The following is a 113,698-nucleotide window of genomic DNA, read 5'->3' on the forward strand; positions in this document are numbered from 1 at the left end:
CTACGAACGCCACGCCGACCTCTATCGCGCTTTCCTCACAATCGCCGCCGCCATCATCGCTTTCAGGGCCCGCACGAGGTTTTGTTAGGCGCTCTAAATCGAACGTCAATGAAAGGAGCGACTCGACACCGTTCTCACTCTGCCCGGATACGCGCACCATGCTGTTCTCGCCCGTAAAGGCGGTACGGGCGATGACCCTACCGCCATCTTCGATGTCGAGCGTGTCGTAGATACGGAGCTCCCCGCGATAGTACGTGCTAGGTAAAATCTCCCAAGTTGATCGATTTCCGCGGGAATTTACCCCTGAGACCAGGACATATCCCTTTGCGGTGGAATCGTTGGATTGCCCAATAATGCCCTGATAGCTGGTGACCCTCCCACCATCCTCGATCGTCAGCGTGCCATCACCGTATGGCTCTCGGTCCCCCGCTCTGCCACCAATAGTGAGCCGGCTGCCAACTTGCAGGAGCGAAGGCCCGGAGCGAGCGCCGGCACCCTTAACCGCGATGGTTCCAAGGCCGAGATAGACCTCCTCGCCGAGAACACGTCCGCCGGCCTCGACCGACAGTATTCCACCGCTCATAACGAGTTGTCCGGGCTCATATTCAGAAGCGATGTTGTCATAGAAGAAGTTGGTCCAGATTGAGGGATTTCCTTCCGCATCGGTGCCGGACACCAGTACGGTGCCACCCAGATAGCTTCGCCAGCCATCGACCCTGCCGCCATCTTGGACAATCAGCGTACCGTTTCGGTTGATCTCCAAGAAGGAAATCTCGCGCAATCTCGATCGGAGACCGCCAGGACCCGTGCCCGAAACGGTAACCAAGCCGGGCCCACCATCATAAGAGCCAATGCGTATCGAGCCGTCTAAGATGATTCCGCCATCGTCGACAGTCACCCAGCCCGCTCCGACCTGACCGACCAAGAGACGTTCCCTGAGGTTCAAAGAAGTCGTGGACGCAGGAATCTGGGGTGAAACGTCGCCACCACTTCTTACCGATTGCGCCAGCGCGACCTGCGCGCCCAGCCCAAGAAGCATGACCGACGCCAGGGCGGTCGTTGTCTGCAACCAGAAGCGGCGAGATGTGACCTGCCGGCGTAGCGCTGTGGATCCATGCCCGATCGTGTCGCATTCGCCGACACGCACTCGCTCCACGCTCGCCCGCATGCCACCGCCCCCCAAAAGTAAGTCAACCTTACTTGAAGTCAGGTCGCGATCAATGCGACAGGACCGACCCTCGCCCCACTAATGAGACAGGGCCAGATCCAATAGCCCGCTGGCGCTGTTCGAACGGACCGCGTGGCCGATCGCAGGCGTGGTGGACGGGCCGTCGTCGCAGTCCCGCCCGACGCGGATCGATGTCGGTGCGCGGCTGCGGAGCTTGTGGAAGTAGGAGGGCGGCGATGTGCAATCTCTTCAGTCACACGACCAACGTGCAGGCGATCATCGATCTGGTCGGCGCCCTTCACAATGGCGTCGGCAGTCCCGAACTGCCCCAGCCTAACATCTCCCCGGATTACCCGGCGCCGATCGTGCGGGCGGGCGTGGAACTCCATTTATTGCAGCGAACGATCAGCTCGCGGAGATACGTTACCTCTAAGCACAGTTCCCCGTAAGGTACCTCGCAGCTGTTCTTTATTGTTCTCTCCAGGTCAACGGTTGGGCGAAAAGTTAGAATTAATGGATAGAATTGTTGGATATATCGCATCAAGTCTCGATGGTTTCATCGCTGCGCCCGGTGACGATCTCGATTGGCTGTTCCGCTATGATGGAATGTACCTTGGCGCTCACGACTACAACATCTTTCTGAAGCGGATTCGAACTGTTGTCATGGGGCGGGGTACTTACGATTTTCTCGAGATAGATCCTTCTCCGTGGGCGTACGGTCAGCAGAGAGTGATCGTCGTCACATCCCAACCAATAAAGGCTCCTAAAGATACCCTCGAAATACGCTCGGATGCCGACGAATTGATCTCGGAATTGCGCTCATTACAGGATGGCGACGTTTGGATGCTCGGTGGCGGGCAGCTCCAAATGGCGTTCCTGAAACGCGACGCCCTCGACGAACTTGAGATTTATGTCATGCCGAATCTTCTCGGCGGTGGAACTGCACTTTTTCCCGCAACTGGGTTACGCGCCAACGCCCAGCTTATAAGCGCTCAGGCACTGGACCGTGGTTGCGTTCGCCTCCATTACGCCTTCAAGCTGACGAGCACTGGCGGTTAAGAAAAGAGTGCGAACGGGCAGGCCCCGGCGGACAGCTTTTCCATCCCCTCACGAAGTTCGTCACAGGCAATGGAGACGAAGACGCATCTGGATGCCACGTCCGCATTTTGCGACGAGCCGAGCGGCTTCCGAGCCGCATGGGGCACGCTGTTTTGCGTGCCGATCGCGACGAGATATACGCCGAACACCTCCACCGCAAACGAAGAGCCCCCTGTGAACTTGAGGCCGGCGGCGGAGAGTGTTGTCGGGATGACACCGAGAGCGAAGAGCGTGACCCGGCTCACACACACGGGGTAGTCGTTGGTCTGGTTGATGACGGTGTCGGTGGCCGCTTTGGGTCCCCTTCATCATCACCGTTGCGTCCGCACCGCTGAGCCGGGAAGAGGTATTGGCATAGCGGTCATGGCATTCTCCAAATGAAAAGGCCCCGCTTGCGGCGAGGCCTTGATGGGCGCTTGGGGTAGTCGGGCCTCCCGCCGATCCGCGAGCCCTACGTAGGCACCTGTGATTGCCCGTACGACGTGATGCGCCATGGCCGGAGCTGCGGTGGCCGCAGCGCCTACAGCCGGCCGGGCGGGCGGAAGCCGACGTGCTACAGGTGAGGTGTCATAAGCGTGGCAAGATGCGCCACAAGTGGAAAACTCGCGGTTCGCCGGAGAGCAGGCGTTGAGAGCGTCGGACCATGAGCATGCGCCGGCTTGCGCTCGGCCAGTTCGGCCGAACTTTGGACAGACCCTATAATCAGACGGTCGGGACGGTGCCGCCGTCGACGACGAGTTCCGAACCATGGATCGAAGAGGCGCGATCCGAGGCCAGGAAGGCGATGGCTTCGGCGACCTCGAAGGGCTCGGCGCCGCGACCTATGGAGATGCCGCCAAGTCCGGCTAGGACGAGTTGGCGTGCGTCCTCGATCGTGCCGCCATTGGCGTCCTGAATGCGCTTCAGGAAGACATCGGTCCCCTCGGTCATGATCCATCCGGGGGAGACGACGTTGACGCGGACACCCTTCGGCCCAAGCTCCTTGGAGATCGACTTGCTGTAGGTCCGGAGCGCGGCCTTGGCGCTGGCGTAGGCGGTCGTCGCTTCGGGAAGCGGCAGGACCGACTGAATGGAGGTGACGTGCACCACGGCGCCTGCGCCCCGCTCGATCATCTGAGGAATCAGCAGGCGGTCGAGCCGGACCGTGGCCAGCAGGTTCAGGTTCAACTCGGACAGCCAATGCTCATCCGTCAGGGCGACGAAGCCTCCGCCCGGCGTGGTCGAGCCGCCGAGCACGTGGGCGAGGATGTCAACGCCGCCGAGGCGCTCCAGCACCGCCTTGGCCAGGGCTTGTCCGCCTTCGGCCGTGGTCAGGTCCGCTTGGACGTATTCGACGCCGTCGATGGGCTCCAGCGTTCCGCGGGCGGACGTGATCACCCGGGCGCCACCGGCGAGGAAGCGGTCGACGGTGGCGCGCCCCAAACCCTTGGTCCCGCCGCTGATGAGCACGCGCTTGCCCGCGAATTCGGTCGGATCGGCCTTGATGGTCATGCCGTGATCTCCAGGGCCTTGATCGCATCGCCTACGAGGGTGAAGCGGTAGGTGAAGCGGATCGGGCTGCCCTTGAAGTCACCATGGCCGGGGCCTTCGACGACAACCTGGCCATCCTCGTGCCGGACGGTGTCCGGCGTGAAAATCGCCTTCGCCCCGACCACCGCCTCTTCAAGCAGCGACCTGATTTCGGCGGCTCCCCGTAGAACGGCGCCGTTATCGATAAGGACGGCGTCGGCCGCGAATGGGGCGAGCATGCCGTCCACGTCCAGGCGGGCATTCGCATTCACATATGCGGCGATTGGAATAGGAAATTTGGGCGACATTGTTCTGTCCGACTTGCCGCGGTCGCAGCCGCGGCGGCTGCAAGTGTGCTTGCCAGCCAAGGTAGAGATAGACAGGCCATACGATAATCGGGACAGTTCGGGATGTTTCATCACGCAAGCCAGGACAATGATACAGAGCAGCCTGACCGAACTGGACGCCGTTCTCATGATCGCCCGCCGGGGCAAGTTCCGCACGGCTGCGCTTGAGCTCGGGGTCTCGACGACCGCGCTCAGCAATGCAGTGGGAAAATTGGAGCGCACGCTCGGCGTACGGCTGTTCAACCGGACGACGCGTAGCGTCTCCCTGACGGAGGCCGGCCGACGGTTCGTCGCGCAGGTCGCTCCCGCCGTGCAGGACATTCATGAGGCGATGGAGGTTGCGCGCTCTCAGCAGGCGGTGCCGTCGGGGACGCTGCGCATCAACGCGTTTCCGACAGCGGCGCGGGAAATCTTCTCTTGGCTCGTCCTGCCGTTCCTGCGCGCGCATCCTCAGGTCCACATCGACATCGTCACGGAGGGACGCCTGGTGGACATTGTCGCGGGCGGCTTCGATCTCGGCGTCCGTAGTGCCGACCTCGTGCCGGCCGATATGATCGCGCTCCCATTGGGCGTCGCACGGCGCAGTGTCGTCGTAGGCACACCGAGCTATCTGAAAGCCCACGGGACGCCCATGATCCCCCAGGATCTCGCCGGGCATTCCTGTCTCCGCGTCCGGCTTCCCGATGGCGCGATCTACCGCTGGCCGTTCGAGAAGGACGGAAAATCGGTCCACATCGATGTCGAGGGCGCCATCACCCTCGACGAGGCGAGCCTCTCACGCGCAGCCGCCCTCGCGTCCGTTGGTCTTACCCTGGCGATGGAATCCGACGTGCGAGACGACATCGAGGCGGGCCGCCTCGTGCGCGTGCTTGAAGATTGGACGCCCACTCGGGCGCCGTTGAGCCTCTATTATCCGAGCCGCCGCAACCCGACAGCCGCGTTCAAGGCGTTCATTGACTTCGCGCGGCGGCACGGTGGAGACACCGGTATCGCAGCGTTTTCGACAAGTTGAGATGCGCAAGAAACAGATCTTGGCAAGTGCGTGTATGAACGCTCCGTATGGGGACCATCAGCGGCCAGTCGCTATCAGTTGATGGGTGCGATGCGCCGAAGGGCATCCGGGAGCCTGGCGCTCCTGGGCCATCCGAAGCACGCCTCGGCTCAAACAGGCAGCGGAGCGGCAGAACTGACGAGCCCAGCTTTGCGTAGCTCCCGCCAGAAGTCTGCCGGGATCACATCATTCAACGCGGCCGTGTCTTCGGCGATGCGTTGCGGCCGGCTTGCACCGGGAATGACAGCCGCCACTGCCGGGTTGGCCAGCGAGAATTGCAGGCCGGCCGCCTTCATGCTGATGCCGTAGCGGTCGGCAATCGCCTTGATCGCCGCGACCTTCGCCAGAATCTTGGGCGCGGCGGGGGCGTATTCGAAATTGGGCCCGCCAACGAGCGCGCCCGAACTGTAGGGGCCGCCGACGACAATGCCGAGACCGCGCTCGGCGACCTTGGGCATCAGCCGCTCGAGCGCCCGGTCGTGGTCGAGCAGCGTGTAGCGTCCGGCGAGTAGCGAGCCGTCGGGACGCGGTCCGTCGAGGTCGAGCAACAGCTCGACCGCTTCGACCCGGTTCACGCCGAGACCCCAAGCCTTGATCACCCCCTCGTCGCGCAGCCGGTCGAGCGCGTCGAAGGCGCCGGTGCGCGCCTCCTCGAACTTGGCGAGCCATTCGTCGCCATAGAAGTCCTGCGCCACGTCATGGACCCAGACGATGTCGATATGATCGGTCTGCAGGCGCTTCAGGCTGTCTTCGATCGAGCGCAGCGTCGCGTCGCGCGAATAATCGTTGATCACCTTGTTGGGACGGCCATTGGCGAAGACGTCGCCCTTCTCGCCATTGTCGCGCGGCGCCTGGTCGATTTCATCGAGAACGATGCGGCCCACCTTGGTGCTGATGACATACGCGTCGCGCGGCTTGCCCTTGAGCGCTTCGCCCATGCGGATCTCGGCAAGGCCGGCGCCGTAGAAGGGTGCATTGTCGAAATAGCGGATGCCATCGTTCCACGCGGCCTCGACGGTCGCCAGCGCTTCCGCCTCGGGTATCGCGCGGAACATGTTGCCGAGCGGCGCGGCGCCGAAGCCGAGCCGGGAAGGAAGAATGTCCTTGAGTGCCATGATATTGGTCCTCGTGTCTGGAAGGGTCTAGGCGACCGCCAGCGGATCGAGCGTGAGCGCGCTCCGCTCGGCGAGGTCGTTGACGGACGCCAGATAGGCCTGGAAGTGGGGGCTCGCCCGATGGGCGGCGAGGGCCTCGCCGTTCTCGTAGAGTTCGTCCAGCACGTAGCGGCCGGGCTGCACCTGATCCGCCCACAGGTCGTAGCGCAGATTGCCGGGCTCGGCGCGCGAAGGCGCGATCATCCCGTCGAGCAGGCTGTGCAGCGCCTCGGCCTTGCCCTGGCGTGCAGTCAGCACCGCGACGATCTTGATGTGGCTGGTCATGATGGTCGTCCCTGGCTGAGCTGAGTAGATGTGGAGGGCGGAGCGCCTGCGCAGCGCCCCGCCGGTCCCTCGCGTCCTCATGCCGCCCGACGGGCGTCGAGCGCCTCGATCAACGCTTTGGCAATGGGATGATCCGAGCGCGGGTTCTGCCCGGTGATCAGCTCCCGGTCGACGACAACGTTCGGCTCGAAATCGACGGAGGTGGTCTCGACCTTGCCGCCCGCGGCGCTCAGCGCATGGGGCATGTCGAAGTACATCTTCGCATGAAGGATGTAGCCCTCGACCACCTTCTCCTCGGTCGCGGAGAAGATCGTCATCCGGTAACCCGCATAGGGCCAGCTCTTCGCCCATTCGCGTGCCTTGTCGTCTGCACCGGCGATCAGCGCGGCGCGAAAAGCCCGGGGATCGTCCATCGCAGCGGTCAGCGCGATCGGACCATGGCAGAGCAGCGCGGTCGGCTTGGCCGCCTCGTGGAAGTGGCGAAGGATTTCACCAACGTCCGGGTCCTGCATCAGGTCGACCACCGGAGCCTGGCCACCGGGGAAGAAGACGCCGGCATACTGGTCGAGCCCGCCGTCGATCACCGAGCGTAGCGTGCGCGGCGCGTTCATCGCCGGGCTGTTGTCGTAATAGTCGCGGGCGGCGCGGTAAGCGGCTTCGTCATTCTCGAAATGCGCAGGCGCATCCGACGCGGCATCGATGACCGGCTTGCTGCCATTGGGGGTAGCGAGCACGACTTCATAGCCAGCCGCTTCGAGCGCCATCGCCGGAACGACCGTCTCGTTAAGATACTGGCCGGTTGCGCCCCACTTGTTGCCCTGCACTTCGATGCGGGTCGCGTTGGAGCCGATCAGCAGAACCTTGCCCTTGCTCATGGAAACCTCCTGTCTTTCGATCTCGTCCGCATTCCGGACGCATCAGAAGATGCGGCCTCCCTTGTCATTCCAGAAGTTTATTTCTTGGATTTGAGATATACGTGTGAGAGCATAACTCATGCGCTATGACCTCAATCTGCTGCCGATCTTCATCGCCCTGATGGAAGAGCGCAGCGTCACACGCGCGGCCGAGCGGCTGGGGATGACCCAGCCGGCGCTCTCCAACGCGCTCACGCGATTGCGGCTGATGCTGAAGGACCAGCTGTTCATCCGCGAGCGCTATGGCATCCAGCCGACTCCGATCGCGCTCGAACTCGCCCCGCAAATCGCCGACGCGCTCGCCAGCCTCGACGACGCGGTGCTGGGGCAGCAGGATTTCGATCCCGCCAGCGCTGAACGCTTCTTCACCATCGCGCCCAATGGCTATGTCGAGTTCGTCATCGTCCCGGCGCTGGTGGCGCGGCTCGCGGAGGTGGCGCCCGGCATCCGGCTGCGACTGACACCCTACGGCGCCGATCTCGCCGAGACCGGCGTCACCTCGGGCACGACCGCGCTGGTCCTCGGCCGAATCGGCGATCCTCCGGACAATCTCGTCGTTCAGCACTTGATGGACGAGAGTCTTGATTGCGTCGTGCGTGCCGGCCATCCACTCATTGGCGATGCGATTACGCGCGATCAGTTCGAAACGCTGCGCCACGTCAACGTGGTGCCGCCTGGCCGCCTGCGCACCGGCCTCTTCCAGACGCTCGCGAGGGAAGGGCTGAGGCGCGACGTTGCACTCTCGGTAACGAATTTCTTCGCGGTCGCCGAGATGATCGCGGTGACCGACCACATCGGGACGCTGCCGCGGCTAATCTGCCGCCGGTTGGCGCGGGACAGGCGATTGAAGGTTCTGCCGCCCCCGGCCGATCTCGGCACATTCCCGGTTCAGATGGCCTGGCACGTGCGCTACCGCCATGATCCGGCGCATCGCTGGCTTCGCGGACTCGTCAGCGAGACGGTGGCGAGTTCCATCGCCTCACATTGACGTCCTGCTCGCTCCAGCGACCAAGCGTTCTCCCAGAAGGTTTGGGGCCGCCTAACGGCCATGAAAGCATGCAGAAATCCTCACAACGGAGGCAACTACCCGAACATTAAGACGGCACACGGGCGGCCGCCCACATTCGCAGCGCCAAGTCGAAGCAGAAAATTTCGACTTGAGCGATGCCGCCGCCTCCGTCTCCCTGGATATTGATCTGAAAGGTGAGGCCGTTCTCGGTCGCCCCCACGACAAATTCGCCGGTTCGATCGCCGTAGAGGTCCGCGATTACCGAGACGAAGCTGCCGCGTGCTGCGATGCAGGAGCCGTACGCCGAGATGTTGCTCGAGACGCTGTATCGTTATGGTGACGGAGGAGCGCGGCAAGCCGAGCGCCTTCGCCGCCTTAGAAAGGCTTCCAGTCTCTACGACGCGGACGAATATCTCCATCGCCTTCAGCCGGTCCATCGGTCACTCCTGCCACCCTGCCGGGAAGCGAGCTCCGAGCTCGCGTGAAGGCGTCGGTACCCGGCCGGCGTCACGCCCAGCTGGCGCCGGAAGCCTTCCGACAGCGTCAACATCACCACGACTGAACCGGTGCGGATCCCTTTTCGCGTCCCGCTCAATCCTCGTCCTGCCACCTGCGCAGATCCGTCTGGTCATGATAGGCCATGCGGTCCGGCGTGGTGATGAATTCCATCGTCGTGCCCCAGGGCATGCGGCAATAGCAGACCTTGTTTCCAGGACCTTTTTCGGTTGCATAAGGAATAGCGCGCGGGGCGGTGAAGGACGTGCCTCCAGCCTTTTCGAAGCGCGCGACCGATGCGTCGATGTCGTCGGTGTAGACACCAAAGTGCGTAATGCCGAAATCGCTCGCTCGAACCGGCTGCGCTTGTTCGGGGCCGTGCATTTCAAAGAGCTCGATGTCAGGTCCGGTTCCGATTTTGACCATGGCCTGCGCGCGGACGACCGTTCCGGGAAAAGCGCCGGTGGCCCGCTCGAATTCGGGTCCCTGCCGCGAAGGGTCCTGCGGTCCGAAGGACTGATAGATCACCTGGCCGCCGAAAGCTTCCACCAGGAACGATTTTGCCGCTTCGATGTCGGGCACCGTGATGCCGATATGATTGACGCCGCGAATGACGGGTGCGGTCATGGCATTCTCCTTTGCTGTTTATTCGATCTATCGCGATCGCTGCAGGCGCAATTCGCCCGCAACCTCGCGATCCACCTGGCCCACGACGGCGCGGGCGCGGAGTTTCAGTTGATCTTGAGGAAATCGATCAGGGCGGCCGCGACTTCATCCGGCCGCTCGTCCGCGACATAGTGGCTGCACCGCGCGATCGGGCCACCCGTCACATTGGTGGCGAACTCCTTGAGCATCGGCACCATCTGCGCACCGAACCGCTGGTCGCCGCCCATGCCAAGCACGGGTATCTTGAGAGGTTGCTTCTTGTACTCGAGCGCGGCGGCGTGGTCGGCCGCGAGGGCTCGATACCATTCCATGCCGCCACGGGTGCGGCCGGGAAGTGCCATCGCTTTCGCGTAGATCTCGATGTCCGCCGGATTGAAAGTGCTGTGATCGTAGAACCGCTCAGCCATGAAGATCGAAACATAATCATATTCACGGCCATGGATCAGGCGCTCGGGTAAGTCCCGGTTCATATGAAAACTGAAGTGCCAGATCCTTGCCGTCGTCGACTCCCATTGCGTCCAGCCAGGAAGTGGAACGTCGAGGACGGCCAGGTGTGTAACAGCCTCCCGATAGATGGCGGCCTGCGGCAAGGCGACCATTCCACCGATGTCATGGCCGCACACGGCGTAGTGTTCATGCCCAAGGGCAAGCATCACTTCATGCGCATCGCGCGCCATCGTCGCCTTGTCATAGCCGCCCTGCGGGCAGTCGGAAAAACCTGCGCCGCGCAGATCGATAGCCACCACGCTGAAATGCTCGGCCAGCAGCGGCATCACATGGTGCCATTCCCACCATGTTTCCGGCCAGCCGTGAAGCAAAAGGATCGGCGGGCCTGAGCCCCCCATGACGGCGTTGATCTTGATGCCATTCGCCGGCACCAGTTGCTGGGTAAACCCCTTCAATGCTGCGATCATGATCGCTTTCCAATCAAATGTTGACGGTCAAATAGAGTTCGCCGCAGGCCTCAGGGCTGGTCGAAATCGGTGGCGATCGTGATGTCACGCCAGGCGTCGATGTCGCTGCGAAAGGCCGCCAGCTTCCGCTCGGCGATCGCGTGCGCGGCCGGGCCGAGCGGTAGATGGAGCGGGGCGTCCTCGGCGTCGACTGCCTGCAAGATCACCGCGATCGCCTTGTCGGGATCGCCCGCCTGATTGCCGTTGCTGGTTTCGCGATAGTGTTTGCGTGAGCTTGCGGCATATTCCGGCATCTCGTTGGCCGCCATCATGATCGATCGGCCAAGGAAATCGGTGCGAAACGGCCCGGGTTCGACGATCAGCACGCGAACGCCGAACGGTTTCAGCTCGCTGGCGAGCGCTTCGGAAATCCCTTCCACAGCAAACTTGGCGGCGTGGTAATAGCCTCCGCCGCCGCGGCCCTCGATACCCGCACCGGACGACATGTTGACGATCGTTCCGCCCGAACGTCGCAGGACGGGTAGCGCGGCTCTGGTGGTTTCGACCAGACCGAAGACGTTTACATCGAACATCGGCCGATATTCTTCGGGCGTGCCTTCCTCGATCGCGCCGAACAGTGCGTAGCCGGCATTGTTCACGAGCACGTCAAACCCGCCGAAGGTCTCGACCGCCTTTGCGACCACTGCCTTGGCTGCCGCCGCATCGGTCACGTCGAGCGGCATAGTGATCATGCGGCCGCCGAAAGGTTCGGCCATCTTCTCGATCATTTTGACATTGCGGGCGGTCGCTATAACCCGGTCGCCGCGCTGTGCCGCAGCGAGCGCGAGCCGCTGGCCGAAGCCGCTCGAGCAACCTGTGATGAGCCAGGTTTTCATTACTTCTTCTCCGAGTTGTTTTACCAGGCAGCCGCCCTCATTAGGTGGCGGAATCCCCCAGAAGGACGCGCCCCAGACGATGGCGGGAATCTAGGTGCTTAGATTTGTTCTTTAACTGACATAAATGTATTCTTGGCGTTCAGTTTTGTGTGGGTGTGGCGATGGAATGGAGTGACGTCAGAATCTTTCTTGCTATTGCGCGATCCGGCACGCTCGGCGGCGCGGCGCGTTCTCTTCACACAAGCCATCCCACCGTCGGCAGGCGCCTTCGCGCATTTGAGCAGGCGATCGGCCACACACTCTTCCAGCGCACAGCGGATGGTCTTGTCCTGACCGAAGAGGGCCACGGAATCGTCGCGCTGGCGGAACAGATGGAAGAAGGCGCGCTGGCCATGGAACGCCGGCTTGCGGGGCAGGAGCAGAATCTCAAAGGCAGTCTGCGAATTTCATCGGCGGACTGGTTCGGAGCCTATGTCCTGCCTCCTATCCTGGCGGATTTCTCGAAAGCCTACCCCAATGTCGACGTCGAGATCCTGACCGGCACGCGCCGGGTCAGCCTTGCCCAACGGGAGGCCGACGTCGCTTTTCGTATCGTTCCGTTCGACACTGCCGATGTCGTTCAGCGGCGGCTCTTCAGGCTCGAATACGGCGTCTACATCGCCGAGGAGGCGCCTGATCCCAAATATGGCGACGGGACCGGTTTCCGGCTGATCACCCATGACACATCCACGGGCCATTTCCCTGACATCGCTTGGCTCATCGAGAGTTTCCCCAACGCGAAACCCGTCCTGCGATCGAACAACCGCAACGTCCAGGGGCGCATGTGCAGGCAAGGCGTCGGCATCGCTGTCCTGCCCCACGTGGTCGGCAATCAGATCCCGGGTATCCGCAGACTGGAACTACCGACGCTGCCGCCGGCGCGAGACATCTGGATGGGATACCATCGGGACCTACGGCGTCTTCAGCGTCTTCGCGCGTTCATCTCGACCGTATCGGACCATCTCGTGAATGCGACCGCATGATGCACGGCCCGTGAGATGACTCGAGGTTCCCGGAGAAACTCCTGGATCCGTGCTGGCGCGTTCGCGCGGACAGTGGCGCCGCGAGGTCTGGAATGCATAGGCGTTCGCCACCAGCGTCTTGGTCGGCCTGCAGCCGGCGCCGGCCATTCCGGCGCCAGAGGCGTCGGAGACGCGCGTCAGATCGCAACGGCCTTCGAGCGCCGACGCGCGTCGCTGATGGTCAGCGAGACCGCAGAAATGAGGAAGTAGAAGGCGCCGAAGGCGGCGTAGGGCGCGATGTCGGCGATGCTGACCGGCGCCGTGCCGACGGCCTTGCTGAGCATGTACGCTCCAGCGAGCCCCGATTGGGCGCCGCTCAGGATCATGGCCCACTGCGCGCCATAGGACTTCCAGCGGCGTACCCCGGTGAGAAGCTGGAAGAGGCCGGAGAGCACCGCCCACGCGCCGAAGATCTGAAGCACCGCGTGCATGCCGTGCGGCAGAGTCGCCGCGATGGCGACCGCCGTCACCACGCTGACGACAAAGTTCAGCATCTGGCTCTTGTTCCTGGCCAGGCCGCCGCTCCGGCTGGCATCGATATAGTTCACCAGCGCGTCCCACGCGGGATAAGCGACGAGCATCACCGCAGCCAGCGGAGCCATGGCCTTCGCGACCGTGAAGGCGAGCGCGGCCCAGATGACGGAGACTGAGAAGCGCAGATAGTAGTAGGTCCTGAGCCAGTCCCGATCCGGGGACTTCGCGTCGGTGATGGACTTCATGGCATGGTTCCTTTCTGTGATGGAGGCGCACGCCTCCCGTCCCCGGGTCGGGGTGGGTTGGTGGTCGGTGTTCAGGCGGTGTGCGGCTGGCGATCTGCCGCGTCGTTCCCGATAGGTGACACAGACGCTGACGCTGTCGGACTGAGCGTTCGTGTCCGCTTCGTCTGCTTGGCCACCTGGGTGAATGCCGGAGCTCAGGCGGCGAAGCCGCCGTCGATCGTGTGCATGGCGCCCGTGATCCCGCGTGCCTGCGTACCGGCGAGATAGAGCGTCAGGCTCGCGACCTCGTCGGCGGTGCCGTAGCGCTTGATAGCCATCGGCTCGAGCATGCCCGCCGCGCGCGGACCATTGGCCGGGTTCATGTCGGTATCGGTAGGGCCTGGCTGGACTACGTTGATCGTGATGTCGCGCGGACCCAGATCGCGTGCCAGGCCGCGCGCCAGGCCCTGCATCGCCGCCTTGGTCAGCACATAGGCGGCAAGTCCGGGGAACGGCATGCTGTCGGCGGTGTCGGATCCGATGATGAGGATGCGCCCGCCGGCGGGCATCAGGCGCGACGCCTCCACGCTGCCGAAATAGGCACCCCGCACGTTGACGTCGATCATGCGGTCGACCTCGTCGGCATTCAGCGCCAGCGGATCGCCGAGCACCAGCAGACCGGCATTGTAGACGAAGATGTCGATCGGGCCGGCGTCACGGACCGCCGCGATCAGGTCGTCGCGCGCGCCCGCGTCCGCCTGGAGCGCTTGCGCGCCGGTCTCGGCGGCCAGCCGGTCGGCCGCGCCGGCGGAGGCGGCATAGGTGAACACCACCGTTGCGCCGGCAGCAGCGAAACGCCGCACGATCGCGGCACCGATGCCGCGGCTGCCGCCGACGACGAAGACCTTGCGATCAGCGAATTCCATCGTGCTAGTCCTGAGATTGGAGAAAGATATTGATCGGCGAGTGGCGCGCGCTGTCGGCTTTGCCCAAGCGCCAACCGGCGTGATCAGAGCGGAGTGCCCACGGCCCGTGACACGGTTGCATCCGTGAAGCGGGGAACGTCCGCCATCACGGCCTCCGTCTCGGTCGATGCCAGCGCGGCGCGCAGCGCGTCCTCGTCGCGGAACTGGTAGATGCCGACGGAAACATCCGCGGCGTTGGCGTCACGTGGGAAGAACGCGGAGGCGCTCTCCAGCCCGTACCGCTGCCAGCAGGAAAGCGCCAAGGGCAGGTGGACGTCGACGTAATGGTCGCGATCGAAGTAGGTGCCGCCGCTGCACGTGACGATCAGTGTTGCATGTGCCATCGGCGAGTATCTGGACCGATTAACGCTGCCCGTAAACTTACAGGATTGAATTCTCTATGTTCAGTATTGTGGGTGGTTCGCTGGCCGCCTCATCCTATCGGCTTCTTCCATCGACATCGCTGAAGTGCGGACCGCAGAAGACAAGCGCTATCTCTTCGTTGCCGTCGACCGGACCTCGAAATACGCTTTTGCCCGGCTCATGCCGAAGGCGACCACGCGTGAGGCTCGGCACTAATGATCATGATGGCGCGCACGGTACGGGCGTGCCGCATCATTATGCCCCCAAAACTTGTTACAAATTGCTGAGTGAATTGCGTGGCGCGCTGTATCTCAGCCCCACGTCCGCCGCCTGCGGGGCGGCGGCTTTTATTTGGCGCGATTGAGGGCACCACGCCGGAACGCCCTCACCCCAGGGGGCCCGATTGCTTGATCTCGAATACACAGGAAAATGAGAAAATGTCTCAGGCACCAAGGCGGTTTTTTGCCGGCTGAACCGTAGATCGGACTATCATGCTGTGTCTGAAAATTTAATTTCGAAGCGATATCGAAATGGATACAATTTATATTACTACTTTACTCGAAGCAAAAACAGCTTCGCCTCCCCCAAGCGGATTTCCGAAATATGTGCGTGTCGATGGGTTTGGCGAACCCGGCGATGGCGGGCGAGCCTTATATGTAAGACAGGCCGAGCCACAAGAGTTCCAGAGCACTAACTTCTTTGCTGACGGATTAATATCGTGGGAATTGGGAGACGGTTGGTGGGAAAGATTCAGAAGGACGAATTCACGCAAGCGGTGCAGATGATTACACTTATCCTGTCTTGTCATTCGATATTAAACCGGGGAAGCGTTACAGATTGAACTGGAATGTTCAGGGAGGTAACACGGGAATATGGTCAATTTGGCTGCTAAATTCGAATGGATATGATCCAACAAGATATTTTACGGGATCTGGTGATAACAATTCTCACGAGATAATTTTTGTTGCCAGACCTGGAAATAATAAATTTCAACTCAATGCAGATAATGGATTTGATCGATATTTCGGCAACTTCATATTAAGGGAATTGCGAAACGAAGGGCAGGTCGCACTCTTCGGCGAGGTCGATTCATATTACCTGCCGTTTCCATTAGATGGCGTGTTGCGACCCGAGATGTTCGGGGCTTCGATTACAGGTCAGGACACCAATCTGTCGTTTATGAAGTTTTTCCAAAGGGCAAACACTTTGGCCCAAGAGGATGTCAGCCTGCATCTTGAGATGGTCGGAGAATATAAGCTGACCGAGCGTCAGCACCTCATTTATGTGAATGAAGGCATCAATGTAACAATAGACGGATGCGAGACAGGCTTGGTTGATCTAAGTGGCGCACCGACGAACGATGAGCGATTTTGGCTTGAGGTCATGGGTCCAGGCTATGATGGTTTAGGTTCGGCCGATCGCATTTTGACCAGTTTATTTGATCCAGTGTCGATAAACTCCCGAGGCCTAAAGCTCAACTCTGCCGTTGGTATCTCGCGAGGCGATTGGATCGCTATTACGTCGACATGGGAATACTTTAGTGGAATTGGCAATGCGAATGGATATCAGCCGGTAAATATTGGAGAGTTTTCTAGAATAAGAAACATGAATCAGATTACCGGAAACATTTACCTGGAGACTGGGCTGTCATTCGGATATAAATTCCATAGTGACCCTGCGTCTCATCCCGTCAATGTGCGCCGCACAACAGTTGCAGGAATTTTCGCTGCCAAAGGTTTGCGCGCGTTGGGGCCCGCAATTGATAGTAGCACAAATCGCACTGGAACTCAGTTTCTGCATGTTCGTCACTTCGAGCAGGTGCAGGAAGATAACGTTATTGTCGAAAATTTCCCAGGATATTCTATTAGATATACGCTTTGTGGATCTATTCTGCTTAACTCGCCAAAAACTATTGGGCCAAAATACCAGCTATCCAGTTCCGAAGGGGTGTGGGCGTATGGCCGTGAGATCTATGGATGCGGCGCGGGATCCATCGTTTCTCCGATTGCGGAACACTGCCGCAGAGCAATCGATTTGCACGAGGCCAACAAGGACACGCTGGCGGGAGATGCCCTTGAAGCCGAGGCGGTGATAGCCAAGAACGTGTCGATGATCGGCGGATATTCAATCTCGTGCCAGTCGCTGCCGGGCGGGCATTATTCAATTAATACTGAGCTCGTCGGTCATATCGGTCAGGACGCGGGCGGGCAGTTGCGGGGGAAAAACGTCCGTTGGGTTGGTGTCCACTCCAATAGGGGGTTGGGACTGGGTATACCTGCAGGTGAGGATCAGAATTTTCTGGATCCGGATTTCTACCCAGATTTCGATCCAAGCTAAGGGAACGTCGAGCTTCTGGGGTGCTCGTTTCGCGATCAGAGCGCAGATGGATGGGGGGTGGAAATCAGGCAGGGCATAGACAGCCTTCGAATTGATAACTGCACGATCATCTCGTCGAAGCCCATCTCTTTTTACGGGCGGCACCAAAGTAATATTGAGATTACCAATTGCTTTTTGAGCGGACGAGACTGGACTGGCGAACCACCGGAGTCGCTTGAGCCTGTTATTGCGTTCTGGATCAACGGAACAACGACAGGATCGGTGGATCAGGCGCCATATGCACAGAATATAGATTCCAGAAATATAACAATACGAAATAATCACATTAAGAATGGCACATATGCCGTACATCATTCTGGAGTTAAGATTTCCGAATGTCGTGACATTAATATAGATGGCAATATATTTGAAAATATAACGTCAGGATATTTTAGGCTTTACTCCAATAATGGAACGCAGTGGGCGAGTGATGGAAGCTTAGGTTTACGCAATAATGAAGCTAGGGGATTGAAGCCGCCGATCGATGATCCGATCGATATCGGGGCCCAGACGGTATTGGTGATGGGTGGAAATAATTTTGCCAATCGACCTGTCGGAATAACGTTGTCAGGAACTACATTGACAGTTCCGAGCTCCGCTGTTCCGACATTGTATGTACGTCTTACTGACGTGGCGCTCAATGTGGAGAGGGTTGTAGGATTGAATGAGGGTCAGATTCTGATCGTGTCAAAAACTCCGGGACCTAACACCATAACGTTCGTAAATGGAGCGGGCGGCAACGGAAGTATGGCGTTGGGAGGTCCCCGTGAACTTAAGATTAGCACTGACCGTATAATTTTGGTTGGAACTTTGTCGGGGGCGACACAAGGCGCGGCATTAATTTCGTTCGCTGACAACAGTTAACGCTTTGATGCGTTCATGACTAGCGGGCCGCCCATGGGGTGGCCCATTTTATTTCTGGAGCGCTGATATATCCCCCAACGAGAGTTGCAAACGCAGCTCACGGTGCTCGGCCGTGCGCCTGGCCGATTGACGGCGTCATCGGCGCCATGACCAAGGCTGCCATCGTCGCCTTCCAGCGGGGAGCGGGCTTTATCCTGACGGTGCCGCCGGCCGAAGACGCAGGCGGCGCTGAAGGCCGCCTTGGGGGCCGCACCCTCGTCGAACAGGCGCCGGTACCGCCGCGCCAGAGCACGAGCACGATCGCCCGCCACGCTGATCAGCCGCGAAGCGCGCAGGCCGACGGCGTATCCCGACGAGGGCATCTGGACCATCGGCATCGGCCACACCGCCGCCGCCGATCCCCCATGCCGTCCTCACGATCACGGCCGCCGAGGCGTACGCCATCTTCGCCCGCGATCTGATCCAGTACGAGGACGCGGTGCGCGTGGTCATCGTGGTGCCGCTGACTGATCACCAGTTCGACGCTCTGGCCTCGGTTTGCTATAATATCGGCACCGGTGCCTCCGCGCGAGCGGCCTTCGTGAAGCCCATCAATGCCGGCGGGAGCCCGGCGCAGATCCGCGCCGCCAGCCTGATGTGGCGCAGGCCGCTCGAGATCCTCTCGCGCCGCACCGGCGAGGCCGACCAGTTCGCCGCCCTCTACAGCACCGCACGACCCAAGGCCCGGTCGACCGAAGACCGGCCAATCAGATTGGTCGCCTGAGACGCCTGACATCGTCTCGACCATCAAGGCTCCGCCGCAAGCGGTCACCCTCTTCTCGTGCGCCATGCTCTCCGCCTGGGGCGGGATGCAGATCTACGACCACAACCCGCCCGTCGCGGGATGCAGCGCCACGGCCGAGGGGCCTGCCAAGCCCGCCGGCGGCACGCTGCGTATTGCCTATACCCTCCAGCGCCACCGGCAATACGGCACGACGGCAGACCGGGCGATCTTCGACGCCTCCGGCACCGGCTTCGCGCTCGACACGCTCACCTTCGTCGCCGGTGCCGGTCCCATCGGGCAGGAGAGCCACGCGTCCTCGATCCATGCGCCGCATCAGGCGGCGCCGGGGCCGGCGGTGTTCCGTGAGAGGCCGGTGCGGCGGCACATCTCCCGGATCGAGCAACGATCCCGATGATGCCCGCGCCGGATGACGCTCAAAAACTCCATGTCGATCACTCCGCTGTCCCCCGCGCGTGCCGCGTGAGACGTGGTGAAAACATGGGTCGTTTCTCGATGGAAAATCCGAGCCTGCCGAGGCAAGTCTCAATGGAAATCAACACTCACCATCTCGTACCGGTTGTCGAAAGACTGGAACAGGGAGCTTCCGACAAGAGCGGAACGGCTCGCCGAAGTCTGGAAGCTGGTCAAGGAACAGAAGTGATGGCAGCGCCACGCGAGGTTGCGGGGACCGGGGATCGGCCGGACCTCCTGACGGCGGTGATGTTCGTGGGAATCGGTGCGCTCGGCCTCTGGGCCGGGCGCGACCTGACCATGGGTACCGCCGCCATGGGGCCGGGCCACCTGCCCCGGATCGTCTGCGAGTTCCTGATCCTCGTCGGCCTGATCGTCGGCGGGATCGGCCTGTCTCGGGCGCGGGCGGATATCGCGGCTACCTGCCCTCTTTGGCCGGCATGATCCGGCGAGGAGCGCCTGACCTCCGGTGCGATCGAACTCTTCGACGGCATCGACTTCGTCGTGATCGCGATCGGCGTCTTCGGTTTCACCGAGATCATCGAGAACCTCGATAACGTGGAAGCACGCGGCGTGCTTGCCAGCAATCTCAGCCGCCTCTGGCCGACGCGGGATGACTTCCGGAAGGCCTGGCCAGCCGTGCTGCGGGGGACGGGTATCGGCACATTCCTTGGAATTCTGCCGGGCGGTGGGGCGACGCTGGCATCATTCTGCGCCTACTCCCTGGAAAAGAAGGTTGCGAAGCGACCGGAGAATTTGGGGACGGCGCCGTCCAGGGCGTGGCGGTCCGATCTTGCAGGTTGGCCGCCCTCACAGATCACCTGCCTCAGTGAGGGGCGTCGAACCGCCCTTCACTCGGCACCTTTGCGACGGAAATTCAAAGCTGTTTCGCTGGCGCCCCGCCGTTTATTGGGCGGGTTTCAAGGCGCGTTGCCGGCCAATCTGCAATATCGCTATGCTGGTGAGAACAAGGACAATCGCTGCAATTTCCAGGATGCCGACGGGCTCTCCGGCGGCCCAGCCGATCAGCAGGGCAACGTTGGGGGTGATGTAGGTTGCGCCCGAGGCGGCGACGGCACCCAGCTCCTGCAGCAGATGGTAGTAGATCAGGAACGCCATGCCGGTTCCGAGGATGCCGAGACCTACCGCAACGCCGGCAGCAGCGTGCCAATCTTGCAGTATGTCGCTCATCCCCGTTCGATCGGTGACGGCCAGGAGCACCAACAGGGCAAGCCCGGTCTGCCATGTCGCGAGCGCGAGGGGCGGAAGGTTGTAGGGCGATATGAAGCGGCGGACATAGACATAGGACACGCCGAGGATGGTGGTTGCCGCCAACATCCATAAAACCCCGGTGATATCGATCGTTCTACCCGCCCCCTCCCAGGGCCGGGCGATCAGTACGATTCCGGCAAAGCCCGCCAGCACGCCGGCCAGCATCAGTGCATTCGGCTTTTCCGTGCGAAGAAATAGAAGTGCTGCGATCGTGGTGAACAGCGAAATCGACCCGCCGAGAACTCCCGCGATACCGGAGGGAAGGCGCGCCGTGCCTTCCGCGATCGCGAAATAATAAAAGGCCGTCGCCAGCACGGCCATGACGAGGAAATGCGGCAGACAGCGCATCTGCTCCCTGCCGATCACGCCCTTCCGCCAGGCGACGAAGGCCAGCGGCAGAAAGCCGAAGAACACACGTAACAGGGTGATTTGCGCAGGCGTGATCAGTTCCGCCGCCCATTTCATGTAGATAAAATTCGAGCCCCAAAAGAGGCCAAGGAGCGCGAACGCCAGATAGGTGAGGCGCATGAAGCTGGTCCCCGTCACCGGGAAACCATCATGAGGCGAAGCCCTGCTTTCCCGATGCGGAGCCTGCCGGATTGCGGGCCATGTGTCACACCGCCGACATGCTCTCCCGCTCGCTCGGCGGTGGTTTTGATGGGCGCGAGCCGGATGCCGCCGACAGCCATGATCGCTGCGCCTGTCGCGACGCCCCACGTCGGCTGTTCACCAAAACCGATCGAACCTGCAAAGGTCACCAGCCATAATCGATCCAGCCCCACGATTGCCAGCCTTGCGAGGCGACAACCTTGGACGATGCTATGCTGCCGTCACCGCAAGCGGTCCGAGCCGGGCAAAGATATCCCACCTTACAGGGAGCCGGTGCTGGCGGGCCTCGTCACCTCGCGCGCGGCAAGGCCGGCCGCCGGCCTCTCCGCTCATCGGCTGGCTCACAGATCCGGAGAACGGAGAACGCAGTCTGGCATTCGACGGTCGTCCGCGCCGTATGGGCCGCGACACGGGGCATGCATGCCATCAGCGACGGGGCCGTTCCATGAACTGTCAGGCGTCGGAAAACCGGGCTCGTCCTAACGCGGGTAGCGGCCGCGTTAAGCTTAGCAGCGCGGTTTCCTCGGAAAATATGTGATTTCGTGACGAGATGGCGCATACCTGACACCGTCAACCGATAGGTGGATCACTCAGTGCAAGATCGAGGCGGGTTGAAAAATGAAGGTGGCTACACACCTCAGATACTTGTGCGACGCAGCGTCCGCCTCGCTCCGAAACTTGCAGTTGCAGGCATCGCGTTCGCCTTGCTCGGGCTGGCCGTGTTCGGCTTTGGCTGGGGCATTGCCCTTTTTCCGGGTACGAATGTGCGTACCTTTCCGCTCAATTCCGCAGCTCTGCTGCTGATCGGTATTGCCGCCCTGCGTCTGCGGCCATCAAGGCCGGTGATCCCCACCTACGGCCTCGTGGCGACCGCGGCGGTGCTGGCCTTGTTGAAGCCGGTTCTGGTGCTCTTTGGCTGGATCACGGGTCCCACGACCATCAACAACACGATCATGATCGAACTTCTGGCACTCGCCGTGGTGCTTGTGGCCCAGCGCCGTATAGCGGCGGGTCAGTTCCTGGCCATGCTGTCCATGCTGCTGCCGATCTCCTTTCTGGTAGGTTGGCTCTACACGGCCAAAAGCTTCGATGGCTCGATCGTCATCATCGTGATTGCGAGCGGCCTGCTCTCGGGGGCGTCGGTGCTCTGCGGAACCGCCAATCGGGGGCCGCTGCGCCATTTGCTGGCGCCTAACCCCGAAGGGCGGCTTCAGCGTGCCCGATTGACGGTTCTGGTAGCCGCCACGATTGGGCTCGGCTACATCGGAACGAGGCTGGATTTCCACCGGGAGGTGGTACCGCTCATCATCACGGCGATGGTCGGCATCATCATCGTCATGGTGACCGATATCTTCGGCTATCTGAGCCGTGTGGCGGAGAAGGCATCCGGCTTGCTCCTGTCGGGTCGCCCGTCGCCTTTGGATGCTAAGATAAGCGAGGCGTTGCACGGTGGTGATTTCAGCCTGTACTACCAGCCTCAGGTGGATCTTTCCACCAATCGCACCGTCGGCATGGAGGCACTGGCGCGCTGGCAAGATCCGGAGCTTGGAATGGTCTCGCCGGCCGTGTTCATCCCGGCGGCGGAGGCCAGCGGCGAAATTATTCCGTTGGGATATTGGCTCCTGGAAAGGGCGTGCGAACAGGGGGTCCGGTGGCAAGGAACCGTTCTTGACGGCGTTCCCATCTCCGTCAACGTGTCGCCGGTCCAGCTGAAGATGCCTGACTTCGTGGAGAATGTCCGTCAGATCCTGTGCCGGACGGGCTTCCCGCAGGAGTGCCTTATTCTGGAGCTCACGGAGAGCGGGATGGTGCGCCGCGGAGAACCGGGCTTCCAGGCCCTCTGGACGCTTCATGAAATGGGCCTCAAGATTTCGATAGACGATTTCGGCACCGGCTATTCCTGCCTGGCCTATCTGCATGATCTGCCCGTCACTTATCTGAAGATCGACCAGTCATTTGTGCGCCGCCTGCCGAGCGAGGAACGCGATGTCGTCGTCGCTCGATCGATCGTAGGTCTGGGGCGGGGGCTTGGGCTGATCATCGTCGCAGAAGGGGTCGAAACGCCTGAACAAGCCGACTTTCTGAGGGGCATTTGGTGTGACAAGGCCCAAGGCCATCTATTTAGCCGTCCGCTGGATGCGGATGCTGTATTGGAGTGGGCCATGAGGCATTCGGACGGAAAGGCTCTTTCCGTTCAAGCCGGCTGAGACGGTCTCAATCCCCGAGCGCGTGCGGGGCGCACGTAGGAGAAGTGCCTATGTCTCGATCTGCGACACATAATCCATGCGCGCCCGCCGGGAAGATGTTGACCGGCATATCCGGTTTCGATCGCATGTCGGGCGGAGGCCTCCCTCTCGCCAGGATCTCCGCCGTCATTGGCGGAGCCGGTGCCGGGAAGACCGTCTTCGCCATGCAATCGATGATCAGCGTGGTAAATGCCGGCGGCAATGGTGTCTTCGTCTCGTTTGAACAGTCGCCACACAGCATACGCGAAGGCTTCATGGCGTTCGACTGGAACGCCGAGGACTTGTTCGGGTCGGACCGCATCTGCATTCTGGATGGACGGATGCGTAGCGATGTGGCCATTAGTGGCGGCTTCGACATTGCCGGCCTGCTTGCCAGCGTCGGCGGTGCGTTTCCACCCGGTCAGGCGAGCTGTATCGTCTTTGACGGCATCGATGCGCTTCTCAGCCTTCTGGAAAGCACCGCGCTTCAGCGCACGGAATTGCTGCGCATGCAGGAATATGTCGAGCAGCTGTCGTCGACGGTGATTCTCACGCTCAAATCCTATCCGAACGTCACGGGGGGCTTCGAGGAGGTCGCGCTTTACATGTCGGATTGCGTTGTCGAACTCGAACGCAATACCGAAGACGGGCTGGCGAATCGCAGCCTGCGCATTCAGAAATACCGCAGCTCTGCTCACGCGCAGAGCCGCGTACCCTTTCTCATGACGCAGAAGGGTATCGAGATAGCGGCCATTGAAGCGGAGCCGAAGCAGCCGCCGATTACCAGCGAGCGGCTTTCGGTCGGCATTGCCCGCCTGGACGAGATGCTCGCCGGTGGCGTCTACCGCGGTAGCAGCACGCTTCTATCGGGCTCGCCTGGCACCGCCAAGACGACGCTGGGTGCCAGCTTCCTCGAGGCGTGCTGCAACAGGGAAGAACGGGCGCTGGCGATCTTCTTCGACGAGAACCCGGGTGAAATCGTCCGCAATGCCGCGTCGGTCCGTATCGATCTCGAACGGCATGTCGGTTCGGGTCTGCTCCGATTGCACGGCATGGTCGATCGATCCGCCGGACCTGACGAGTTTGCCCATGAGATCGCCGAACAAGTCCGCGACCACCACCCGCGGCACCTGCTGATCGACCCGATATCGATCTTCACGAGCTCGCAAAGCGCCCAGAATGCGGTCCGGCGGCTGCTGCAACTGTGCAAGCGCGAGGGCATCACCGTTGTGATGACGAGCCTGCTCGACCGCCTGAACGGAGAGAATGAATCCAGCCGTTCGAACGTGTCGACGCTATGTGATAACTGGATACATCTTTCCTATCTCGTGCAAAGCGGCGAACGCAATCGCAGCCTCACCGTCGTGAAATCACGAGGCACGCCTCATTCCAACCAGGTGGGTGAGCTTCTCCTCTCCAACGAAGGCATCACCATTGCCGACGCCTTCACCGAGGATGGTGCCGTCCTCATGGGCTCGCTGCGCTGGCAGAAGGAGCGGGCCAACGAGCAGGATCTGCGCAAGGCGGAACTGGAAGCGGACCGGGTCGAGCGTGGAACGATACGGGACATCGAGGAATTGGAGCGTCGCCAGCTCGCGCTCGAAACGGAACTGAAGGAAAAGCGGGAGGATCTCCACCGGCTTCAGAGACAGGCGCGTGACGTATCGCATGCCGAAGAGGAGCGCCGCGACATGATGAGCCGACGGCGCAGCAGCCGTTCAACACTCTCCGCGCCTCAACCGGACGGGGACGCGTGATGACGGATAACAGGCCACCGCCTGCGGCGCAGGGGTCCGCTCCCTCATCGATCCGCTTCGAACTCTATGTCGCCGGCGACACTCTCTACTCCCGGCGGGCCATCGCAAATCTGGAAAATCTTCTGAAGGGTCTCGAGGGAGACATTACCTTCGAGGTGATCGATGTGCTCAAGGATCCTCAAGCGGCGTTCCGGCGCGGAATTTTCGGCACTCCGTCCCTCGTCACGCAGGTGGGAGAGCACCAGAGCCTCATCCTTGGCGACCTGAGCGATCCGGAGCCGGTCCTTCGGCGATTGGGGTCCGGGCCGGCCGGCTGAGCTATTCAACGCGCCCATCCACCCGCGTAAATTCTATGCGGGAGAACGCCGACCGGCAGTAATGGGCGAGATCAGCAAGGCATCCGGGAGCCGGCTTTTGCCGGTATCCCAGACTTGGACGGTCGTCGTCTGGAATATGAAGCGGCCATGAACATGACCCTCGCGGCCGGCCGCTCGGCCCCGGTCGGCGTGCGCGCGCTTCCGACAGAGGTCGTGGGCCATCGCCGATGGCGACGTTTCCCTTTTCGCGACACAGCCTGCCGGACCGCGGGACTACTGCATCACGCCACGGAACGTCAAAATGCGCCCGGTGGCGTCACCCTCTGATCGGCCACCGGCCCTGAACCACTGAAGAGAGGACGGAATGGAAAAGCCGGAATTCTTCGTCACCCCCGGTTATGGGGAACGCCTGCGCGACCTGCTGCACTACTCGCAGGCGGTGCGGATCGGCAATCGCGTGGAGATATCCGGCCAGGGCGGCTGGGATGACGATCTGCGGATTCCCGATGCCCTTGAGGAGGAGATCGCTCAGGCGTTCCATAATGTGGAGCGCACGCTGGTGACGGCAGGCGCGAGCTGGGAACATGTGGTGCACGTCAATTCCTACCATGTCGGCGGCTTTCCCCCCGAGGTCAACGAGACGATGGCGCGCCTCTACCGCCGCTATATGCCGCGCCATGCGCCGATCTGGACGCAGACCGGCGTCGGCGCGCTGGGACTGCCGACCATGCGCATCGAGATCCGTGTGACCGCCATCATCGTCTGAGCCGTGCGGCGGCACATCGGCCCGCCCGTGCCTCGTCGCCCGGGCGTGTCGACGCGATCGGGGAACATTCCGGCACGCAAACCGTCGATCCCTGCCGCCGGCGTCACGGCCAGATGGCGCCTCGCAACCTCGCGCGGAAGGAGAAAAGTGATGAAGCTTCGCAAGTTCACCATCGCCGATGCCTCGCTGGAACGCTCGCCCGGCCAGGAAGCGGACATATTCGTCGGCAATCTGGTCGACGAGCGGCAGGGCGGGCCGATCACCATCGGTTATGGACGCTACGCCCCGCATCAGAGCCTCGCCGAGACCATGGCGGTTGACGACGTCATGATCGTTCTGGAGGGCAGGCTCACGGTCTCCACCGAGGCCGGCACGATCGTCGCCGGCGCCAGCGACATCGTCTATATGCCGAAGGGCGAGGCCGTCACCATCCGCACCGATGAGGAAGGCGCGTTGACCGCCTATGTCACCTATCCGCATTGGCAGCCGGCGCACGCCTAGTGTGCGCCGCCCTTCATCGGCACCGCTCTCGAAGGGAGGCCCATGCGCGCCAAAACGGCCACAAGTCGCCGCCACAAGGCGGGCATTCAGCCTGGGTTAGGGGTTCCCGCCTTAATGGCTATTAGCTTCCGGTGGCCGTCCGGGCCGGGGCTTGTCTTTTGATGTCAAGAACCCCGTTCGTGCAGACGAGTGAGTTTAGGCGGCTCCTGCCGAAGCTATACATGGCGGTGACAGGGTACTACGCTCAGAGGAGGCAGTGTGGCCATCCAGCGCGTTTGGAAGTGAGTCCGCGCAAAGGGGCAATGACAATGATGCGTTCGACCCTGATCAGCAGCCTTGCTTTGCTTCTCGCGGCAGGTCCGGCCTTCTCCGACGTTTCCACCGAAACCGTCAGGTCGCTGTCGGCACCGGCGGCGGTCGATACCCGTGCCGGCACGCTCGAGTTCCAGGACGGCGTGCCGACAGCCGAAACGGCGCGGAAGGTCTACGACGTGCTCGACTTCACCCGCGCGCTCGACGTCTACAACAACAGCTTCCGGGGAGCCTCTGCGCTCGCCCTTGTGAAGGGCTTCCAGGAGATCGGCGCCAAGCCCGGCGATGTCGTCATCTTCTCCGAGCTGATGGACTCGGCGTCGCTGTTCCTGACCGCCAACGCCGATACGATCTACTACATGGCGGGTCTCGACCTGAGCAAAGCACCGGTGGTGATCGAGCAGCCCTCGGGCGGCATCGGCACGATCAACGACATGTGGTTCTCCTGGATCATCGACATCGGCGCGCCGGGCCCGGATCGCGGGTTGGGCGGGAAATACCTGATCGTCGGCCCCGACTATGATGGCCCGCTGCCCGAGGGCGGCTACTTCATCGCCCGTTCGAAGACCAATTTCGCGCTCTATGCGGCGCGGGCCAATCTCGTCGGCAACGATCCCAAGCCGGCGGTCGACAACATCAAGCGGACGATGAAGGTCTATCCCTACGAGCCGGGCAGCTACGGCACCAGCATCGCCGCGGCGCTCGACGGAACGGTGCGGATCGCCGGCGAACCCAAGGTCCCCGAGACCACGTTCATCGAAGGCACCGGTCGCTCGTTCAACACCGTCCCGCCGAGCGACTACGGTTTTTTCGAGCTGATCAACGAGAACGTCCAGAACGAGCCGGCCACCAGCTACGATGTGGAACTCGCCGGCCAGCTCGCCGCCATCGGCATCGTGCACGGCAAGCCGTTCCAGCCGGACGAGCGGATGAAGAATATCCTCTCCGAAGCCGCCGCGGTCGGGCAGGCGACGGGCCGCGCGCTCAATTGGCGCTACGCGATGGAGCACCCGGATTGGGCCTATTACGAAGGCTCGCACTGGGGCAACATGCTGTGGGAAGGCGGAGCCTTCTTCGAGACGCCGCCGCCGGTGTTCGAGAAGGGCGTCTTCAAGCCGCGGCCGCCGACCGGCGCGCGCACGCTCGATTCGCGCACGGCCTTCTACTACGCCTATACGCTCGATTCGCCGGGCATGATCATGCGGATTCCCGGCGTCGGCTCGCAATATCTGATGGGCTTCCTCGACGCCGACGGCAAGCCGTTCGACGGCGCGAAGACCTACAAGGTGACCCTACCCAAGGGCATCCCGGCTGAGGCATTCTGGTCCTTCACGCTCTACGACAACCAGACCCGCTCGATGCTGCAGACGCCGCAGAAATATCCACGCGCCGGCAGCCAAAGCTATCCCTCCCCGGCGGCTGAAGTGGCGGCCGACGGCGCGACCACGATCTATTTCGGTCCCGCGCAGCCCAACGGCGCCCCACGCGGCAACTGGATCCAGACCGACCCCAAGAAGGGCTGGTTCACGATCCTTCGCCTCTACAGCCCGCTCCCTTCCTTGTTCGACAAGAGTTGGCGTCCGAGCGAGATCGAAGCAGTCGAGTGAACCGGTGAGAAACGGATAACCATCGAACCGGGACGTCGCGCCCGGTACGGACGTTGGCGGCGTGCCTTGCCGGCCGGTTCGCACGGCGATCTATACAAGGTTGGATCGCGCACTCAGTTCTTCGAGGTCGAGGTCACGTTCGAGCTCCTGCAACGTCTCCTCGTCGATCTGGCCGCTGCGATGAAGCCGCAGCAGTTCGATGCGGCCACTGGCGATCGCCTCCAGCACCAGGTTGAAGTGGGCGTGAAGCGTCGGTCCGTAGTCTTCCACCCGGTCGGCATATTCGGCGAGGTGCGTCGCCTTCCGGCGATAATGATCGAGGAGCAGCGGATGGATGAGCGTTCCATCCGGGTCATAGGCGCGGCGCTCGATGAGCGTCAGCTCCGCCTGTGCGATCGCCGACTCGGCTTGGCTCATGGTCAGCCGGGGACGATCCGTCGCCACTTCGGCGGGGCGCACCCAACGGATCACCGCTCCCAGTGTCGTCCCCTGCACGAGAACGGTGATCAGGATGGCGACGAAAGCAGCCACCAGGATGAAATCGCGTCCGGGAAAGCCCTCCGGGACGCTGAGCGCCACCGCCAGCGTCACCACCCCGCGCATGCCGGCCCAGCCGAGCACCATCGCCCCGCGTGGCCCCACAGGCGCATAGCGGCGAAGGCCCGATGCCCGCGCCAGCACGATCAGGAGGTCCGCTCCGAAGATCCAGACGAAGCGTGCGGCGGTCATGGCGAGGATGATCAGCAGGATCGGCACCGCCATCTCCTCGATGACCACCCCGAAGCCGCCGACCCGTTCGATAACCCCGCGCAGCGACAGGCCGATCAGCATGAAGACCAGCGCCTCCATCAGGAAGATCATCACCGTCCAGAACGACGTGCCGCGCCGGCGCACGGAGGCGGGGAACAGGACATGCTGATACCAGCCGCAGATCAGGCCGTTCACCACGGTCGCGACGACCCCGGACAGGTGCAGGCTCTCGGCGATCATATAGGCCGGCCAGCACACCAACGCCGATGCGGCGATCATCAGGTAGTCGTCGTCGAGCCGGCGCACCAGCAGCACCCAGGCCGCGCCCACCGCGACGCCGACGGCGGCGCCGCCCACCGCCAGCAGCGCGAAGTTCTGCAGTGCCGCGACGGTGCTGAACGTCCCGGTCACGCTAGCGGCAATCGCGAAGCGGAACAGCACGAGGCCGGTGGCATCGTTCAGCAGGCTCTCGCCTTCCAGCAGGATCGACAGCCGCCGTGGCAGCCTCACCCTGTGCAGCACGGCCCGCGCCGACACGGCGTCCGGCGGCGAGACGATCGCCCCCAGCGCCGCGCAAGCCGCCCATGGCAGGGAGGGCACGAGCGCATGGGCGACCACCGCGACGACGATGGTGGTGAACAGCACCGCCCCCACCGCCAGCGCGCCGATGCCGATCATGTGCTGGCGCAACGGATTGATGGCGATGAACCATGCGCCATCCATCAGCAGCGGCGGCAGGAAGATCGCCAGAACCAACGCCGGATCGAGCGAGATGGCCGGCAGGCCCGGCACGAAGGCCAGGATCGCACCGCCTGCCAACAGCGCGACCGCCGGCGGCAACGACAGGCGATTTGCGAGAAATTGAAGCGCGATGGCCGCGAACAGCGTCGCGATGACCAGCTCAAGCAGCCCGATCGAGCTCATCGACTTCCTCTCGGACATGAGGGCCGGTACGCCGCCCAACGACCGCGCACGCCCGGCACATGCGCGAATCTCGCATGCACCGGCGCGCCCGGTCGATCGGAATTTCATCCCCCGCGACCAACGATCTTTCCAGTTCCCAGCATCTCGATGGGTCGTTCGTCCGGTCGAAAAGGTGCGGCCTTCATCGGCAGCCGCTTCGCCGGCGTGCACTCCGGGACGCCCGTCTCACGCGGGGGCCAGCTGGGACGATCTCGGCAGGCTGAAGATGAAGACGAGAACGCCGAGCAAGGTGAGGCCGAAGCCAGCCCATGCCGCCGACAGCAGCCCGTATCCGGCGGCAATGGTCAGGCTGCCGGCCCAGGCGCCGATGGCATTGGCGACGTTGAGCGAGGCGAGATTCAGCGCCCCCATCAGCGTCGGCGCCTCCGGTGCGACCCGCGTCAGGCGCACCTGGATGGTCGGGATCGCCATCATCATCGTCATCCCGATGCAGAACAGCATGGGCATGAGGATCCACACATCGCCGCCGCCGGCACCGAGCAGCGCCAGCATGACGAGGGCTCCGCCGAAACCGATCAATAGCCCGCGCGCGGGATAGGCATCGGCCAGACGTCCGCCGACGAGATTTCCCACCGTCATGCCGATGCCGAACAGCGCCAGCGCCAGCGGAATCCAGCTCGGGGCGAGCCCGGCGACATCCGTCGTGAACGGAGCGATAAAGGTGTAGACCGCGAAAATGCTGGCCACGCCGAGCGCAGCGACCAGCATGGTGATCCATACGGCGGGTCTGCGCAGCGAGCCGAGTTCCTGCACCACCGAGCCGCCCCGCAGCGCATCGGTGACCGGTACCCACGCCCAAAGTGCCAGCAACGAGAGCACGGAGAAGCCGGCGACCGTGAGATAGGTGTTCCGCCAGCCCAGCGTCTGGCCGAGCAATGTCGCCATGGGCGAGCCGACGATGGTGGCGACGGTCAGGCCGGTCATCACCAGCGCGAAGGCCTTCCCGCCCCGACCGGGACCCACGATATAGGTCGCTACCACCGCCCCGGCGCCGAAATAGGCGCCCTGCGGCATGCCGCTGATGAACCGGGCGAGGGCGAAGGTGCCGAGGCCGGTCGCCAGCGCCGACAGCACATTGCCGATCACGAACAGCCCCATCAGGTAAAGCAGCAGCGTCCGGCGGTTCAGCCGCGCGGCCACCAGCGTGACGAGCGGCGCGCCGATGACGACACCGAAGGCATAGGCGGCGATGGCGTTCGTGGCGGTGGGGATGTCGATGTCGAGGCTGGCCGAGAACAGCTGGATGATGCCCATGCTGGCAAATTCGGAGGTGCCGATGCAGAAGCTGCCGAAGGCCAGCGCGAACAGCGTCAGCCCGCGTCGGCGTTGCTGGGCCGCCTCGGTGCAGTGCACGGTCACGGCGGCGCATTGGGCGCCATAGCCCTTGTCGAGCATGCGTCTTGCCTCCTGCTTGCGATGTATCGGGGGCGGCGGCCAAGGGCAGGGCGTTTCCACCTGCCGGTCAGGTCAGGCTCCCGCCTGCGCATAATGTGTCGGGTAGTCCGTATAGCCTTCGGCCCCGCCGCCATAGAACGTCGCCTGGTCGGGGTCGGAGAGCGGCGCGTCGGATCGCAGGCGCTCCACCAGGTCGGGATTGCTGATGAAGGGCCGGCCGAAGGCGATCATGTCGGCATGGCCCGTCGCGATGGCATTGATCGCCAGCTGCCGGTCATAGCCGTTATTTGCGATATACCGTCCACCGAAGGCGGCGTGGAGCGCCCGGAAATCGAACGCCGCGGCGCCGTTCGGGCCGCGCGTCTGGCCCTCGACGCAATGGAGATAGGCCAGATCCAGCGTGCCGAGTTCGCGGGCCAGATAGCCGTAGGTCGCCTGCGGATCGCTGTCGAGCGGCGTATCGCCCACCGCGCGGGTCAGCGGGGACAGCCGCACGCCGACCCGGTCGGGACCCCAGATTTCCGCGACGGCTGTGATCACTTCGATGGGAAACCGCGTCCGGTTCTCGACCGGGCCGCCATATCGGTCGGTCCGCTGATTGGTGCTGTCGCGGATGAACTGCTCCAGCAGGTAGCAATTGGCCGAGTGGACCTCCACGCCGTCGAAGCCGGCCTCCCTCGCCCGGCGCGCGGCGTTCCGGTAATCCTCGATCAAACCCGGGATTTCATCGGTCTCCAGCGCCCGTGGCATGGAGGGCGTCGCCTGCGTCTGGGTTTCAAGGAAGACCAGCTCGCCGGCCCGGATGGCCGACGGCGCCACCGGCGCCGCACCATTCTCCTGCAGCGAGACATGCGACATCCGGCCCACATGCCAGAGTTGGCAGACGATCTTCCCTCCGGCGTCGTGCACGGCATCCACGACGGGCTGCCACGCGGCGACATGCGCGTCGGTGTAGATGCCGGGCGTGAAGGCATAGCCCCTCCCCTGCCGCGAGATGTTCGTCGCTTCGGAAATGATCAGGCCCGCCGAGGCGCGCTGGCGATAATAATCGATGGCGAGCCGCGAATGGACGCCGTCGGCGTCGGCCCGCGAACGGGTCAGCGGCGCCATCGCGATCCGGTTGGCCACATCGAAGGCACCGATCCGGGTCGGTGAGAATAGATCGGGAAGCACCGTGGCTGACACGTCGCACCAATCCGTTTGGGGAAGAGGGATGTCGAACAAGACTTGCCTCCATCACCGGAGCGCGTTTCGACGGCCGATGGAGATCTATTCATGGCCACATCGTAGCAACCGGGATGCGGCTGGCATGTCAAAGCTGGTCAAAAGACGTAAAGCTCGCCTTTGATCGCCGGGTGGCGGATGTTGAACATGCGGCTGGACGCATGGGTCCCAGCGGGAGACATGCCGGATCGGGCGATCAGTCGAGCGTCAGGAAGACATGCATGCGCTGCCGCGCGGCCGAAAGCTCCGCGAACTCGACATCATCCTTGAACTTGGCGCAGGTCCTGGCAAGGAGATCGAAGGCGGCGGCAATGCAGCCGTCAGCCTCCAGCTTCTCCGATAGCGTGGCGGCGGCGCGGAGCTCCAGCGTCAGGGCGCCGATATCGCCGGCCTTCACCACCGCGAGCCGCATCAGCCGCTCGCCCTCCTCGTCATCACCGAGGCGACGTTCGATCAGGCCGGAAATACGCAGGATCTCCGGCATGCACCATTCGGCCGACTGCGTGCGTGCCAGCGCATGCGCTTCCTCGATCAGCGCCTTCGCCTCGTCGACGGCCCCCGACAGCAGCAGGGCCTCGGCGACCATGCTGTAATGCATGGGCGCGCGCAGGAGGAACCGCGCGGCCATGAGTTCGTCCAGCCGCACCCGCATCTCGGCGGCGGCCCCCTGCTCCTGGCGCTTGGCGCGGAGAACGCTGCGGAAGAACCGGCAAACCTCCCGCCAGATGCCGATGTCTTCCTTCAGGCCGTTCTGTTCGAGCGAGGTCAGGAAACCATCGGCGCTCTGCAACTCTCCGGTCCATAATGCGAGGGGGATGGCGCAGACGGCCAGCGTATTCGACTGCGAGACCACGTGCCCCGTTGCCTCGGCTCGGCCGACCGCCTCGCGCGCCATGTCCATCGCGCGGTTGGGTTCCCCGGATATCCAGAGCACGATCGCGTAGGAGCAGCGGATCGCCACGCCGCGCTCCGCATGGAACCGCGCGAAATGCACCGGGTCCTTGGAACGCTGGTGGCGTGTGACCAGCCGCTCGAGCCGCTGCCGCGCGCTGGCGATCTTGCCGATATAGATTTCCGCCATCGCCAGCGAGCGGTTGCCTTCGGCCATCGCCGGCCAGTCGCTCTGGGCCTCGGCGAGGCTCATGAACTGGTTGAACCAGCGAATGCCCTCGTGATGGCGCCCGACGAATACGAGGTAGGATGCCAGCCCCCACAGGCCGTAGAGCTGATATTTCGGGCTCTGGATCTCCACCCCGAGCTTGTAGCATTCGAGCCAGGCTCCCTCGGCATCAAAGGCGAGGTGCTGGGCGAAGCTGATCCCGGAGGCGCGCGCGGCCACCAGCTTCGCCGTCAGATCGGAGGGACAGCTGCCGATCTCGCGAATGGCCAGCAGCGCGCGCTCGACACGCGACTGCATTTCCCCCATCGACGACAATTCGTTCCATAGGGGGATCGCCGCGGCCGTCAGCCGGATGCCGAGCATCCGGTCGCCATTCGGACCGAACGCCCTCGCCATGGTGTTGCGCAGGTCGTCGACCCGATCGGCGTAATCGGCCATCCATTCGGGCTTCTCGCGCCACTCCCACTCTTCTGCGGCCTGCTCGAACAATGTCAGGATATGCCAGGCGTGCCGCTTCAGCGCACTGTCCTGCTCGGCGGAATCGGCCAGCCTTTCCATGGCGTAGGCGCGCGTGCTTTTCAGCAGCCGGTAGGTCAGCCGCCCGTCGCGATACTCCGCGCAGACCATCGATTTGTGCGTCAACCGTTCGAGCGTATCGATGGTCCACGCGGCATCGAGACCGGCTGGTTCGAGCACGGCGACCGCGTCCTGCAGCCGGAAGGCGCCCGCAAAGACCGATAGCAGCCTCAGAAGCGTCGCCTCGTCCTCCGCCAGCAGGCGGTAGCTCCAGTCGAGCGTCGCGAGCAGGGTCTGCTGGCGCAGCGGCGCCGCCCGCTCGCCGTTTCCCACCAGCAGGAACCTCTGTTCGAGCATGCGGGCCAAGGCCGGCACGCCGTAGGCCGGCGCCTTGCTGGCCGCCAGTTCGATCGCGAGGGCGATCCCGTCCAGCCGTTGGCAGATCGCGCATATGAGTGGCGCGTCCTCCTCGCTCAGCGCGTAGGCGTCGCGCTCCTGCGCCCGAGCGACGAAAAGCTGGACGGCACCGAAACCCATCGCCTCGTCCGCGCCGATGCTGGCCGATCTCTCCGGCACCGCCAGTGTCGGCAGGCGATAGATCTGTTCGGACATGGTCCGCAACGGCTCGCGGCTGGTGGCGAGAATCGCGATGGTGGGTATCGCGTCCAGCAAGCGGTTGACCACCGTTGTCACCGCAGAGATGAGGTGCTCGCAATTATCGAGGATGAGCAACATCTCGCGCCCGTGCAGGAGGTCGATCACTTCCGACAGCGTGTCTTCGGAACGCTGCCGGACGCCCACCCCCGAGGCGATCGCGGCAATGGCGTATTGCGCGTCGCCGACGGTGGACAGATCGATGAAGGCGACGCCATGGGCATAGACGTCCGACAGACGGTGGGCGACAGCGAGCGCGATCGCCGTCTTGCCGACCCCGCCCGGCCCGACGATGGAGACGGACCGGGCCGCGGAAACCGCAGAGATGATCTGTTCGATCTCGCCCGCCCGGCCGATGAGCGAGGGAGCCTTGGGCAGTGATTTCGCGCCACGGGAGACAAGCTGGGGCGCGGGGGTCATCCTGTCCCGCTCGATCTCGACGCTCGCCACGAAGCGATAGCCGCGGCCGGCCACCGTCGCGATATAGGCTTCCGAGGCCTCCTCCGAGAGAATTTTTCGCAGCGCCGCGACATTGACCTTGAGGTTGGCCTCCAGCACGAAGGTGTTGGGCCATACGAACTCGATCAGTTCGTTTTTGGTGACGACCTCGCCCGGCCGGCGCACAAGCAAGGTAAGAATATCGAGCGCCCGACCGCCTATGCGAACCTGGAGTCCGTTACGGAGCAGCAGCTGCCTTCCGGGAGCGAGCCGGAAGGGACCGAAGATATATATCGTGGCATCGGCTTCCGGACACTGCGGTTCCATGTCCTTCAATTGCCCCTGTTGGAACTGTCGTCCATCGCTCGTTCCAGAAGCGCGGCTCAAGCTTCAAGGCACATGACGTCGAGGCATATCGATTGAAAACAGATGTCCCGAGTATATTTACTATACAAGGCTTCAGTGCGGCGCTCGCCCTATCCTAAGATAATCGACCAGAACGGAGCGGGTTGACATAAATTTCTATTAATTATTTTCAATCAACAACTTAGAGGCCGCCGCCCCGCATGGCCTCGCCGCCGCCTTACCAATTTTTACCAGGATTGACGCCGTGAGTGCCATCGGCACGGCCGCTCGGGTAACGGCGGTGATAGTTTGGGCGCGGTCGGTCGTTCGTCAAATGCCTATGCGTAGCGGAGTGACACCATGGCGACGTCGCGTCGGGAAATCCTGAAATTCGGCCTCCTTGGTCTCGTCTTGCTGGCAGGCAATAGCGACGACGCCTCGGCGCAGTCGCGAACCAGGTTCGTCTTCGCCAACAGCAGCGCCTTCGACAGTCTCGACCCCCACACGGTCTTCGACCAGGGCCGCGCGGCGGTGCGCTTCAATCTCTATGACGGCCTTCTGCGCTTCGTGGACAATCCACCGAAGCTGATACCGTGGCTGGCGGAAAGCTACACCGTTTCCGACGACGGGAAGACCTATACCTTCAGGCTGCGGGCCGACGCGACGTTTCACGACGGTACGCCGGTGACCTCGGCCGACGTCGCCTACTCGATCGAGCGCATCCTCGCTCTCGGTAAGGGACCGGCGAGCTTCTATCTCGACCTCATCAAGCCCGGCTCGACGCAGACGCCCGATCCGCACACCGTGGTCTTCAACCTCGCCACGCCCTCGGCGATCTTCCTGACCACGGTGCCCAACATCCTCGTGGTCAACAGCGCACTCGTCCGCTCCAAGGAGAAGGACGGCGACTGGGGAGCCGGCTGGCTTGCACGCAACGAGGCCGGCACGGGTTCCTATGTCCTGCGCCGCTACGAGCCGGCGGTCGGCTGGAGCGGGCAGCGCTTCGTCAAGCACTTCGCCGGCTGGGCCGGGCAACCGATCGACCAGATCGAGTTTCGTACCGTGCAGGAGACCAACACCCGCGTGCTGGGGCTGATGCGCGGCGATTTCGACGGGGCTGACGGACTGACCTACGAGCAGATCCAGCGCCTGAGGCAGTCCCCCAACGTGCAGGTTCTCGAAGCGGAATCGATGCGCGTTTTTCTGCTGGCGCTCAACAACAGCAAGCCGTTGATGAACGACGTTCACTTCCGGCGCGCGCTCGCCTATGCCTTCGACTATGACGGCTTCATCAAGAACATCATGAAGGACTCGGTCACCCGCAATCCGGGACCCAATCCGGTCACGATCTGGGGCACGCCCCCCGGGCTGAAGGGCTACAGCTTCGACCTCGCCAAGGCGCGCGAGGAACTGGCGCAGGTCAAGCAGCCCTTGCGCAGGATCACCATCAATGCGCTGGCCGGCTACAGCGAATCCGAGCAGGCTGCCGTCTTGTTCCAGAGCTCGCTCCGCCAGATCGGCATCGAGGCGGATATCGACGTCACGCCATGGGCGGTGGTGGCCAGCCGCTTCGCCAAGGCCGAGACCCAGGCCGACGTGACGCCGGTCTGGCGGAGCACCTTCTATGTCGATCCGAATAATTGGGTCGGAGAAGGTTTCGGCACGCGCTATCACGGCACGCGGACGATGTCCTATTATAGCAACCCCGTGTTCGATCAACTGCTCGACGAGGCTCTCCTCACCAGCGACCAGGAAAGGCGCCGCGAATTGTACGAGAAGATGAGCCAGATCGTCAGCGACGATGCCGCCGGCATCTTCATCTACAATACCCGGTGGTTCGGTCCCTATTCGACGCGGGTCTCGGGCATTCGCTTCTCGCCGGGGACCAATGGCAACGACATTCGCTGGGCGACGATGACGCGCTGACCGCAGTAGGCGTTGACCGGAGATGCACCTGTGAACGTGGCTTCCATGGTCGCCAATCGACTGGTCTGGTTTATGCCGACCGTGCTCGGGCTGCTTGCGGTCGTGTTCGTGCTGGCGCGCATCGTGCCAACGGATCCCGCGGTTCTGGCCGTCGGCGAGAATGCGACGACAGAGCAAGTGCAGGAAGCGCGTGAGCGCCTGGCCGTCGACCGTCCGCTTCCCGAGCAGTTCGTCGAATATCTGCGCCAAGTGGCGCAAGGCGATCTCGGCACCAGCTTCTATACCCAGCAGCCGATTGTCGACGATCTGGTGGAGAGGCTGCCGGCGACGCTGGAGCTCACCATCATCGGTGTGCTGGCCGCCGGTTTGATCGGCGTCCCGCTCGGCGTGGTCAGCGGTCTCAGCCGCAATTCGTGGCTCGATCACCTGCTGCGGCTGGCGAGCGTATTGTTCATCGGGGTGGCACCGTTCTGGATCGCGATGCAGCTGCAACTGCTGTTCTCCATGCGACTGGGCTGGCTGCCGCTGTCGGGGCGGATCGACGACTTCGCGCCGGAGACGGTCACGGGGTTCCTGACCATCGACGCGCTGATCGCCGGCGATCTGCCGAATTTTCTTTCGGCGCTTCGCCACATCGTGCTGCCGACGCTGACGCTGGCGCTGCCGGGCGCCGCCGTGATCATGCGCTTCACGCGAACCTCGGTGATCGAGGCCGTCGCCTCGCCCTCGGTCGCCTATCAGACGGCGATGGGCCTGCCGCGCCGGGTGATCGTCTGGAAATACGTCCTGCGCCTGGCGCTCAACTCGACCGTCACCCAGCTCGGGCTGGTCTTCGGCATTTCACTCACCGGGGCGGTGGTCATCGAGGCGGTTTTCGAGTGGCCGGGGCTCGGTACCTATGCGGTACGGTCGATCCTGTACTCCGACTACAATGCGGTGATGGGGGTCACGCTCTGCGTCGGCATTCTGTTCGCGCTCAGCAACCTGCTGGTCGATCTGCTCCAGATGGCGGTCGATCCCCGTGGCGCGCCATGATCAGCCTCATCAAATCCATTGTCCGTCATCGCACGGCACTGGTCGGCCTGATCCTGCTGAGCCTCGTCGTCGCCGTCGCGATCGCCGCGCCAATGATCGTCCCCTATCCCGAGGACGCACAGATCTTCCACATAGAGCGGCGGCTCCTGCCACCGTCATCGGAGGCGCTGTTCGGCACGGATCGCATGGGGGGCGATATTTTCAGCCGGGTGATCCTCGGCGCGCGGACGACGCTACTTATCACCGCCACGGTGGTGCTCTCAGGCGTGCTGATCGGCGTACCGATCGGCCTCGTCGCCGGCTATTACAATAACGGCGTCAGCCTCATGCTCGGGGGGGGCGTCGAGATTCTGCTGGCTGTCCCGCAGATCATCCTGGCTATCGCCATCACCCAGTCGCTCGGCCCCTCCATCGGCAGCGTGATCCTGGCGCTCTCCGTCACCTACTGGCCGTTCTGGGCGCGGATCGTGTTCACCGAGACGCGCTCGATGTGCCACGAGACCTTCGTGGAATCGGCCATCGCGCTGGGCGCGTCCGCCTGGCGCGTGATCTTCCTGCATATCCTGCCGAACATCGCCTCCTCGATCGTCGTGCGGACCACCACCGCCATCGGCACGACGGCGTTCGCCTCCGCCACGCTCGGCTTCCTCGGGCTCGGACCGCCGCCGCCCTCGCCGGAGTGGGGGCGCATGATCGCCGAAAGCCGCGATTACCTGCCGGATGCATGGTGGTATGCCCTGGCGCCCGGTCTCGCTCTGTTGCTGACGGTTCTCGGCTGCACCCTGTTCGGCGACGGGCTGCGCGACATCCTCGATCCGAAAACCCGGCGCGGCGGGTAGCGCGATGGACCCGCTGCTCGAGATCGACGACCTGTCGCTCACCTTCCGCACGGAAAAGGGGCCGGCCCATGTGCTGGACCGCATCGGCCTCGCCATGGCGCCTGGCGAGATCGTCGGCCTCGTCGGCGAATCCGGCAGCGGCAAAACCAGCCTCGCTCGCGCCATCCTCGGCGTTTTGCCGGGTTCGCAGGCGCAGATCGTCAGCGGACGCATCCGCCTCGACGGCATCGACATGCTGGACGACGCCAAGGCCGCGCGGGACGCCCGCGGCCGTCTGGTGACCTTCGTGCCGCAGGATCCGTTCGAGAGCTTCAATCCGCTGTTCCGGGTGGGGACGCAGCTCGCGGATATCGTGCGCTACAGGGCACCGCCCACGGCCGGGCATCTTCTGGGACGGTCGCGGCGTGCCCGCGAGGCGATGATCCTCGACATGCTGGCTGCCGTGCAGCTGCCGGCGTCGCGGGACCTGCTGAACAGATATCCGCACCAGCTGTCGGGAGGCCAGCGTCAGCGGCTGATGATCGCCATGGCGCTGCTGCCGCAGCCGCGCCTGCTCGTCGCCGATGAGCCGACCGCGGCACTGGACGTCACCGTGCAGGTGCAGATCCTCGGGCTGCTCCGGCGTATCGCTGCCGAGCGGACGCTCGCCATCCTGTTCACGACGCATGATCTCGGCGCCGCCTGGGAGATCTGTGACAGGGTCCTCGTCATGTATGCCGGCCAGATCGTCGAAATCCTGCCGCGCAAGGCGCTCTTCGCGGCCGCGCGTCATCCCTACACGCGCATGCTGCTCGCCAGCCTGCCCAAACCCGGACACGAGGCGGTGGGTATACCCGGCGAATCCGCCAGCCCGCTCGCCCCGCCGCCGGGATGCCGGTTCAACCCGCGCTGCCCGCGCGCCTCGCGGCTGTGCCGGACCGTCCGGCCCTTGCCATCGCGCAGCGAGGAGGGCCATGTGCTGGCATGTCATCATCCCATGCCCACGCCCTCCTAGCCCGCCATGCCCGACGCATCGCCTGAGACCCCGCGCCAGACCCATCCACTGCTCGAGGTCGAGCATCTCTCCTGCCATTTCCCGATCCGAGGCCTGCTCGGTCGCCGCACCGGGGCCGTGCGGGCCGTCGATGACGTGTCTTTCGGCGTCGCGGACGGCGAGGCTCTCGGCATCGTCGGCGAGACCGGCAGCGGGAAATCCACCCTGGGCAAGATGCTGGGCGGCATCATCGATCCGACGGCAGGGACGATAACCTTCGCCGGCGAGCGGCTTCCCTCGCCTCGTGCGCGACGGCCTTTGGCGGTGCGGGCGCGGTTGCAATATGCCTATCAGGATTCGGCCGCCTCCCTCGATCCACGCTGGACGCTGCGACGCTCCCTGCATGAGCCGCTGATCATCCACACCAACTGGCCGCGCGAACGCCGCGACGCGAAGATAAGCGAGATCCTGAGTGCTGTCGGGCTGGCGGAAGAGCATCTCGACCTCTACCCGCACGAGCTCAGCGGCGGCCAGCAGCGGCGCATCGGGCTGGCCCGCACGCTGGTGCTGGAACCGCAGGTCGTGATCTTCGACGAGCCGACCTCCGGCCTCGATGTTTCCGTGCAAGCGACCGTTCTGGCGCTGGTTCGCGATCTGCACCGCGCGTTCAAGCTGACCTACCTGCTCATCAGCCATGACCTGAACGTCGTCGGCTCGATGTGCGATCGGGTGGCGGTGATGCAGTCGGGCAGGATCGTCGAGGTCGGGCCCACGCACCAAGTCTTCGCCGCGCCCCGGCACCCCTACACCCGCTCCCTGCTCGCGTCGCTTCCCCGTATCGGCGGCCCGCGTGTGACGGACCGTCTCGCCGTGCCGAAGGGATCTGCCCCTTTCCTGGATGGCCGATAAGCGATCGCGGGCGGGCGGCCAAAGCCGATCGCCATCTCCGGAATATGGATAAATTCGTACGAAATTACATTGATGTGGCCATGTAGTCGAAGCTTCCGGCCAAGAATCTGCCCTCCGCTGGCGCGAATCAGAAAGAAATATCAGTTAAGTTGATGTTGTTTTGAATTTTACTTCTTTTAACGTGTATCGTCCCTGATCCGCGCTATTTCTGATCGTGGCCGAAGTCGGGGCGGGTTCACCCCGTATGGCCAAGCCTAGATCGGCCGCCACAAGACATTCGAGCGATTGCGAATTGCCCGCGGCATGCCACGGGGGACTGTCCGCGGCCGCGCATGTCGGCAGGCGGGGTTGAAACCGGATCGAGAGAGGGATGCATGCCTCGCACGGTCGATACGCTGACGCTCGCCGACGCAAAGCAGATGCTTGGGGCTGGCGAGGCCAAGGCGGCCAGCCTCGGCATCCCCTACAATATCGCCGTGGTTGATGCCGGTGGCGCCCTGATCGCCTTCACGCGCCAGGATGGTGCGCTGGCGGGAAGCATAGACCTTGCGATTGGCAAGGCGAAGACCGCGCGCATGTTCGACAAGGCGACGGATTATCTGGCCGAACTGGCTCAGCCAGGAGCGCCGCTGTTCGGAATCGAACAGAGCAACGGCGGCAACGTGGTGATCTTTGGCGGCGGCCTGCCGGTGACGGTCGACGGACAGATCGTCGGCGCGGTCGGCACCAGCGCGGGCTCGGTCGAGCAGGATATCGCCGTTGCCGAGGCGGCCGCCGCGGCCATCGGCCGGGTCGCCGGCGCATAGAAGGTCGTGTTCGCCGCAATGGAAAGCAGCGTCTGCTGAGGGAAGGCATCGATATGTTCACACTCACCGTGAATGGGCTCAAGCGACAGGTGGACGTTGTTCCCGAGATGCCCTTGCTCTGGGTCCTGCGCGACGAACTCGGCATTACCAGCCCCAAATATGGTTGCGGCATCGCTCAGTGCGGCGCCTGCACGGTGCAGATCGACGGTGTCGCCGTTCGATCCTGTCAGGCGCGCATGGCCGATGTCGCGAGCAAGACGATCACCACCCTCGAGGCGGTCGGCAACGGAAAGCTGCACCCGGTGCAGGAAGCCTGGATCGAGCACCAGGTACCGCAATGCGGATATTGTCAGGCTGGCCAGATCATCCAGGCGATAGCGCTTCTCGAAACCATTCCTGAGCCCACCGATGAAGACATCAACGAGGTTATGTCGGGGAATCTCTGTCGATGCGGCACCTATGAGCGCATTCGTGTCGCGATCCACGCGGCCGCCAAGAAGATGGGAGGACAATGAGATGGGCGAGAGGCCGCGCCTTTCCCGCCGCCACTTCGTCTTCGGCTCCGTCGCGGTCGCCGGCGGTGTGGCGTTCGGGCAGTTCGCTCAGGCGCAACAGGCGCCTTCTTCCACGGCGAGCGCAAATCCGCTGACGGCGGAGCTTGGTCCAAATTCGGTTACCTTCAATCCCTGGGTCGAGATCAGTCCGGAAAGGATCACGCTCATCGCCCAGCATGCCGATAAGGGCCAGGGCGTCGGCTCCATCCAGCCCCTGATGATCGCCGAGGAGTTGGACGTCGAACCGGGGCAGTTCGACATCCGTTTTGCCGGCCCCAGTCCCGCCTATTTCAATACCGGCTTCGCCCACGAACTCGCGCCCTTCATGGCGCCGGACCAAAGCCCCGAAGCCGAGAAGGCCCGCGCCGCCGCGCTGGAATGGTTGAGGAAGGCCGGCTTGCAGATGACCGGCGGCTCCAGTGCGATTCCCGATACCTTTGACAAACTGCGCATGGCTGGCGCGGTGGCACGGGAAACATTGAAGGTGGCCGCAGCCAGGCGCAGCGGTGTCGCGACCGCCGATTTACGCACCGAGGCCGGAAACGTGATCCTGCCGGACGGAACCAAAATCCCCTATGTCGCGCTTTCGGCCGAGGCGGCGAAGATCACGCCGGTTGCGGACGTCAAACTCCGCGAGCCGTCGCAATGGCGTTTCATCGGCAAGCCGATGGAACGGCTCGACATCCGGCCGAAAGTCACCGGCGAGATGAAGTTCGGCATCGATCGGAAAATGGACGGCATGGTCTATGCGGCCGTCAAGCTGAACCCCAACAAGGGCCAGCCGATCACGTCGTATGACGCGAGCCAGGCCCAGGCGATGCCGGGGGTCAAGAAGATCCTGAAGATATCGAACGGCATCGCGGTGATCGCCACGAACAGCTGGTACGCCATGCAGGCGGCCGAGCGTGTCGACTGCACATGGGAGCCCAGCAAATATCCGGCCGAGCAGGCCGACCACTGGAATGTCGTGGCCTCTTCCTTCGCTCCGCAATTCCTCGGCAAGGAATGGCGCAACGACGGCGAAATCGACGTCGGATTGCAGGACGGCATCCTCGTCGAGGCGGAATACCGCGCCCCCTATGTCGGGCATCAGCCGCTGGAGCCGCTCAACGGCATCGGCATCGTAACCGACAAGGGAATGGAGATCTGGGCGGGTCATCAGACGCCGCAATCGGTGCAGTATATCGCCGCCACGGCGATCGGCATGAAGCCCGAACAGGTGACCTTCCACAATGAGTGGATGGGGGGAAGCTTCGGGCATCGCCTCGAATTCGAGAACATCAGAGTGCTTGCCGAGGTCGCCAACCAGCTTCGCGGCACCCCGGTAAAGCTCGTCTTCTCGCGGGAGCAGGATTTCCTGCAGGACATTCCGCGCCAGATCGCGATGGGCAGGTATCGTGGCAGTGTCAAGGACGGCAGGATCATCGCCGCCGATGTCCAGGTCGCCGCAACCACCCCGTTCAAAGAGTTGCTGGCAAGAATGGGAACACCATCGAGCGACCCCGACGGCCAGTTGGCGGTCGGCATCTGGAACGTATACTACGATATTCCCAACTATCGGGCGACAAGCTTCGAAGTACAGGGGCTGTCGCCATCGACGACGTGGCGGTCGGTCGGCGCTTCCGCCAATGGATTCTTTACCGAGAGTTTCATCGACGAACTGATCCATGCCGCCGGGCTCGATCCGCTCATGGCGCGCATCCAGATGTGCAAGATCCCGATCTACCGAAAGCTCCTGGAAGCCGTCGGCGAAATGGCGGACTGGAAGGGGCCGCTCGGAAACGGGAAAGGCCGTGGCGTGGCGTTCGTCGAGTCGTTCGGCACGGCGGTGGCCGAGATCGTCGACGTAACCATGACCGAGCGCGGCATCAAGATCGACAAGGTCTGGGTGGCGGCCGATGTCGGCAAGGTCGTGGATCCCGTCAATTTCGAGAATCTCGTTCAAGGCGGTGTCGTCTGGGGCCTGGGCCATGCCATGAACTGCGAGCTCACCTATGCCAAGGGGGCCGTCCAGCAGACCAACTACCATCATCACGAAGCCATGCGGATGTATCAGTGCCCGACGATCGAGGTCAGGGGCCTGGAAAACGACTACACAGTCAGGGGCATCGGCGAGCCGCCTGTCCCGCCCGCGGCGCCCGCTTTGGCCAATGCCATCTTCGCGGCCACCGGCAAACGCCTACGCGAAATGCCGTTCAACAAGTTCATCGATTTCGTGTGAGGGCAGACCATGAGGATGTCTCTGATCACCCTTGCCTTCTCCAGTTCATCGATCGTCGCGCTGGCCGGATTTGTCCTGGCCAACGAGCCGGCGAAAGACGCGCTGCCTCCGGGCAGTATCAGCCGGGCTGAAGGATTGCGGGCCTGGACAAGGATCGAAGCGGTCGTGACCCATCCACGCTGCGCCAATTGCCACGTCGACGCGAACGCCATCCCGATCTGGACGCCGGCCGGCGAAACCAAGCCTCGGGTGCACGGCATGAACATTCATGGCGGGAAAAGCCGCATCGGGGCGGAGACGGTTCCCTGTTCGACGTGCCACGTCACGTCCACCCTGCCGAACGCTCCCGCGCCGGCGCCGCTGAATGCCGGAATCGACTGGCAGCTCGCGCCGGTCGAATTCATCTGGTTTGGCAAGAGCGGCGCGGAGATCTGTGCTCAACTGAAGGATCCTCAACGCAATGGCGGCCGCGACGCGATGGCCCTCGTCGAGCATTTGCGGCATGACGCGTCGCTGAGCGGGTTCATTCCAAGGGCGTGGGAGCCGGGCGCCGGCCGCTCGGTTCCGCCGGGAAGCTTCGAAGATCATGTCAAGGACATGACTGTGTGGGGAGCGGCCGGCCAGCCCTGTCCAGACTGACGCGGCACCCGAGCGGCGCGGTCGGGCTGCGGGCCGTGTCCCGATGCTGCACGGGGTCATCGATGCTGCCGGCGCCTCCACGTCCCTCAGGCGTGAGGGCTGCCCGGTCAGCCACAAGCGGCTGTTGCATCCGCCGCCATGCGGCTGCCGTCCGGCAGGCCGCGCCTCATTTCCCGGCGCCACTCAGGATTTCCATCCGCATGACCCTGACCCCGCCATCGGCGAGCTCGGGCAGCCTGGCGAACCACTCCTGCACATAGGGCATGGCATTGTGAGCCTCGAAATCCGCCTCGTTGGCAAAGATCTCGTAGAAGATGAAATGGCCGGGCGCCGCGCGGTTCTCCTGAAGGAAATAGGCCAGGTTCTTCGGATCGCTCCGCACGAGTTCGACGAGAGGCAGCGTCGCGGCCCGCAGTTCGGCCGCCTTGCCGGGCTTTGCGCGGACCTCGGCGACGATCGAGTAGGCGCCTTCGGCAATCTGCGAATAGCCTCTTCCGGGTCCCTCCTGCGCCGTCGCCGAAATGACCTTTCCATTGGCAGCGGCATAGGATGCGAGGGCAGCGAGCAGGACGATCACCACCCCTCGTCGACTTTGACCGGTCATGCGCCGTCTCCTCCGTTTCGTGCGGGCCGCGCCCGTCAGCCTCCTTTGGCGCTGACGAGGAGCCGGCGCGCGGCCAGCGCGTCGTCGAATGTCTTCTTCACCGGTCCGAGTGCCTGGACGAACTCGAGCTGCTCGCCCTCGCAGCCCTTGCAGTAGATGAGCGTCCAGCCGTTCGATTTCCCCTCGGTGATCGGGTTCGAATTGGCCTTTAGCGGCGCGGCGAGCCGCTCCTGCTCAGACTGCACCGTGATCACCCGGTTGGCTCTCACCTGCGTCATGCCGCGACGCGCCGATTCCGCCTCGAGATCGTGGATGAACGTGTTGAAGTCCACGTCGTCGCGAATGTGGAAGCAGATGTGCATCATGCGCGGAAACGCCGGGCTCATATGGTCGAGCGGCTCGGCGAAGCTGTTGCCGCCGCCCATTGGCTGCGCCGCGTCGCGATACTGCAGGAGCTCGACCACCACATTGTCGAACTGGACGAAGCGCACATCGAGGCGCTGGGCCCCGCCTCCGAGATCGGGCACGCCGATCGTGCGCGGGTTGACGCCGCGCTGGCGCGCAAGGATCTCCTGATCGGTCAGCAGCGTATTGTGGATGCGCTCGCCCTGGAAGTCGCCGTCGCGCATCACCTCCGTGCCGCCGAGAACCTCGGTGTAGAACTCGAAGGCACGGTCCATGTTCTGGACCGTGAGCCCGAAATGCTGCACGCCCCGAAGCCGGGCACCGAGCGTGCGCGGGTCGCGGGTTCCGGCAGCGTTATCTGCCTGTGCGGGTGCGTTCGCCGCGAGGCTCGCGGCAAGGCCGCCGATCGCGGCGCTGCCCGCCGCGCGCAGGATGGCGCGGCGATCGGGGCCATCCCCTGGGATCGTGTTCTCGGTGTGATGGGACATCGTTCCTCCAGCCCGTCGCGGTGTTACTATGGTCGGGTGCCGCTAATTCTTACGGAGCCGGAGGCTTTACGCAGGTTGTGTTTGGTTAAATGCGGTAAGTCGGCGTCGCCAGCGCTCACCCTCGGGGTGGCCCGCGCAGCGGGCTGGGTGAGGGGCAGCAGCATCGGGAAGCGTGGAGCCCCTCACCGGCCCTCTCCCCGTGGGAGAGGGCTTCTCTCCGCTTCCCCTCGCCGCGCTTGCCGGCCTCTCACCCCCGCCGCACGGAAAACTTCACCGCCGCGTCCCGCCGCTCCTGCATGCGCGCCTCGAAGGCCTTGGGGTAGCGCGGCGGCGGCGCCGAGACGGTGTCGAGCCGCACCTTCACCTCCGGCGGCAGCCGCCAGCCGGCAGCGTCCGTATTGTCGGCCAGCTGTGCCGCGTCGCGTGCGCCGACGATGACGCTCGCCACCGCCGGCCGCTCCAGCAGCCAGCGCAGCGCGATGGCGCCGGGCCGGCGGCCCAGCTCGTCGGCGAGTTCGATCAGCGTCGCGACCACCGTCTCGCGCTGCGCATGATAGTATTGCTGCCGATCGCGGAAGCCCCAGCCGTCTTCCGACCGGGAGCCGGCGATCGATGTGGTGCCGCCCTGATATTTCCCGGTGAGCAGCCCGCCGGCCAGCGGCCCCCACGGCACGATGCCGACGCCCTTCAGCTCGCAGACCGGCACGATCTCGTCCTCGATGTCGCGGACCAGAAGATTATACTGCGGCTGGTAGGCGACGAAGCGGCTCCAGCCATTGCTGTCGCTCTGCCACAGCGCCTCGAGCAGCCGCCACGCCTCGTAATTGCTGGCGGCGATGTAGCGGACCTTGCCGGCGCGCACGAGGTCGTCGAGCGCCCGCAGCGTCTCGTCGAGCGGCGTCTGCACATCCACATGGTGGATGTAGTAGAGGTCGATGTAATCGGTGCGCAGCCGGGCGAGGCTGTCCTCCAGCGCCCGCACGATATGGGCGCGCGAGGAGCCGGAATCGTTCGGCCCGGCGCCGGTCGGGTTGTTGAACTTGGTCGCCAGCACCAGCTCGTGCCGGATGCCGTGCAGCAGCCGGCCGAGATAGGCCTCCGAGGCGCCCTCCGCATAGGTATCGGCGGTGTCGATGAAATTGACGCCGGCATCGAGCGCCGCATCGAGGATGCGGCCGGCCTCCGCCTCGTCGGCCCCCTTGCCGAAGGTCATGGTGCCCAGCGCAATTTCCGAAACCTTGAGGCCGCTGCGGCCGAGACGACGATACTCCATGGAAACTCCTGTCTCTCGCGGGGCCGGCATACTGGCGAGTCCGCCGGCGAACGGGCGCCTGTTTTAGTATATTAATTCAGTAGATTTTTCTCATTCCGGGCGTCGCGGTTGCGCTAGGCTTGGTTTCCCTTTCCCGGAACCTTGCCATGCTGTCGTTTGCCACCTTCCCGCGCCCCCTCGCTGCCGCCCTGCTGCTTGCCGCGTTCTCCACCGCCGGCCTTGCCGACGAGCCGAAGCGCGGCGGCACCCTCACCATGATCGCGGTGCCGGAGCCGACCACCATCGTCGGCATCGACAACAGCTTCGGCGCCACCCAGCGCATCGGGCCGAAGGTCACCGAGGGGTTGCTCACCTATGATTTCGAGCTGAAGCCGCATCCCCAGCTCGCCACCTCCTGGGAGGTGGCCGAAAACGGCCTCGAATATACCTTCCGCCTGCGCGACGGCGTGAAATGGCATGATGGCAAGCCCTTCACCTCGGACGACGTCGCCTTCTCGATCCTGACGCTGAAGCGCACCCATCCGCGCGGGCGCGGCACCTTCGCCAATGTCGCGGAGGTCCGCACCCCCGATCCGCTCACCGCCGTGCTGGTGCTGTCGAAGCCGGCGCCCTACCTGCTCACCGCGCTCTCCGCCGGCGAGGCGCCGATCGTGCCCAGGCACATCTATGACGGCACCGACATCTCCGCCAATCCGAATGGCAGCCGTCCCGTCGGCACCGGCCCGTTCGTGTTCAAGGAATGGGTGCGCGGCAGCCATCTCGTGCTGGAGCGCAATCCCGACTACTGGGACAAGCCCAAGCCCTATCTGGATCGCATCGTGGTGAAATTCATCCCCGATGCGTCCGCCCGCGCCGCGGCGCTGGAGACCGGCGAGGTCCTGCTCGCCGGCGACAACCCCATTCCGCTCGCCGACCGCGAGCGATTCCAGGCGCTGCCCAATCTCGGCATCGAGACGAAGGGTTACGAATATTCCGGCAATCAGGGGCAGTTGTTCTTCAACCTCGATACGCCGGTGCTGAAGGACCTGAAGGTCCGGCAGGCCATCGCCCACGCCATCGACCTGAAGGCCAACCTCGCCGTCGCGTGGTACGGCTACGGCGTCGTCTCGCCGACCCCCATCGCCCCGGTGCTGAAAGCGTTCCACGACCCCGGCATCAAGCCGCACGCCTTCGACGTCGCGCTCGCCGAGAAGCTGCTGGACGAGGCCGGGCAGACGCGCGGGGCGGACGGCAGGCGCTTCACGCTCCGCCTGCTGTACAACCCCTATAATGACGGCAACCGGCGTTCGGCCGAATATATCCGCAGCGCGCTCGCCAAGGTCGGCATCAATGCGGTGATCGAGAACTACGAATTCGCCGCCTATGTCCGCAAGGTCTATACCGATCGCGCCTTCGACATCGAGGTCGAGCAGCTCGGCAACACCTTCGACCCGACCATCGGCGCCCAGCGCGGCTACTGGTCGAAGAACTTCAAGATCGGCCTCGGCTTCTCCAATGCCAGCCATTACGCCAACCCCGAGGTCGACCGCCTGCTCGAGGCCGCCGCCGTGGAGATCGATCCCGCCAAGCGCCGCGAGCTGTTCTTCGCCTTCCAGCGTCAGGTCGATGCGGATCTGCCGGCGGTGAACCTCGTCTCGTTCCAGAGCTTCACCGTGTTCAACAAGGCGGTGAAGAACCACACCCTGACCGCCGACGGCCTCGCCGCCAATTTTGCTGATGTCTGGCTCGACCGCTGACGGCCGGCCCTCAATGGAGATAGCGCGATGAACGTGGTCCCATCGGCCTCACCCTACACCTCACTGGCCTCGTCGCCGGCCGATTTTCCCGACAGCCCGCTCTCGCGTGCGCTGGCGCAGCCGACCCTGCTCGGCCTGTTCCTGCCGATCCACCACGGCGGCTGGAGCAACTCCACCCTGCCGCGCGGCACCGACTGGTCCTTCGACTACAATGCCAAGCTGACCCTGACAGCGGAAGCCCTTGGATTCGATCTGGTTTTCGGCGTCGCCCAGTGGATGCCCAAGGGCGGCCAGGGCCCGACCCGTACCGAGGCGGGCCTCGATTCCTTCATCGTCACCGCCGCGCTCGCCTCGATCACCAGCAAGATCCTGCTCATCTCCACCCTGCACGTGCTCTACGGCCCCTGGCATCCGGTGCATCTCGCCCGCTTCGGGGCGACGCTCGACCATATTTCCAAGGGCCGCTGGGGCATCAACGTGGTGACGGGACACCGCGCCCATGAGCACGAACTGTTCGGCTGGAGCCGCATCGAGCACGACCGGCGCTACGAACTCGCCGACGAATTCGTCAGCGTTCTCAAACGTCTATGGACGAGCGACGAGCCGCTCACTTATGAGGGCGGCTCTTCCTGGCGGCTCAAGGACGCCTATATCAGCCCGCGTCCGCTCTTTGGCCGGCCGGTGCTAGTGAACGCCACCGGCTCGGATGCCGGCGTCGACTTCGCCGCCCGCCACTCGGACCTCGTCTTCGTCGCCAGTCCCGGCGGCGGCGACATCGACAGCGCGCTCGCCTCGCTGCCCGCCCACACCGGGCGGCTCAAGCAGGCGGCGCGGGCGCAGGGCCGCGAGATTCGCACCATCCTCAACCCGTTGATCGTGGCGCGGGAAACCGAAGCGGAAGCAGAGGCTTACGCGCAGGCGATCGTCGATCACGCCGACCTCGCCTCCATCGCCGGGCGCTCACGGCTCGACAGCGACGCCCATGCCTGGCGCGGTCACACCGGCGAGAACCTGCGCTACGGCGTCGGCGGCGCCATTGGCGGCAATGTCCAGCTCATCGGCTCGCCCGAGCAGATCGCCGACCAATTGGTGCGGCTCCATAAGGCCGGCGTCGATGGTTTCCAGTTGGCCTTCTATGATTTCGAGCCCGATCTCGCCTTTTTCGGTGCACGCATCCTGCCCTTGCTGAAGCAGGCGGGGCTCCGGCTGTGATCGGCACGGCAGCCCGAAACCCAGACGTACCAATGTCTTCGACGGGATTGCCGCTCCCGCGTCCCAGAGCGAAGGCCACCGGCGGCGGGATTTGGGGCTCCCGCCGCCGGTTCTTTCACGGGTCGAGCCAGACGCCGGCGAGGTTGTCGTTGAGACCGCCGGCGCCCACCGTGTGGTCCTTCACTTTCCGGTTGTAGATCGTCACCTGCGACAGGCTGATGAGGGTGATATCCGGCACCTCCTCCACAACCAGGCGCTGGAAGGTACGGAAATCGGCGGTGCGCTTCTCCTCGTCGGTCTCTACCGCCGCCGCCTCCAGCGCGGCATCGGCCTGCGGGTTGTTCCAGCCGGAACCGTTGGAGAACGGCACGCCCTTCTTGAAATTCTTCGACCAGTAGAGCCGCTGCACGCCGATGGTCGGGTCGAAGGTGTTGCCCATCGAATTATTGGTGAAGTCGAAATCGCGATCGGTATAGACGCGCTTGATGTAGGTGGCGAAATCCTGGCTGCGGATCGTCACCTCGATGCCGATCCGGCGCAACGCCTGCGCGAGATAGTCGGCGGTGCGCTTGAAGCCGTCGCCATAGGGCAAGAAGTCGTGGACCAGCCGGAAGCGCACGCCGTCCGGCCCGCGCGGGAAGCCGGCCTCGTCGAGCAGTTGCTCGGCGCGCTTGGGGTCATAGGCGTAGATTTTCGCGTCGGGATCGGAATAGCGGGCGAGCACCGGGCTGATCGGCGTTGGTGAGACCACGCCATAGCCGTACCACACGGTGTTCAGGATCACCTTGCGGTCGATGGCGTGCGCGATGGCGCGGCGTACCCGGACGTCCTTGAGATAGGGATTGGACAGGTTGAACTCGATGCGGGCCACCGAGGCGCTGTATTCGTAGCCGCGCGTCTCGATGCCGAGCTGCGGCACCGCCTTCAGCCGCTCGATCTCGCTCAGCGGCACCGGGCTTTCGCCGCCGACATCCACCGCGCCGGTCTCGAACGCCACCGCCCGCGCCGCGGGATCGGGGATGAACTTGACCACCAGCCGGTCGATATAGGGCTTCGGCGCATCCCAGTAATCGGGGTTGCGCTCATAGACGATGTGGCTGCCGCGCACCCATTCCTTGAAGATGTAGGGGCCGGTGCCGATGGGCGCGCGGCTCGCCGGATTGGCGGCAGGATCGCCGTCGCCATAGATGTGCTTCGGCACGATCGGCGTCTCGGAAGCCGCGAAGGCGGTAAGCAGGAACGGCGCCGGCTTGGACAGCACCAGCACGGCGGTGAGCGGGTCCGGCGTCTCGACGTCGACGACGCTGGAGAAGGTCGCCCGTCCGCGCGGATGGTACTGCTTCAAGAGCCGGATCGAATTGGCGACGTCGGCGGAGGTGAAGTCGACGCCATCATGCCACTTCACCCCCGGCCGCAGCTTGAACGTATAGCGCAGCCCATCCTCGGAAACCTCCCACGAGGTGGCGAGTTGCGGCTGCGGCTTCAGGTCGAAACCGTAGCTCAGCAGTCCTTCGGTGACCTTGGGCGATACCTTGCCGGTCGGGCCGGCGGTGTTGGCGATGCCGACCAGCGTCGGCGGCTCGGGTTCGACGAGCATGTTGAGCGTGCCGCCGCGCTTCGGCGTTGCGTCGGCGAACGCCGGCGAAACTCCGAGCAGCAGGGCCAACGCGCCGCACAGGATGCGGATCATGGGAGTTCTCGCTCAAGCTGACAGGAAGGGTCGGCCCGGCGGGATGCGTCCGGCACCCGCCTGGCCGCGGGAAGGGCCGGCTATTCCGCCGCCGCCCTGGCGCCGCGCCAGATCGCCGAGGCATAGAGGCTCGCGTCGAACTCGGCGGCGATGGTGCTGGTGATGCGCCGCTCATGGGCGTCGAGATCGGCGAGGAACAGGTCGCGGCTGATGCGCGCCACCACGCTGGGAATGTCGCGCCGGAAGCTCGGCACGTCGCCGATCGGCAGGCCGAAGCTCACGAAGCCGCCGGGGTTGTAGACGTGGATGTCCTTGAGATAGGGCGCCGTGCCCGGCTCCTTCTCCAGATATTCGTGCCCGAGCCCGAGATAGGGATGCGCGCCGAGCCCCTCATGCCGCTCGTCCGGCGGCGGCGTGTAGCGGTCGCGCCAGCGCAGGATGCGGCCGGCGGCATCCGCCAGTTCCGGCCGTGCAGCGGGGTCGACGAAATAGCCGGTGCCGGCGATGGCGAAATCGAAGACGAAATCTTCGCCGGCGGCGGTGGCGACGATGCGCCCGTCCTCCTGCCGCGCGGCGGTCCAGGGCGCGGCGAGATGGAGATGGAAATTGTCGAAGCGGACGACGCGCCGCACCGCATCCGGCGGCGGCGTGGAACCGGCGCGCAGGAAGCGCAGCGCCTGCCGCCAGCGGATCGAGTCCGGCAAGGCGGGATAATTGTCATAGGCGCCGGGATAGCCGCGCACGCGGTTGATCGGCACCGAGGCGATCTCGGCGCGCCGCGCAAACAGGTGGACCTCCGCCGCTCCGGCTTCCAGCGCGGTCGCCGCCGCATCGAAGGCAGAGGCCGCCGCGCCGAGCACCGCCACCGACTTGCCTTCGACAGCGGCGAAGTCGATGGCATCGGCCGTATGGGCATAGAGGGCGCGCGGCAGGTTGTCGGTCAAGACCGGCGGGATGAAGGGGCCGCCATTGCCGCCGACACCGTTTGCCAGCAGCACCTTGCGGGCGGTCTCCACCCATGCGCGGCCCTCGGACTCCAGATGCAGCCGGAACAGACCTTTCGCCGGTTCGATACGCTTCACGCGCACGCCATAGCGGACCGGAATGCCAAGGAAATCCTTGTACCAGATGAGATAGTTCGCCCAGTCGATCCGTGGGATGGTGGTCAGCGCGGCATAGGCCTCCCGCCCGTGCCGCGCCTCGTACCAGGATTGGAAGGACAGGCCGGGAATGCCGAGTTCCGGTCCCGGCAGGTTCTTCGGCGTGCGCAGCTTCTCCATCCGCGCCCGCGTGAGCCAGACGCCGGTCGATCGCTCGTCCGGCGCCGCCTCAATGACGCTGACCCCGCCGATGCCGGCGCGCCGCAGCGCGAAGGCGAAGGTGGTGCCGGTCTGCCCGCCGCCGATGATCGCCACAGTGTGGTCGATACCGTCGCGTGGCGGCACCCAGTTCTCGGGATCGGGGCCGATGAGGCGCAGGGCCTCGCGGGCGGCGGCATCTACGGTGACCGGGTTCGTCATGCGCTGTGATCCTTGCAGAGGTTGGTTCAGCTCAGCACGTCGACGACGATGCGGTCGGAGAGCTTGGCCGGATCGGTGCGGGGCTTGAGGATGCCGACGGTCTTGAGATCGTCGGCATAGATGGCGACCTCTTTCTGCAGGTCGGGGCCGCCGCCGAAATGGTGCTGGTGGGTATGGCTGCGGATGATCTCGGCGAGGATCGGCTTGGCGATCGGCGAATAGGCGGTGAAGATCTGCGCCGCCTCGTCGGGGTTGTTGTGCACCCAGTTCGCCGATTCCAGCAGCGCGCGGGTGAGTGCCGCCGCCGCCGGCTTGTTCTCGGTGATGAACTCGTTGCGCACCGCCACGCCGCAGCAAGACAGGTCCTTGTAGATGCCGTGCGCGAGGCCGCCGAGCTCGGTCAGGTTGCCGTTGCTGTTCTTGAGCACGAGATAGATGCCGGGGTCGGCATCGGCGGCGGCGAAGATCTCACCCTTGCGCACGGCTTCGCCGAGCAGGTCGACCGGATAGACGCGCCATTCGACATCTTTATAGGGGTCGAGGCCGGCCTTGTAGAGCTGCACCGAGGTGAAGTTCTTCGCCGCGCTGGCGAGGTCGACCACGCCGATGGTCTTGCCCTTGAGCTGTGTGTAGTCGGTGATAGCGGCATCGGTCGGAGTCAGCACCCGGATGCAGCCGCCATGCAGCGCGCCGGTGAACTTGATGTTGATGCCCTGCTCCAGCGGCTTCAGGAAGCGCAGGATGAAGTTCACCGTTGCGTCGATCTTGCCCGACGCGACGGCTTCCAGGCTCTGGTCGAAGGCGGAGCCGAACTTGACGATCTCGACGTCGAGGCCGTGCTTGACGAAGAAGCCCTTCTCCACCGCCGCCGGCACCGAGATCAGGCAGATGCCGGTGCCGCTCCAGCCGAGCTTCACCTTGAGCGGCGCGGCGCCCTGCGCCAGCGCCGGCACGTCGAGAAGGCCGGTTGCGAAAGGCGCGCCAAGCGCCAGCGCACCGGCGGCGCCGAGGAGATGGCGGCGGGAAAGAGAGGAGGACGAAGCGTCGGACATCGGAGAACCTTTCGGGTGCGGGGGCGAACGGGGGAGAGCGCTACCAGTCGGCGTCGAGGCCGAGCAGGCCGAGGACCTGCCGTCGCAGCTCGGCGAGCCGCGGGTCGCCGCGATGGCGCGGATAGGGGAGATCGACCGGGATATCGGCCTTCACGCGCGCCGGCCGGTCGCTGAACACGACGACGCGGTTGGCAAGGAACAGCGCCTCTTCCACGTCATGGGTGACGAGGATCGCGGTGAAGCCCTCGCGCCGCCACAGCGACACCAGCTCGGCCTGCATGGTGATGCGGGTGAGCGAATCCAGCTTGCCCAAGGGCTCGTCGAGGATCAGCACGTCGGGATCGTTCACCAGCGCGCGGGCCAGCGCCACCCGCTGCGCCATGCCGCCGGAGAGCTGGTGCGGATAGGCCTTGGCGAATTTCGACAGCCCGACCAGGGCCAGAGTTTCGTCGATACGTCCCTGCGAGCTTTTCAGCGTGCCCTGCGCTTCCGGCCCGACCGCCACGTTGCGCCGGACCGTGCGCCAGGGAAACAGCGTCGGGTCCTGAAACACCACCACCCGGGAGGGATCCGGCCCCTCGATCGGCCGGCCCGCCTCGCTCAGCCTGCCGCGCGTCGGCGGCTCCAGCCCGGCGATGAGGCGCAGCAATGTCGACTTTCCGCAGCCCGAAGGGCCAAGCAGCGCAACGAACTCGCCGGGGGCGACGTGCAGGCTCACATCGTCGAGCACCTCCAGCACCGCGCCGTCGAGTTCGAAGCCGTGGCTCACGCCGTCAATGTCAAGCGAGGCGCCGGTGACGCGCGGCGCCTCCGCCGTCTGGATGCTGGCGCTCACCATGTCACGATATCCTTTTGCCAGGAGAGGAAGCGGTCGCGGGCGGCGAACAGCAGCGACACCGCGCCCGAGCAGAGCAGCGCCAGCACCAGCAGCGCCGCATAAAGATTGGCGTAGTCGCCCCATCCCTGCGCCGCCTGCATGTAGAAGCCGAGCCCGGCCTTCACGCCGAGCAGTTCGGCCACCACCAGTACCGAGAAGGAGGTGCCGAGCGCCATGAACAGGCCGACGAACACATGCGGCAGCGCCGCGGGTATCGCGACCTTGAGCATCAGGAAACGCGAGCGCGCGCCGAGCGTGCGGGCGACGTCGTAATAGGCCGGGTTGACGCTCAATATGCCGGACCAGGTCAGCACCGTGACCGGGAACCCCGTGGCGAGCGCGATCAGGAAGATGCCGGCGCTCCAGCTCGACGGAAAGGCGAAGAAGGCGATCGGCAGCCAGGCGCCGGCCGGCAGAGGCCCGATGAAGCGCAGCACCGGATGCACCCAATAGGCCGCGCGCTGCGACCAGCCGATCGACGCACCGAGCAGGAATCCCGCCACCGCGCCGATGCTGTAGCCCCAGAGCTGGAGCTTCACCGAGGCGAGGATGCTCTCGCCGAGACGCGGGAAATCGTCGAGATAGACCTCGAGCAGCGCCTGCGGCGGCGGGAAGAACGGCAGCGGCACCCATCCGAGCTTCGCCGAGGCGAGCTGCCACAGGGTGAAGAACAGGCCGAGCACGATCAGCCACAGGCCGGCACGGTCGAGACGACGCGAAACGCCCCCGAGCCAGCGCCCCGCCAGCGACACGACGAGGATGCCCGCCGCAATGAGGCCGGCGGCGACGGCGAAGGTCTGGGTACGCGGCCAGTCGCCGACATCCTCCCAGCCAAGCGCCGCGGCGGCGACCGCGAACCAGACGACGGCGGCGAGGAGGCCGACCAGATCGACAAGCGGACGCGGGACCGTCGGCACAACATCCGCCAAGGTCAGGCGGATCGACCCGGTCCGCGTTTCGGGCGTCGAAGAAAGGTCGCTCATGTCATTCCGCCGCGATCTGCCGGGCAAAGCGGTTCCCCGGCCGCTTGAGGCCGAGATGGTCGCGCAGCGTCGTCCCCTCATATTCGCTGCGGAACAGGCCGCGGCGGCGCAGCTCCGGCACGACAAGCTCGATGAAGTCGTCGAGGCTGCCGGGCAGCAGCGGCGGCATCACGTTGAAGCCGTCGGCGCCATAGTTGACGAACCGCTCTTCCAGCTGGTCGGCGATCTCGGTCGGCGTGCCGACAAGCTGCCAGTGGCCGCGCGCGCCGGCGATGCGCAGATAGAGCTGGCGGATGGTCAGCTTCTCGCGCAGCGCCAGGTCGACCACCAGCGTCTGCCGGCTCTTGCCGCCATTGGTGGGCGGCAGGTCGGGGATCGGCCCATCGAGCGGATGGCCGGACAGGTCGGCGCCGAGATGTTCGGCCAGCAGGCCAAGCCCGACCTCCGGCGTGATGAGATCCTGCAACTGCTCGAACTTCGCGCGCGCCTCGGCGCGGGTACGGCCGATCACCGGCGAGACGCCGGGAAGGATCTTGAGGTCGTCGCGCGAACGGCCATAGCGGGCCAGCCGCGCCTTGACGTCGGCGTAGAAGTCCACCGCCTCGTCCAGTGTCTGTTGCGCGGTGAAGATCACCTCGGCGGTGCGCGCCGCCAGCTCCTTGCCGGGCTCGGACGACCCGGCCTGCACCACCACCGGATGGCCCTGCGGCGTGCGCGGAATGTTGAGCGGCCCGCGCACCTGGAAATGCGTGCCCTCGTGATGCAGCACGTGCAGTCCGGCCGGATCGAAATAACGTCCGGCCTCGCGGTCGCGCGGGAAGGCATCGTCGTCCCAGCTGTCCCACAGCCCGAGCACCACGTCGGCGAACTCGCCTGCCCGCCGGTAGCGCTCGGCATGCGGCAGCTGGGCGGCGTGGTTGAAGTTGAACGCCGCGTCCTGATCGTTCGTCGTGACGAGATTCCAGCCGGCGCGGCCGCCCGAAATATGATCGAGCGAAGCAAACTGGCGCGCGAGATTGTAGGGCTCGGTGAAGCTCGACGACGCGGTGGCGACAAGGCCGATCCGGTCGGTGGCCAGCGCCAGCGCCGACAGCAGCGTGATCGGCTCGAAGGCCCGTACGCCGTTGTGGGCCTTGCCGCTGGCGGCGGCGACGTTGCGCAGGCGCACGCTGGGGCCGTCGGCAAAGAAGATGGCGTCGAACTTGGCCGCCTCCGCCTTGCGCGCGAAGTCGACGAGCGCCTGCAGCCCGTCGGTTGCCGCCTCGGGATGGCGCCAGGCCCCCACATGGTGGCCGCCCTCATGGTAGAAAGCACCCAGTCGCAATTGCCCGTCGCGCTTGGCCATTGGCGCCATCTCCCCTACTGCCGGACATCGATCAGCTCGATGCGAAAGCGTAGGGGTGAAGATCGGAAAATCTTCACTTTCTCGAATGGGCCGAGAGCATAAATCTCCTTCTTGCCACCCATGCGCAGTAAGTATTTCTCATTTATTTCGAAGCCTTGACAGCTACATTCAAACTCAGCCCCAATATCAGCACCTATCCTTTCTGCGGCGCAAGAATGCCGCACCGAAGACTGAAGCTGACGCTAGAAATGCAGCTTCGCCTCGGTTCATGTTCGTCCGGATATCTGAGGTGCAGAGGTGACAGACGCCGTCTTCGGCCATACCCCCGGCGATGACACCGCCTTGAGCGGCCTCGCGCGTGCCCGGGGCTTTTGGTCTTCCCGCTCCTTTCCCGGCCTGTCCGGTGCGGCCGGGCTGTGGCTGGTCGCCGCGGTCGTGACCGGCCTGTGGCCCGACCGGCAGGAGCATCGCCTGACCGCCGATTTCGCCGCGGCACAGGCCCTGCTCGCCGTCCTGCTTTTCGCATCGGCGCTGCTGGGTCCACGGCTCGGACGTTTCGGCACATGGCTCCGCCGCAACGCGCCATGGCTGGGCGCGCTGCCGATCCTTCTCACCATCTGGCAGATCGCTTCGGCAAAGACCGCCTGGTGGCCGCAGCCCTATTTCCCGCCGCCACAGGATCTGGCCGATGTCTATGCCACCGACTACGCGCGACTGTGGAGCAGCGTGCGGCACTCGCTTCTGCTGCTCGCCCTCGGCACCGGCATCGGGGCTCTGGTCGGCTTCCTGACCGGCGTGGCCACGGGCTGGTCGCGCGGCGTCGGTTATTGGGTTCACCCGGTTCTGCGCTTCATCGGCCCGGTGCCCGCCACCGCGCTGATCCCGCTGGTGCTGTTCGCATTTCCCGGCACTTTCAGCGCCGGCATCTTCCTCATCGCGCTGGCGACCTGGTTTCCGGTCACGGTCCTCACCTGGTCGGGTGTCGCCGGCGTCGACGCCTCCTATTACGACGTCGCCCGCACGCTCGGGGCCAACCAGCGCTTCCTGCTCGTCAAGGTCGCGGTGCCGGCCTCCCTTCCGCATGTTTTCGTCGGGCTGTTCATGGGGCTGGGCAACGGCATTTCGGTGCTGGTGGTCGCCGAGATGCTCGGGGTGAAGGATGGGCTCGGCTATTACCTCTCCTGGGCGCAGGGCTGGGGCGCCTACGGGCATCTCTATGCCGGGCTGCTGCTGATGGCGCTGCTGTTCTCCGCCATCACCACCCTGCTGTTCCGCACGCGCGACCGGCTTCTCGCCTGGCAGAAAGGCACCGTAAAATGGTGATTCGTGAAGGCATCCGCACCTCTTCGCAAGCGGCCCGGAGGCTGTCCTCGCCGCTGCGCCGGTGGACACGATTTCTGGCCCTTGGAACGGCACTCTCCCTCGGCTCGATGGGAACGGCGCAGGCGCATGCCCATCTCAAGACCGCGTCGCCCCCCGTCGACGGCGTGGTCGATGCCGCTCCCGCCGAAGTGACGGTGACGTTCACCGAAAAGCTGGAGGCGCAGTTGTCCCGGCTGGAGGTGAAGGACAGCGGAGGACGCACGGTCAGCAAGGATGACCTCCATCTTGGCATCGGCAGCGAGGGGAAGACGCTCGCCGTGACCGTCCCTCCGCTTCCGGCCGGCACCTATATGGTGCAATGGACGGCGGCCTCGGTCGATACCCACAAGACGACGGGCAGCTTCAGCTTCGTCGTCAAGCCGCGATGATCGCGCGTGCCTGATATCGACATCGGCGCACTCCTGCCCGCCGCGCGGGGCATCGAGCTTCTCGGGGCCCTCAGCCTGTTCGGCACATTGGCGGGAGCATGGCTTGTCGTGCCGCCGGGCGCGGCGAATGCTTCGCTACGGCGGCATCTGTCATGGCTTGTGCGGGCAAGTCTCGCGGTCGGCCTCGCCGGTGCTCCGCTCTGGTTGGCGGCGCAGACCGTGGCGATGACCGACGCCGCCGGTCCTGTTCAGTTCGCGACCAATGCCTGGTCCGTCGCCACCCGCACGCATTTCGGCATCAGCCTCGTTCTGCGAAGCGCGTTGCTGGTGACCGCGACGCTCGCTGCGGGCGGGCTCGACTCCCGCCGACGCCTGATCGTCGCCGCCCTGCTCGCCGGTACCGCGCTCGCTCTGCAATCCCAGCTGGGGCATGCCGCCGCAGCCGATGATGCGTGGTTTCCGCTCGCGGTCGCCGTCCATGTGATGGCCGCCGGAGCGTGGCTTGGCGGATTGGTGCCGTTGGCGCTGATCGTACAGGCTCTGCCCGCACCCGTGGCGGCGCGGGCGCTGCGCCGTTTCTCACGGCTCGGCCTCGCATCGATCCTTGCGCTGATCGGCTCGGCGGTCGTGCAGTCCGACCGGTTGATCGGCGATCTGGGCGGCTGGTTCGGCACACCCTATGGCCGGCTGGCGTTCGGCAAGATCGCCGGCCTCGCGAGCCTGCTCCTCATCGCCGGCGTCAACCGCTTCATCCTCACGCCTCGCGCGGCATCGCATGGCGGGCGGCGGGCGCTTCTTGCCAGCATCATCCTTGAGACCCTAATCGGCCTCGTCGTCGTCAGCGTCGCCGTGCGCCTCGCGACGCTGCCTCCCGCCGCGCATGAGGTGGCGGTCTGGCCCTTTGCCGAGCGGCCCGACCTGTCGCAGATCGGCGATCCCTATATCGCCCGCCATGTCTGGCGGATCGCCCTGATCGCCGGCGTGCTTGCATTGGCGCTTGCCTCGCTTTTCTGGCGCCGCACCCGGCTGATCGGCCCGGCACTCGCCGTCACGCTGCTGTGGCTGCTGCCGTCGCCCAACCTCCAGCTTCTGGCGAAGCCGGCCTATCCGACCAGCTTCCAGCACTCGGAAACCGGCTATTCCGTCGCCTCGATCGCGCGTGGCCTCGATCTCGTGAAGCGCCACTGCACGGCGGAGTGCTTCCGTCCGAAGGACGACCCGACCGACCTCACCCCCTATGGCCTTTGGCAGCGGCCGGACGGCGATCTCTTCTGGTGGCTGACCGAGACGTTCGACCGCATCGGCCACAGCCCCTTCGCCTATGGCACCATTGCGGGTCTCGAAGCGCGGCAGCGCTGGCAGCTGATCGACTATTTCCGGGCTCGCGCCGCCGGCACGGCGGTCGCCGAGGCGGGAGCCTGGCCGTTTCCCGTTCTTGCGCCCGATCTGCCGGTGATCTGCGAGAGCCGGCCCGCCGACCTCCGTGCACAGCGCGGACGCCCGGTCCATGTCGCCTTCCGGGCCGATGGGCTCGCCGGAGCCGTAACCGAGCTTTCGCCCGAGCTCGGGTACCTCACGCTGATCGTCTCCCCGACCGCGGCACCTGCGGCGATCCGAGAAACGTGCCGGGCGGGCTCGCCGGATGCCTGGAGCGCCTATGCCATCGCCAGCGGGCTGGACGAGCAGCAGCTCGACGGCACCGATCTGCTCATCGATGCCAATGGCTGGCTGCGCGTGCGCCGGCTGGCCGATGGCCGTGTCGCCCCTGCCGGCCGAACGGCACCCGGCCTTTCGACATGGGCCGAAGCGTCGGCCACCGTGGCGCGAACCCCCTTCCCGCTTACCGAGCTCCGCAGCCATGGGCACTGAGTCCGACCTGTCGTGCCTTTCCTCACCGCCCCGACGCCCGACGCGTCACATTCATCGAGGCTCCCATGAACCAGACCGTTTCCACCGTTTCAGCCGATCCGGCCTCCATCCGCCCCGGCTCGCCGGAGTTTGAAAAGCTTGTCGAACTCATTGCCGCCGATGCGTCCCGTCGCGACCAGGAGCGCATCCATCCCCATGACGTGATCGAGCTCCTGGGCCGTGCGCGGCTCGGGGCGCTGCGCCTGCCGGTCGCGGAAGGCGGCGGCGGCGGCACGCTGCGCGACGTCATCGGCCTCGCGCTGCGCCTCGGCGAGGCGGACACCAATGTCGCCCACATCTATCGCAACCATTTCACCTTCGTGGAGCGCTTCCTGATCGGCAACACGGAGGCACGCAGCCGGCGCTGGCGGGACGCCGTGCTGAACGGCGCGGTGTTCGGCCTCGCCAGCACCGAACTCGACCGCAAGCAGACCGGCGGCGCCTCGGACTTCCACACCGCCCTGACCGAGGACGGCGACGGCTATCGGCTCAACGGCACCAAATATTACAGCACCGGCACGCTTTATGCCGAGTGGCTGCTGGTGCGCGCCACCGCCACCGGCAGCCGCCCGGTCTCCATCGTCATTCCCACCGCAAGGGAGGGGATCGAGCGGGTCGACGACTGGGACGGCATCGGCCAGCGCGTGACCGGCACCGGCACCACCAATTTCCACAATGTCCGCATCGAAGCCGACGAAGTCATCTTCGACCGCGACAATCCCAGCTTCTTGATGCCCTACACCTCGACCATCGCGCAGATCTTCGTCACCGCGGTCAATGCCGGTGTCATCCGCGCCGTGCTGCGCGACGCCAAGGCGCTGCTGAAGAGCCGCAACCGGACTTTCTATTTCGCCGCCGCCGACAGGACCGTCGACGACCCGCTGCTGCTCCAGACCATCGGCCGCATCGCCAGCGATGCCTTTGCCGCCGAACTCGTGGTGCTCGCCGCCGCCGATGCGCTCGACAAGGTCGCCGATGCGCGGTCGAGCGGGAACGGGTTGGATGAGCTGGCGCATGAGGCGGCGCTCACATCGGCCAAGGCCAAGGTGATCGTCGACGAGCTGTCGCTGCGCTCGGCCAATGCGCTGTTCGATGTCGGCGGCGCCTCCGCCGCGACCCGCCGCAAGAACCTCGACCGCCACTGGCGCAACGCCCGAACGCTCTCCTCGCACAACCCGGCCAGCTACAAGGCGCAGGCGATCGGCGGCTACGAGATCAACGGCACCCGCCTGCCCTCGCTCGGCTTTTTCTGACGCCGAAACGCCGACCGCGGCGCACCGCCACCAGCGGTCCGGCCCTGCAGGAGGTGGCCATCACCTAAGAGGCGAGCGTTTCGCATCATCTCCGGGCGATGCACACCGGCACGCCGTCAAGCGGATCCTGCAGGATGGCCGTCTTTATCGAGAAGACCTCCGTCAGGTAGTCGGGCCGGATGACCCCGTCCGCTGAGCCGCTGGCGATGATCCTGCCCTCCTTGAGCAGGCAGATATGATCGGCGAAGCGGGCGGCGTGGTTGATGTCATGAAGAACCGCCACGATCGTCTTTCCCTGCTCACGCACGAGGCGGCGGAGCAGATTGAGGATGTCGAGCTGGTGGGCGATGTCCAAATAGGTGGTGGGTTCGTCGAGAAGCAGGATATCGGCGCACTGGGCGAGCGTCATCGCGATCCAGGCACGCTGGCGCTGCCCGCCTGAAAGAGCGCCGAGCGGCCTGGTCGCGAGTTCGTCAATGTCGGTCAACCGCATGGCCTCATTACAGATAAGCTGATCCTGCGGGCTCCAGCGCGTGAACAGGCGGCGGTGCGGGTAGCGGCCCTGGGCGACGAGATCGGCCACGGGAATGTCGTCCGGGGCGCGAGGCGTCTGCGGCAGCAGGCTCAGTTGCTGCGCCAGGCGCCGGCGCGGCAGGGTGTGTATGGCGTGTCCGTCCAGCGTCACCTCGCCGGCGCGCAGGGCGGTTAGGCCGGCGAGCGCGCGGAGCAGGGTCGACTTGCCGCTGCCATTCGGACCGAGGAGGGCGGTGAACCGGCCCGGCGGCACCGTCAGTGTCAGCTCATCGAGCACCGCGCGGCGGCGATACCCGACCTCGATCGCACGCGCGTGGAGGCGAGCCGATGCGGGAGCTTCAGTCATGACTTTGTTTCCGCAGGAGAAATCCGACGAAGGGAAGACCGATCAGCGGTGTGAGGATGCCGGCGGGAAGCATGAGCGCCCGCGCCAATATATCGGCGGCGAGAAGCAGAACGGCGCCGAAAACCGCAGTGATTGGAACGATATGGCGGGTTTTTGAGGACAGGCGGGCCAGATGCGGGGCGATCAGGCCGATAAAGGCGATGGGGCCGGCGGTCGCGACGGCGGCACCGGCGAGGAGGGTGCATAAGAGGATCAGCGTACCCCGCATCAGCTGAAGACGCATCCCCAATCCCTGGAGAACGTCGTCGTCAAAGGCCATCAGCCTGAGCTCGCGCGAGAGCAGCCAGGTCGCGGCCAGCGCCGGCGCGGTCCAGGCCAGGAGAAGGAAAACCCTTTTCCAATCAGAGCCATAGAGGCTTCCCGCCATCCAGCTCATGGCGCGCTGGACCTCGCTCACCTCGCCGAAGGCGGTGATGAAGGCGATGCCCGCTCCGGTCAGGGCGGACACGCCGATGCCGATCAGGATGAGCCGGATCGAGGAGGTGCCACCCCGCCACGACAGCGCATAGATCGTGCCCGCCGCCAAAGCCGCGCCGGCGAAACCGGCCGCGGGAAGCCACCGGCCGGTCGGTACGGCGAGGTGGACGATGAGGATCGTGACGGCAAGTCCGGCGCCGCCATTGATGCCGAGCAGGCCCGGCTCGGCGAGCGGGTTGCGCATGACCGCCTGGGTGATCGCCCCGGCCACCCCGAGGCAGGCGCCGACGAGCAGTGCCGCGACGAGGCGCGGCGCACGCAGCGAGCCGACGAGTACCGCCGCCACCGGATCGCCCGACAGCCAGGCCACGACATCGCCCGGCGCCACGCCGGCATCGCCCCAGCAGAGGGCGAGCCATGCGAGGGGCAGGAGGAGCGCGACGGGCAGCGCCACGGCTCTCATCGCAGGTTCCATCCCTGCCGACGCACCAGCGCGATGAAGACCGGGCCTCCCACCAGCGCCAGCGTCACGCCGACGGGTATATCGACGCCGGCCACCCCCCGCAGCGCGGTGTCGGCGAACAGCACCAGTCCGGCACCGAGCGGGGCGCTGTAGGCGATGATCCAGCGATAGTCGGCCCCCACAAGCAGCCGGGCCATATGCGGCACGACCAGCCCGACAAAGCCGACAGGGCCCGCCAGCGCCACGGCGGCGCCCGCGAGCAAGACGACGAGGGCGGCGCTGACCGCCCGCCAGAGGCCGAGGCTCTGGCCGAGAGTTCGAGAGAGGTCGCTGCCGAGGCTCAACGTCATGAGCGGGCCGCTTGCCAGCACGGCACCGGCCAGGCCGGCCAGTCCCCACGGGCCGATGGCGAGAACGGCACTCATCGGGCGTCCGCTCAGGCTGCCGACGGACCAGAGCCGGACATGGTCCAGCGTGGTCTGGTCGCGCAGCAGGATCACGGTGGTCAGCGAGGCGAGGAACGCAGTCAACACCGCGCCGGCAAGGGCCAGCTTGAGCGGGGTCGCCCCGCCCCGTCCCGCCGATCCCAGAGCGTACACAGTGACGGCCGCCGCGGCGGCGCCGAGGAAGGCGAACCACATGAGCGTGCCGGCACCGTCTATACCCGCGATCGCAATGGCCAGCACCACCGCGAAGGCCGCGCCGGCGTTGATCCCGAGCAGTCCGGGCGAGGCCAGCGGGTTGGCGGTCACCGCCTGCATGATGGCTCCGGCAACCGCGAGCTGGGCGCCGACCAGCAGCCCGGCCAGCACGCGCGGCAACCGGACCTCCCAGAGGATGACATGCTCGCGCGAGGCGTCGAAACCGGTAATGGCCGCCATGAGCCTGTCGAGGGGTATGGTGGCATTGCCGACATTCAGCGCCCACAGCGCCAGCACCGGCAGGGCCGCGACGGCCATGGCCAGACCGAGGCCGCGCAGGGTCCGTGGCGGGCTTGCCCGCCGTAGGGAGGCGGCATCGTCAGGCACCATCATGGCCGGGCGATGAGGAGGCGCTCGACGTCATCCAGCACGCGATGCGCCGAACCGACGCCGCTGAACTCCATCCAGACGGCCGGATCGAGCCGATGCACGTGCCCCGCCTTCACGGCGGGCAGCATCTGCCAGAGTGGATTGGCGAGCACCTCCTCGTGCCGGCCGCTGGTTGCCGAGTTGTTCACGCCGCCGACGATGTAGAGCAGGGTATCGCCGTCGAGCCCGGCAAGAGCCTCCCAGTCCGGGCGCTTGAGGGTCTCATTGCCGGCCGTCGTCTCATAGGCCGAGCGTCGCACGCCGACATCCCGCAGCACCGCGAAGGGGCCGTAGGCCTTGGGGCCGTCGAGATAGACCTGAAAATCCCAGGGCGTGATGCGCACCACCGACACCGTGCGTTCCGGCACGCGGGACTTCAGGGCGGCGACGCGCGTCTTGTAGCCATCGAGCAGCTGCTCGCCCCGCTCCCGCCGCCCGGCGACATCGGCGACGAGCCTCAGATAATCCTGCCAGTCGTCGGCGCCGATCAGCACGGTCGGGGCCAGCTGCGACAGCAGGGGATAGGCGCGGTCGGCGAGCGCCGTGCCGAGGATGAGATCGGGCCTCAAGGCGACGATGCGCTCGACGCTGGGCTCCATGAAGCTGCCGAGATCCGTCACGCCGCGTGCCAAAGCCTTGTCGCGCAGGGCATGGTCGCTCATCACCGCGAGCGGCGCGCCCAGCAGCGGAAGCTCCAGCTCCAGCCCCATGCCGAGGCTGAAGGTCGGGTCGAGCACCACGATGCGCCGGGGATCGGCGGGCACGCAGACCGGGGAATGCAGGACGTCGGCGGATTCGATGAGGCGCCCTTCGCAGGCCCGCGCCTTTGTTCCGAGCGGGCCAAGCAAGGCGAGACCGAGCGCGAGAGCGGCGAACTTACGGATCATGCGTCGCCCCCTTGAGGTCGTGATGCCGAATCGAGCGGCGTGGCCGGTTCAGTGGGCACGGGCGGCAGGCCGAGCTCGGCGCGCATCCGCGCTTCGATGCGTTGCCGCCGGTCCTCGGGCTTGACCAGCACGCAACTGGTGCAGAGCGAGCCGCCCGGCGCGGTGTAGAAGCGGCAGCAGCCGCCACGGGCGCGAAAGGTGCGGCGGGCGAGCACCCGGCACGGCGGGGCGTCGTCGACGATTTCGACATCGAAGAAATGCAGTTGCCGGTTGGCGAGCGGCGAACCGGCCCGCATCAGCGCCGCCATGACATCCTGCTTCGCCGCGGCTTCGCAGCCAAGGCGCCGGCCCGCTTCCAGAAAGCGCATCGCGACGGCGTCGCCGACCAGCCGCCACATCGCGCGGCGCGGCAGATCGGTGCGGGCGTGGAGGCTGTCGATCAGCGGCGACATATGGGCTTCCAGCACCTCGGACAGGGCGCCGCGCAAGCTGTCATGGTCGACGCGCCGGAACGGGCCGTCCCTTTGCGCCGGCGCGCGATCGCCGACGCCGGCCGCGTTCAGCAGACGCAGCCGCACATGCGGTGGCTCGCCCGGCGTAAGCCGCGCCGAGAGGGCGCAGTTCCGGGCCGACAGGTCCGGGACGAGGCCATGCGCGAGGAAGGGCACCGCCGCGAGGATGCCGAGCAGGTTGGAATATTCGGCGATGAAGAAGGCGGCGGCCCCCTTTTCGTCGAGGCCGGGCGTTGCCGCCTGCTGGCGCGCCAGCATCGCGGCCAGGAAATGCTCGGCACCGAACAGGGCGGGCAGCGGCGTGAAGCCGGGCTCGATCGGACCTATATCGGCCTGTGGCAGCGTCCAGTGGCGTGCGAGAACGCCAAAGGCGGCGTCGATGATCCGCGCCGCCTCCCTCGTCTCGCCAGCGCCGTTCGGCGGCGCCTTCATGCCTGCGAGCCCGTCAGCCGTCTGCATCAGAAGGTCGCGCGCGCCCGCACGCCAATGACCCGGCCATCGCCGATATTCGCCTCCGAGCCGAAATCGTCGATGTAGATGCTGGTCAGATACTGCTCATCGAAGATGTTCTTGGCGTAGAGAGTGACCGACCAGTTCTTCGCCTCATAGCCCACCGCCGCATTGACGAGGGTGAAGGCGGAGACGCGCTCCTCCTCGGTGTTGGCGACATCGCCGACCGAGTAATAGCCATCGGTGTAGGACAGGTCCGCCGAGGCGAAGAAACCCGACGCATGGCGGTACACGCCGCCAATGTTGAAGGTGGCGGCCGGCGCCTCGGGGAACTCGTTGCCGGTATAATCGCCGGTCGCCATCACCGCGCTGTCGAACTCGGTTCTCAGAAGGCCGAGCGAAGCGAAGGCGCTGAATTCCTGGGTGATGCGGGCGCGCAGCTCGAATTCCGCGCCATAGGCGTGCGCCTCGCCGGCATTCATGGTGATGGACTGCCGGAACAGCGGGTTGGGGTCCTCCACCGTGACCTGGAGATCGCTGAACTTGTAGTAGAAGCCGTTGACGTTGAATTCGAGCCGGTCGTCGAACCACTTCGAGCGATAGGCCACCTCATAGGACCACAGCGTCTCGGGATCGACCTCGTACGGGTTGCCAAAGGTATCGACCGCCGCAAAGCCGGCGCGGAAACCTTCGCTGACGGTGAAGGCGATGTTCTGCTTCGCGTCGATCTCGTAGGCGAGGCCGATCTTGGGCAGCGCCACCGTGTAGTCGGTTGAGGCGGCCTGGTCGATGGCGTCGTAGCCGAACGACCGGAGGTTCAGCACTTCGCCTTCATTGGTGACGTCCACCGTCTCGTAGCCGAGGCGGCCGCCGAACATGAGCGACCAGCGCTCGGCGAAGGCGTAGCGCATGTCGGCATAAAGCGCATAGGAGGTCAGCGTACTGGTGCCCAGAAGGTCCTGATACAGCATGTCGTACAGGCCGAAGGCGGCGTTGGTCACCGTGATGCTGGAATCGCGCTTGTAGCTGAAGCGCCCGACATTGAGGCCGACGACGCCGCTCAGCGGGCGCACGCCTTCTTCCAGTTCGAGGCGGAGATCCTCGGTGAAGTCGTTGCCGGGGCGCACTTCGTCGCGAATGAAGGCGACCGCGCCATCGGGGCTTTCGATGGTCGCGTCGGTCTCGATATAGGCGGTGACCGAGCGCAGCTTGATGCCCTCGCCGAGCTCCTGCGACACGTTGGCGACGACGCTGGTGACGTCGGTCTGGCGCAACTCGACGGCGGAGACGTCGGAATCGAAGCGGCGGGCGAAGAAGTCCGGGCCGGTCACCGCCGATACGTAGGGCCGGTCCGAGGTGTGGCTGACGGTGAACAGCGCCTCGAAACCGTCCAGCGCGGCGGGGGTGAGCAGGAATTTCGCCCGTAGCTGGCCGAAATGCCCCTGGCCGAGATCCTCGTTCAGCGGATCGGCATAGGCGATGCCGCTTTCGTCCTCGAAATACTGGCCGGCGACACGGAAGGCGAGCTGGTTCTCGACCATGGGGCCCGACAGCATGAAGGCGCCGCTGCCGAAATCCCCCGAATCCGACGAGCCGGCGAAATCGCCTTCCAGGGCGGCCTCATAGTTCCAGGTCGGGTCGTTGGTGTTGACGATCACCGCGCCGCCCATGGCGTTGCGGCCCTGCAGCGTCGATTGCGGGCCGCGGAACACCTCGACATCGGCGACGTCCCAGGTGCCGCGATTGCCGCGCCGCAGCCCCTCGCCATTCTGCGAAGCGCCGTCGATGACGAGCGCGATGGTCGGGGAGGAGTTGGTCGGCTGGGTAATGCCGTCCGAGGACAGGCCGCGGATGACGATGCCGCTATTGCCGCGATTGGCGTTGGAGACACGGGTGTTGGCGAGCTTGTTGAGCGCGCCGCGCAGGTCCTCGATCGCGTAGTCGAAGAACTGCTCGCCGGTGACGATACCGACGCTGGAATAGACGTTGGCGAGGTCGCGGGCGAGCTTCTCGCCGGAGACGGTGATGGCGTCGAGCTCGATCATGTCCTCGCTGACCATGACCGAGGCGGTGCTGCGCGCGGGCGCCTCGATGGTGGCGGAGCGCGGCGAGGTGAAGCGCCAGTTGAGGCCGGTGCCGGCGAGCAGCGCGGCGAGTGCCTGCTCGGGCGAGCGCGTGCCGGACACGCCGGGCGAGGCGAGGCCGCGGGCGATGGCGCTGTCATAGACGATCTGCACGCCGCTGGTCGCGCCGAACGCCGCCAGGGCGCCGGAGACCGGGCCGGGGGGAATGGCGTAGGTTGCGGACGGTGCCGCCGGGACCGCCGCCGCGCCTTGTGCCGATACCCCCTGCGTACCGAGCGCGAGCACCATGAGCGCGCATCCCGCCAGCAGCGCCATGCGCGGCGTATGGTGGTTCCCCGTCCCCGTCATACCTGACCGTCCCGTCCTGAGCCCCCGAATGCGTCAAGGCATCCGCTACAAGGACAAGACGACGAGGACCGGCGGACCCGAATCCGGCGCGGCAGAAAAATTTACGTCAGCAGCACCACGCCGCCGGGCAGCCAGGTGTCCTGCAGTTTCAGCGCCGCCGCGAGATTGGAGACGATCTCGTCCGGCCGGCCGAGATGGAACACGCCGTCGACGCGCCGCTCGCCCAATCCCGGCCGGGCCAGCACGATACGGCCGCGCCGATGGCGGTTGATGTCGGCGACGACGTCGGCCAGCGGCTGGTCGGCGAACACCAGCAGGCCCCGCCGCCACGGAGCGGCCGCGTTGGGCGCGAGCGCCTCGCGCCCGGCGAGCAGCGCGCCCCCGGCCAGCCGGGCGCGCTCCCCCGCCTGCAAGGTCGTGACGCCGCCGCACTGCACCTCGATGCGCCCCTCGATGCAGTCGATGACCGTCTGCGTCGCGCCGACGCTGGCGGCGAAGCGGGCAGTGGCCGCCGTCACCTCCCCCGGACCGATCGCGGCGCGGAACGGGCGCGGATCGGCGGCAATCTCGAACTCGGCGGCGCCCGCGACCAACGTCACGGCGCGGGCGGCCGCGGTGAACCGCGCATCCAGCGCGCTGGCGCCGTCGAGATCGACATGCGAGCCGTCCGGCAGATCGATGCGGGCCTGCTCTCCGACCGCCGTGGCGTGATCGGACAGAAGCTGGTCGAGGCCGGGCAGCACGCCGATCATCGTCCCGGCCCAACCCGCGGCGAGCGCGGTTCCGGCACCGGCGCCGGCGAGGAACAGGCGGCGCGACAGGCCGGAAGGCGCGGGGGCGGCTCCCACGCCGCGCCAGACGGCGCTGGCCCGGCGGAAGGCAAGCTCATGCGCCTGGCTGCGCGCGCGCCAGGCCTTCAGACGCGCCGCATCGTCGCGCGTGGCCTCCCCCGAAGTGAGAAGCACCACCCACGCGATCGCCTCGTCCTGCAGCCCGCCGGGGGCGTCGCCGATGCCGTTACTGCCCGTCATGCCTGCGCCCTGCTCCCCATGGCCGGCGAAGCGCGCGCCCGGAAGGCACGGCCATGGGCCTATATGCGTCATGGGAAGGGGCGCGGACAATATGGACCCGCTCAGTCGGCCAGCGCACGGGCGCAATGCGCCAGCGCCTTCTGGATCTCGATCTCGATGGTGCGCACGCTGACCCCATGCTCGCGCGCGAGGTCGCGATGCGGGGTGCGGTGGAGCCGGGCCGCCAGCAGGATGGTGCGGCGGCGGGGCGGCAGCTCCGCGAGCCTCTCCATCAGGCGCTCGGTCTGATCCTTGGCGATGAGCGTGGCCTCCGGGTCCGCCGCCGGGTCGGGCGCGTCGAGCAGATCGTCGATCTCGGCATGGCTCAGCCGCCGCCGGCTTTCGCGGCGAATGAGATCGGTCGCGACATTGGCGGAGACGCTGCGCATATAGGCTTGCGGATTGGCGATCGCCGCCAGGTTGGTCGCAGCGAGGCGCGCGAAGACGTCCTGCGACAGATCTTCGGCCTGCGCCGCCGAACCCGTCACGCGCCGGAAGAAGCGCAGGATCGACGATCGCTCGGCATCGAAGAGCTCACGCAATGCGTCATTGCGAGACATCGGCTCGATCCGCCTCTCCGGTTCGCGGTCCAAATGGATGACGCAACGCAGTAGCCCGAAAAGGTCGAATGCATCAATGCGGCTCGGAAATATTAGAAATGTTCTTGATATGCTGGACGATGATTGCCGAATGGAGAGAGTTGGGCCGGCCCATTCTATCGACATCCTCGGCGCAACCTGCGGGTGCTTGGGGCGTGATGCTGCGGGACGACGGGCTGATTGAGATCGCGCAGGACCCATGCCCTGCCGCCGGTCGCCGAGAACGACCGGGCTGTGATCGACGGAGGACCGGCGCGCCTGAGCCCGCACGCGGCTCAACACCGAGGACATGCCAGGGACATGCCAGTGTCTCGGGCGCGGGTCGGCCGCCTGCGCGCATCATATCGGCGGAGATCATCGGGCAGTTGTTCGGCGTGCGTGCGCACATCGCCGCGAACAGGATCGGCCCGCTGATCGTCATCCGGAACCGATGTCCCGCCGCGCGTCCGGCGGCGGAGCAGACCAAGCCGGCGACGACCGCTAAAAATTGATCACCGTTCCGATGATCGGGCCTTGCTCGACGACATCGAACACGAATCCGTCGCGCGAATAGTCGACCCCGAGCGCCCGGTAGCCGACCACGAGCGACACCCGGTCGTTGAACGTGTAGCCCACTCCCGCCCCGACATCCCAATCGAGATCGGCGCCGCCGGCGCCGACAAGGCCCCAACCCGTGAGGTAGACCTTCTCGCTGAACGCGTAGCGGCCGCGCAGGCCGGCGAGCCCGTCCACCCAATTCGCGCTGTCACGGCCGTGGCGGCCGTCCAGCACCTGGCCGGTGAACGAGATGTCGGTGCTGACGTGCCAGGCCCGAAGGCCGCCGACGACGTCGAGGTGACCCTGTGGCCCCTGCCAGACGGCGTAGCCCACCCCGGCGAGGCCGGCGAAGGTCTCCGATCCGACATCGACGCTGTCGGCATAGACGCCGCGCGGTGTCGTCACGTCGGAAGAAAGCTTCACATACAGCACGTCGCCAAAAAGGCTGAAGCGCCCGTTGCGCGCCTCGCCGGTGGCCATGACGGCGAAGTCGAGATTGTCGAGTATGTCGGAGAAACTCGCATCGACGTGAACGGCGGGGAGGTCGAACTGGCCGACGTCGCCCGACATGCCGGCCGCCCAGAAATAGGGGGCGATGGTGAAGGTCCAGTCGTCCGTGCCCGCCGCCGGTGGGCGCTGGCCGGGAAGATCGGCCGCGAGGCTGGAGGCGACGAGCGACAGACTTGCCGCAACGGTGAAAAACAGCCGGATCATGTTCTTCCCCACTCATCTCACGAGCCGATGCGGGCCAGCGACGCCGAATCGCCGCCAGGCATCCGCATGCCATAGTGCTGGAGCATGCGCCAATGATCGCCGCGCATCCAGTTCGCCGGTGTCACACGCGATCCGCTCGCGCGCCGGGTGGTTCACATCGCGCCTGCCGGCTCATCGTGCCGCTCGCGCGCCGGGTCTCGTCCCTATAGCGGCCGGGTCGGCAGAGCGGGGTTGAGCGGCGGCAGCGCCGCCGGCACCTCGGCCGGCGGGGACCGCCGGCGAAGAGCGTCGAGGCCGGCCAGCAGCCGGCGTGAATCCTCCAGGGCCCATCCCCGCGGGTGAGCGGCTCCCGGACGGGCGACTCCCGGATGCGGGGCGAACAGCGCCGCCTGCAGCGCTCCCGCCTCGCGGTTCGCCGCCCGGCGGGTCGGCATAGACGCGCACCCCCTCGGGCGCCGCGAAGGCGAGGTCGCGCATGGCGAGGCCCGACACGTCCTCGGCGCTGCGGGTGATGGTCCGCACCACCGCGTCGCCGGCTTTGAAGCGCGCGCCCGGCATCGGGTCCCATTGCTCGCCGAGGACCAGCCGGCGGGTGGCGACCACCGGCTGCGAGACGTCGACGCCCGGCGGCACCGTCACCTCCAGCCGCAGCGCCTGCCCCTGTGCCCTCCCCGTCTCGTCGCCCGCGCGGTCGAGCAGCGTCACGGCGGCCGGGGGAATGTCGAAGGCGCCGCCGCGGCGCGCATAGAGGGCGAACTCGAAGCGCTGGCCGACATGGCTCCGGCCGCCGAGACTCTCGCGCATCGTCGTCCCCTGCGTCTCGAAGCGGAAGATCTGCAGGCCGGGCACGTCGGACAGGCTCACCCGCGGCGAATGCGGCATCTCGCCGGGGAACAACACATCGACAGAGAGCGCGACATGCTGGCCGACCACGATGCCGCTCGCGGAATCGGCGCTCTGGCGCACCACCACCGCCGGCGCGGCAGGCGCCACCGGCGCCCCGGCCTCCTGCGCGGCGAGCGGCAAGGCGAGGCCCAGCAGCATGGTGAGGCCCCCGAGCGCTCTCATGGTGCCGCTCTCATGGTGCCGCTCTCATGGCGCCGCTCCCCCGGCCGCGCCGGTCTCCGCGCCGGCGGGCGCCTGCTGCGCCTGCAATTGCCAGGCGAAGCGGGCGCGCAGGAAATCCGCCGGCGCGGTGCGCACCCGCTTCAGCCAGAGGGCGCGCACCGCCTCGTCGTTCATCGGCGCGCCGGCCGTCCGGGTCTCCTGTCCTTGCTGGTTCTTCGCGTCCCTGTCGTAGACGATCTGGTCGGCCCCCTCGCGCTGGTCGCCGGTATCGGCGCCGGGCGCCTTCAATCGCTCGGCGCGCCGCACCGCGATGCGGCGGTTGGCCTCCGCTTCCGCCCGCCCGGGCGACGCTCCAGCGCATGGTCGTAGCGCGCCACCGCGTCCCGGTATTTGCCGAGCATCACCAGCGCATTGGCCTGGTTGAACGCCCCGTCGGCGGTGTCGAGGGCGGCGAAACTCGCCTCCGCCGCCTTGAAGTCGCCGCCGCGGAACTGCGCCACCCCGCGCCACATCGGATCGCGGAAGCTTTCGGCGGCCTCGGCGAGGCGCCCCTGCTCGAACAGATGGCGCCCGCGCTGGTCGGGGCTGGCCCACAGCCCGCGCCAGCCGGCCATCCAGCAGCCGAGGAGCAGCGCCGCGACGAGCACCGCGCCGAGCAGGGCGAAGGCGCGTCCCGTCCTCATGCCAGCACCCATCCGCGACGGAACCAGGCGAGCACCAGCAGGGCGAGCAGCGGCGTCAGCCAGTAGCCCGCCTCCTCCCAGCGCTCGCCCTCCCCCGGCGCCGGCGGCGGCGGCCCGGCGGTGGCGAGGATATGCGCGAGAGCGCCGACATCGCCGTCATCCAGGGTCAGATTGACGACATCGGCATGAAGCGCCGCCGCCGCCGCCGCGATCGAGGGGTCGGCATCGCGCCCGGGCGGATGCAGGGCGTACAGCGTCACCGGCGCTGCCGCCGCGCCGTTGGCTAGCGCCGGCGCCGCATCGGCGAAGACCAGCACCGAGCCGCCCTGCCCGCCGCGCCGCAAGGCGTCGGCGGCGAGCTTCACCGCGTCGGCGAGCGCGTCGCCCTGCCGCGGCATGAGGTCCGGCGCCAGTGCGCCGGCCATGGCGTTCAGCGCCTCGCCATCCGGCGTCGGCGGCAGCACGAGATGTGCCGAGCCGGCATAGGCGACCAGCCCGGTCGGCGCGCCTTCGCGCAGCTTGAGCAGGTCCGCCATCTTCTGCCGCGCGCGGTCGAGCCGGGGCGGGGCGAGGTCGCGCTCCAGCATCGAGGGCGTGACCTTGACGACGAACATCGCCGGGCGCGCCGCCTGCGCGAAGGGCGACGGCACCTGCCGCCAGCTCGGTCCCGCCACCGCGACGATAGCGATCGCCCAGGCCGCCAGCAGCAGGTTCTCCGGGCTCAGCCGCCGCCGCTCGCCGCCTAGGGTGAGATGGCGCAGCAGCACCGGGGCGATCACCTTGCCCCAGCACCGTGGTATCGCTCTCGCGCCGCTGCAGCCACCACAGGCCGAGCGCCGGCAGCGCCAGCATCAGCCACCAGGGGCGCAGGAAATGGAACTGCGCGAGCGCTTCCGTCAGGGCGCCGCCCGTCAGAGTGCCGCCCATCATCACGCCGCCCATCTTGGCGCCGCCTCCACCCCCTGCCGGCGCGGCCAGCGCAGCAGCCGCAGCGCCAGCGCCGCCAGCGGCAGCCAGTACAGCTCGACCTTCGGCTGGAAGGAAACCGTATCGACCTTGCGCGCCTCAACCTGGTCGAGCCGCGTGTAGATCTGCACCAGCTGATCGCGGTCGAGCGCGCGGTAGAAGCCGCCGCCGGTCAGCTCCGCCCTGCTTCAGCGCGGCTTCGTCGAGCTTCTCCTCTCCCGCCGCCGCCGGATCGCCCACCGCGACGGTATGGACGACGATGCCCCTGTCGTGGGCCACCCGCGGCGCCTCGGCGGGCGGAACCTGGCTCGCCGTGTCGTTGCCGTCGGTCAGCGCGATGATGGTCCTGGCCGGCACGGTGGAGGCGGCGAACAGGTTGATGCCCAGCCCGATGGCGTCGCCGAAGGCGGTGTGCGGCCCGGCCATGCCGACCTGCATCTCGCCGAGCAACTGGCGGGCGAGGTCGAGATCGGTGGTGAACGGCACCAGCGCGAAGGGCGCGTTGCCGAACACCGCGACGCCGACGCGGTCGCCCTGCCGGCGGGCGAGGAAGTCGTCCAGCACCTGCTTCACCGCGACGAGGCGGTTCACCTTGTTGCCGGCCGCGTCGGTGAAGTCCTGCGTGTCCATGGAGGCGGAGAGATCGACCAGCAGCAGCAGCAGGTCGCGCGCCGGCCGATCCTGATGCACGGGGGCAGCACCCATTGCGGGGGCATCAGGGCGGCAAGGACCAGCAGCCAGCACAGCAGCAGCGCGGTCCGTCGCCAGGGGCCGCGCCGGCTGATGCCCGCGCCCGCGCGCGCTGGCGCGCCGGAGAGCCGCGCCAGCGTCGCGAAGAACGGCACCCGCACCGCCGGGCGCCGGGTCGCGTGCGCCGGCAGCAGCCAATAGACCAGCAGCGGCGCCGGCAGCAGCAAGGCGAGCCAGGGATAGGCGATGGACAGCATCGTCAGCCCTCCTCCCGGTGGCGCCTCACCCAGTGCCGCGCCGCCGCGAGCAGCGCCGCCCCGTCGCCGGCCGGCCCGCCGGACAGCGCCCCGGCAAAGCCGAGGACGGCAAAGTCCCCGCGGCCGGAGGTGCGGTCGAGGAAGGCGAGCCACTCCCGCCCGGTCAGCGAGGCCACCTGCCGGCGCGGATAGGCGACCAGCGCCGTCCGCTTGAGCACGGCCGAGACGGCGGCGATCCCGGCGGCGTCGGAGACCGGCCCCAGCCGGTCGAGCGCGGCGAGCGCCTCCCGCCGATAGGCGTTGCGGCGATAATGCCGGATCCCCGCCGCCAGCAGGATGAGCATCGCGGCGAGCAGCGCCGCCAGCAGGATCCACCAGCCCGGCGCCGGCGGCCACCAGGGCACCGGCGGCGGCACCATGATATCGGCCAGATGCGACAGATCGGCCTGATCGGTCATCTCACCGCACTCGCCTGATGCTCCGGCGCGACGTGGTGCGCCAGCCGCCGGCCGAGCAGTTCGCGGAACTGGTCGGCGGTGTCGCGGTCGGTCGAGAGCGGCAGCACCGGAATGGCCCGCTGGCGGGAAAAGCCGTCGATCGCCTGCTGCCGCTCATGAAAATCGGCGGCAAAATCCCGGCGCAGCCCGCGGGAAAAACTGTCGATATCGATCTGGCTGCCCGCATCGGCGACCACGGCGCGGCCGACGTCCGGCAGCTCCGCCTCCAAGGGATCGAAGACGAAGACGGTGAGCACGTCGTTATGGGCGGTGATCCCGGTCACCAGCCGTACCGTCTCGGCATCCGCCCCGGCCCCTTCGGTGATCAGCGTCAGCAGCCCGTCATGCGGCAGCAAGCGCGGCACCCTGGCGAGCGCGGCATTGAGCAGCCCCGGATCCGAAGGCCGGGGATCCTCGACCCGCAAGGCGCTGTTGTGGCGGATGACGGCCTCGAACAGCGGCCCGATGGCTGCCTGCCGTCCCCGCGGGCGAATTTCGTCCATCCCATTCTCGGAAAAGACGATTCCGCCGATGCGGTCACCGAGCGAGGTCACCCGCCACGCCGCCAGCGCCGCCGCCTCTGCCGCCACCACCGACTTCATGGCAAGCCGGCTGCCGAAGAACATGGAGAGCCGCTGGTCGACGAGCAGCAGCACCGGCCGGTCGCGCTCCTCGGTGTAGACGCGCAGCTGCGGCTCGCCCAGCCGGGCGGTGGCGCGCCAGTCGATGGCCCGCACATCGTCGCCCTCGTAGTAATGGCGCAGTTCCTCGAATTCGAGCCCGCGCCCGCGCAGCCGCGAGGCATGGCGGCCGGCCAGCAGCGAATGCACCGGCTGTTTCGGCAGGAAGCTGAACCCCTTGGCACGGTGTTTCAGCCGCAGCAGATCGTCGAGGGTGACGTAAGCGCGCTTGCCGGGTGGCGGCGTCTCCCCTGCGAGCCTCGGATGCGCGGGCCTCTGGCTGGGCGGTCCGTGCCATCGCCGCCGCCTACACCGCGACCGCGACCTGACGGATCAGCTCGTCGATGACGTCGTCGGCGCGCTTGCCGTCGGCGCTCGCCTCATAGGTGAACGAGACGCGGTGGCGCAGGCAGTCATGGGCGACGGCCTGCACGTCTTCCGGCGTCACGTAGTCCCGTGCCTGCAGCCAGGCATAGGCGCGCGAGGCGCGGTCGAGCGCCAGCGTGCCGCGCGGGCTGGCGCCGATGCCGATCCATTGCTTCAGCTGGTCGCCGAACTCCTGGGGGCGGCGGGTGGCGGCGATCAGCGCCACGATGTAGCTCTCCACCGCCTCGACCATCTTCACCGCATCGATCTCCTTGCGGGCGTCGAAAATGATGCGCTGGGCGATCTTCGGCGGCGGCGCCTCGGCGGTACCGGCCTGCTCGGCACGCACCAGCCGCAGCACCTTCGCCTCGTCGGCGTCGCTCGGGTAGCCGATGGTGACATGCATCAGGAAGCGGTCCATCTGCGCCTCGGGCAGCGGATAGGTGCCTTCCTGCTCGATGGGATTCTGCGTCGCCAGCACCATGAACAGGTCCGGCATCGGGTAGCGCGTGCCGGAGACGGTGACCTGTCGCTCCTCCATCGCCTCCAAGAGCGCCGACTGCACCTTGGCCGGGGCCGCGGTTGATCTCGTCGGCGAGCACGAGATTGCCGAAGATCGGCCCCTTGCGGAACTCGAAGCTGCCGGTGCCCTGCGCATCGGTGCGGTAGATTTCGCCGCCGGTCACATCGGAGGGCAGCAGATCGGGGGTGAACTGGATGCGGCTGAACGCGCTCTCCAGCGCCTGCGACAGGCTCTTGATGGCACGTGTTTTGGCGAGGCCGGGCAGGCCCTCCAGCAGCACATTGCCATTGGCGAGCAGGGCGATGACCAGCCGTTCCACCACCCGCTCCTGGCCGATGACGGCGCGGTTCAAGCGGGACTGGATCTCGATGACCGATTCGCGTGCCGACATGTCACTTCTTCTCGAACGGATAGATGGTCTTCCAGTCGGCCTTCATGTCGACCACCAGCCAGCCGCGCGACGGAGCCTCGTCGAGCGCCTTGTCGAGCTTGCCGATATGGGACGCCCGGTCATAGGCCCATTCCCGCACGGCATCGGTGTGATGCACGATCAGGCCGAAGCGCGGGCCGGTGTTCAGCGTGGTCCATTGCAGCATCTGCTGATCGCCGTCGGAATTGCCGGCGGCGAAGACCGGCCGCCGGCCGATGAAGCGGTTGATGCCTACCGGCTTGCCGGAGCCGTCATCGATGAATTCGACCTCCGGCAGCTTGCGCAGCGCCGGCACGTCGCCGTCGAGCACGAATTCGGCCTTGCCGGAGGAGCCGACCACCTGCTCGGGCGGGATGCCGTAGACCGCCTCGGTCCACGGCCGCATGAACTCGACACCGCCGCCCGATACGATGAAGGTCTTGAAGCCGTTGGCGCGGAGATAGGCGAGCAGCTCCAGCATCGGCTGGAAGACGAGCGCGGTATAGGGCCGGTCGAAGCGCGGATGCCGGGCGGTCTGCAGCCAGTCGCGCACCAGGGCGTGGAAATCGGAGACGGTGAGCGCGGCATGGGTGAGCGCCAAGACCTGCAACAGCCCCTTCTCGCCGAGCGCCGCGAGCGCCTCAGGGTCGCCGGAGAGCGCGGATTTGTAGGGCCCCTGCGCGGCCAGCGCCGGATTGGCAGCGGCGAGCTGCTTCAGCCTGTCGAGCGCGAACATGAACTGGAAGTAGACAGGCTGTTCCGACCAAAGCGTGCCGTCATTGTCGAAGACGGCAATGCGCTCGGCGACCGGCACGAAGTCGCCGCCGCCCTCTTGCGTGACCTTCTCGACGAAGGCCCGGATCGACTGCTTGGCCGCCCCCTCATTCCATGAGGGCAGCGGGTCGGCGGCTTGAGCAGCGACCGCCTGGGCATTGGCGGCCGGCACGATGCACCCCGGCAGCCCGGCCAGGGCGATCCACGACAGCAGGGCCACGGCGATGACATGGCGACGGGCGGGGCGCAGGGCGCCAGGGCTGGATCGTCTCATGTCACGCCTCCGGTGCCGGCCGGCGCACGCAGCGAAAGCCGATATGGCTCATCGAGCTGTCGACCGGCTCGGCACGGTGCGACGCCGGCCGGTAGCGCCGGCAATAGCTCGGCGCGCACAGATACGAGCCGCCCTTGACCACCTTGCGCGGGATGCGGATCGTCGGCTGGCCCGGATCGTAGCTCGCCTCCTCCGGGCCGCCGCGCGGATTCTGCGGCACGCAGCAGGGGCTCAGTGCCTCCTCGGGATGCCGCGTCGACCAGAAATCGGCGGTCCATTCCCACACATTGCCGATCATGTCGTAGAGGCCGTAGCCGTTCGGCGGGTAGGACTTCACCGGCGATGTGCGCTCATTGCCGTCGAGGGCGAGATTCTGGAACGGAAACTCGCCCTGCCAGGTATTGGCCATCTGCCGGCCCTCCGGGGCGAACGCGTCGCCCCAGGCGTATTCGGTGCCGTCGAGCCCGCCACGGGCGGCAAACTCCCATTCCGCCTCGGTCGGCAGTTCCTTGCCCGCCCAGCGCGCATAGGCCTGCGCATCGGCATAGGCGACATGGGCCACCGGGTGATCGTCGAGGCCCTTGATCGACGAGCCCGGCCCATAGGGCTTGCGCCAGCTGGCACGGAAGCGGAAATCCCACCACTGCCGCCAGTCGCGCAGATCGACCGGATGATCCGGCGGCGCGAACACCAGCGAACCGGCCTTCAGCATCTCCGGCCGGGCGCCGGGATAATCCTTCGGGTTGGGGGCGATCTCCGCCACCGTGACATGGCCGGTCGCCTCGACGAAGGCGCGGAACCGGGCATTGGTCACCGGCGCCACTCGATGAAGAAGCCGGCGACCGCGACGCGATGGGCCGGCCGCTCCTCGGGATAATGGCTGTCCGAGCCCATGCGGAAGCTGCCGCCTTCGATCCACGCCATCTCGTCGGCGGCCGGAGAAACCTGCGGAACATGCCGGCGATGATGGGGGCGCATGAGACGCGATCCAACCATGGGAAACGATCAAGCCCGCCCGCGGGGCGCGTGGATGCGGCGCGGGCGAGCGAATCATGCGGGTGTCGGGACGCCCCCGCAACTCCGATTCGACCGTCCCCACACCTGCCTCCCCCGATTTGGATCGCATCCTGACGGGATTTTGGGCGGCAGACTAGGCCGACCCGGCAATAAGGCTATGCGAACCCTGCCGAGATCAGCGCGCCAGGCCGCAACTTGAGCGAGGAGCCGGCCACAGAGTTTATTATTCGTATATTTGAATTAATTAGCATATACTGAAGTGCGCCCAAGCATTTACGAATGTCCCGCCGGCTCTGACCTTGGCAGGATCCGCCCAGATGCTCCTGCCGTTCCGACGCACTCCCCCCTATGACCTCGCACAGGGTGGGCCGCCCCGCCCGAAGCCCGCCCGACAGGTGGGGAAGGGCTTGTGCTACCCGCCATTCGCCTTGCTGCATTGCTTCGCCAGCGCTTCGGCGCATACCCGCATCAGGGCGGGGAGGAAGGGTTTCCCCTCGGCGGTCAGATCAGGGAAGACATATCGTCCGATATCGCTCACCGCGAAATCCAGCAATGCCGCCACGCCCTCCACGGTCGAAGGGCTTCGATCCGAAAGGAAACGCTGCGCTTCGACGAAGAGCATGTCGGCGGCCATATCGACAGCTCGCTGTTCATCGCCGTTCGACATGGTGTCGCCGGCCTGCTCGATCGCGGCGCGGTGATCATTGGCCTTGACGGTGACGGCCAGGATATGGCCGAGGACGGGATCCCGTGCCGTTGCGGCATTCATCGAGCGATCGGCGGGCGCTTCGTTCAGGCCGCTCGAGCCGCTCATCGGTGGCCCGAGGTTGCGATCCGGATAGGTGTCGAATCTCGATGAAGGATCTCGAGGGCCTCCAGGAGAGGGCGACCGGCCGCGAGAAAGCTGGCTGCCGAAACCCTGATCATGCGGAGGTTGTCGTCCCTGGATTCGACCCGCTTGCCGTCTTTCAGAAGCCGCTCGCCGATGCTGTCGAGGAAGCTCCAGACGTAATTCGCCAAGGCGTCGGCATCGGCGCGGCCTTCCCGGAGGGCTCGGATGAACAACTGAGCCATATGGGGCATATTGATGCCGCCGCCGGTCACCGGCGACACCATGTGCTGCAGGTCCATACTGACGAGCGCGCGCTGCAGAATGTGATCGTTCAACGCCTTGCAGCGCTGGCGCACCTTCTCCGAAGGCTTCCGGGCCAGGGCGGCAAGTCCGGCCCCGACGAGCACGATCAGAACCTCGATGATCTCCTGAGGCTTCCATCCCCGCAGCTTCGGGTGTCTTGCAAGCTCGTCCATCCGTTTGGGCCGGAACCCGTCATCGGACAGAATCGCAATCACCGGATCATATCTGTCAGCCGGCAATTCAGCCTCTCCACGGCTGCACGTAATCTTCTTCGGCATGTCTTCATGCGGTCTCACCAGCACGAATGTTTGCGCGTGCCAGGCGTCGCGGTGTTCGCTTCCCACAAGCTTGCGGGCGCCTTTGATGAAGACGTCGCATCGGAAGCGCCGGTTCATCAGATAGTCACGCGCCGTTTCGCGCACGATTGGATGCCCAATCTGCGAAACGAGCGCTCTCCCCTTGGCGCTGAGCTGAAGGGCATCGATGCCGTCCAGCAGGCGGGCCGACCCCACGAATGTAAGCTTGGCATCGTCGAGACTGCGAACCATGTCGGAGAAGTGCTCCAGATGCCAGTCCGCGTTGAGATACTCGTGGGCGAGATAGTTCGGGCTTTGAGACTGCAGCTTTTCAAGATGATGTTGGAGGATCGGATTTTCCTTGAAGTAGATGGAGTCCGCCTTGGCGAAATCTTCCGTGAACTTCAGGGCGCCGTTGACCATGCCGGCAGGCCCGGACAGGCTCGTTCCGCCATAATCCTGAAAGAGACGCATCAGCTGGCGAATGGGGATGACCGGCGCCCAGCCGGGCAGGCAGTTATAGCTGATATAGGCAACCCCGCCCGGACGGAGCTTCCGCCGGATGATATCGGTTACAACCTTGCGGTTCGCCTCCGATATCCAGCTCCAGATGCCGTGAAGCGCGATGATGTCGAAATCGGGCAAATCATTCCTGGCGGCCAGCTCTTCGAACGAGTCGTCGAACAGGCGGATGTCGGCGCCGGATGCCGCGGCGAGCCGGCGCGCTTCCACCACCTGCGCGGGATTGAAATCGGTTCCCCAATACGACCCGGCGGACCCCGCCGCGTGCATGTTGATCGACACCCCCTGTCCAAAGCCCAATTCCAGATAGGTCGGCTCGTCGGGCAGTTGCGGCTCTACGCCCTGCCCGAGGCAGACCAGACGGAGCATGGACGGGCTCATCTCCGGATAATATCCGTAGGAATAGTTAAGGTCGGTGAAGTAACCGTACGACCAGGACATAAGGGGAAGTCTCCCGGACACATTCTGGGTCTGAGCCAGCGGCCCTATCTTGTCGGATGGCGAAAACCGGGGGCGGGATGGACGCGGAACCAGACCTCGCGCTGCGTAACCGTCGGCCCATGCCGACACGCAATGACACGGCAGGACGATCACAGCGCTGATCGGCAGCGACGCTCAGTTGAAGGCGCTGACCATCCTCGGACCCCAGATGCTGGTGGTGAAGATCGACGTCGCGACGGTGACGAAGATCGCCGCGGCGAGAAGCAGCGCGGCGGTCGCGAGGTCGACCGCCAGGCCGTATTCTTTCCGGCCGACGCGGATGAACGTCTCGGCGATGACGAGATTGGGGACGTAGAAGAAAAACACCATGACCGCATCGAACCAGCCGCTGAAGCCGGCGCCTCGGCCGAGGGAGCCGAACAGCACCGACCAAAGGCCGTATTCCATTCGGTAGAGCCAGGAGCCGATTGTCAGGGCGAAAAGCCGGATCGCCCAGGCGCGATGCCGTTCGTGGTCGCCTCGTCGGGCATGGCCGTAAACCATGGCTGCACACGCCACCATCAACCCGCCATAGAGGCCGAAGCCGACATCCATGAGCGGGCCGCCAATCGTGCCTTTCCCGGCGATAAAGACCAGCCCGCCCAGTCCCGCCACGCCGGCGGAGACGACGTAGGCCCGGCCCAGTCCCCGATGCAGCGCGGGCGCCGCACGCCGCACGCGGCCGATCAATTGGATGGGACCCAGCACAAGCAGCACGCCGCCGGCGATGAAGTGCGCCCCGATGGCGACCGTGGTCAGGAGAGAGCCGGCGTCGTGTAGGCCGGGCAACGCCTCGTTCCATCGGTGGCCGGAGCCCTTCAGGGCGACCCCGCCGAAGAAGGCGAGGATGTAGGCGGCAAAGATCGCGCCGCTGACCCAACTCGCCGCCACCAGCAGCCACACGCTCCAGCGCAGCACGATGCCATGACGACCAATGCCGGGGCGCCCGTTCGTCCGATCGATCGCCGACGAGCCGCCGGCCGTCACAGTGAGGCGGCCTTCCCTATCCATCGTGCTTTCCTTGCCGCGCCGCGCGGCGGGAATCGCGCTCGAAACCGTTTCCGAAGGAGGGGCCGGCCGACCGGCATGCGGTGCAGCCGGGTCGGCGCGCGGCCGCGTCCAATGCCGCGTCATGCCTCGTCATTCCACGCGGCGAAGGACCATGGTTTGGCCGAGCACGGGCAGCCCCATGTAAGCCTGCAGTTCCAGCTTGCCATCCTTCAACCCCGCCTGACCGGACAGGGTCTGGCCGGATGGAGCGACGTAGAAACTGCCGCCTTCCCAGCGACGGTTTCCGGCGCTCCATTTGAGATCGTTGATGAAGACGATCCCCTCCAGCGACCGGTTCCTGAGCGCCGGGTCGGGATTCTGCGTGTCCTTTTTGAAGGTCTTCCCGTCCGCCTCCACCGCGCGCGCGCCATAGAGCATCCGCGCCGCGTAGCTGCCTCCGGCATCGAACATCTCGATCTTGAGGTTGCCGTCCTCGGACTCCCAGACGCCGACGATCTCGTTGGGCGAAGAGGCTTGCGCGAAAGCGCCTGCGGCCGGCAAAGCCGTCATTCCCAAGACGAAGGAGGCGGCCAGAATGGCTCTCCTGAGTGACTTGAACATCGTAGATTTCCTTCTGATGGCAAGTAGCGGACAGTCGACGCGAGCACCCCGCCCCAAGACTTTCAGGCCTGCCTCGACGCTTCAGCGTCTCTTGCGCGGCAGGAACCGCGACCTCGATTTCATCCCGATCGCCTCCCGTCACCACGTTGCGAAAGCTACGCGCTGGCTCTGCGACGACGAATGCCAAAAAGCGCAAAAAACCTGCCCAATCCTCCAGGCGATCTGATGGATGCACCCATCGCCCCCGGGCTCGGCGCGGCGCCGCCGGGAGCGCGCCCGAATATCCGGGAGTATTCGCGCGGCCAAACCGCCAGACTTTCCTAGCCGACTTAGCGGGTCGTCTCTGCCATGCCTGCGGCGTCAGCATCGGACGCCGCGCCGCGGGCAGGCGCTCCTGTTTCGGGAATGGAACCGGCGTCGTCGATCGGCAGGTTACCGCCGCAAGAGGAGGTGGCGGCGTTTACGTCTCCATTGGCCCTGCGGCCAGCGCAGGTGCAGCCCCCCTTGCTCTCCCATCGTCATCCGCAGGAATGGGCAAGTTTATTGCGGTTTCGGGCATTCGGATCTCGACACTCTCCTTTTAGCTTGATGATGCCAAATGAAGTTCGGAGAGCATGCAGAATGACAGAAACGGCCGCAGGCTCATGGGTTTAGAGCCGGTTAGGCCATATTGGCCTTCGGGCTGTTGCGAGGCCTGACAGGCATTGTCGGCAGGCGGGGCGCCGGGCGCATCTCCGGGCACCGCGCGAAAACCTCCGGGGCCGTCGCCATTGCCCTCCATACCACCAAGGGCGGCCGCATAAGCTTTCTGCCGTTAGCCGGCACCAGAACTGTCGGCGAATGGCGCACACGAACCGTTCCACCCGCCGATGCGGCGTGGAGCGCCGACGGCGCAACTTCAATTTTCACGACCTGAAATCGGATCACGGAACACCGCCCCGTTTCTGTCGATCCGGTGGGGATCGCCCTCCGCCCCCGCAACGGCGATCCCGTGGCCACCGAAGGCAAGACGGGCAACAGGGTCGCCTTCGGTGGCCATCCTCAACACTGAGATGGAGAGACGATGATGGATTTCGATCCGGGTACGGCCATGGCCTGGATAAGCGCCTATGGCCTTTGCGGGTCTACTGGCCGTCGCCATGGCGCACGCCATCATCTCGTTGCCACCCATCGAACGCGTGACCCTCTCCCATGAAGCAGCAGCATATCAGCGAGACGTTCGGCTTCTTTCAGGCATGGCTCAGGGACCCCTTACGGGTCGCGTCCATCGCGCCCTCGGGGCGTGCCCTGGCCAGCCTCATCACCTCGGAAATCTCTCGCGAGACTGGTCGGATCATCGAATTGGGGCCGGGGACCGGTGCGTTCACGCGCGCGCTGATCGCCCGCGGGGTCAGGCAGGAAGATCTCGTACTGATCGAGTTCGGAGCCGCATTCGCCGCCACGCTTCAATCCCGCTACCCCGGAGCGTGCACGCTCCGGATGGACGCGGCTCGCCTGCGAACCGTAGAGCTGTTTGAAGGCCGGCCGGCCGGTGCCACCGTAAGCGGGCTGCCGCTGTTGTCGATGTCAGCTCGCAAGGTGTTCGCGATCCTGACGGGCGCGTTCAGCAAGATGCGGCCTGATGGCGCCTTCTACCAGTTCACCTACGGCCCGCGCTGCCCCGTCCCGGGAAGCATACTGGACCGACTGGGCCTCGAAGCGGAGCGGATCGGCGGCACGCTCGCCAACCTTCCTCCTGCGGCGGTTTACCGGTTCAGGCTTCAGGAGCGCCGTCCGCCGCGCGACAGGACGCGTGGGGAAGCGCAGGCATGACGCATGTCGAAAGCGCCAGCGCCGGCGCAAACGTCGCGATCGTTATCGGTGCGAATCGTGGGGTCGGCCGAAGCACGGCTTTGGCTCTCGCCCGACGACGGGTCGACGTCATCCTTACGTTCCGTTCAAATCGCGCCGAGGCGAAAAATGTCGTAAAGGCCATAGAAAGTCTCGGGCGGAAGGCGCTGGCGCTGCGCCTCGACGTCGGCGCGGCAGATACCTTTACCGATTTCGCCGAAAGACTTCGTCAGATCCTGCGCGCTCATTGGGGTGCGGAACGGTTCAGCTATCTGGTCAACAATACCGGCCATATCGCCGCCGAGGCCGCTTCGGACCTCACGGAGGCGGGTTTCAAGGAACGCGCCGATATTCATCTCCAGGGCGTCTTCTTTCTTACGCAGCATCTGCGTCCGCTGATCGCGGATGGCGGGCGGATCGTCAATATTTCGAGCGGCCTCGCCCGCTTGAACGCCTCGGGCGGGGTCGCGTCGACCCCGATCAAAGGCGCCATCGAGGCTCTGGCAACCCATATGGCAGAGGAATTTGGTCCTTATGGCGACGCGGCGGCCAGGCTCGCCACGGACTTTGTCGGCAGTCTCGCCAGCGACAACCGCGCGCTACAGAAAGGCGGCGCCTCCATCACGACGCTAGGACGCACCGGGCAGTCGGACGAGGCCGGCGACAGCATCGCGGCGCTTCTCCTGTCCGATGCCGATCAATGGGCGAGCGCACCGCGCATCAGTGTGCCCGGCGGGTGACGTTCGGATCGGCGAGCGGTGCAGGCCTCGACATGCCGGTTTTCGTCTTCCCGGCCGACTTGCCGAGACCGTGCCGTTTCCCGCTCTGGAACCATCAGAAACCTGCCCCTTCCCCATGTCCCGGCGAACCCGGAAGCCAGCCGACCCGCTCTTGACATTTGTTTGGCACCTTACATATTTGCTTGGTAGCTAGCGAATAGGTGAGGTGCGCTCCGTTGGGTGATGAACAGGAAAGCTCGAGCCGTGAGCTGATAGGAGCCTGGGCCAAGCGGTGCTACTTCGCCGGCCGGGCGGTGATGGATGCCGTGCTGCGCCCATACGATCTCGGCTCCGTCCAGTGGTACGTGCTGTACCAGCTCGCCACCGGCGGGCCGACCATGCAGCGCGATCTCGTGCGATTGCTCAAGATCGAGCGAGCGACAATGACCGGCATCGTCGCGACGCTGGTGCGCAAGGGCCTGGTGGAGCAGGAGCCCGACCGGATCGACCAGCGGCAGAAGCTTCTCCGCATGACGGCCGCCGGCGCGAAGCTCTGGGGCGAGCTGCCCGATCTCGGCTTCATTCGCTCGGCGGCGTTCGACAGCATCGACGCCGCCGACATCGCGATCGCGGTCAGGGTTCTCCAGACCGCGACAGAGCGGCTCGAAACTCTTCTCCAGAAAGGAACCTATCCATGACCGTGCTGGTGACCGGCGTAACCGGGCTGGTCGGATCTCGTCTCCTCCCGCGCCTCGTCGAAGCCGGGATGAAATGCCGCGGGCTCATGCGCGACGGGAAACAGGCGCCCGCCGGCGTGAGCACCATCGCGGCGGATCTCTTCGATCCCGACTCACTGATCGAAGCGATGGAGGGCGTATCGGCGATCATCCACCTCGCCGCGGTCTTTCGCACGCCCGATACCGATCTGATCTGGAAGAGCAACCTCGAAGGCACGCGCAACCTCATCGCCGCGGCGAAAGCGCGGGCGCCAGACGCGCGCTTCATCCTGGCCAGCACGTCCAATATCTATGACGCCGACAGCCCCCGCCCCGGCCGCGAAGAGGATGCGGCCAACCCGCAACAGGCCTATCCTGCGAGCAAACTCGCGGCCGAGAACGCGTTGCGCGCATGCGGGCTGAACTGGTCGATCCAGCGTTTCGGCTTCGTCTATGGCGACGGGGACGGACATCTGGAAGAGCTGCCGCGACTTGTTGCGAGCTTAAAGATGCATCCTGCCCAGCGGATGAGCCTGGTTCACCATCGCGACATCGCCACCGCCATGAAGCTGGCGCTGACCGGCGCGATGGATGGGCGCATCGTCAATATCGCCGACGAGGCGCCCACCTCGATCTATGAGCTTGTCGGGCTGGTGGGGGGAACGATGGAACCGTCCTCCGCGCCGCTCGACACTCCATGGCGCCTGCATATGGATGTCTCGCTTGCCCGCCATCTTGGTTTCCAGCCCGTCGTCCGGACCGTCCATCAGGCTGTGCAGGAAAAGCTGATGTGATCCCTGTCGCGCAAAGCCGGTCGCGGGCGGGTCGACCCGGCGGCCCCAAGGCGACGCACACGTTGGGAGGCGATCGGGCCGCTCCTCCCTGTGCATATCGAGAAAGTCGCTCCAGGCGGAAACGCAGGGAGCGCGCGCCTCGAAACGTGATCAGGCAGCTACACGGCCCGGAGCCCGGTCAGGAAATCAGGAAGTTGCTGGTGGCGAGGTCGGCGACATTGGCGTTCTGCAGCACGATGCCGTCGCTGCCGTCCCAGATCACCACGTCGGTGCCGTTCTGGAACGCGGCCGTCAGCGCCGCGTCGATCGAGGAGAAGATCGCGCTGTCGAACACCACCCGATCCTGCGCCACGTTCCAGTCGACGAAATAATCCACTCCGCCGCCTTCCTCGAGGACCGCGTAATCGTAGCCGGCACCGCCATAATAGGCGTCGGTGCCCTTGCCGCCGGTCATGTAGTCGTTGCCGTCCTCGCCGAACAGCCGGTCGCTGCCGTCATGCCCATACAGGCTGTCCGAGCCGCCGCCGCCATAGAGGTTGTTGTTCAGCCCGTTGCCGGCGACGATGTTGTCCTTGCCGTTGCCACCGGCATCGGTGGCACTGCCGAACAGCACAATGTTCTCGAAATCATTGTCGAGGCCGCGATTGACCGAGGTCCACAACGTGTCTGTGCCCTCGTTCGGCGCCTCGTAGACCACGTCGGCGAGACTGTCGACGATATAGGTGTCGTTACCCTTGCCGCCGGTCATCTTGTCGGCGCCGGCGCCGCCATCGAGATGGTCGTTGCCGGAGAAGCCATAGAGCTGGTCGTTGCCGCCGCCGCCGTTCAGCACGTTGTTGGCGATGTTGCCGCGCAGCGTGTCGTTGCCTTGGCCGGCGATCACATTCTCGATCAGCGAGGCCGGATTGTCGTTGTAGAGAAGCGCATTATAGACATTCCCGTGCACATAACGGAGTTCACCCGGCACGGGCCAGCTTTCGCTGATGAGCCCACGCTGGGCCTGGGAGAACAGGCTCCACGCACCCGGCGCGAGGTCGATCGACATGTCGCCGGAATAGTTCGACAGGTCGTAGGTGTCGATGCCGCCGCCATCCCACACGGTCATGAAGATCTTGTTGGTCGGTGGAGCAGTGAACGAATTGTCGCCGTTGACGATGATCTGTCCGGTTATGGGGCTCCACTGATAGAAGGTGTCGCCAGCATTGGTGGAATAGTCGGCACCGTACAGCCGTTGCAGTGCCTGGATGTCGAGCGGCATGAACGTCTGGGGCATCCCCAATGAACTTATCGTGGTATAAGGGGTCTTTCCTGTGAAGATCGGGCCGCCGACATAGGGGCGCTGGCTCATTACCGAAAATTCGAACGAATCGTGGTTGGCCGGCACGGCGACGTCGGCCACCCCACCAGCCTGAGAGGCCGACTTCAACCCCAAGGCCGCGCCAATGGCCTTCATATAGAGGAAATTGTCGAATTCGGCCGCGGAGAAGAAGTGCCTCTGCCCGGAAACACCATTATTGCTGCGGATTCCGACGAAGGTCGCCTCGCCGGACTCTCCAGGTGCGTTGGTTTTGTAGAGATCGGTGGTGGTCACATCCCTGAATTTGAGAACGCCCGGCAGGTAATGCCGCACACCCTCGCCGTCGATGAATGGCTCCCGGTAGGAAATTTGCGCATTCACCAGCGAGTCGACGCTGCCATAGGTGGTCATGGTCACCGGCAGACCATCAACGGGCGTTTCGCTGTACTCTCCAGCCAGCAGTCCCCCCAGCACGAAACGATCCGCCCATTCGAAGCGATTGACGCCGTCGAGAAAGCTGAAGGTGATCTGTCCGGTCCAGCGCGTTCCGGCAATGAGGCCGTCAATGTCATCATTGCCGGTTGGATCGACTGTCACGGCGCCGGCCATTGCGAGCCTCATGGTGCATGGACGGCATGGTGCGCCCGTCCAGTGGTTGGTCCGGCGAAGTATAGGGCGGTCCGGATCCCAAGCCCATCAAAAAGACTTGTCGCAACGCGTCATTCTGCCGACGCCGTGCCGGCGGAACGGTGCACCTGCCTTCGACGGAGCGGATAGGCCGGCGCGGTTGCACCCGTCCGTCCATTTATCACCCCAAGAGTGGAAGCGGTGTAAATCAGCTGGTACTTCACGCGCGCCGCGCACATGTCGCGATACCACGTCACCAACTCGCCCCACGGGTCGTTGATTTTGGCAAGGCCGGACAGGAACACCACGATCGTGCCGATTTCGGTCTGACCGCCAACCACAAGATAGCCCCCAAGGGCGAGAATGGCCGCGACGCCGCCATGGGTCGCCAGATTCATCAGGAAATTCATTCCGAACTTGAGGCGATATATCGCCATGTTCGTCGAAAATACCCGGTTCACCCTGCCGGTTTGATTGCCATCGCGATCATACGCACCGCCCTCTGTCACGATGCCCGTGCTCACAGCCCGCAACAGCAGCACCCTGTCGCTGATACGGCGGTTGATCGCGGCCTGCATGATCGGAACGAAGACGAATTGCGGAATGAAGACGAAGACCATTATCAACGCCATCATCGGCTGAACATAAAGCATGTAGCCGGTTACGCTGATCAGCACGCCGGCCTGGAGCAGCGGCTCGCTGACGGCCTGTCCAACGAATCCCCCCACCGGCTCGGCCTCGTCCAGAACGATCGAAAGCTGAACGCCCTCGACGTTGCACGTCAGATCATGAGCCTGATTCCCCTCCCGGGAGCCGAATACAGCCAGGCGCAACCATCTTGTCGCCCACTCGCCGAGCCAGCTACGGTACAGGTTCAAGCCGAACTTCAACAGGCCTTCCGCTAAAGTCACGCTTATATATAGCGCGACGAGACCAAGAATAGAGCTCAACGCCCCATTCGAGAAAGCGTCATTTATAATCCGCCTTTGTATTTCGAGCGGAGCGACGTCGGCCGCCAATACCATCAGAGACATCACCACCAGCGAAAATTGATGCCATCCGCTGGTCTTCCAGACGAACCGAAACAATGAACGGGGCATGAGGCACCTCGCGTCCCAGGCTTGTGAGCCGAAACAGGCCCGCGGAAAAAAAACGCGCGCGTCCGAGACGGCACCTGCTCAACCCGCGGCGGCGTTCTCGTAGATGATCGCCCCTTGTCCAAAGACATGACCAGCCATGATGCCGCGCCCCTCATGGTCACGCATTGATGCGGCTCAAACCACGGCGTGGCAAACGCGCCCGTGCGACGATGGCCGGAATGCCGGCGAGATCCTCGCGGCAGCCGGCCGGCGGTGCCCCCGTCATGCAGAACGGACTGCGGCAGCCGGGAAGGGCGTTCGAAGAACCGGGCGCAGTTCGCGATTTCGTTGCAGAAACCTGGCGAGGCGGCCAGTCCTTCGTGCGGAAGGGCGACATTCGCGCTAGTGTTCGCACCAACTCGGTTCGCTGATGGAAATGCGCTGCAGGTGGCGACCGGCCCGCTTGGTGAAAGCGGCCCGTTCATCGATACGGTCGCAACGGCGTAATAATAGGCGGCTTTCACAAGCTCACATTGCTGGCTCCCATGACAAACGACACGAAGTCCCCCTCTCTCCAGAAATGGACCGAGCGCGCCTATCACCGTGCCTGGCTTCTGGCGCAGGCGAATGGCCTGTTCGAGTTCTTCCAGCACAATTCGATCAATCCCAAGGGCGGCTTCTACGACCTTGACGATGCCGGCCGCCCTCTCGATCCCGCCGGCCAGGTCCGCCCGATTCACATCGCTGCGCGCGCCGTCCACTGCTTCGCCATCGGCACCCTGCTGGGCCGCCCCGGCGCGTCTGCCGTCGTCGATCACGGCATGCGGTACATCTGGAACCATCATCGGGACGCCAGGAATGGCGGCTATTTCTGGTCGCTGGACGACAATGGGCCTGTCGATGCCAGCAAGCAGGGCTATGGCCACGCCTTCGTTCTGCTTGCGGCGTCCTCTGCGAAGACCATCGGCCACCCGCTCGCCGACGCCATGCTTGCCGACATTACCGACATCCTGAACACCCGATTCTGGGAAGACCGGCACAACGCCATCGCCGAGGAATTCGCCGCCGACTGGCAGGCGCTCGGCCGCGACGACTACCGCGGCCAGAATTCCAACATGCATCTGACGGAGGCGCTCATGGCCGCCTTCGAGGCGACCGGCGACCAAAGCTATCTCGCCAAGGCCGAAAGCATCGCCGACCTCATCATACGTCGCATCGCCGGCAGCGTCGGCTGGCGCGTGGCCGAGCATTTCAACGCCGACTGGGACCTCGACAGGCAGTACTACCATCCAAACGAGATGTTCCGGCCCGCCGGCACCACCCCCGGCCACTGGCTGGAATGGGCGCGGCTCATCCTGCAGCTTTGGGTCCTTGGCGGGAGGAAACACGGCTGGATGCCTGTCGCGGCCAAGAATCTGTTCTTGCAAGCGATCCTGCTCGGCTGGGACGAAGAAAAGGGCGGCTTCTTCTACACGCTCGACTGGAACGACCGGCCGGACAAGCGCCACAAGCTGTGGTGGCCGGCCTGCGAAGGCGCCGGCGCGGCGCATTTCCTGAACGAGCATCTCCCCAGCGACTTCCACGAGGAATGCTACCGCAGCATCTGGGACGTGATCGAACGCGCCTTCATCGATCACGAGAATGGCGGCTGGCATGAGGAGCTGACGGAAGACCTCCTGCCCTCGCACACGCTGTTCCCCGGCAAGGGCGACATCTATCACGCCCTGCAGGCGTGCCTCATCCCGCTCTTCCCGGCAACCGGAAGCCTGACGAAGGTGATCGCCGAGGCGAACGGCAGGATCTGAGACGCGTGCGGGAACGCGCGCGGGGCGCCGGGCATCAAGTGAGCCGGCACCACCGGCTTCGGACCGGCCCGAACCCGCAGGCCTATAAGGCCGCAGCGACCGTGCCGGGCAGGATGGCCTGCGCGCTCAGCACCGCCTCGACATCGGCGCGGCGAGGCAGGTCGGCGCCACGGCGGGTGATGGTCACCGCCGCCGCCGCCGTCGCATAGGTGAGGAGGTCGCCGATCGCTTCCGCATCCAACGCCGCGATGGCGGCTTCGTCGAGCCGGCCGGTGGCCGCGAGGCGGGCGAGCAGCGCGGCGTGGAAGGTGTCGCCGGCGCCCACCGTGTCGCGCACGCGCACCGCGCGGCCGGGCACGCTCACCAAGCCGGCGGCATGGTACGCCACCGCTCCCTCGGCGCCGCGGGTGATCACCACCAGCTTCGCGCCGAGGCCGTGCCAGTAGGCGGCGGCCTCCGCCAGCGAGGTGTCGTGGCCGAAGGCGGTGCGGATGTCCTCGTCGCTCGCCTTGATGATGGTGGCGCAGCGGTAGAAGCGCTCGGCGGCGGCGCCCCAGCGCTTCATGTCGCGCACCACGGTCGGGCGCACATTGGGGTCGACGCTGATCACCCGGCGGCCCTTCTCGCGCGCCGCCAGCAGCGCATAGGCCGAGCCGACCGGCTCCACCACCATGGTGTAGGAACCGAAGGTGAGCGCGCGCACCTCGTCCGGCAGCTGCGGCGGCAGGTCTTCCGGCGCCAGCGAGCGGTCGGCCGCCGCCTCGCCGTGGAAGGAATAGCTCGGCTGCCCGTCCGGCGCGGTGGCAATGGCCGAGAGGGTGGATAGCCGGTCGGTGCGCATGATGAAGCGCGTATCGACCCCCTCGCGCTCGAGAATATCGGCGAGCAGCACGCCAAAGCGGTCGCGCGAGATGCCGCCGAGAAAGGCGGCGCGGGCGCCCTGCCGCGCAAGGCCGATGGCGACGTTGAAGGGCGAGCCGCCGGCGACGGCGCGGGCCGGCATCTCGGTGCCCTCCGGCGGGCCGACGAACAGATCGATCAGCGCTTCGCCGCAGACGAGGATCATGACACGGCTCCTTCCGGCTGGATGACGCCCTTGCGCAGGATGATGTTGCCGTAGAGCCGCCGTTCGCCCGAGGCGACAATGGCGTAGGCGGCGCGGATGCGGTCGTAGAACGGCTCGCCCGAGATCGGCACGAGATGGAAGCCGGGCTCGCGGCGATCGATGATCTGCTGGAACTCGACAAACACCGCCTCCAGCCGCCCGCAATCGCCATGGGCGCAGGGGCGGAAGGCGGCATGCTCGACCGCGGCATCGAGCGGCATGAGCGACAGCACCGCATCGAGGATCGCCGGGGCGGAATGTCCGTCCATGCGGACGAGACGCCGGGCATGGGCGTCGGCCGGGTAGTTGGCGTCGACGATGGCGATCTCGTCGCCATGCCCCATGGCCCGCAATGTCCTGAGCAGATCGGGGCCGATGAGCGGATCGATGCCCTTGAGCATGGTCTATTCCTTGAAGAGGACGTCAAAATCGCGCGCGAAGGTGGCGAGCAGCGGCAGCGCGGCGCCGCCGATGGCGCGGGCGTCGCGCCCGACCGAACCCTCCGCCACCACGGCGTCGGTAAGGCCCTGCTTGTCTATGGCGGCGAGCCGCTGGCGTGTCCGCTGCACCAGCCGGGTCCGCACATTGGCAGGAAAGGCGCCGTCGATCACGATCGCCTCGAAATCGATGACCGACAGCATGGCCGCAATGGCCTGCGCCAGGCCGTCGGCCGCCTCGTCGATCCACTCTTCCAGCGGTTCGGCGAATTTCGACCAGTCGTCCGGGGAGAGCCAGATGTCGGTTCCCGGCAGGCCGCGGGCGATCAGCCGCCGCTCCAGCCGGTAGATGGAAGCGGTGCGGATGAGCTGTTGCAGGCTGGCGGTGCCGTCCGCCTCGCGCCGCAGGATCGGCATGGAGCCGAGCGCGCCGGCATTGCCGGAGCGGCCGGGAAACAGGCTGCCGTTCAGCACGACGCCGCCGCCGATGAAGGTGCCGATATAGAGATAGGCGAAGTCGTGGAACGCCGCCCCGCGGCCGAAGGTCAGCTCGGCGGCGCAGGCGGAGGTGGCGTCGTTGCACAGGCGCACCGGCCAGCCCGGAAACAGCTGCTCCAGCTGCCGCGTGACATCGAAGGTCCTCCAGCCGGCAAGCGCGCCGGGCGGGGTTTCGAGATCGGCTTCCCAGTTCCACAGCTCGAAGGGCATGGCGACGCCGATGCCGGTGACGCGGGCGCGCTGCTCGTCGGTGAGCCCGGCGGTCAGCCGGGGAATCTCCCGTTCCGCGAAGTCCATCAGCGCCTGCGGCAGCGGATAGGCGTAGGTGAGGCGGGCGCGGGCGCGGATGCCGGCGGTGAAGTCCATCAGAACCAGATCGGAGGAGCGGCGGCCGATCATGAGCCCGAGGCCGAAGGCGCCGTCCGGATTCAGCGAGAACGGCACGGAAGGCTGGCCGATGCGCCCGCGCTGGCGCTCGCCGGCCGTCAGCAGGCCATCGGCGTGCAGCCGGTTCATGATCACGGTGGTGGTCTGGGTGGAGAGCCCGGTCAGGCGGGCGATATCGACCTTGCCGAGCGCCCGGTGCCGGCGGATCAGCGAGAGGATGACCCGCTCATTGTAGAGCCGCACGCCGGTCGGGTTGGTGCCGCGGCCGGCAGGGGAGAGCGGCACGGTTTCGTCCGGAATCGGAAAGGACGCCGTCTCCTCCATGCTCCCTGCGCTCCTCGTCGTCTTGTTCTGGCCCACCGCTTTCTCGGGCAGGTCTATCTTCGAAAGGATGGGGCAGGCAAGCTGAGCCTGTCAATTATTAAATCTGAGTGATTTATTTATTGACAGCCATGCGACGCTGCGGCTTCATGAAAGCGTCAAACAACACGTCGCGGGACAAACCTGCGCGATTTCACATCGCCCCAAGGGAGGGAAGAATGCGCCGTTCGTTCCGGCATCACCTTGTTTTCTCGGCCGTTTCCGCCGTCGCGCTCGCCAGCGCCACGCTTGCGGGCGCCGGACTTGCCGCCGCTGCCGACAAGCCGATCGTCGGCATCATCACCAAGACCAACACCAACCCCTTCTTCGTGAAGATGAAGGAGGGCGCACAGGCCAAGGCCGACGAGCTCGGCATGGAGTTGCGTTCCTTCGCCGGCAAGGTCGACGGCGACAACGACTCGCAGGTCGCGGCGGTGGAGAACCTCATCGCGGCGGGTGCCAAGGGCATCCTGATCACGCCGAGCGACTCCCGCGCCATCGTGCCCTCGATCGAGAAGGCCCGCGCCGCCGGCATCCTGGTCATCGCCCTCGACACGCAGCTCGATCCGCCCAACGCCGCCGACGCCACCTTCGCCACCGACAACTTCCTCGCCGGCGAGATGATCGGCCAATGGGCGGCCAAGGCACTGGGCGAGAAGGCCGGTTCCGCCAAGATCGCGCTGCTCGACCTGAGCGTGAACCAGGTCTCGGTGGACGTCGCCCGCGACCAGGGCTTCATGAAGGGCTTCGGCATCGATCTCGCCAATCCGGCGGTGATCGGCGACGAGAAGGACAAGCGCATTGTCGGCCACGACACCACCCTCGGCAATGAGGAAGGCGGCCGCAAGGCGATGGAGAACCTGCTCCAGAAGGACCCCGAGGTGTCGGTGGTCTACACGATCAACGAGCCGGCGGCGGCCGGCGCCTATGAGGCGCTGAAGTCGGTCGGCCGCGACAAGGATGTGCTGATCGTGTCGGTCGACGGTGGCTGCCCGGGCGTGCGCAACGTCGCCGACGGCGTCATCGGCGCCACCTCCATGCAGTTCCCGCTGCTGATGGCGTCCAAGGGCATCGAGGCGGTGAAGGCGTTTGCCGACACCGGCGTCAAGCCGCAGAACACCCCCGGCCTCGACTTCGTGAACACCGGTGTCGAGCTCGTCACCGACAAGCCTGTGACCGGCATCAAGTCGATCCCGTCCTCGGAAGCGCTGAAGAAGTGCTGGGGCTGACCGCTCTCCGCGCCGTCCCCCGGGCGGCGCGGCGGGCCTGACAGGGTGCCGCCCCGGCGGCACGGATCGTCCATGTGAATCAACCGAGAGGCTCCCGCGGGGTGCCTCTCCCGGCCACGTGCGTCGCCAGCGCGAGGCCGGTCTGCGGGAGGGTATGGCGATGACCGATGTGAGCAGTTCCGGCGCGAAGCCTTCGGGCCACCCGGCGATGCAGGCTTTCGAGCAGGTGCTCGAAAAGCGCGAGAGCCGTGTTGCCGAATTCGATGTCGCGCCCAAATCGCCGCTTCAGCGCGTGCAGCATTTCCTGCACGCCAACCCGACCGCGGTGCCGGCCATCGTGCTGGCGCTCGGCATCCTCGGCTTCAGCCTGATCGTCGGCAGCCGTTTCCTGTCGTCCTTCAACCTGTCGCTGATCATCCAGCAGGTGACGATCATCGGCATCATCGGCATCGCCCAGACGCTGATCGTCATCACCGCCGGCATCGATCTGTCGGTCGGCGCCATCATGGTGCTGTGCTCGGTGGTGATGGGCAAGCTGGCGGTCACCATGGGCGTGCCCGCCCCGCTCGCCTTCATGATGGGCATCATGGTCGGCGGCGGCTGCGGCGCCATCAACGGCGTGCTGGTGACGCGGCTGCGGCTGCCGCCCTTCATCGTCACGCTCGGCACCTGGTCGATCTTCTTCGCGCTGAACCTGTGGTACTCGGCCTCGGAGACCATCCGCTCGCAGGATGTCGCCAAGGCGGCGCCGTTCCTGCAGTTCCTCGGCACGCCGGTGGACGTGCTGGGCGCGCGCTTCACCTATGGCTCCTTCTTCATGCTGGGGCTGATCGCGCTGGTCTGGTACGTGCTGAACCGCACCGCCTTCGGCCGCCACCTCTATGCGGTGGGCGACGATCCGGCAGCCGCCGAGCTCGCCGGCATCCGCACCCGCAAGGTGCTGTTCACCGTCTATGTCGCGGCGGGCGTCATCTGCGCGCTGGGCGCCTGGGCGCTGATCGGCCGCATCGGCTCGGTGAGCCCGCAGGCCGGCCAGACGGCCAATCTCGACAGCATCACCGCGGTGGTGATCGGCGGCGCCAGCCTGTTCGGCGGACGCGGCTCGATCATCGGCACCCTCATCGGCGCGCTCATCGTCGGCGTGTTCCGCAACGGCCTGGCGCTCTCCGGCGTCGACGTGCTGTGGCAGGAATTCACCGTCGGCATCCTCATCATCGTCGCGGTCGCCCTCGACCAGTGGATCCGCAAGGTGTCGGCATGAGCACCAACGCCACTCTCACGGAGCTGAAGACCATGTCCAAGCCCGCCGCTTCCCTCACCCCCGTCCTGTCGGCGCGCGGTCTCGTGAAGCGCTATGGCCGGGTCACCGCCATGGATCGCGCCGATTTCGATCTCTATCCCGGCGAGATCCTGGCGGTGATCGGCGACAATGGCGCCGGCAAGTCCTCGCTGATCAAGGCGCTGTCCGGCGCGCTGATCCCCGACGACGGCGAGATCCGGCTCGACGGCGAGGTGACGAAGTTCGGCTCGCCGATGGACGCCCAGCGCGCCGGCATCGAGACGGTGCACCAGTCGCTGGCGCTCTCCCCGAGCCTGTCGATCGCCGACAACATGTTCCTCGGCCGCGAGATGCGCCGGCCGGGCATGCTCGGCTCGGTGTTCCGCATGCTGGACCGGCCGGCAATGCAGAAGATCGCTCGCGACAAGCTCAGCGAGCTCGGACTGATGACGGTGCAGAGCATCAACCAGCCGGTGGAGACGCTGTCGGGCGGCCAGCGGCAGGGCGTGGCGGTGGCGCGCGCCGCCGCCTTCGGCTCGCGCGTGGTCATCATGGACGAGCCGACCGCGGCGCTCGGCGTCAAGGAATCGCGCCGGGTGCTGGAACTGATCCTCGACGTGCGCTCGCGTGGCCTGCCGATCGTGCTGATCAGCCACAACATGCCGCATGTGTTCGAGATCGCCGACCGCATCCACATCCACCGGCTCGGCCGCCGGCTCTGCGTCATCAACCCGAAGGACTACACCATGTCCGACGCGGTGGCCTTCATGACCGGGGCCAAGGCCCCGGCGGAGGAGCTGGCCGCCTAGGACGGGACGGGCACGGAGAGCGCCTTCCCGCCGACCTGCCGTTGCAGCCGATCGAAAAGAGTTTCGGGGGGCGGTAACCTCCCCGTCCCCCGAGATCGTGGGCCGTCTCCCGCCGACCCGCGTGGTGCCGCCGACCCGCTCGCGTCCAAGCGGGTCGGCGGATTTTTTCCAGCTTTCTCGTCCGAGCCCAACGCATGGCTCCGGCGCGGATTTCGCAGTTCTGCGATGCTGCGCCGCACACTATTCTCCCGATGTTTGCTGCTGTGCAGCATGAACATTCGGGAGAACCATCGTGCAGATCGCTCAGATCGGCATCGCCCTGCGGACGGCCTTCGCTCGGCACCTCGTCTACAAGCGGGTCGCGGCCGAGCTTGCGGCTCATACCGACCGCCAGTTGGCCGATTTCGGCCTCGCCCGTCGCGACATCCCCGCCTTTGCCCGGCAGGCGGCTGGCAAAGCGGCGGCCGGCAAAGCGGTGGGCGCCACCCCGGCGGCCGCGCGGCAGCCGCATCTGCACGTCGTGCACGCCGGCTAAGACTGTTCTGCGCGGCGGGCGGCGCGGTTTTCCGGAGCCTTGAAGATCGCGGTCGCGCGCCGTCCCCGGCGGCAGGGTCGGGACTTCTGGTGGCCACGGCCCGATCGGTCCGGCCGTCCGCCCGCCGGAACATCCTCCTCCCGCGCGAAGCGCCCCTAACGCGTCGCCGGTGAAATCGGGATCGACCGCCGCTGAACCGAAGGGCGCGTCACAGCTCGAGGTCGAGCAGGGCCTGGCGCATGACGGCGGGATCGGCATCGATGCCGGTCCAGTATTTGATCCCGATCACCCCCTGCCCCACCAGCATGGCGAGCCCATCCACCGTCCGGCAGCCGCGCGCCTGCGCGGCTTTCAGAAGTCGCGTCAGCGGCGGGTTATGGATGCCGTCGGCGACCACCATGGCCGGCATCAGCGTGTCCGTGTCGAGGTCGAGGGTTTCCCCCACCTTGGGGAAGAGCCCGATGGAGGTGGCGTTGATGACGATGTCCGTGCCCTCCGGCACCTTGAACGGCCCCTCCCAGGCGATGTAGTCGGCCTTGGCCCCGGTACGGGCATTGAGAAGCTCCGCCACCTCCTCGCCGCGCGCGCGGCCGCGATTGACCACGCGGATGCGGGCGGCTCCGGCCAGCGCCAGCTCGACGCCGACCGCCCGTGCCGCGCCGCCGGCCCCGAACAGCACGACCGACGTGCCGGCTGGATCGATCACCTCGGAAAGCGCCTTCACGAAGCCCTTGCCGTCGGTGTTCTCGCCGATCAGCTCGTGCCCCCGGCGCACGATGGTGTTCACCGCGCCGATGATCTTCGCCGAGGCGCCGAGACCATCGAGATGCTCGATCACCGCCACCTTGTGCGGGATCGAGCAGTTGAATCCGCGCCAGCCCATCGCCCGCGCGCCACGCACCGCATCGCCCAGCGCCTCCGGCGCGACCTCGCAATTAATGTAGCGCCAGTCGAGCCCGTGATGGCGATAGGCGGCCTCCACCATGGCGACGGTCGGGTTCTCCGCCGCTGGCATGGCGAAGGATCCGGTGAGCGGCTGCAGGAAGTTGTGGGGCATCGCAAAGCTCCGATGGGAAAGGTCACGCGAAGGGAAGGGCAGCGGGTGCGGAAGCGGAAGCGCCAAACCAGCGCGCGCGCAGATGCCGTCCGACCCGCAGCGCCTGTGCCGCCACCGTCAGCGCCGGATTGACGGCGGCGGAGGACGGGAAGAAGCCCGCATCCACCACATAGAGGTTGGGATGATCATGCGCCCGGCACAGTGGGTCGAGCGCCGATGTCGCCGGGTCCGTGCCCATGCGCACCGTGCCGCATTGATGCGACGGACTCTCGGCGCCGAATCCATGCGTCAGCACCACGGGAAAGCCGATGGCGTGCAGCAGCTTCTTGGTGCGTGCCACCAAGCGGCGGTGCGGCGCGCGGTTGGTCGGCTGCCAGACCAGCTCCGCCCGGTCACCGGGCAACGGACGGATGGTGCTGTCCCAATGCGGCAGGTCTTCCGACATCGCCAGGAAATCGACGCTGTGACGCGCCGTCCAGCGGCCGATCATCCGTGGCAGGCGAGGATAGGCCGAGCGGATCATCGGCTCCTGAATGTTGCCGAGCATCTGTATGTTGCCGAGCGGCACCGGGTCGTCCGGCGCCCCGAAATAGAAGTCGTTGAGGCTCAGTGTCTTGGCATAGCGGGTGTCGTTGGCGGCAAATGGCATCAGGCCCATCAGCCCGGTCAGGTGATGGTTCATGAAGTGCCGCCCGACCACGCCCGACCCGTTGGCGAGCCCGTGCGGATTGTGCCCGTCCGCCGAACGGAGCAGCAGCAGCGCCGAATTGAGGGCGCCCGCGCTCAACACGAAGAGCGGTGCGCGCACGGTGAGCGTCTCGCCGCCCCGCTCGATTTCGGCGGCGACGATATGCGCGCTCCGGTGGTCGGCGATTAGCCGCGTCACCCGCGCCTCGCTCCAGAGCGTCACGTTCGGGTGGGCCAGCGCCGGGGCGAGCAGCCGCGTCTCGGCATCGCCCTTGGCGCCGAAACGGCAGGGAAACGCGTCGCAGGTGCCGCAGCGCCGACACGCGCCGCCGGGCCGGAGATCGATGGCCGCCGGCATGTGGAAGGGCTGGAGCCCCCGCGCCGTCAGCTTCTCGGCGATCCGCCCGATCACCGGTTCATGCGGCACCGGCGGATGGGGAAAGGCCGCCGAGCGCGGAGGTTCGGTGGGATCCGCGCCGGCGGCGCCGTGGACGCCGAACAGCCGCTCCGCCTCGACATAATAGGGTTCGAGATCGGCATAGGAGATCGGCCAGGCCGGCGATACGCCCTCCTCGTGCTCCACCGCCTCGAAGTCGCGCCGGCGCAGGCGGAACATCGCCGTGCCGTAGAACTTGGTATGGCCGCCGACGAAGTAGTACTGGCCCGGCCGGAAGCGCCGCCCTCTCCCGTCCTGCCAGTCCTCCCGGGCCCGGTAGCGCTGGCGGACGAACACCGCCTCGGCATCCGCGTTCTCGGGCTCGACCGGCAGGCGCGGCCCCCGTTCCAGCACGAGGATGCGCGCCCCGGTGGCGGCGAGCGACAGCGCGATCGCCGCGCCGCCGACCCCCGAGCCGATGATGACCACATCGGGCCGCATCGCCCCACCCGTCTTCCCGGCCATCGCGCCCTCCCCGGCTCGCGCTTCGCAGGATCCAGGCTAGCGAACATGGCGGCGCCCCATATTCATCACCGCGGCATGTTCTTGTATGATCACCGCAATATTGGCCGCTCCGACGCGGTCTGGAGACCGGACGATGCGCCCCTGGTTCGAACGGGTCACCATTCCGCAGGGCCAGTCCTGGCGGCTGTTCGACCGCCGCCTGCCGGAATTCCCGTTCAACTGGCACTATCATCCCGAATTCGAGCTGACGCTGACCGTCAACAGCCGCGGCATGCGTTTCGTCGGCGACCATGTGGAGACCTATGACGACGGCGACCTCGTGCTGCTGGGCCCGAACCTGCCGCATGCCTGGCAGTCGCAGGCCGTCATCGACGGCGAGGGACCGCACCGGGCTGTGGTCTGCTGGTTCACTCACGATTGGATCGAGGCAATGATCGCGCTCGCGCCGGAGCTGGCAGGGCTGCGGGCGCTGCTCGCCGAATCGGGCCGCGGCGTCGTGTTCGGCCCGGCGACGGCGCGGGCTGCGCGCGAGCGCCTCCTCGCCCTCGTCGACACCCGCATCGAGCAGCGGGTGCTCGATCTGCTGTCGATCCTCGTCGAACTCAGCGGCGATCCGCGGCGCGGTCCTCTCGCCTCCGGGGCCGTCTCGCTCGGCGAGGTCCCGCGCGACAAGGCACGCATGGCTCGGGTGCTCGACTGGCTGCACGAACACTACACCCGGCCGATCGAACTGGCGCCGCTCGCCGAGATCGCCCATCTCAGCCCCAGCCAGCTGCAGCGCATGTTCAAGCGCAGCACCCGCATGAGCATTTCCGCCTATGTGGCGCAGCTGCGCATCGGCCATGCCTGTGCCATGCTGGCGCAGGGCGACCGGCCGATCGGCGTCATCGCCGGCGAGGTCGGCTTTGCCGACGGCCCGCACCTGACCCGCCAGTTCCACGCGGCCAAGGGCATGCCCCCACGCGCCTATAGAGCCCTGTTCCGGAAAATGTGACAGCATCCGTGCCGATCGAAAGGCCTGATACCTGCCGACACCCGGTCCAGTGTCGCCACCGGCGGGAACCGGGTTGGGCACGGACCCATTCGCGAGAAGATGGTGATCGACATTCGCACGGCGATAGAGCGCAACATCCGCCGGATCACCGGCGCCGGAGTGGTCAATTTCGATGAGCCGCCGGGCGATCCCGGCCTGTTCGGCCCGCAATCCGTCGCGTGGAAAGTGCACGCGGATTTCGTGCCGATGATCGTCGGCGGGGTCTCCGCCCTGATGACCCAGATGCTCCACCCTCTCGCCATCGCCGGGGTGTGGGACCATTCGAATTTCCGCGCCGACGTGATGGGCCGACTCGCGCGCACCGCGCAGTTCGTCGCCGGCACGACCTATGCGGCGAGGCCGACGGCCGAAGCCCTCATCGCGCGTGTCAGGCTGCGGCACATGAGCGTGGCCGGCACCGATGCCTCAGGCCGGCACTACCGGGCCGACGATCCCGCACTGCTGACCTGGATCCACGTGGCCGAGGCATCGGGCTTCCTCGCGGCCTATCGCACCTTCGTCGATCCGAGGATGAGCGAGGCGGAGCAGGACGGGTATCTGCGCGAAATGGCGGTCATTGCCGAGAGGCTGGGCGCACGGGACGTGCCGGTCACCTCCTCCGCGGTCGACGATTATCTCTGCGCGATGCTGCCGCAGCTGCGCTTCGATGAGCGCACGCGAGAGGTGCTGCAGGTGATTTCGACCGCTCCGATGCCGTCTCCCACACTGGGTATATTTCGCCGCGTCGTGATGAGCGCCGGCGCCCGGCTGGTGCCGCATCCGGTGCGAGACCTGATCCCCCCGGACGAGCGACATCGCCTCATCGGGGCGGTGCGGCTGATGACATGGGCGACGCCCGTGGGTCGCTGGGCACTGAAAAACGGCGCCGCGTCGCGGTCACGGCGGCGCGCGGCGGCGCAATAGCCGGCGCCGCCCGCGTCGCCGGCCCCGTCGCCCTTCATGCCGCCGCGCCGGGACCATCCCGGCCAGTCTGGCATCCGTCCGTTCGAACACAATGGTTCCTGGCCATGCCGCCGCGGATCGCTCCGCCGGCAGGTTCGTCGACGGCCAGAGGTGCCTCCCGACCGGCGACGTCCGGCTCCATTTCAGCGCATCACTGTGAGGCGTCGGCGGTCTCGCAGTTCCTTATGGCGCCGCACTCCCCGCCGGAATCTCTCGCCGAGAGAAGCCGGCGCCGGGAAGCTTTCCTTGAAATCATCGACGCCGAAGCGCTCGCCCGACGAACGGCACACGATACGGTGCCTGCGAAACACCTCGTTCCACCCCCGGCGCGACCCGAGGTCGTTCCAGTCACGGTAGCGAGATACCCTAGCCTCGATCAGCCACGGGCGCGACGCCACCGGAGGATAGTCGAGCAGCAGCAGCCGCGGATCGGCGGAGAAGCCGGCTAGCGCCGCGTGGAGTTCATCGAGCGCCGCTTCCAGCGCCACGCCTTCAAGATCGTAGTCGGGCCGGCGCTGGCGCACGAACAAAGTCGTCCCGGATGCACAGTCGGAGACGAGCCGCGCCAGAAGCGCCTCGTATTTGGGCGTAAGGCGGCGCCCGATTTCCGTCTCGTCGAAATCCAGGAAATTCTCGCCGCCATGAAATTCGTGCTGGTGCGCCGTGCCCGTCAGGCGTGAGTAAAAAGCAGGCCGGCGACCGCTGACATCCGGCAACTTCACGATGTGGTGGGCGGCAAAGATCTCGCTCGCGCCCGATTGCAGCACCTTGAGCACGCCGCTGAGCGGGGTATCCCACCAATCGAAGGGATAGGCGCGCTCGGAACGCGCAAGGCGCCGCACCTGATAGGCCACTTCGCACAGCGCGCCGAGGCTGATCATCCGGTCGACGACGAGATCCGGCTCGGCTCTTCGCGCGAATGGCCACATTGCGTTCGTTCCGACAGCGCAGAAACAGGGAATGCGTAGCTGGATGCGACACGGAAGACGGGCTGGCCCCAGATTTTCGGACAGTCCGGTTTCCGATCGATTCAAAATGTCGGCCAATCGTCACTCGGCCATATCTGACATCATGCCGCAGGCGCGGCGATCCGCTGCGCGATCCCGAGCAGGGCCAGGTCGGAGCCGGCGGCACCCACGAGCGACAGCCCCAGCGGACATCCCTCGTGGCGCGCCAGCGGCAGCGAGACCTGCGGCAGGCCGGCGAGCCCGGCGATGCACAGCAGGTTCATGGCCAGATGCCGATAGGCGACCTCCACCTCGGCCACCGGCAGCCCCTTCAGCGGCGCGATACGCGGAACGGTCGGCAGCACCAGGAATGTGCCGGGCACGATGAGCCGCCGCAACGCCGCGACGATCCGCGCCCTTTCGCTGCTGGCAATCGCCACCGCTTCCGCCGTCACGGTGCCGGCAAGCCTGAAGCGTTCCTCGACCCCCGGCCCGAATCGAGGCCGCGCGTCCTCGATCCAGCCGCCGAGAGAATTCCAGATTTCGGCGGCCTGCAGGGTCCGGAAGGTCGCCGACCAGGCCGACAGCCCTTCCGGAGCGATGTCGATCGTCTCGGCCGGCCCCAGCAGTTCCTCCACCAGACGGAAGGCCGGCTCCAGGGCGTCGGCGACATCCGCCTCCAGCGCCGCCAGCGCCTCGCGCGGCTTGAGCAGGCGAAGGGACGGCAACTCCGGCACCGGCTCCTGCGCCGGTGCGCGCCCCAGCAGCGCCTCGCCGGCACGCCGCAATGTCGAGGCGTCCCGCGCCATCCAGCCGACGCAGTCGAAGCTGGGCGCGAAGGGCGCGCAGCCGTCGAGCGGGATGGCGCCATGGCTCGGGCGGAAACCGTAAAGGCCGCAATAGCTCGCCGGCACCCGGATCGATCCGCCGCAATCCGAGCCGAGGCCGATATCCGTAAGCCCGGCCGCCACCGCACTGGCCGAGCCCGAGGAGGAGCCGCCGGATACCCGGTCGGGCGCGGCGGGGTTCAATGGCGCGCCATAATGCGTGTTCTCGCCGGTCAGCGAATAGCAGAGCTCGTCGCAGACCGTGCGGCCGACCAGCTCCGCACCGGCGTCCAGCAGCCGCGCCACCGCCCAGGCATGGCGCGTCGCCGGTTCGTGGGTGCGCAGCCAGTCGGGGTTGCCGTTGCCGGTGACCGAGCCCTCGATGTCGAACATGTCCTTGGCGACAAAGCTCAGGCCGGCCAGCGGCCCGTCCGTCGCTCCCCTGGCGGTGACGTTGTTGGGCCGGCAGAAGGCGCCGGTCGCCTTCGCCTCAGCGGGCGGCATGGTGCGCCCCATCGGGGAAATGGAGTTCGGCCGGCTTGCGGGTGAGCGTCCGGCGCCCGCGCTTGAAACCGTCGAGCACCGGCGCCAGTTCGGCGACGGCGGCCTGCGGGCTGGCGGCGTCGAGAACGACGAAATCCGCCGCATTGCCGACGGCGATGCCGTAGCCCTCCAGGTTCAGCAGCCGGGCCGAACGGCTGGTCACCATGTGGAAGCACTCGCCCATGTCGTGCGCCGAGCCGACATGGCAGATATTGGCATTCAGATTCGCCATCCGCACCAGCGAGCAGTCGCCGAAGGGCGTGAAGGGATTGAGCACGTTGTTGGTCGACAGCGAGCAATTGACTCCGTGGCGCAAGAACTCGTGCGCCTCCGCCACGCCGCGGGTCTTGGCGTGGTCGCGGTCGCGCCCCATCAGGAACAGGTCGGTCGAGGGCAGCACCGTCAGCGCCACGCCGGCATCGCTCATGCGCCGGGCGATGGCGGCCCGCCGCGCCGGCTCCACATAGGCAAGCTTGGTGACATGCCCGATCGCCGTGCGCCCGCCCCAGCCGAAGCGCGTCGCGCAATCGCACACATGCTCGAGATCGAGCCCGGCGGTATCGGTGCCGAAGTCGAGATGCATGTCGATATCGACATCGAACTCCCGCGCCATCTCGAACACCCGGTCGATCTGCCCGTGCGGATCGCTGTCGGTATAGGGCGCCGCGCCGACGCAGGTGGCGCCACCCTTCAGCGCCGCGACCATCAGCTCGTCGGTGCCGGGATTGTTGAGCAGGCCTTCCTGGGGAAACACGCAGATCTCGATATCGATCGCCCAGCGATAGGCGTCGCGCACGGCGAGCACGCCCTCGAGGCTGCGCAGGCCGATACCGGGATCGACCTCCAGATGGGTGCGCATCTGCGTCGTGCCCTGGGCGATGCACGTCTCCACCGTGCGGCTGGCCCGCGCGAAGACGTCCTCGGCGGTAAAGTCGCGCTTCACCCGGGCGACCTCGCCGATGGCCTCGGTGAGGTCGCCGCGTGCCGACTGGCAGCGCTCCAGAATGCAGGACTTGTCGAGGTGGATATGCGTCTCGACGAATCCGGGGGCGACCAGCCGGCCTTGCACGTCCAGCCGCTCGCCATCCCCTGTCAGCCCGGCCGCGATCGCCGCGAAGCGTCCCCCGGCGATGCCGATGTCGACGAGCCGCTCCGGCTCGTCCGGCAGTCGCGCATTGGCTACGATCAGGTCCATCGGTCGGTCTCCTCGCAATCAGGCATCAGCGTGTGCAGGCATCAGCGTGCGGCGGCACGCAGGGTTTCAGGGCGCGCCCGGTCGCCCCGGAGCCGGGCGAGCCAGACGCCCGCCCCCACCATTTCGGCGATCACGTCGGCCATCACCTTGGCCACCGCCTCGCTGCCGCGCGGGTTCATCGTGCGCTGCGAGACCACGACCGACAGCCGCCAGGACGGGGTGGGGTCGACGATCGGCACGGCGACCATCTCGCCGCGCTCCATCTCGTCGGAAAAGGCGAAATGCGGCATCACCGCCAGCGCTTTGCGGGCGCGCACCATGCGGGCGATGGCGGGAAGGCTGTCGCAGGCCATGGCATTGGGCACCACGTCGTGGCGGGCGGCGAACTGCTCGATCACCGTGCGCATCACATTGGGCGCGCCGGGCAGCACGATGGGAAGCGCGAACATGTCGCGGAAGGAAATGCCGCCCTGCGCCGCCACCGGATGATCCGGCGGCACGAACAGCATCAGGTCCTCCACCATCATCTCGGTCCACGCCACATGCTCGAAGGCCTTGTGGTCGTACAGCAGGGCGACGTCCAGCCGCCCCAGCTGGATGAAGTCGTCGAGATAGCCGGTCATCGCCTCGACGATGTGCAGGGTGATGTTCGGCTGGCGCTCGGCCATGGCGGTGATCAGCGGCAGGGACAGGCCGCGGCAGGCCGAGGTGGGCAATCCCACCGACACCCGCCCGGCCGGATTTTGCGACTGCGAGCGCACCACGTCGCGTGTGCGCTCGACCTCCTCGAGGATGCGCCGGGCGTGGTCGTAGAATTGTTGCCCGATCTCGGTCGGCGTCACGCCGCGGGCATGGCGCAGCAGCAGTTCCACCCCGAGCTCCTCTTCCAGATTCTTCATCTGCTGGCTGAGCGAGGGTTGCGCGATGCGCAGCACCTCGGCGGCACGCGAGAAATTCCCGCTTTCGGCAATCTGAACGAAATATTTGAGCTGACGCAGATCCATGGACAGGCCTTTCATCGCCAACTCTGCCGCGCAAAGATCAAATGTCAAATGACTAAAAAATAGTCCATATGCACAAACTATTGACAGTCATTTTCAATTTATCGTTTAGATACAGATAGATGTACGACACATCGAGTCATATGAACTGCCTATAATTCATCGCAATAGTCAGTGCCTATATCACCGATTGGAAAATCATCTTTGTCGATAGGCCACACTTATACGTAGCCTCGCTTCGTACCCGACAGTCACGGGCCGACACGCCCGCCCCCTCCGCTCATCCTGGCCACGACAGGAGAAATAGACATGTCTTCCAAAGGACTTATGCGCGGCCAGCTTCTGGCGGCGACGGTGGCGTTCGGCCTTTTCACCTCGGCGGCCCACGCCCAGCAGCAGCCCTGCATCGGCAATTCGGCGGCAGTCACCGGACCGGCCGCGTTTTCCGGGCAGGCGATCAAGATGGGCGCGCAGATCGCCATCGACGAGATCAACGAGGCCGGTGGCGTGCTCGGCCAGAAGCTGCGGCTGGTGCAATATGACGACGCCGGCGCCCCGCCGCGCGGCGTCGACAATACCAGGCGCATCGCGCTGGCCGACAAATGCATCGCCGTGCTCGGCGGCTTCCATTCCACCGTCGCGGTGGCGCAGGTCGAGCCGATCCACGAGATCGGCATTCCCTACATGGGCGTGTGGGCGGCCAACACCAAGGCGGTGGAGAACGGGCGCGACCCGAACTTCATGTTCCGCGTCTCCGCCAAGGACAAATGGGTGGCCCGCTTCCTCGTCGACGAGGCGCTGAAGGTCTCGAAGGACGGCAAGATCGCCTTCTTCTACGAGAACACCGGCTGGGGCAACGGCGCGCTGCCGGACATCAAGGCGGCGATGGCCGCGCGCGGCAAGGAGCTGGTGGCCGCGGAGACGTTCAACTGGAACGACCAGGACATGTCGCCGCAGGTCATCCGCGCCCGGGATGCCGGCGCGGAAGTGGTGATGATCTGGTCGCTCGACCGCGAAGGCAACCAGGTCCTGCGCGCCATGGACAAGATCGGCTACAAGCCGGCCGTCATCGGCGCCTGGGGCATCAGCGGCAATCTCGGCGAGCTCGCCGGCCCGCTCGCCAATGGCGTGCGCGTCATGCAGACCTACTCCTTCCTCACGCCACAGAGCGAGACCGGCAAGAAGGTCCTCGCCGCGCTGGCCGCCAAATACGGCCTGAACGATCCCTCGGCCATCAAGGCGGCCTCCGGCATCGCCGATGCCTATGACGCCGTCTACATCCTCGCCGACGCCATCAAGATCGCCGGCGCCTTCGACTGGGCGAAGGTCCAGAAGGCGCTCTACGAGGTCAACCGCGACGGCCTGGTCGCGCCCTATAAGCCGGCCTTCGACAAGTCCGATCCCGAGCGGAACGACGCCCTGCTGCCGGAACACTACCTGCTCGCCGTGTGGCACGACGGCAAGCTGATCCCCTTCAAGGGCTCGCCCTACGACAAGTGAACCGGGGATGGCGGCGCACCGCCGCCGCCCTTCCCACCGGCACGACGCGAGGATCCGGCATATGTCGACCGTGGCGCAATACATCTTCTCCGGGCTGGCGATCGGCGGCATCTACGCACTGGTCGCCCTCGGCTTCCACATCATGTGGTCCGCCGCCCGCGCGGTGAATTTCGCCCATGGCGACACGCTGATGATCGGCGGCCTGCTGGCGGCCTATCTGGTGGGAAGCGGGTGGTCGCTCGTCCTCGCCTGCGGACTGGCGGTGCTGGCCGGCGGCGCCTTCGGCTTCGCGCTCGAGCGTCTGGCCGTCCGGCCCTTTGCCGGGCAGGCCAATTCCATCGGCTGGATGCTGACCACCATCGCCGTCGGCATCATGGTCGAGAGCCTGGCGACGATCGAAACCCAGGGCTACGCGCTCCCCCTGCCCTCGCCCGGCGTCGCCGGCTCGGTGCAGGTCCTCGGCGCCGGCCTCTACCCGCAGGAACTCGTCATTCCCGTCATCGCGGTGATCGCCATGGCCGGGCTGCGCCTGCTCCAGCGCCACACGCTGATCGGCCGCGCCATGCAGGCCGTCGCCCACAACAAGAACGCCGCGGCCCTGATGGGCATCGACGTCAATCTCGTCATCGCCTTCTCCTTCGCGCTGGCCAGCCTCACCGGCGCGGCGGCGGGCGTGCTGATCGCGCCGGTGGTGCAGGCCTCCGCCACCATGGGCGTGCTGCCGGGGCTCAAGGGCTTCGCGGTCGCCATCATGGGCGGCATCACCTCGGCGCCGGGCGTGGTGCTCACCGGCCTCGCCTATGGCGTGATCGAGAAGTTCGTCGAGGGCTACATCTCCACCGCCGCGCGCGAGATCGTCGGCTTCTCGCTGATGATCGTGGTGCTGCTCGCCTTTCCGCAGGGCCTGTTCGGCAAGCGCGAGGTGGCCAAGGTATGAGCCGCCTCCACGCAATCGGCTTCCTGCTGCTGGCGGCGATCCTCGTCGCCGTGCCGCTCGCCTCGGGCAACGAGTACGAGCTGCGGCTGTTCATGCTGTTCCTGATCTACGCGATCATCGCCGTCGGGCTCAACGTGCTGGTCGGGCTCGCCGGGCTGGTCTCGCTCGGCCAGGCCGGCCTGTTCGCCCTCGGCGCCTATACCGGCGCCGTCGTAGCGATCAGGCTCGGCTTCGACATGATCAGCTCCGGCCTGATCGCCGCTATCGTCGCCGGCCTGTTCGGCGTTCTACTGGCCTATCCCACCGTGCGGGTGCGCGGCGTCTATCTCGCCGTCGTCACCATCGCCTTTGGGCTGATCGTCGAGAATGTCGCCATCGAGTGGCAGTCGCTCACCGGCGGCACGACGGGCATCACCTCCATTCCC

At 65.8% G+C, this 113,698-nt stretch carries 107 protein-coding genes and 6 pseudogenes (1 of these 113 cut by a window edge); 46 read left to right on the forward strand and 67 right to left on the reverse strand.

Going from position 1 to position 113,698, the window contains the following annotated elements; translation table 11 throughout:
* Window positions 1–1,039, reverse strand: a pseudogene (locus tag J2X65_RS02250) (hypothetical protein); the annotation flags it as partial.
* A 642-nt stretch (window positions 1,040–1,681) separates the two neighbouring features.
* Between J2X65_RS02250 and J2X65_RS02255 the strand changes: the two are divergent.
* Window positions 1,682–2,227, forward strand: a complete 546-nt coding sequence (locus J2X65_RS02255; RefSeq protein ID WP_310197410.1) for a dihydrofolate reductase family protein — start codon at window positions 1,682–1,684, stop codon at window positions 2,225–2,227.
* On the opposite strand, the gene J2X65_RS02260 is transcribed toward J2X65_RS02255, so the two are convergent.
* The 3 genes from J2X65_RS02260 to J2X65_RS02270 all read right to left on the reverse strand — a co-directional run bounded on the left by J2X65_RS02260 (window position 2,224) and on the right by J2X65_RS02270 (window position 4,083).
* Window positions 2,224–2,511, reverse strand: coding sequence for a hypothetical protein (locus tag J2X65_RS02260; RefSeq protein ID WP_310197413.1), 288 nt, complete (start codon window positions 2,509–2,511; stop codon window positions 2,224–2,226). The genes J2X65_RS02255 and J2X65_RS02260 overlap by 4 nt on opposite strands.
* Before the next feature lie 457 nt (window positions 2,512–2,968).
* Window positions 2,969–3,757: an SDR family oxidoreductase gene (locus tag J2X65_RS02265; RefSeq protein WP_310197416.1), complete on the reverse strand. Its 789-nt coding sequence runs from the start codon at window positions 3,755–3,757 to the stop codon at window positions 2,969–2,971.
* Window positions 3,754–4,083 carry a nuclear transport factor 2 family protein gene (locus J2X65_RS02270; protein ID WP_310197418.1) on the reverse strand — a complete coding sequence of 110 codons (330 nt, stop codon included), beginning with the start codon at window positions 4,081–4,083 and terminating at the stop codon, window positions 3,754–3,756. Before J2X65_RS02270 ends, J2X65_RS02265 begins: the two co-directional genes overlap by 4 nt.
* Window positions 4,084–4,210: 127 nt before the next feature.
* Here J2X65_RS02270 and J2X65_RS02275 point away from each other — a divergent pair, with 127 nt between their 5' ends.
* Window positions 4,211–5,134, forward strand: coding sequence for a LysR family transcriptional regulator (locus tag J2X65_RS02275; protein WP_310197421.1), 924 nt, complete (start codon window positions 4,211–4,213; stop codon window positions 5,132–5,134).
* A gap of 149 nt (window positions 5,135–5,283) precedes the next feature.
* Here J2X65_RS02275 and J2X65_RS02280 read toward each other — a convergent pair whose 3' ends face one another.
* The 3 genes from J2X65_RS02280 to J2X65_RS02290 all read right to left on the reverse strand — a co-directional run bounded on the left by J2X65_RS02280 (window position 5,284) and on the right by J2X65_RS02290 (window position 7,487).
* Complete coding sequence (locus tag J2X65_RS02280) at window positions 5,284–6,288, reverse strand: aldo/keto reductase (protein WP_310197424.1); 1,005 nt, start codon at window positions 6,286–6,288, stop codon at window positions 5,284–5,286.
* A gap of 27 nt (window positions 6,289–6,315) precedes the next feature.
* Window positions 6,316–6,612: a putative quinol monooxygenase gene (locus J2X65_RS02285; protein ID WP_310197427.1), complete on the reverse strand. Its 297-nt coding sequence runs from the start codon at window positions 6,610–6,612 to the stop codon at window positions 6,316–6,318.
* A 77-nt stretch (window positions 6,613–6,689) separates the two neighbouring features.
* A complete protein-coding gene (locus J2X65_RS02290) occupies window positions 6,690–7,487 on the reverse strand; it encodes a type 1 glutamine amidotransferase domain-containing protein (protein ID WP_310197430.1) in 798 nt (265 codons plus the stop codon).
* Between the two features lie 118 nt (window positions 7,488–7,605).
* On the opposite strand from J2X65_RS02290, the gene J2X65_RS02295 reads away from it, so the two are divergent.
* Complete coding sequence (locus J2X65_RS02295; protein WP_310197434.1) at window positions 7,606–8,514, forward strand: LysR substrate-binding domain-containing protein; 909 nt, start codon at window positions 7,606–7,608, stop codon at window positions 8,512–8,514.
* A 106-nt stretch (window positions 8,515–8,620) separates the two neighbouring features.
* On the opposite strand, the gene J2X65_RS26960 is transcribed toward J2X65_RS02295, so the two are convergent.
* The 5 genes and pseudogenes from J2X65_RS26960 to J2X65_RS02315 all read right to left on the reverse strand — a co-directional run bounded on the left by J2X65_RS26960 (window position 8,621) and on the right by J2X65_RS02315 (window position 11,485).
* Entirely contained in the window at window positions 8,621–8,845 is a 225-nt protein-coding gene (locus J2X65_RS26960) for a DUF2326 domain-containing protein (RefSeq protein WP_404977659.1), read from the reverse strand.
* A pseudogene (locus J2X65_RS26965) lies at window positions 8,808–8,972 on the reverse strand (LysR family transcriptional regulator); the annotation flags it as partial. The pseudogene J2X65_RS26965 and the gene J2X65_RS26960, both read right to left, overlap by 38 nt.
* A 154-nt stretch (window positions 8,973–9,126) precedes the next feature.
* A complete protein-coding gene (locus tag J2X65_RS02305; protein WP_310197440.1) occupies window positions 9,127–9,657 on the reverse strand; it encodes a VOC family protein in 531 nt (176 codons plus the stop codon).
* A 104-nt stretch (window positions 9,658–9,761) separates the two neighbouring features.
* A complete protein-coding gene (locus J2X65_RS02310) occupies window positions 9,762–10,610 on the reverse strand; it encodes an alpha/beta hydrolase (RefSeq protein WP_310197443.1) in 849 nt (282 codons plus the stop codon).
* A 50-nt stretch (window positions 10,611–10,660) separates the two neighbouring features.
* Entirely contained in the window at window positions 10,661–11,485 is an 825-nt protein-coding gene (locus J2X65_RS02315; protein ID WP_310197446.1) for an oxidoreductase, read from the reverse strand.
* 161 nt (window positions 11,486–11,646) lie between these two features.
* Here J2X65_RS02315 and J2X65_RS02320 point away from each other — a divergent pair, with 161 nt between their 5' ends.
* A complete protein-coding gene (locus J2X65_RS02320; protein ID WP_310197449.1) occupies window positions 11,647–12,507 on the forward strand; it encodes a LysR family transcriptional regulator in 861 nt (286 codons plus the stop codon).
* A 176-nt stretch (window positions 12,508–12,683) separates the two neighbouring features.
* Here the strand turns inward: J2X65_RS02320 and J2X65_RS02325 are convergent, their stop codons facing one another.
* From J2X65_RS02325 to J2X65_RS02335, 3 genes are all read right to left on the reverse strand, one after another.
* The gene (locus J2X65_RS02325; protein ID WP_310197451.1) at window positions 12,684–13,265 is read right to left on the reverse strand and encodes a DUF308 domain-containing protein; all 582 of its coding nucleotides are present in this window, start codon (window positions 13,263–13,265) and stop codon (window positions 12,684–12,686) included.
* A 194-nt stretch (window positions 13,266–13,459) separates the two neighbouring features.
* Window positions 13,460–14,170 carry an SDR family oxidoreductase gene (gene bdcA, locus J2X65_RS02330; RefSeq protein ID WP_310197454.1) on the reverse strand — a complete coding sequence of 237 codons (711 nt, stop codon included), beginning with the start codon at window positions 14,168–14,170 and terminating at the stop codon, window positions 13,460–13,462.
* 83 nt (window positions 14,171–14,253) lie between these two features.
* Window positions 14,254–14,553: an EthD family reductase gene (locus J2X65_RS02335; RefSeq protein ID WP_310197457.1), complete on the reverse strand. Its 300-nt coding sequence runs from the start codon at window positions 14,551–14,553 to the stop codon at window positions 14,254–14,256.
* 90 nt (window positions 14,554–14,643) lie between these two features.
* On the opposite strand from J2X65_RS02335, the pseudogene J2X65_RS02340 reads away from it, so the two are divergent.
* The 7 genes and pseudogenes from J2X65_RS02340 to J2X65_RS02370 all read left to right on the forward strand — a co-directional run.
* A pseudogene (locus J2X65_RS02340) lies at window positions 14,644–14,779 on the forward strand (IS481 family transposase); the annotation flags it as partial.
* A 630-nt stretch (window positions 14,780–15,409) separates the two neighbouring features.
* On the forward strand, window positions 15,410–16,909 hold the full coding sequence (locus J2X65_RS02345; protein ID WP_310197461.1) for a hypothetical protein: 1,500 nt from the start codon (window positions 15,410–15,412) through the stop codon (window positions 16,907–16,909).
* A 57-nt stretch (window positions 16,910–16,966) separates the two neighbouring features.
* Entirely contained in the window at window positions 16,967–17,812 is an 846-nt protein-coding gene (locus J2X65_RS02350) for a hypothetical protein (RefSeq protein ID WP_310197463.1), read from the forward strand.
* A gap of 418 nt (window positions 17,813–18,230) precedes the next feature.
* Window positions 18,231–18,575: a glycoside hydrolase family protein gene (locus J2X65_RS02355; protein WP_404977660.1), complete on the forward strand. Its 345-nt coding sequence runs from the start codon at window positions 18,231–18,233 to the stop codon at window positions 18,573–18,575.
* 85 nt (window positions 18,576–18,660) lie between these two features.
* On the forward strand, window positions 18,661–18,990 hold the full coding sequence (locus J2X65_RS02360) for a hypothetical protein (protein ID WP_310198566.1): 330 nt from the start codon (window positions 18,661–18,663) through the stop codon (window positions 18,988–18,990).
* 83 nt (window positions 18,991–19,073) lie between these two features.
* Entirely contained in the window at window positions 19,074–19,490 is a 417-nt protein-coding gene (locus tag J2X65_RS02365) for a hypothetical protein (protein WP_310197466.1), read from the forward strand.
* A 60-nt stretch (window positions 19,491–19,550) separates the two neighbouring features.
* Window positions 19,551–19,751 (forward strand): annotated as a pseudogene (locus J2X65_RS02370) (tripartite tricarboxylate transporter permease); the annotation flags it as partial.
* A gap of 201 nt (window positions 19,752–19,952) precedes the next feature.
* On the opposite strand, the gene J2X65_RS02375 reads toward J2X65_RS02370, so the two are convergent.
* On the reverse strand, window positions 19,953–20,846 hold the full coding sequence (locus tag J2X65_RS02375; protein ID WP_310197468.1) for a DMT family transporter: 894 nt from the start codon (window positions 20,844–20,846) through the stop codon (window positions 19,953–19,955).
* 14 nt (window positions 20,847–20,860) lie between these two features.
* A complete protein-coding gene (locus J2X65_RS02380) occupies window positions 20,861–21,100 on the reverse strand; it encodes a hypothetical protein (protein ID WP_310197471.1) in 240 nt (79 codons plus the stop codon).
* A 438-nt stretch (window positions 21,101–21,538) separates the two neighbouring features.
* On the opposite strand from J2X65_RS02380, the gene J2X65_RS02385 reads away from it, so the two are divergent.
* From J2X65_RS02385 to J2X65_RS02410, 6 genes are all read left to right on the forward strand, one after another.
* On the forward strand, window positions 21,539–23,134 hold the full coding sequence (locus J2X65_RS02385; protein WP_310197475.1) for an EAL domain-containing protein: 1,596 nt from the start codon (window positions 21,539–21,541) through the stop codon (window positions 23,132–23,134).
* Window positions 23,135–23,232: 98 nt separating this feature from the next.
* Window positions 23,233–24,909: a circadian clock protein KaiC gene (kaiC, locus tag J2X65_RS02390; RefSeq protein WP_310197477.1), complete on the forward strand. Its 1,677-nt coding sequence runs from the start codon at window positions 23,233–23,235 to the stop codon at window positions 24,907–24,909.
* A complete protein-coding gene (locus tag J2X65_RS02395) occupies window positions 24,909–25,226 on the forward strand; it encodes a circadian clock KaiB family protein (protein ID WP_310197480.1) in 318 nt (105 codons plus the stop codon). The genes kaiC and J2X65_RS02395 overlap by 1 nt, the downstream gene beginning before the upstream one ends.
* A 364-nt stretch (window positions 25,227–25,590) precedes the next feature.
* A complete protein-coding gene (locus tag J2X65_RS02400; RefSeq protein WP_310197481.1) occupies window positions 25,591–25,992 on the forward strand; it encodes a RidA family protein in 402 nt (133 codons plus the stop codon).
* Window positions 25,993–26,142: 150 nt separating this feature from the next.
* Window positions 26,143–26,493, forward strand: coding sequence for an ethanolamine utilization protein (locus J2X65_RS02405; protein ID WP_310197483.1), 351 nt, complete (start codon window positions 26,143–26,145; stop codon window positions 26,491–26,493).
* 308 nt (window positions 26,494–26,801) lie between these two features.
* Complete coding sequence (locus J2X65_RS02410; protein WP_310197485.1) at window positions 26,802–28,412, forward strand: DUF1254 domain-containing protein; 1,611 nt, start codon at window positions 26,802–26,804, stop codon at window positions 28,410–28,412.
* A 90-nt stretch (window positions 28,413–28,502) separates the two neighbouring features.
* Here J2X65_RS02410 and J2X65_RS02415 read toward each other — a convergent pair whose 3' ends face one another.
* The 4 genes from J2X65_RS02415 to J2X65_RS02430 all read right to left on the reverse strand — a co-directional run bounded on the left by J2X65_RS02415 (window position 28,503) and on the right by J2X65_RS02430 (window position 35,820).
* Window positions 28,503–30,086: a Na+/H+ antiporter gene (locus J2X65_RS02415; RefSeq protein WP_310197487.1), complete on the reverse strand. Its 1,584-nt coding sequence runs from the start codon at window positions 30,084–30,086 to the stop codon at window positions 28,503–28,505.
* A gap of 225 nt (window positions 30,087–30,311) precedes the next feature.
* A complete protein-coding gene (locus J2X65_RS02420; protein ID WP_310197490.1) occupies window positions 30,312–31,541 on the reverse strand; it encodes an MFS transporter in 1,230 nt (409 codons plus the stop codon).
* A gap of 72 nt (window positions 31,542–31,613) precedes the next feature.
* Entirely contained in the window at window positions 31,614–32,726 is a 1,113-nt protein-coding gene (locus J2X65_RS02425; RefSeq protein ID WP_310197493.1) for an alkene reductase, read from the reverse strand.
* Window positions 32,727–32,961: 235 nt separating this feature from the next.
* On the reverse strand, window positions 32,962–35,820 hold the full coding sequence (locus tag J2X65_RS02430) for a winged helix-turn-helix domain-containing protein (RefSeq protein ID WP_310197496.1): 2,859 nt from the start codon (window positions 35,818–35,820) through the stop codon (window positions 32,962–32,964).
* A gap of 378 nt (window positions 35,821–36,198) precedes the next feature.
* Here J2X65_RS02430 and J2X65_RS02435 point away from each other — a divergent pair, with 378 nt between their 5' ends.
* The 9 genes from J2X65_RS02435 (at window position 36,199) to J2X65_RS02475 (ending at window position 45,740) form a co-directional block, all read left to right on the forward strand.
* Complete coding sequence (locus tag J2X65_RS02435; RefSeq protein ID WP_310197497.1) at window positions 36,199–37,764, forward strand: ABC transporter substrate-binding protein; 1,566 nt, start codon at window positions 36,199–36,201, stop codon at window positions 37,762–37,764.
* 30 nt (window positions 37,765–37,794) lie between these two features.
* Entirely contained in the window at window positions 37,795–38,799 is a 1,005-nt protein-coding gene (locus tag J2X65_RS02440) for an ABC transporter permease (protein ID WP_310197499.1), read from the forward strand.
* Window positions 38,796–39,638 (forward strand): ABC transporter permease, encoded by an 843-nt coding sequence (locus J2X65_RS02445; protein WP_310197502.1) that lies wholly within the window; start codon window positions 38,796–38,798, stop codon window positions 39,636–39,638. Before J2X65_RS02440 ends, J2X65_RS02445 begins: the two co-directional genes overlap by 4 nt.
* Before the next feature lie 4 nt (window positions 39,639–39,642).
* On the forward strand, window positions 39,643–40,632 hold the full coding sequence (locus J2X65_RS02450) for an ABC transporter ATP-binding protein (RefSeq protein ID WP_310197505.1): 990 nt from the start codon (window positions 39,643–39,645) through the stop codon (window positions 40,630–40,632).
* A gap of 6 nt (window positions 40,633–40,638) precedes the next feature.
* Complete coding sequence (locus tag J2X65_RS02455) at window positions 40,639–41,520, forward strand: ATP-binding cassette domain-containing protein (protein ID WP_310197508.1); 882 nt, start codon at window positions 40,639–40,641, stop codon at window positions 41,518–41,520.
* A gap of 374 nt (window positions 41,521–41,894) precedes the next feature.
* Window positions 41,895–42,326: a heme-binding protein gene (locus J2X65_RS02460; protein ID WP_310197512.1), complete on the forward strand. Its 432-nt coding sequence runs from the start codon at window positions 41,895–41,897 to the stop codon at window positions 42,324–42,326.
* A 53-nt stretch (window positions 42,327–42,379) separates the two neighbouring features.
* On the forward strand, window positions 42,380–42,841 hold the full coding sequence (locus J2X65_RS02465; RefSeq protein ID WP_310197515.1) for a 2Fe-2S iron-sulfur cluster-binding protein: 462 nt from the start codon (window positions 42,380–42,382) through the stop codon (window positions 42,839–42,841).
* Window position 42,842: 1 nt separating this feature from the next.
* Window positions 42,843–45,101: a molybdopterin cofactor-binding domain-containing protein gene (locus J2X65_RS02470; protein WP_310197518.1), complete on the forward strand. Its 2,259-nt coding sequence runs from the start codon at window positions 42,843–42,845 to the stop codon at window positions 45,099–45,101.
* Between the two features lie 15 nt (window positions 45,102–45,116).
* Window positions 45,117–45,740 (forward strand): hypothetical protein, encoded by a 624-nt coding sequence (locus J2X65_RS02475; protein WP_404977654.1) that lies wholly within the window; start codon window positions 45,117–45,119, stop codon window positions 45,738–45,740.
* A 166-nt stretch (window positions 45,741–45,906) separates the two neighbouring features.
* Here the strand turns inward: J2X65_RS02475 and J2X65_RS02480 are convergent, their stop codons facing one another.
* The 3 genes from J2X65_RS02480 to J2X65_RS02490 all read right to left on the reverse strand — a co-directional run bounded on the left by J2X65_RS02480 (window position 45,907) and on the right by J2X65_RS02490 (window position 48,510).
* Window positions 45,907–46,344, reverse strand: coding sequence for a putative quinol monooxygenase (locus J2X65_RS02480; protein ID WP_310197524.1), 438 nt, complete (start codon window positions 46,342–46,344; stop codon window positions 45,907–45,909).
* Window positions 46,345–46,379: 35 nt separating this feature from the next.
* Complete coding sequence (locus J2X65_RS02485) at window positions 46,380–47,237, reverse strand: VOC family protein (RefSeq protein ID WP_310197527.1); 858 nt, start codon at window positions 47,235–47,237, stop codon at window positions 46,380–46,382.
* A gap of 247 nt (window positions 47,238–47,484) precedes the next feature.
* Window positions 47,485–48,510: an aldo/keto reductase gene (locus J2X65_RS02490; protein ID WP_310197530.1), complete on the reverse strand. Its 1,026-nt coding sequence runs from the start codon at window positions 48,508–48,510 to the stop codon at window positions 47,485–47,487.
* A gap of 146 nt (window positions 48,511–48,656) precedes the next feature.
* Between J2X65_RS02490 and J2X65_RS02495 the strand changes: the two genes are divergently transcribed.
* Entirely contained in the window at window positions 48,657–50,246 is a 1,590-nt protein-coding gene (locus J2X65_RS02495; RefSeq protein WP_310197533.1) for an ABC transporter substrate-binding protein, read from the forward strand.
* A 27-nt stretch (window positions 50,247–50,273) separates the two neighbouring features.
* Complete coding sequence (locus J2X65_RS02500; protein WP_310197535.1) at window positions 50,274–51,458, forward strand: LLM class flavin-dependent oxidoreductase; 1,185 nt, start codon at window positions 50,274–50,276, stop codon at window positions 51,456–51,458.
* 115 nt (window positions 51,459–51,573) lie between these two features.
* Here the strand turns inward: J2X65_RS02500 and J2X65_RS02505 are convergent, their stop codons facing one another.
* From J2X65_RS02505 to J2X65_RS02530, 6 genes are all read right to left on the reverse strand, one after another.
* Window positions 51,574–53,148, reverse strand: a complete 1,575-nt coding sequence (locus tag J2X65_RS02505) for an ABC transporter substrate-binding protein (protein WP_310197538.1) — start codon at window positions 53,146–53,148, stop codon at window positions 51,574–51,576.
* A gap of 80 nt (window positions 53,149–53,228) precedes the next feature.
* A complete protein-coding gene (locus J2X65_RS02510; RefSeq protein ID WP_310197541.1) occupies window positions 53,229–54,668 on the reverse strand; it encodes an NAD(P)-binding domain-containing protein in 1,440 nt (479 codons plus the stop codon).
* A gap of 26 nt (window positions 54,669–54,694) precedes the next feature.
* Window positions 54,695–55,720, reverse strand: coding sequence for an ABC transporter substrate-binding protein (locus tag J2X65_RS02515; protein ID WP_310197542.1), 1,026 nt, complete (start codon window positions 55,718–55,720; stop codon window positions 54,695–54,697).
* A gap of 40 nt (window positions 55,721–55,760) precedes the next feature.
* Window positions 55,761–56,558, reverse strand: coding sequence for an ABC transporter ATP-binding protein (locus J2X65_RS02520; protein ID WP_310197545.1), 798 nt, complete (start codon window positions 56,556–56,558; stop codon window positions 55,761–55,763).
* The gene (locus J2X65_RS02525) at window positions 56,552–57,580 is read right to left on the reverse strand and encodes an ABC transporter permease subunit (protein WP_310197548.1); all 1,029 of its coding nucleotides are present in this window, start codon (window positions 57,578–57,580) and stop codon (window positions 56,552–56,554) included. The genes J2X65_RS02520 and J2X65_RS02525 overlap by 7 nt, the downstream gene beginning before the upstream one ends.
* A 1-nt stretch (window position 57,581) precedes the next feature.
* Window positions 57,582–58,925: an LLM class flavin-dependent oxidoreductase gene (locus tag J2X65_RS02530; protein ID WP_310197550.1), complete on the reverse strand. Its 1,344-nt coding sequence runs from the start codon at window positions 58,923–58,925 to the stop codon at window positions 57,582–57,584.
* Window positions 58,926–59,222: 297 nt separating this feature from the next.
* On the opposite strand from J2X65_RS02530, the gene J2X65_RS02535 reads away from it, so the two are divergent.
* From J2X65_RS02535 to J2X65_RS02550, 4 genes are all read left to right on the forward strand, one after another.
* Window positions 59,223–60,248, forward strand: a complete 1,026-nt coding sequence (locus tag J2X65_RS02535) for an ABC transporter permease subunit (RefSeq protein WP_310197554.1) — start codon at window positions 59,223–59,225, stop codon at window positions 60,246–60,248.
* Entirely contained in the window at window positions 60,242–60,676 is a 435-nt protein-coding gene (locus tag J2X65_RS02540) for a copper resistance protein CopC (RefSeq protein WP_310197557.1), read from the forward strand. Before J2X65_RS02535 ends, J2X65_RS02540 begins: the two co-directional genes overlap by 7 nt.
* A 6-nt stretch (window positions 60,677–60,682) precedes the next feature.
* Entirely contained in the window at window positions 60,683–62,545 is a 1,863-nt protein-coding gene (locus J2X65_RS02545; protein ID WP_310197560.1) for a CopD family protein, read from the forward strand.
* Between the two features lie 65 nt (window positions 62,546–62,610).
* Window positions 62,611–63,837, forward strand: coding sequence for an acyl-CoA dehydrogenase family protein (locus tag J2X65_RS02550; RefSeq protein ID WP_310197564.1), 1,227 nt, complete (start codon window positions 62,611–62,613; stop codon window positions 63,835–63,837).
* An 85-nt stretch (window positions 63,838–63,922) separates the two neighbouring features.
* On the opposite strand, the gene J2X65_RS02555 is transcribed toward J2X65_RS02550, so the two are convergent.
* The 26 genes and pseudogenes from J2X65_RS02555 to J2X65_RS02680 all read right to left on the reverse strand — a co-directional run bounded on the left by J2X65_RS02555 (window position 63,923) and on the right by J2X65_RS02680 (window position 87,347).
* Window positions 63,923–64,717, reverse strand: coding sequence for an ABC transporter ATP-binding protein (locus tag J2X65_RS02555; protein ID WP_310197566.1), 795 nt, complete (start codon window positions 64,715–64,717; stop codon window positions 63,923–63,925).
* Entirely contained in the window at window positions 64,710–65,657 is a 948-nt protein-coding gene (locus J2X65_RS02560; RefSeq protein WP_310197570.1) for an iron ABC transporter permease, read from the reverse strand. The genes J2X65_RS02555 and J2X65_RS02560 overlap by 8 nt, the downstream gene beginning before the upstream one ends.
* A complete protein-coding gene (locus J2X65_RS02565; RefSeq protein ID WP_404977655.1) occupies window positions 65,654–66,691 on the reverse strand; it encodes a FecCD family ABC transporter permease in 1,038 nt (345 codons plus the stop codon). Before J2X65_RS02565 ends, J2X65_RS02560 begins: the two co-directional genes overlap by 4 nt.
* Window positions 66,688–67,614 carry an iron-siderophore ABC transporter substrate-binding protein gene (locus J2X65_RS02570; protein ID WP_310197575.1) on the reverse strand — a complete coding sequence of 309 codons (927 nt, stop codon included), beginning with the start codon at window positions 67,612–67,614 and terminating at the stop codon, window positions 66,688–66,690. Before J2X65_RS02570 ends, J2X65_RS02565 begins: the two co-directional genes overlap by 4 nt.
* A complete protein-coding gene (locus J2X65_RS02575; protein ID WP_310197578.1) occupies window positions 67,611–68,585 on the reverse strand; it encodes a ferric iron reductase in 975 nt (324 codons plus the stop codon). Before J2X65_RS02575 ends, J2X65_RS02570 begins: the two co-directional genes overlap by 4 nt.
* On the reverse strand, window positions 68,585–71,008 hold the full coding sequence (locus J2X65_RS02580) for a TonB-dependent receptor (RefSeq protein ID WP_310197581.1): 2,424 nt from the start codon (window positions 71,006–71,008) through the stop codon (window positions 68,585–68,587). Before J2X65_RS02580 ends, J2X65_RS02575 begins: the two co-directional genes overlap by 1 nt.
* Before the next feature lie 101 nt (window positions 71,009–71,109).
* Entirely contained in the window at window positions 71,110–72,039 is a 930-nt protein-coding gene (locus J2X65_RS02585; protein ID WP_310197582.1) for a FecR domain-containing protein, read from the reverse strand.
* Between the two features lie 101 nt (window positions 72,040–72,140).
* On the reverse strand, window positions 72,141–72,638 hold the full coding sequence (locus tag J2X65_RS02590; protein ID WP_310197585.1) for a sigma-70 family RNA polymerase sigma factor: 498 nt from the start codon (window positions 72,636–72,638) through the stop codon (window positions 72,141–72,143).
* Between the two features lie 519 nt (window positions 72,639–73,157).
* Window positions 73,158–73,928, reverse strand: coding sequence for a hypothetical protein (locus J2X65_RS02595; protein ID WP_310197588.1), 771 nt, complete (start codon window positions 73,926–73,928; stop codon window positions 73,158–73,160).
* Window positions 73,929–74,099: 171 nt separating this feature from the next.
* On the reverse strand, window positions 74,100–74,996 hold the full coding sequence (locus J2X65_RS02600; protein ID WP_310197590.1) for a hypothetical protein: 897 nt from the start codon (window positions 74,994–74,996) through the stop codon (window positions 74,100–74,102).
* A 24-nt stretch (window positions 74,997–75,020) separates the two neighbouring features.
* Complete coding sequence (locus J2X65_RS02605; protein ID WP_310197593.1) at window positions 75,021–75,284, reverse strand: hypothetical protein; 264 nt, start codon at window positions 75,282–75,284, stop codon at window positions 75,021–75,023.
* The gene (locus J2X65_RS02610; protein WP_310197595.1) at window positions 75,281–75,679 is read right to left on the reverse strand and encodes a hypothetical protein; all 399 of its coding nucleotides are present in this window, start codon (window positions 75,677–75,679) and stop codon (window positions 75,281–75,283) included. Before J2X65_RS02610 ends, J2X65_RS02605 begins: the two co-directional genes overlap by 4 nt.
* On the reverse strand, window positions 75,676–76,458 hold the full coding sequence (locus J2X65_RS02615) for a VWA domain-containing protein (RefSeq protein ID WP_310197597.1): 783 nt from the start codon (window positions 76,456–76,458) through the stop codon (window positions 75,676–75,678). The genes J2X65_RS02610 and J2X65_RS02615 overlap by 4 nt, the downstream gene beginning before the upstream one ends.
* Before the next feature lie 150 nt (window positions 76,459–76,608).
* A complete protein-coding gene (locus tag J2X65_RS02620) occupies window positions 76,609–76,776 on the reverse strand; it encodes a hypothetical protein (protein ID WP_310197600.1) in 168 nt (55 codons plus the stop codon).
* The gene (locus J2X65_RS02625) at window positions 76,745–77,350 is read right to left on the reverse strand and encodes a VWA domain-containing protein (RefSeq protein WP_310197603.1); all 606 of its coding nucleotides are present in this window, start codon (window positions 77,348–77,350) and stop codon (window positions 76,745–76,747) included. Before J2X65_RS02625 ends, J2X65_RS02620 begins: the two co-directional genes overlap by 32 nt.
* The gene (locus tag J2X65_RS02630) at window positions 77,233–77,592 is read right to left on the reverse strand and encodes a hypothetical protein (RefSeq protein WP_310197606.1); all 360 of its coding nucleotides are present in this window, start codon (window positions 77,590–77,592) and stop codon (window positions 77,233–77,235) included. Before J2X65_RS02630 ends, J2X65_RS02625 begins: the two co-directional genes overlap by 118 nt.
* 2 nt (window positions 77,593–77,594) lie before the next feature.
* Window positions 77,595–78,050: a DUF4381 domain-containing protein gene (locus J2X65_RS02635; protein ID WP_310197608.1), complete on the reverse strand. Its 456-nt coding sequence runs from the start codon at window positions 78,048–78,050 to the stop codon at window positions 77,595–77,597.
* Entirely contained in the window at window positions 78,047–78,919 is an 873-nt protein-coding gene (locus tag J2X65_RS02640) for a DUF58 domain-containing protein (RefSeq protein WP_310197610.1), read from the reverse strand. The genes J2X65_RS02635 and J2X65_RS02640 overlap by 4 nt, the downstream gene beginning before the upstream one ends.
* A gap of 157 nt (window positions 78,920–79,076) precedes the next feature.
* A pseudogene (locus tag J2X65_RS02645) lies at window positions 79,077–80,049 on the reverse strand (AAA family ATPase).
* 1 nt (window position 80,050) lies between these two features.
* Window positions 80,051–81,115: an HAD family hydrolase gene (locus J2X65_RS02650; protein WP_310197613.1), complete on the reverse strand. Its 1,065-nt coding sequence runs from the start codon at window positions 81,113–81,115 to the stop codon at window positions 80,051–80,053.
* A gap of 1 nt (window position 81,116) precedes the next feature.
* Window positions 81,117–82,039 (reverse strand): annotated as a pseudogene (locus tag J2X65_RS02655) (formylglycine-generating enzyme family protein).
* A gap of 505 nt (window positions 82,040–82,544) precedes the next feature.
* A complete protein-coding gene (locus J2X65_RS02660; protein ID WP_310197616.1) occupies window positions 82,545–82,946 on the reverse strand; it encodes a hypothetical protein in 402 nt (133 codons plus the stop codon).
* Window positions 82,943–84,454, reverse strand: coding sequence for a class I SAM-dependent methyltransferase (locus J2X65_RS02665; RefSeq protein ID WP_310197618.1), 1,512 nt, complete (start codon window positions 84,452–84,454; stop codon window positions 82,943–82,945). The genes J2X65_RS02660 and J2X65_RS02665 overlap by 4 nt, the downstream gene beginning before the upstream one ends.
* Window positions 84,455–84,700: 246 nt before the next feature.
* Complete coding sequence (locus J2X65_RS02670) at window positions 84,701–85,699, reverse strand: DUF2306 domain-containing protein (RefSeq protein ID WP_310197621.1); 999 nt, start codon at window positions 85,697–85,699, stop codon at window positions 84,701–84,703.
* A 6-nt stretch (window positions 85,700–85,705) separates the two neighbouring features.
* Window positions 85,706–86,176 (reverse strand): DUF2147 domain-containing protein, encoded by a 471-nt coding sequence (locus J2X65_RS02675; protein WP_310197625.1) that lies wholly within the window; start codon window positions 86,174–86,176, stop codon window positions 85,706–85,708.
* An 898-nt stretch (window positions 86,177–87,074) separates the two neighbouring features.
* Window positions 87,075–87,347, reverse strand: coding sequence for a hypothetical protein (locus J2X65_RS02680; protein WP_310197628.1), 273 nt, complete (start codon window positions 87,345–87,347; stop codon window positions 87,075–87,077).
* Window positions 87,348–87,367: 20 nt separating this feature from the next.
* On the opposite strand from J2X65_RS02680, the gene J2X65_RS02685 reads away from it, so the two are divergent.
* The 4 genes from J2X65_RS02685 (at window position 87,368) to J2X65_RS02700 (ending at window position 90,235) form a co-directional block, all read left to right on the forward strand.
* A complete protein-coding gene (locus J2X65_RS02685; RefSeq protein WP_310197631.1) occupies window positions 87,368–87,988 on the forward strand; it encodes a phospholipid methyltransferase in 621 nt (206 codons plus the stop codon).
* The gene (locus tag J2X65_RS02690) at window positions 87,985–88,746 is read left to right on the forward strand and encodes an SDR family oxidoreductase (protein WP_310197633.1); all 762 of its coding nucleotides are present in this window, start codon (window positions 87,985–87,987) and stop codon (window positions 88,744–88,746) included. Before J2X65_RS02685 ends, J2X65_RS02690 begins: the two co-directional genes overlap by 4 nt.
* A gap of 296 nt (window positions 88,747–89,042) precedes the next feature.
* Window positions 89,043–89,423, forward strand: a complete 381-nt coding sequence (locus J2X65_RS02695) for a MarR family winged helix-turn-helix transcriptional regulator (RefSeq protein WP_404977661.1) — start codon at window positions 89,043–89,045, stop codon at window positions 89,421–89,423.
* Window positions 89,420–90,235: an NAD(P)-dependent oxidoreductase gene (locus J2X65_RS02700; RefSeq protein ID WP_310197638.1), complete on the forward strand. Its 816-nt coding sequence runs from the start codon at window positions 89,420–89,422 to the stop codon at window positions 90,233–90,235. The genes J2X65_RS02695 and J2X65_RS02700 overlap by 4 nt, the downstream gene beginning before the upstream one ends.
* A gap of 178 nt (window positions 90,236–90,413) precedes the next feature.
* On the opposite strand, the gene J2X65_RS02705 is transcribed toward J2X65_RS02700, so the two are convergent.
* Both J2X65_RS02705 and J2X65_RS02710 read right to left on the reverse strand, forming a co-directional pair.
* Complete coding sequence (locus J2X65_RS02705; protein ID WP_310197640.1) at window positions 90,414–92,141, reverse strand: M10 family metallopeptidase C-terminal domain-containing protein; 1,728 nt, start codon at window positions 92,139–92,141, stop codon at window positions 90,414–90,416.
* A gap of 110 nt (window positions 92,142–92,251) precedes the next feature.
* A complete protein-coding gene (locus J2X65_RS02710; RefSeq protein ID WP_310197642.1) occupies window positions 92,252–93,259 on the reverse strand; it encodes an ABC transporter transmembrane domain-containing protein in 1,008 nt (335 codons plus the stop codon).
* A gap of 524 nt (window positions 93,260–93,783) precedes the next feature.
* Here J2X65_RS02710 and J2X65_RS02715 point away from each other — a divergent pair.
* On the forward strand, window positions 93,784–95,043 hold the full coding sequence (locus J2X65_RS02715) for an AGE family epimerase/isomerase (RefSeq protein WP_310197644.1): 1,260 nt from the start codon (window positions 93,784–93,786) through the stop codon (window positions 95,041–95,043).
* Window positions 95,044–95,125: 82 nt separating this feature from the next.
* Here the strand turns inward: J2X65_RS02715 and J2X65_RS02720 are convergent, their stop codons facing one another.
* Genes J2X65_RS02720 through J2X65_RS02730 form a run of 3 tightly spaced genes read right to left on the reverse strand, consistent with a single transcriptional unit; the run spans window position 95,126 to window position 97,794 of the window.
* Window positions 95,126–96,109, reverse strand: a complete 984-nt coding sequence (locus J2X65_RS02720; RefSeq protein WP_310197646.1) for a carbohydrate kinase — start codon at window positions 96,107–96,109, stop codon at window positions 95,126–95,128.
* Window positions 96,106–96,549 carry an RbsD/FucU domain-containing protein gene (locus J2X65_RS02725; RefSeq protein WP_310197650.1) on the reverse strand — a complete coding sequence of 148 codons (444 nt, stop codon included), beginning with the start codon at window positions 96,547–96,549 and terminating at the stop codon, window positions 96,106–96,108. The genes J2X65_RS02720 and J2X65_RS02725 overlap by 4 nt, the downstream gene beginning before the upstream one ends.
* Before the next feature lie 3 nt (window positions 96,550–96,552).
* Entirely contained in the window at window positions 96,553–97,794 is a 1,242-nt protein-coding gene (locus J2X65_RS02730) for an ROK family transcriptional regulator (protein ID WP_310197652.1), read from the reverse strand.
* A 215-nt stretch (window positions 97,795–98,009) separates the two neighbouring features.
* Between J2X65_RS02730 and J2X65_RS02735 the strand changes: the two genes are divergently transcribed.
* The 4 genes from J2X65_RS02735 (at window position 98,010) to J2X65_RS02750 (ending at window position 101,682) form a co-directional block, all read left to right on the forward strand.
* Window positions 98,010–99,059 (forward strand): sugar ABC transporter substrate-binding protein, encoded by a 1,050-nt coding sequence (locus J2X65_RS02735; RefSeq protein WP_310197656.1) that lies wholly within the window; start codon window positions 98,010–98,012, stop codon window positions 99,057–99,059.
* Between the two features lie 160 nt (window positions 99,060–99,219).
* Window positions 99,220–100,320 carry an ABC transporter permease gene (locus J2X65_RS02740; RefSeq protein ID WP_310197659.1) on the forward strand — a complete coding sequence of 367 codons (1,101 nt, stop codon included), beginning with the start codon at window positions 99,220–99,222 and terminating at the stop codon, window positions 100,318–100,320.
* Window positions 100,321–100,352: 32 nt separating this feature from the next.
* A complete protein-coding gene (locus J2X65_RS02745; protein ID WP_310198539.1) occupies window positions 100,353–101,147 on the forward strand; it encodes an ATP-binding cassette domain-containing protein in 795 nt (264 codons plus the stop codon).
* A 292-nt stretch (window positions 101,148–101,439) separates the two neighbouring features.
* The gene (locus tag J2X65_RS02750) at window positions 101,440–101,682 is read left to right on the forward strand and encodes a DUF1127 domain-containing protein (RefSeq protein ID WP_310197662.1); all 243 of its coding nucleotides are present in this window, start codon (window positions 101,440–101,442) and stop codon (window positions 101,680–101,682) included.
* 208 nt (window positions 101,683–101,890) lie between these two features.
* Here the strand turns inward: J2X65_RS02750 and J2X65_RS02755 are convergent, their stop codons facing one another.
* On the reverse strand, window positions 101,891–102,739 hold the full coding sequence (locus J2X65_RS02755) for a shikimate dehydrogenase (protein ID WP_310197665.1): 849 nt from the start codon (window positions 102,737–102,739) through the stop codon (window positions 101,891–101,893).
* A 22-nt stretch (window positions 102,740–102,761) separates the two neighbouring features.
* Window positions 102,762–104,327 (reverse strand): GMC family oxidoreductase, encoded by a 1,566-nt coding sequence (locus J2X65_RS02760; RefSeq protein WP_310197667.1) that lies wholly within the window; start codon window positions 104,325–104,327, stop codon window positions 102,762–102,764.
* 133 nt (window positions 104,328–104,460) lie between these two features.
* On the opposite strand from J2X65_RS02760, the gene J2X65_RS02765 reads away from it, so the two are divergent.
* Both J2X65_RS02765 and J2X65_RS02770 read left to right on the forward strand, forming a co-directional pair.
* Complete coding sequence (locus tag J2X65_RS02765) at window positions 104,461–105,321, forward strand: AraC family transcriptional regulator (protein ID WP_310197670.1); 861 nt, start codon at window positions 104,461–104,463, stop codon at window positions 105,319–105,321.
* Window positions 105,322–105,420: 99 nt separating this feature from the next.
* Window positions 105,421–106,284 (forward strand): oxygenase MpaB family protein, encoded by an 864-nt coding sequence (locus tag J2X65_RS02770; protein WP_310197673.1) that lies wholly within the window; start codon window positions 105,421–105,423, stop codon window positions 106,282–106,284.
* Window positions 106,285–106,466: 182 nt separating this feature from the next.
* Here J2X65_RS02770 and J2X65_RS02775 read toward each other — a convergent pair whose 3' ends face one another.
* The 4 genes from J2X65_RS02775 to J2X65_RS02790 are packed head-to-tail and all read right to left on the reverse strand — an operon-like array spanning window position 106,467 to window position 110,839.
* Window positions 106,467–107,369 (reverse strand): DUF1796 family putative cysteine peptidase, encoded by a 903-nt coding sequence (locus tag J2X65_RS02775; RefSeq protein ID WP_310197675.1) that lies wholly within the window; start codon window positions 107,367–107,369, stop codon window positions 106,467–106,469.
* Window positions 107,370–107,392: 23 nt separating this feature from the next.
* Window positions 107,393–108,601 carry an amidase gene (locus tag J2X65_RS02780; protein WP_310197678.1) on the reverse strand — a complete coding sequence of 403 codons (1,209 nt, stop codon included), beginning with the start codon at window positions 108,599–108,601 and terminating at the stop codon, window positions 107,393–107,395.
* Window positions 108,588–109,835: an amidohydrolase family protein gene (locus tag J2X65_RS02785; RefSeq protein WP_310197680.1), complete on the reverse strand. Its 1,248-nt coding sequence runs from the start codon at window positions 109,833–109,835 to the stop codon at window positions 108,588–108,590. Before J2X65_RS02785 ends, J2X65_RS02780 begins: the two co-directional genes overlap by 14 nt.
* Window positions 109,836–109,876: 41 nt before the next feature.
* Window positions 109,877–110,839 (reverse strand): LysR family transcriptional regulator, encoded by a 963-nt coding sequence (locus J2X65_RS02790; RefSeq protein WP_310198543.1) that lies wholly within the window; start codon window positions 110,837–110,839, stop codon window positions 109,877–109,879.
* 306 nt (window positions 110,840–111,145) lie between these two features.
* Between J2X65_RS02790 and J2X65_RS02795 the strand changes: the two genes are divergently transcribed.
* From J2X65_RS02795 to J2X65_RS02805, 3 genes are all read left to right on the forward strand, one after another.
* A complete protein-coding gene (locus J2X65_RS02795) occupies window positions 111,146–112,336 on the forward strand; it encodes an ABC transporter substrate-binding protein (protein ID WP_404977656.1) in 1,191 nt (396 codons plus the stop codon).
* A gap of 61 nt (window positions 112,337–112,397) precedes the next feature.
* On the forward strand, window positions 112,398–113,273 hold the full coding sequence (locus J2X65_RS02800; RefSeq protein WP_310197682.1) for a branched-chain amino acid ABC transporter permease: 876 nt from the start codon (window positions 112,398–112,400) through the stop codon (window positions 113,271–113,273).
* Window positions 113,270–113,698, forward strand: the 5' portion of a protein-coding gene (locus J2X65_RS02805; protein ID WP_310197684.1) for a branched-chain amino acid ABC transporter ATP-binding protein/permease. 1,365 nt of this gene lie beyond the right edge of the window; 429 of the gene's 1,794 nt are visible here — the first part of the coding sequence; its start codon is at window positions 113,270–113,272; the stop codon falls past the right edge of the window. Before J2X65_RS02800 ends, J2X65_RS02805 begins: the two co-directional genes overlap by 4 nt.

Source organism: Ancylobacter sp. 3268, assembly GCF_031456575.1.
Classification (GTDB): Bacteria; Pseudomonadota; Alphaproteobacteria; order Rhizobiales; family Xanthobacteraceae; genus Ancylobacter.

Coding starts and splice junctions, on each gene's coding strand:
- J2X65_RS02255 (WP_310197410.1), top strand. CDS start 1,682: ATGGATAGAATTGTTGGATATATCGCATCAAGTCTCGATGGTTTCATC.
- J2X65_RS02265 (WP_310197416.1), bottom strand. CDS start 3,757: ATGACCATCAAGGCCGATCCGACCGAATTCGCGGGCAAGCGCGTGCTC.
- J2X65_RS02270 (WP_310197418.1), bottom strand. CDS start 4,083: ATGTCGCCCAAATTTCCTATTCCAATCGCCGCATATGTGAATGCGAAT.
- J2X65_RS02275 (WP_310197421.1), top strand. CDS start 4,211: ATGATACAGAGCAGCCTGACCGAACTGGACGCCGTTCTCATGATCGCC.
- J2X65_RS02280 (WP_310197424.1), bottom strand. CDS start 6,288: ATGGCACTCAAGGACATTCTTCCTTCCCGGCTCGGCTTCGGCGCCGCG.
- J2X65_RS02285 (WP_310197427.1), bottom strand. CDS start 6,612: ATGACCAGCCACATCAAGATCGTCGCGGTGCTGACTGCACGCCAGGGC.
- J2X65_RS02290 (WP_310197430.1), bottom strand. CDS start 7,487: ATGAGCAAGGGCAAGGTTCTGCTGATCGGCTCCAACGCGACCCGCATC.
- J2X65_RS02295 (WP_310197434.1), top strand. CDS start 7,606: ATGCGCTATGACCTCAATCTGCTGCCGATCTTCATCGCCCTGATGGAA.
- J2X65_RS02305 (WP_310197440.1), bottom strand. CDS start 9,657: ATGACCGCACCCGTCATTCGCGGCGTCAATCATATCGGCATCACGGTG.
- J2X65_RS02310 (WP_310197443.1), bottom strand. CDS start 10,610: ATGATCGCAGCATTGAAGGGGTTTACCCAGCAACTGGTGCCGGCGAAT.
- J2X65_RS02315 (WP_310197446.1), bottom strand. CDS start 11,485: ATGAAAACCTGGCTCATCACAGGTTGCTCGAGCGGCTTCGGCCAGCGG.
- J2X65_RS02320 (WP_310197449.1), top strand. CDS start 11,647: ATGGAATGGAGTGACGTCAGAATCTTTCTTGCTATTGCGCGATCCGGC.
- J2X65_RS02325 (WP_310197451.1), bottom strand. CDS start 13,265: ATGAAGTCCATCACCGACGCGAAGTCCCCGGATCGGGACTGGCTCAGG.
- bdcA (WP_310197454.1), bottom strand. CDS start 14,170: ATGGAATTCGCTGATCGCAAGGTCTTCGTCGTCGGCGGCAGCCGCGGC.
- J2X65_RS02335 (WP_310197457.1), bottom strand. CDS start 14,553: ATGGCACATGCAACACTGATCGTCACGTGCAGCGGCGGCACCTACTTC.
- J2X65_RS02360 (WP_310198566.1), top strand. CDS start 18,661: ATGCAGATCTACGACCACAACCCGCCCGTCGCGGGATGCAGCGCCACG.
- J2X65_RS02365 (WP_310197466.1), top strand. CDS start 19,074: ATGGGTCGTTTCTCGATGGAAAATCCGAGCCTGCCGAGGCAAGTCTCA.
- J2X65_RS02375 (WP_310197468.1), bottom strand. CDS start 20,846: ATGCGCCTCACCTATCTGGCGTTCGCGCTCCTTGGCCTCTTTTGGGGC.
- J2X65_RS02395 (WP_310197480.1), top strand. CDS start 24,909: ATGACGGATAACAGGCCACCGCCTGCGGCGCAGGGGTCCGCTCCCTCA.
- J2X65_RS02400 (WP_310197481.1), top strand. CDS start 25,591: ATGGAAAAGCCGGAATTCTTCGTCACCCCCGGTTATGGGGAACGCCTG.
- J2X65_RS02405 (WP_310197483.1), top strand. CDS start 26,143: ATGAAGCTTCGCAAGTTCACCATCGCCGATGCCTCGCTGGAACGCTCG.
- J2X65_RS02410 (WP_310197485.1), top strand. CDS start 26,802: ATGATGCGTTCGACCCTGATCAGCAGCCTTGCTTTGCTTCTCGCGGCA.
- J2X65_RS02415 (WP_310197487.1), bottom strand. CDS start 30,086: ATGAGCTCGATCGGGCTGCTTGAGCTGGTCATCGCGACGCTGTTCGCG.
- J2X65_RS02420 (WP_310197490.1), bottom strand. CDS start 31,541: ATGCTCGACAAGGGCTATGGCGCCCAATGCGCCGCCGTGACCGTGCAC.
- J2X65_RS02430 (WP_310197496.1), bottom strand. CDS start 35,820: ATGGAACCGCAGTGTCCGGAAGCCGATGCCACGATATATATCTTCGGT.
- J2X65_RS02435 (WP_310197497.1), top strand. CDS start 36,199: ATGGCGACGTCGCGTCGGGAAATCCTGAAATTCGGCCTCCTTGGTCTC.
- J2X65_RS02445 (WP_310197502.1), top strand. CDS start 38,796: ATGATCAGCCTCATCAAATCCATTGTCCGTCATCGCACGGCACTGGTC.
- J2X65_RS02450 (WP_310197505.1), top strand. CDS start 39,643: ATGGACCCGCTGCTCGAGATCGACGACCTGTCGCTCACCTTCCGCACG.
- J2X65_RS02455 (WP_310197508.1), top strand. CDS start 40,639: ATGCCCGACGCATCGCCTGAGACCCCGCGCCAGACCCATCCACTGCTC.
- J2X65_RS02460 (WP_310197512.1), top strand. CDS start 41,895: ATGCCTCGCACGGTCGATACGCTGACGCTCGCCGACGCAAAGCAGATG.
- J2X65_RS02465 (WP_310197515.1), top strand. CDS start 42,380: ATGTTCACACTCACCGTGAATGGGCTCAAGCGACAGGTGGACGTTGTT.
- J2X65_RS02470 (WP_310197518.1), top strand. CDS start 42,843: ATGGGCGAGAGGCCGCGCCTTTCCCGCCGCCACTTCGTCTTCGGCTCC.
- J2X65_RS02475 (WP_404977654.1), top strand. CDS start 45,117: ATGTCTCTGATCACCCTTGCCTTCTCCAGTTCATCGATCGTCGCGCTG.
- J2X65_RS02480 (WP_310197524.1), bottom strand. CDS start 46,344: ATGACCGGTCAAAGTCGACGAGGGGTGGTGATCGTCCTGCTCGCTGCC.
- J2X65_RS02485 (WP_310197527.1), bottom strand. CDS start 47,237: ATGTCCCATCACACCGAGAACACGATCCCAGGGGATGGCCCCGATCGC.
- J2X65_RS02490 (WP_310197530.1), bottom strand. CDS start 48,510: ATGGAGTATCGTCGTCTCGGCCGCAGCGGCCTCAAGGTTTCGGAAATT.
- J2X65_RS02495 (WP_310197533.1), top strand. CDS start 48,657: ATGCTGTCGTTTGCCACCTTCCCGCGCCCCCTCGCTGCCGCCCTGCTG.
- J2X65_RS02500 (WP_310197535.1), top strand. CDS start 50,274: ATGAACGTGGTCCCATCGGCCTCACCCTACACCTCACTGGCCTCGTCG.
- J2X65_RS02505 (WP_310197538.1), bottom strand. CDS start 53,148: ATGATCCGCATCCTGTGCGGCGCGTTGGCCCTGCTGCTCGGAGTTTCG.
- J2X65_RS02510 (WP_310197541.1), bottom strand. CDS start 54,668: ATGACGAACCCGGTCACCGTAGATGCCGCCGCCCGCGAGGCCCTGCGC.
- J2X65_RS02515 (WP_310197542.1), bottom strand. CDS start 55,720: ATGTCCGACGCTTCGTCCTCCTCTCTTTCCCGCCGCCATCTCCTCGGC.
- J2X65_RS02520 (WP_310197545.1), bottom strand. CDS start 56,558: ATGGTGAGCGCCAGCATCCAGACGGCGGAGGCGCCGCGCGTCACCGGC.
- J2X65_RS02525 (WP_310197548.1), bottom strand. CDS start 57,580: ATGAGCGACCTTTCTTCGACGCCCGAAACGCGGACCGGGTCGATCCGC.
- J2X65_RS02530 (WP_310197550.1), bottom strand. CDS start 58,925: ATGGCCAAGCGCGACGGGCAATTGCGACTGGGTGCTTTCTACCATGAG.
- J2X65_RS02540 (WP_310197557.1), top strand. CDS start 60,242: ATGGTGATTCGTGAAGGCATCCGCACCTCTTCGCAAGCGGCCCGGAGG.
- J2X65_RS02550 (WP_310197564.1), top strand. CDS start 62,611: ATGAACCAGACCGTTTCCACCGTTTCAGCCGATCCGGCCTCCATCCGC.
- J2X65_RS02555 (WP_310197566.1), bottom strand. CDS start 64,717: ATGACTGAAGCTCCCGCATCGGCTCGCCTCCACGCGCGTGCGATCGAG.
- J2X65_RS02560 (WP_310197570.1), bottom strand. CDS start 65,657: ATGAGAGCCGTGGCGCTGCCCGTCGCGCTCCTCCTGCCCCTCGCATGG.
- J2X65_RS02565 (WP_404977655.1), bottom strand. CDS start 66,691: ATGATGGTGCCTGACGATGCCGCCTCCCTACGGCGGGCAAGCCCGCCA.
- J2X65_RS02570 (WP_310197575.1), bottom strand. CDS start 67,614: ATGATCCGTAAGTTCGCCGCTCTCGCGCTCGGTCTCGCCTTGCTTGGC.
- J2X65_RS02575 (WP_310197578.1), bottom strand. CDS start 68,585: ATGCAGACGGCTGACGGGCTCGCAGGCATGAAGGCGCCGCCGAACGGC.
- J2X65_RS02580 (WP_310197581.1), bottom strand. CDS start 71,008: ATGACGGGGACGGGGAACCACCATACGCCGCGCATGGCGCTGCTGGCG.
- J2X65_RS02585 (WP_310197582.1), bottom strand. CDS start 72,039: ATGACGGGCAGTAACGGCATCGGCGACGCCCCCGGCGGGCTGCAGGAC.
- J2X65_RS02590 (WP_310197585.1), bottom strand. CDS start 72,638: ATGTCTCGCAATGACGCATTGCGTGAGCTCTTCGATGCCGAGCGATCG.
- J2X65_RS02595 (WP_310197588.1), bottom strand. CDS start 73,928: ATGATCCGGCTGTTTTTCACCGTTGCGGCAAGTCTGTCGCTCGTCGCC.
- J2X65_RS02600 (WP_310197590.1), bottom strand. CDS start 74,996: ATGAGAGCGCTCGGGGGCCTCACCATGCTGCTGGGCCTCGCCTTGCCG.
- J2X65_RS02610 (WP_310197595.1), bottom strand. CDS start 75,679: ATGAGGACGGGACGCGCCTTCGCCCTGCTCGGCGCGGTGCTCGTCGCG.
- J2X65_RS02625 (WP_310197603.1), bottom strand. CDS start 77,350: ATGGGTGCTGCCCCCGTGCATCAGGATCGGCCGGCGCGCGACCTGCTG.
- J2X65_RS02630 (WP_310197606.1), bottom strand. CDS start 77,592: ATGCTGTCCATCGCCTATCCCTGGCTCGCCTTGCTGCTGCCGGCGCCG.
- J2X65_RS02635 (WP_310197608.1), bottom strand. CDS start 78,050: ATGACCGATCAGGCCGATCTGTCGCATCTGGCCGATATCATGGTGCCG.
- J2X65_RS02650 (WP_310197613.1), bottom strand. CDS start 81,115: ATGAGACGATCCAGCCCTGGCGCCCTGCGCCCCGCCCGTCGCCATGTC.
- J2X65_RS02660 (WP_310197616.1), bottom strand. CDS start 82,946: ATGAGCGGCTCGAGCGGCCTGAACGAAGCGCCCGCCGATCGCTCGATG.
- J2X65_RS02665 (WP_310197618.1), bottom strand. CDS start 84,454: ATGCTCCGTCTGGTCTGCCTCGGGCAGGGCGTAGAGCCGCAACTGCCC.
- J2X65_RS02670 (WP_310197621.1), bottom strand. CDS start 85,699: ATGACGCGGCATTGGACGCGGCCGCGCGCCGACCCGGCTGCACCGCAT.
- J2X65_RS02675 (WP_310197625.1), bottom strand. CDS start 86,176: ATGTTCAAGTCACTCAGGAGAGCCATTCTGGCCGCCTCCTTCGTCTTG.
- J2X65_RS02680 (WP_310197628.1), bottom strand. CDS start 87,347: ATGGGTGGCAACGAGATGATGGCGTGCGCCATGGCGACGGCCAGTAGA.
- J2X65_RS02685 (WP_310197631.1), top strand. CDS start 87,368: ATGAAGCAGCAGCATATCAGCGAGACGTTCGGCTTCTTTCAGGCATGG.
- J2X65_RS02690 (WP_310197633.1), top strand. CDS start 87,985: ATGACGCATGTCGAAAGCGCCAGCGCCGGCGCAAACGTCGCGATCGTT.
- J2X65_RS02695 (WP_404977661.1), top strand. CDS start 89,043: ATGGATGCCGTGCTGCGCCCATACGATCTCGGCTCCGTCCAGTGGTAC.
- J2X65_RS02700 (WP_310197638.1), top strand. CDS start 89,420: ATGACCGTGCTGGTGACCGGCGTAACCGGGCTGGTCGGATCTCGTCTC.
- J2X65_RS02705 (WP_310197640.1), bottom strand. CDS start 92,141: ATGGCCGGCGCCGTGACAGTCGATCCAACCGGCAATGATGACATTGAC.
- J2X65_RS02710 (WP_310197642.1), bottom strand. CDS start 93,259: ATGCCCCGTTCATTGTTTCGGTTCGTCTGGAAGACCAGCGGATGGCAT.
- J2X65_RS02715 (WP_310197644.1), top strand. CDS start 93,784: ATGACAAACGACACGAAGTCCCCCTCTCTCCAGAAATGGACCGAGCGC.
- J2X65_RS02720 (WP_310197646.1), bottom strand. CDS start 96,109: ATGATCCTCGTCTGCGGCGAAGCGCTGATCGATCTGTTCGTCGGCCCG.
- J2X65_RS02725 (WP_310197650.1), bottom strand. CDS start 96,549: ATGCTCAAGGGCATCGATCCGCTCATCGGCCCCGATCTGCTCAGGACA.
- J2X65_RS02730 (WP_310197652.1), bottom strand. CDS start 97,794: ATGGAGGAGACGGCGTCCTTTCCGATTCCGGACGAAACCGTGCCGCTC.
- J2X65_RS02735 (WP_310197656.1), top strand. CDS start 98,010: ATGCGCCGTTCGTTCCGGCATCACCTTGTTTTCTCGGCCGTTTCCGCC.
- J2X65_RS02740 (WP_310197659.1), top strand. CDS start 99,220: ATGACCGATGTGAGCAGTTCCGGCGCGAAGCCTTCGGGCCACCCGGCG.
- J2X65_RS02745 (WP_310198539.1), top strand. CDS start 100,353: ATGTCCAAGCCCGCCGCTTCCCTCACCCCCGTCCTGTCGGCGCGCGGT.
- J2X65_RS02755 (WP_310197665.1), bottom strand. CDS start 102,739: ATGCCCCACAACTTCCTGCAGCCGCTCACCGGATCCTTCGCCATGCCA.
- J2X65_RS02760 (WP_310197667.1), bottom strand. CDS start 104,327: ATGGCCGGGAAGACGGGTGGGGCGATGCGGCCCGATGTGGTCATCATC.
- J2X65_RS02765 (WP_310197670.1), top strand. CDS start 104,461: ATGCGCCCCTGGTTCGAACGGGTCACCATTCCGCAGGGCCAGTCCTGG.
- J2X65_RS02770 (WP_310197673.1), top strand. CDS start 105,421: ATGGTGATCGACATTCGCACGGCGATAGAGCGCAACATCCGCCGGATC.
- J2X65_RS02780 (WP_310197678.1), bottom strand. CDS start 108,601: ATGCCGCCCGCTGAGGCGAAGGCGACCGGCGCCTTCTGCCGGCCCAAC.
- J2X65_RS02785 (WP_310197680.1), bottom strand. CDS start 109,835: ATGGACCTGATCGTAGCCAATGCGCGACTGCCGGACGAGCCGGAGCGG.
- J2X65_RS02790 (WP_310198543.1), bottom strand. CDS start 110,839: ATGGATCTGCGTCAGCTCAAATATTTCGTTCAGATTGCCGAAAGCGGG.
- J2X65_RS02795 (WP_404977656.1), top strand. CDS start 111,146: ATGTCTTCCAAAGGACTTATGCGCGGCCAGCTTCTGGCGGCGACGGTG.
- J2X65_RS02800 (WP_310197682.1), top strand. CDS start 112,398: ATGTCGACCGTGGCGCAATACATCTTCTCCGGGCTGGCGATCGGCGGC.